The following is an 85,156-nucleotide window of genomic DNA, read 5'->3' as shown; positions in this document are numbered from 1 at the left end:
CCTTCAAGCGCTTTAAGAGCTGAACCTTGGATAACTGGTAGGTCATCACCTGGGAATTCGTATTCGTTAAGAAGTTCGCGAACTTCCATTTCTACTAGCTCTAGAAGCTCTTCATCGTCAACCATGTCACACTTGTTCATGAATACGATGATGTAAGGAATACCAACCTGACGACCAAGTAGGATGTGCTCACGAGTCTGTGGCATAGGGCCATCAGTCGCAGCTACTACTAGGATACCACCGTCCATCTGAGCAGCACCAGTGATCATGTTTTTAACGTAATCAGCGTGTCCTGGGCAGTCTACGTGTGCGTAGTGACGAGTAGGAGTATCGTATTCTACGTGTGAAGTAGAGATGGTGATACCACGTGCTTTTTCTTCAGGCGCGTTATCGATTTGATCGAAAGCCTGAGCAGAACCACCGTAAGTCTTTGAAAGAACTGTAGTGATAGCTGCAGTTAGCGTAGTTTTACCATGGTCAACGTGGCCGATTGTACCCACGTTTACGTGGGGTTTCGTACGTTCAAACTTTTCTTTTGCCATTTTTCTCGTTTCCTAAGTTAAAAGTCCGACCCACCAATAGACCGGACCGAACCTTCATTTAGATTAAATTCTAGATTCAATAATAGCCTGCGCCACATTGTTCGGCGCCTCAGAATAATTGAAGAACTCCATTGAGTATGAAGCACGACCTTGTGTTTGTGAACGCAAGTCAGTTGCGTAGCCAAACATTTCTGAAAGCGGCACTTTAGCACGTATTATTTTAACACCTGCGACGCCATCTTCCATACCTTCGATCATGCCGCGGCGACGATTAATGTCACCAACTACATCACCCATCCAGTCTTCTGGGGTAGTCACTTCAACTTTCATTGTGGGTTCAAGTAACACCGGATTTGCTTCTGCGGCGCCTTTTTTGAAACCCATAGAGCCGGCGATCTTAAACGCCATTTCAGAAGAGTCAACATCGTGGTATGAACCGTCAAACAACGTAACCTTTACATCAAGTACTGGATACCCTGCAAGAACACCACTTCGCATCTGCTCCTGAATTCCTTTATCGACCGCTGGAATGAACTCTTTTGGTACCACACCACCGACGATTTCGTTCACAAATTCGTAGCCTGAACCTTCTTCTTGAGGCTCAATGCGCAGCCATACATGACCAAATTGGCCGCGGCCGCCTGACTGACGAACGAACTTCCCTTCAACTTCAACAGATTTACGAAGGGTTTCACGATAAGCAACCTGTGGGTTACCTACGTTACATTCAACTTTAAATTCGCGCTTCATGCGGTCGACAATGATATCAAGGTGAAGTTCACCCATACCTGAGATAATCGTCTGGCCTGTCTCGTCGTCAGTTTTCACTTTGAATGACGGATCTTCAGCTGCAAGCTTGCTTAGGGCTATGCCCATTTTCTCTTGGTCAGCTTGCGACTTAGGCTCAACCGCAATTGAAATTACCGGCTCTGGGAACTCCATACGCTCTAGCGTAATAACATGGTTAGGGTCACAAAGCGTATCACCGGTTGTTACATCTTTAAGGCCAATGGCCGCAGCGATGTCACCTGCGCGTACTTCTTTAATTTCTTCACGGTCTTTCGCGTGCATTTGCACAATACGACCAAAGCGCTCACGCTTGCCCTTAACAGGGTTGTAAACCGTATCACCCGTGTTTACTACACCAGAGTAACAACGGAAGAAGGTTAGCGTACCCACAAATGGGTCGGTCGCTATTTTAAATGCTAGCGCTGAGAACGGCTCATCGTCGCTTGAATGACGCTCTGCTTCTGTCTCGTCTTTGTCGTCAAGTACACCTGTGATGGCCTTAACTTCTGTTGGAGACGGAAGATAATGAATAACAGAGTCTAGTACTGCCTGAACACCTTTGTTTTTGAAGGCACTGCCACAGGTGGCAAGAACAATTTCGTTGTTCAGCGTACGCTGACGAAGGCCTGAACGAATTTCTTCCTCAGAAAGCTCTTCACCTTCCAAGTATTTATTCATTAGCTCATCAGATGCTTCTGCAGCCGCTTCGATCATTTCGGTACGGTACTGCTCAGCGGTATCTAAATATTCAGCAGGAATGTCTTCATAGGTAAATGTCATACCCATGTCTTCTTCATTCCAGTTGATGGCTTTCATCTTCACAAGGTCGATGACGCCATGGAAATTCTCTTCAGCGCCCATGTTGATTTGAATCGGAACACAGTTGGCGCCTAAACGCTTGCGGATTTGACCCACAACACGTTCAAAATCAGCGCCAGCCCGGTCCATCTTATTAACGAACACAAGGCGTGGCACTTGATATTTGTCAGCCTGTCGCCAGACTGTCTCTGATTGAGGTTCTACCCCAGAAGACCCACAGAAAACAACCACTGCACCGTCTAGTACACGCAATGAACGCTCTACTTCGATAGTAAAGTCAACGTGTCCAGGGGTGTCGATGATGTTGATCCTGTGTTGATCGAACTGTTGCTCCATACCAGACCAGAAACAAGTCGTTGCAGCAGACGTGATAGTAATACCACGCTCCTGCTCTTGCTCCATCCAGTCCATGGTAGCAGCACCATCGTGCACTTCACCGATTTTGTGAGACAGTCCTGTATAAAACAGAACACGCTCTGTGGTCGTGGTTTTACCCGCGTCCACGTGAGCCACAATACCAATATTGCGATAACGCTCAATCGAGGTCTTACGAGGCATAAATCTCTCTCAGTTAAATAACGTTGATTACCAACGGTAGTGAGCAAACGCTTTGTTTGCTTCGGCCATACGGTGAACGTCTTCACGTTTCTTAACCGCTGAACCTTTGTTATCTGCTGCGTCTAGCATTTCAGCCGCTAGGCGTTGTGCCATAGACTTTTCGCCACGTTTACGTGCAGCTTCAACCATCCAACGCATACCTAGCGCGTTACGACGAACTGGACGTACTTCAACTGGAACCTGATAAGTTGAACCACCAACACGACGAGACTTAACCTCTACTGTTGGGCGGATGTTATCAAGCGCTTCCTCGAAGATATCTAGGTGTGCTTTGCCGGTTTTTTCAGCAACAATATCAAGCGCACCGTAAACGATTCTTTCAGCGACTGACTTTTTGCCGTCGAGCATTACGACATTCATGAATTTCGCAAGCAGTTGTGAACCAAATTTTGGCTCTGGTAGGATTTTACGTTGACCTACGACTCTTCTTCTTGGCATTTTCTATTCTCCGTATGAATTCAGGGAAAACCCAAAACTCTTAAACTTCAGTTTGGCCTTACTAACGGAGAACCGTTATGACTTAGGCTTCTTCGCGCCGTACTTAGAACGGGCTTGTTTACGATCGTTTACACCTGCGCAGTCAAGAGTACCGCGAACTGTGTGATAACGAACACCTGGTAGATCTTTAACACGACCACCACGGATAAGTACTACACTGTGCTCTTGTAGGTTGTGACCTTCACCACCGATGTATGAAGAAACTTCAAAACCGTTAGTTAGACGTACACGACATACTTTACGTAGTGCAGAGTTTGGTTTCTTAGGCGTAGTAGTATATACACGAGTACATACACCACGTCTTTGTGGACAAGCTTGTAGAGCAGCTACGTTGCTTTTTTCAACGGGCTTTCTACGCGGCTTGCGCACTAACTGGTTAACTGTTGCCATTAACTAGCTCCTGATTAAAAACTACGAAAACCCAATCACTGTGATTGGGTCCATATTAATGCGATTAATTGCTTAATCGCGCTTGTTTGTGAACATTGTGCTCGTCAACATTCACTGAGCGCTGATACAAAAAACCGCGACCGTTTATCGAGCCACTTGATGGCTATCCAAAATCGGGTCGCGGAATATTAAAGATCATCGCTCTGACTGTCAAGGTGTACAAAGGTTAAGCAGTTAATTTATCTGCAATCTGTACAACTGGACTGCCAAATTGTTAGGAGTACGTTAACGTACTCCTATGATCTTGCCTTATTCGGCAGTATCTTCGTCTGCACCAGCATTAAGCGCTTCGGTTAATGCCTGTTCTGCTTCAGCAGCAGACACTGACATTTCTTCGATTTGCTCTTTGCGACGTTGTGCACGGCGTTCGTGGTAAGCGAAACCTGTACCCGCTGGAATGAGTCGACCAACGATTACGTTTTCTTTCAGACCGCGTAGGTCATCTTCTTTACCTTGAACCGCAGCTTCAGTTAGAACACGTGTTGTTTCTTGGAACGATGCCGCTGAGATAAATGACTCAGTAGACAGTGACGCTTTGGTGATACCAAGCAGCTGTGTTTCGTACTGCGCTGGGATCTTGCCGTGTTTTTCAATTTCACGGTTCGCCACTTTAACGTTCGATACTTCAACCTGTTCGCCTTCAAGGAACTGCGTATCGCCTGGGTGAGTGATAATGCACTTACGTAGCATCTGACGGATAACTACTTCAATGTGCTTATCGTTAATCTTAACACCCTGTAGACGGTAAACTTCCTGAACTTCGTTCACGATGTAGTTTGCTACCGCTGAGATACCACGTAGACGTAGGATATCGTGTGGAGACTCTGGACCATCAGCGATAACTTCGCCTTTTTCCACTTTCTCACCTTCGAACACGTTAAGCTGACGCCACTTAGGAATCATCTCTTCGTACGCGTCACCCTCAGCAGGTGTAATTACAAGACGCTTCTTACCTTTGGTCTCTTTACCGAAGCCGATAGTACCTGAGATTTCTGCAAGGATTGCAGGCTCTTTAGGCTTACGTGCTTCAAATAGGTCCGCAACGCGCGGTAGACCACCCGTGATATCACGAGTCTTCGAGCTTTCCTGAGGAATACGTGCTAGCACGTCACCTTCGTTAGCCACTTTGCCTTCTTTCGCTTCGATGGTTGTGAAGCTTGGAAGACGAATTTCTTGAAGACCGAACTCGTCGCTTTCAAGAATTAGCTTAGGCTCTTTAGAGTTTACTTTCGCAAGGTCTTTAACAACGATACGGGTTAGACCAGTAAGCTCGTCTTGCTGCATTTCGGTGTTAGAGTCATCAATGTCAGCGAAGCTAATCTTAGCTGCACGTTCAGTGATGATTGGGTGACTATGCGGATCCCAGTTAGCAACAACGTCGCCAGCTGCAATAGTTGCACCGTCATCCACGCTAAGTACAGCACCGTAAGGTACTTTATAGCGCTCTTTCTCACGGCCTTGCTCGTCGATAACAGTAAGTTCTGTTGAACGAGAAACGATAACCACTTTGCCGTCAGAGTTACGTACGAACTTCGCGTTGTGTAGCTTAAGGCTACCCGCAGTCTTAACTTGTACGCTGTTCTCAGCAGATGCTCTTGATGCCGCACCACCGATGTGGAACGTACGCATGGTAAGCTGTGTACCTGGCTCACCGATTGACTGTGCTGCAATAACACCAACCGATTCACCGCTACCCACCATGTGACCACGTGCAAGGTCACGACCGTAACACTTAGCACAAACACCGAAGTCGTTGTCACAAGTGATTACCGAGCGAACCATGATTTGGTCAACTGAGTTAGCTTCAAGCATGTCTACTAACGCTTCGTCTAGAAGAACGTTACGCTCTACTAGTACTTCGTTAGTACCTGGCTTAAGTACATCTTCTGCTACCACACGGCCTAGTACACGCTCGCGTAGTGGCTCAACAACGTCACCACCTTCGATTAGTGGTGTCATTTGAACACCTTCGAATGTGCCACAGTCGTCGTTAGTGATTACCAAGTCTTGTGCAACGTCTACTAGACGACGCGTTAGGTAACCCGAGTTCGCTGTCTTAAGTGCGGTATCCGCAAGACCTTTACGAGCACCGTGAGTTGAGATGAAGTACTGTAGTACGTTCAGACCTTCACGGAAGTTCGCCGTAATTGGGGTTTCGATGATTGAGCCATCTGGCTTAGCCATCAGACCACGCATACCAGCTAGCTGACGAATCTGAGCGGCACTACCACGAGCACCCGAGTCGGCCATCATGTAAACAGAGTTAAATGATGATTGCTCTTCTTCTTCGCCATCGCGGTTAATTACGATGTCAGTCTTAAGGTTATCCATCATGGCCTTAGCAACTTTTTCGTTGGCATTTGACCAGATATCGATAACTTTGTTGTAACGCTCACCCGCGGTAACAAGACCGTTTTGGAACTGTTCCTGAATTTCAATAACTTCTGCTTCCGCTGCATCAATGATGTCTTTCTTAGCAGCAGGGATAACCATATCGTCGATACCAACAGACGCACCCGCGATCATCGCGTAGTGGAAACCGGTATACATGATTTGGTCAGCAGCAATTACTGTGTCTTTCAGACCTAGCGTACGGTAACAAGCATTCAATAGTCTTGAAATTTGCTTCTTGCCCATCGCTTGGTTGATGATTTCAAACGGCAGACCCTTTGGAAGGATCAATGAGAAAATCGCACGACCAACAGTCGTGTCAGTTAGCGTTACTTTCTCAGTTTTGTTGCCATCTTCATCGATGTCATATTCAGTAATACGTACTTTAACGCGAGAGTGAAGCTCAGCATTACCTGTACGGTATGCTTTCTCTGCTTCATTCGGGCTGGTGAATACCATGCCTTCGCCTAAGCCGTTTACTTTGTCACGCGTTAGGTAGTAAAGACCCAATACAACGTCCTGTGAAGGTACGATAATTGGCTCACCGTTCGCAGGTGACAGAATGTTGTTCGTTGACATCATAAGTGCACGTGCTTCTAGCTGTGCTTCGATTGTCAACGGAACGTGTACCGCCATTTGGTCACCATCGAAGTCGGCGTTGTACGCCGCACACACTAGCGGGTGAAGCTGAATCGCTTTACCTTCGATTAGTGTTGGTTCGAATGCTTGGATACCCAAACGGTGAAGTGTAGGTGCACGGTTAAGTAGTACCGGGTGTTCGCGGATAACGTCGTCTAGTACGTCCCAAACCTCTGGTGCTTCGCGCTCTACAAGCTTCTTAGCTGCTTTAATTGTTGTCGCAAGACCACGACCTTCAAGCTTACCGTAGATAAACGGTTTGAATAGCTCAAGTGCCATCTTCTTAGGAAGACCACACTGGTGAAGACGTAGCGTAGGACCAACGGTAATTACAGAACGGCCTGAGTAGTCAACACGCTTACCAAGAAGGTTTTGACGGAAACGACCTTGCTTACCTTTGATCATGTCTGCAAGTGACTTAAGTGGACGCTTGTTAGAACCGGTAATCGCACGACCACGACGTCCGTTATCTAGAAGCGCATCGACAGACTCTTGAAGCATACGCTTTTCGTTGCGTACGATGATGTCTGGAGCAGCTAGGTCTAGAAGACGCTTAAGACGGTTGTTACGGTTAATTACACGACGGTAAAGGTCGTTAAGGTCAGACGTTGCAAAACGGCCGCCATCTAGTGGTACTAGAGGACGTAAATCTGGTGGAAGTACCGGAAGAACCGTCATGATCATCCACTCTGGCTTGTTGCCAGACTGTTGGAATGACTCAAGCAACTTAAGACGCTTAGTAATTTTCTTACGCTTAGTTTCAGAGTTGATTGAAGGCAGCTCTTCACGCATAGCCGCAACGTCTGCGTCTACGTCTAGTGCTGTAAGAAGATCGAATACTGCTTCAGCACCCATCTTCGCTTCAAACTCATCACCGTGCTCTTCAAGTGCATCCAAGTACTCTTCTTCGTTTAGAAGCTGGCTGCGCTCAAGCGTAGTCATACCTGGCTCTGTAACCACGTATGATTCAAAGTAAAGTACACGTTCAATATCACGAAGTGTCATATCAAGCATTAGGCCGATACGAGACGGAAGTGATTTCAGGAACCAGATGTGTGCTACCGGGCTAGCTAGCTCGATGTGACCCATACGCTCACGACGTACTTTAGTCAGTGTAACTTCAACGCCACACTTCTCACAGATAACACCACGGTGCTTAAGGCGCTTGTACTTACCGCAAAGACACTCGTAGTCTTTAACCGGACCAAAGATACGCGCACAGAACAGACCGTCACGCTCAGGCTTGAACGTACGGTAGTTAATTGTTTCAGGCTTTTTAACTTCACCGAATGACCATGAACGGATCATGTCAGGTGAAGACAGACCGATTCGAATATTATCGAATTCTTCAGTCTTGTTTTGTTGCTTTAGAAACTTTAATAAGTCTTTCACATTACTCTCCCAGCGGAGTCAGTCTCTAGAGCCCGGCGCAAGCGCCGGGCCATCTCATAACATTACGTGGCTAACGCCGTATTACTTTTCTTCAAGCTCGATGTTGATACCCAACGAGCGAATTTCTTTAAGTAGTACGTTGAATGACTCTGGCATGCCAGGTTCCATTCTGTGGTCGCCATCGACGATGTTCTTGTACATCTTGGTACGGCCGTTAACGTCATCCGACTTAACGGTAAGCATTTCTTGAAGGGTATATGCTGCACCGTATGCTTCAAGTGCCCACACTTCCATCTCACCGAAGCGCTGACCACCGAACTGTGCTTTACCACCAAGAGGCTGCTGTGTAACAAGGCTGTAAGAACCAGTAGAACGCGCGTGCATTTTGTCGTCTACTAAGTGGTTCAGTTTCAGCATGTACATGTAACCAACCGTAACTGGACGCTCAAATTCGCGACCGGTACGACCGTCAAACAAAGCAATCTGACCGCTTTCTGGAATATCAGCAAGCTTCAGCATTTCTTTGATTTCAGATTCACGAGCACCGTCGAATACAGGTGTTGCTACTGGAACACCCTTACGAAGGTTTTCCGCTAGACGACGAACTTCGTGGTCTGTGAAGCTATCGATGTCTACTTCTTGGTGATTCTCACCAAGCTCGTACACCTTCTTCAGGAAGTCACGTAGTTCAGCCAGCTCGCGCTGCTCTTTAATCATGCGATCAATCTTCACACCAAGACCGTGTGCAGCCATACCCAAGTGCGTTTCTAGGATCTGACCGATGTTCATACGAGACGGTACACCTAGTGGGTTAAGAACGATATCTACCGGCGTACCGTTAGCATCGTATGGCATGTCTTCTACAGGCTGGATAGTCGAGATAACACCTTTGTTACCGTGACGACCGGCCATTTTATCACCCGGTTGGATGTGACGTTTAACCGCAAGGTAAACCTTAACGATCTTAAGCACACCAGGGGCTAGATCATCGCCTTGAGTGATCTTGCGACGCTTACCTTCAAACTTCTTATCGAAATCAAGTTTGATTTCAGCATGCTGATCAGCGATTTGGTCTAGCTCTAGCTGTGCATCTTCACTGTTAAGTGCGATTTCAAACCACTTTTCACGCGGCAGGCTGTCAAGCTTAGCTTGGTCAACACCAGCACGTAGTAGTGCAGTTTGTGCACGTGCGAAGATACCGTCTGCAAGAATTTCGAACTCGTCAGTAAGGTCTTTCTTAACCTGACGTAGCTGCATATCTTCAATTTCTAGCGCACGCTTGTCTTTCTCTACACCGTCACGGGTAAATACTTGAACGTCGATTACCGTACCGTGAACAGAGTTAGGTACACGTAGAGACGTATCTTTAACGTCAGACGCTTTCTCACCGAAGATTGCACGTAGTAGTTTCTCTTCTGGCGTAAGCTGCGTTTCACCTTTAGGCGTTACTTTACCTACAAGGATGTCACCGCCTTTCACTTCTGCACCAATGTAAACAACACCTGATTCATCAAGCTTGCTTAGTGCAGATTCACCCACGTTCGGGATATCAGAAGAAATTTCTTCTGGCCCAAGCTTAGTATCACGAGCGATACAGCTAAGCTCTTGAATGTGGATAGTAGTAAAACGGTCTTCCTGCGCTACACGCTCAGAAATAAGGATTGAATCCTCAAAGTTGTAACCATTCCACGGCATGAACGCGATACGCATGTTCTGACCAAGTGCAAGGTCACCTAGGTCTGTTGAAGGACCATCAGCTAGCACGTCGCCTGCAACAATCGGGTCGCCAACACTACAAGTAGGCTTCTGATTGATACACGTGTTTTGGTTAGAACGTGTGTACTTAGTCAGGTTGTAGATATCGATACCTGCTTCACCTGGAAGCATTTCATCTTCGTCTACTTTAATAACGATACGGCTGGCATCTACGTAATCAACCACACCACCGCGCTTAGCAACTACAGTAACACCTGAGTCAACCGCGATAGTTCTTTCCATACCGGTACCAACTAGCGGCTTATCAGCGCGTAGTGTAGGTACTGCCTGACGTTGCATGTTCGCACCCATAAGTGCACGGTTCGCATCATCGTGCTCTAGGAATGGGATAATGCTTGCAGCAATTGAAACGATTTGCTGAGGTGAAACGTCCATGTACTTGATGTCTTCTTTCGGCATCAAGGTAGTTTCACCACGGTGACGACATGGAATTAGGTCGTCAACCAACTCGCCTGCTTCAGTCAACGCGATGTTTGCCTGAGCGATTGCGAATTGACCTTCTTCAATTGCAGATAAGTAATCGATTTCGTCTGTTACCACACCGTCTACAATGCGACGGAACGGCGTTTCTAGGAAACCGAAGTCATTGGTACGCGCGAAGCTTGCCAATGAGTTAATTAGACCGATGTTCGGGCCTTCCGGCGTTTCGATTGGACATAGACGACCGTAGTGAGTCGGGTGTACGTCTCGAACTTCGAAGCCTGCACGTTCACGTGTAAGACCACCCGGGCCTAATGCAGAAATACGACGCTTATGCGTTACTTCTGATAGCGGGTTGTTTTGGTCCATGAACTGAGAAAGCTGAGATGAACCGAAGAACTCTTTAACCGCAGCCGAGATAGGCTTAGCGTTAATAAGATCTTGTGGCATCACGTTGTCTAGGTCGCCTAAGCTTAGACGCTCTTTAACTGCACGCTCAACACGTACAAGACCAACGCGGAATTGGTTCTCTGCCATTTCACCTACAGAACGGATACGACGGTTACCTAGGTGATCGATGTCATCTACTTCGTCTTTACCGTCACGAATCATTATTAGCTGCTTCATTACAGAAATAATGTCTTCTTTGTCTAGTGTACCAGCACCAATTAGTTCTTCACGGCCAAGACGGCGGTTGAACTTCATGCGGCCAACAGAAGACAGGTCGTAACGTTCATCAGAGAAGAACAAGTTATCGAACAAGGTTTCAGCTGCATCTTTTGTTGGTGGCTCACCAGGACGCATCATACGGTAAATTTCAACTAGTGCTTCAAGGCGGTTAGTTGAAGAATCGATACGTAGCGTATCTGAAATGTATGAACCGTGATCTAGCTCATTGATGTAAAGCGTTTCGAACTCTTTGATGCCCGCTTGGCTAAGTGCCGCTAGGTTTTCAAGGGTTAGTTCATCGTTCGCGCTTACAATCACTTCGCCTGTGTCTTCGTTTACATAAGTAGCTGCGTAAACACGGCCAATTAGGTAATCGGCTGGAACTTCAAGTTCTGTAAGACCGGCTTTTTCTAGTGCACGCGTGTGGCGCGCAGAAATACGACGACCCGTTTCAACAACAACGTTGCCTTCACCGTCAATGATGTCAAAAGCAGCCGTCTCACCACGTAGGCGATCTGGAACCACTTCCATCATTAGTTTGTCTTTGTCGATACGTACGCTTACTTTGTCGAAGAAAGTATCTAGGATTTCTTCAGACGTCATTTCAAGTGCGCGTAAGATAATCGTTGCAGGCAACTTACGACGACGGTCGATACGTACGAATAGGTTATCTTTCGGGTCAAACTCGAAGTCTAACCACGAACCACGGTAAGGAATTACACGTGCGTTATAAAGCACTTTACCTGACGAGTGGGTTTTACCTTTGTCGTGATCAAAGAATACACCAGGTGAACGGTGTAGCTGTGACACGATAACACGCTCTGTACCATTGATAACGAACGTACCGTTCTCAGTCATCAATGGGATCTCGCCCATGTACACTTCTTGTTCTTTAATATCTTTTACGGTACCTGGCGCAGCGTCTTTATCGAACAACACTAACCGTAGTTTTACTCTTAACGGAGCAGAGAAAGTTACGCCGCGAATTTGACATTCTTTAACGTCGAAAACGGGCTCTCCCAGGCGGTAGCTTACATACTGAAGCTCTGAACTACCTGAGTAGCTTTTAATTGGAAAAACGGAACGAAATGCTGCTTCCAAACCGTATTGAGCATCTGCATCGATCTCAATAAACTTTTTGAAAGAATCAAGCTGAATTGAAAGAAGGTATGGAATTTCCAATACCTGTGGGCGTTTGCCAAAATCCTTACGGATACGTTTCTTTTCGCTATAAGAGTAAACCATGGGTTCCTCAGCCTGCTGATTTATGACCCAACCTGCTGCAAAATGCTTTAAAACGCGTGCTATGGGCTAAAAGCTACGTTTCAAATGGCGCACTAAGCAACAAACTTCCACAACCCTTTTTCGGGCAGATACACCAGCATACAACAAAATTTAACCAATTATTAGTTAACTTGTTGGATTTTTATGCTTTTTATGGGTATTTCCGAATGGCGCTTTAAGTAGTGTAACCAAGGGTTAGATTCTACACACTATACAGCGCAAAAAGGCTGGTGGTTTAAAAAACCACCAGCCTTGCCGTCTCAGGCAATAATCTGACTATGTCAGATTACTTGATTTCTACTTCTGCACCAGCTTCTTCAAGCTCTTTCTTAAGTGCTTCAGCTTCATCTTTGCTTACGCCTTCTTTGATAGCTTTAGGAGCAGACTCAACTACTTCTTTAGCTTCTTTAAGACCTAGGCCAGTCGCGCCGCGAACTGCTTTGATAACTGCAACTTTGTTGCCACCGAATGAAGTCATTACAACGTCGAATTCAGTCTTTTCTTCTGCAGCAGCAGCGTCACCGCCAGCAGCTGGACCAGCAACAGCAACAGCAGCTGCAGCAGATACGTTGAATTTTTCTTCAGCCGCTTCGATTAGTTCAACCAGTTCCATTACTGGCATTTCAGCGATTGCGTTTAAGATATCTTCTTTAGTTAGAGCCATGTTCTCTAAACTCCTGGGTATAAAATGTTAAAAAAATCAATATGCCAAAAACGCCAATTACTTGGTGTCTTTGACCGCCGCCAATACGCGCACAAACTTGCCAGGAACTTCGTTGATTGTTTGAACGAATTTCCCAACTGGTGCTTTGAAGGTTGCAAGTAGTTTCGCAAGCGCTTCGTCGCGGGTAGGTAGTGCTGCAACTGCGTCCAATTTCTCTGGACCAAGAAGACCGCTACCAATAGATAGTGCTGTAACTTTTAGCTTATCGTTAGTCTTACCGAAGTCTTTGAAAAGACGTGCCGCACCGCCTGGTGCGTCGATAGAGAAACCATAGATAAGCGGACCAGTTAAGGCGCTGTCTAAGTCTGCAAATTGACTGTCTGCTAGAGCACGCTTTGCAAGAGTATTACGTACAACCTTTAGGTATACGCCTTGCTCACGAGCTTTAACACGTAGGTCAGTCAGTTCTGCAACTTCCATCCCACGGTATTCAGCAACGGCTACGGATAGAGCGCGAGACGCAACTTCAGAAACTTCTGCTACGATCTCTTTTTTTGCTGCTAAACCTAGTGCCACTGAGTTCACCTCTTTGTATCTGACTTTGTTTGCGGTTACCCGCTTACGCCGTCAGGGTTCACAGATTGATACCAACCCTCATGGTTGATACCGCTCTACGGTGTTTGTTACCCCAGAGAGTCTGAGTCAAACCACCGTCTGCGCAGGTTGTTGTATTAAGCAGTGTGTTGACTGTGAAAGTTCTCTTACCTCTTTCACCACACCGCACCTGCGGTCTAGGACGGGAGCTGCTTATTAGCACTGCTAATTGTCACAGCTCCAACCCATAACCTTTAAGAGATTTCGATGAGCCTAAGCTCAGCGAAATTAAAGACCTACAGAAGCCTTATCAAGAGCAACACCAGCACCCATTGTAGTGCTTAGGCTGATCTTCTTGATGTATGTACCTTTCGCAGAAGAAGGCTTAGCTTTCTTCAATGCTTCAAGTAGCGCTTCAAGGTTTTCTTGAATTTGGTTCGCTTCGAACGCAATCTTACCGATGCTAGCGTGGATGATACCGTTCTTATCGTTACGGTAGCGTACCTGACCAGCTTTAGCGTTCTTAACTGCCGTTGCAACGTCAGGCGTTACAGTGCCAGTTTTTGGGTTAGGCATAAGGCCGCGTGGACCTAAGATTTGACCTAGTTGACCAACAACACGCATCGCGTCTGGGCTAGCAACTACTACGTCAAAGTTCATTTCGCCTTTCTTAACTTGCTCAGCTAAGTCGTCCATACCAACGATGTCTGCACCAGCTTCTTTAGCCGCTTCAGCATTTGCACCTTGAGTGAATACTGCAACGCGAACGTCTTTACCAGTACCGTTAGGTAGTACAGTTGCACCACGAACGTTTTGGTCAGATTTCTTCGCATCGATACCAAGGTTAACAGATACGTCTACGCTTTCTGCGAACTTAGCTGTTGCTAGTTCTTTAAGAAGCGCTACTGCTTCGTTGATTTCGTACTCTTTAGTAGAGTCAACTTTGTCGCGGATTAGGCGAGCGCGTTTAGTTAATTTAGCCATTCGATTAGTCCTCTACGTTCAAGCCCATTGAGCGAGCAGAACCCGCGATAGTGCGTACCGCTGCATCTAGATCAGCTGCAGTAAGGTCTGGCTCTTTAGTTTTAGCAATCTCTTCCAACTGAGCGCGAGTAACTTTACCCACTTTTTCAGTGTTAGGACGGCCAGAACCACTCTTGATGCCCGCTGCTTTCTTAAGCAGGTAAGACGCAGGAGGAGTCTTAGTTTCGAATGTGAAAGAGCGATCTTCGTATACAGTAATTTCTACTGGTACTGGAGCGCCTTTCTCAAGGCTTTCTGTTTTCGCGTTGAAAGCCTTACAGAATTCCATGATGTTTACACCGTGTTGACCTAGTGCAGGACCAACTGGTGGACTTGGGTTAGCAGCGCCTGCTGCAACCTGAAGCTTGATAATACCGCTTACTTTTTTAGCCATTTTACATGCTCTCTTGTTTGGGTCTAACGCCTCGCAAATACAGAGATTATTTGCTCAATCGGCTTCCCGTTTCCGTTTAAAAGGGCGCGCATTATATAAGGTGATTAATTACTATGCAAGGGCTATTTAGAATAAAAAACCATCGAAAGGTCAGTATTTTTCATAGGCAAAGTGAATCAGAGTTATGTTGGCTTTACGCACACTGTGTGAAGCCCATCATTTATTTTGAAAGGATAATCAAACAATGGAAAAACCTACAGAATTAAACAATCATGAGATCTCAAATGTTTCTGGTGCACTTTGGGCCAATGCTTTAGGCGCTATAGCCGGAGGCATAGGTGGTTTCTACGGGGCAATTATTGGTGGCGGGCGTAACGCATCGTTCAGTACCATCGCTACAGGAACACTTGCCGGAATGGGTGCAGGCGCTTTAAGTCCGGTTAAAGGTTTCAGCTCTCTCGCAACATCCGTAGGTGGTGGGTTAGTTTCGGGCGCTATAGCAAATTTGGCGTCGGATCTAGAGGGTTTAGAAACAACAGATGAGTGAAGGTCTAATTTAAAATGGTAGATATCGGAACGGTGTTCATTTGGGTCATGGTAGTTTGTGGAATGAACCTAATCTTAAAACGTGCGCTGGGTGTCAGATTTTGGGACTCTTTTACAAAGAGCGATAAAGTCTCTGAAAAAACCGCAACAATATTGCAGTTTATGTTTATGTTTCTTTCGCTTATTAGCTGTTATTTCTGGCTTACTTAGGTCAAGAGGATGCTACGTTGTAGTAACATGCAAATTTTTATAAATATTCACCGCTCTCCTTTTATCGTTATCTAGATACAAAAAAGCCCCGTCAAACGGGGCTTTTTAAAAATACTATACGGTAGCTTGAATAGGCTTAGCCTTTTTCTACCTGACCAAATTCTAAGTCTACTGGAGTAGAACGACCGAAGATAAGCACCGATACTTTTACGCGGCTCTTTTCGTAGTCTACTTCTTCTACCACACCGTTGAAGTCTGCAAATGGGCCATCGATAACGCGAATAACTTCGCCTGGCTCGAACAGCGTCTTTGGTCTTGGCTTATCAACGTTTTCTTCAAGACGATTTAAGATAGCGTCAGCTTCTTTCTGCGTGATTGGCATAGGGCGATCAGATGTGCCGCCGATGAAACCAAGTACGCGAGGTACGCTTTTCACTAAGTGCCATGACTCTTCCGTCATCGCCATTTCTACCAATACATAACCTGGGTAGAACTTACGCTCAGACTTACGCTTTTGACCAGCACGCATTTCTACTACTTCTTCTGTTGGTACTAGTACCTGACCGAAGTAGTCTTCCATGTTGTGCATCTTGATGTATTCAAGCAGGGTCTTCTTAACGCGAGACTCATATTGTGAATAGGCTTGAACTACGTACCATCTTTTCTTTACTGCTTCTTCTTCAGACATACGGTTATGCTCCTATTCCTGTAATAAAGCCAACTACACGAACGATGATGCCGTCTAGTCCCCATAAAATTAGTGCCATAATTAACGTCGCTGCAAGCACGATAAGTGTAGTTTGGTTCGCCTCTTGGCGAGTTGGCCACACAACCTTGCGAACTTCTGTGCGAGACTCTTTAGCGAAGCTCAAGAAGGTGCTACCTTTTTCGGTAGTTGCCGCGATGAAACCAGCTATACCAACAACTACAACAATTGCGATGGCACGGTATAGTACCGAGATCTCACCGTACATTGTATTAGCGGTTACTAAACCGGCAAGTAGTGCAAAAACCACTACCCATTTAAACATGTCCAATGCATTGGACTGATTTTCCGTCTTTTCGCTCATGTTACGATCCTAGCACTACAGCGTCGTTGTTTTACGCATCTAAAAAATGCGCAACTTAAAAATTCTTAGTTTAAGTAAATTTGGCAGGGGTGGAGGGACTCGAACCCCCAACCATCGGTTTTGGAGACCGCTGTTCTACCAATTCGAACTACACCCCTGTGGTGTCGATAAGACAAAATTTACTTACACTGCCCTTGTGAGTTGTGCGTCTTTTCTAAGGAAAGTGCGGTATCGCAAGGGAGGGACGCGTATTATACTTAACCACTTTCAAGATACAAGCGGTTTATCCATCCCATCTGCGATTGAACGCTAATTCGCGCCTTGCCTATTCAACGCCTATAAATCCGCCCGTTTGGTGCGCCCAAAGCTTGGCATATATGCCATTGTGCGCAATAAGCTCGGTATGGGTTCCCTGCTCTACAATATTGCCCTTATCCAGAACAAGTAACCTGTCCATTTGCGCAATGGTCGACAGTCGATGCGCAATAGCCAGCACGGTTTTGCCTTCCATCACTTTATCCAGACACGCTTGAATAGCTGCTTCAACTTCTGAATCTAGCGCTGATGTGGCTTCGTCCAGCACTAATACAGGCGCGTCTTTCAGTAACACTCGCGCAATAGCAATGCGCTGGCGCTGACCGCCTGAAAGCTTCACGCCTCGTTCACCCACGTGAGCGTCGTACCCTGTTCTACCGTGACTATCGGTAAGCGTAAGAATAAAGTCGTGCGCTTCGGCCTGTTTGGCTGCACGGATCATATCTTCTTCTGTCGCGTCGGTTCGACCATAAAGGATGTTGTCGCGTACGGAGCGGTGCATCAGTGAAGTATCTTGTGTCACCATGCTGATTTTGGCGCGAAGGGTTTCTTGGCCTACTTCAGTAATATCTTGGCCGTCAATAACAATACGACCACTCTGGGTATCGTAAAAACGCATGAGCAAATTAACCAGTGTCGATTTACCCGCGCCAGAACGCCCCACTAAGCCCACTTTTTCTCCGGGCTTAATGGCTAAATCCAAGTTAGTGAACACATCAATAGGTTTGTTGTCTGCACCTGAATAAGAAAAATGCACATTATCGAAATTAATCCCGCCGCCATTTACCTTTAACGCATCGGCTTTTGGCTTGTCTTTTACTGCAATAGGCTGCGCTAGTGTATTCATGCCATCCTGCACCGTGCCTAAGTTTTCGAACAAACCTGATACTTCCCACATAACCCAGTGCGACATACCGTTTAGTCGCAAACACAAACTAATAGCAATGGCGATATCGCCCGGGCTCGCGATGTTTTCCATCCACAAATACACAGATAGCGCACCAATGGTGAAAATAAGAATGGCGTTAGCCATTTCCACGCAGAATTCCAACACGGTAACCAAACGCATTTGCGGGTAAACCGTCTTAAGAAAACCATCCATACTTTCTTTTGCGTAATCCGCTTCGCGGCGACTGTGTGAAAACAGCTTCACCGTTGTGATATTGGTATAGCTATCGACAATACGCCCAGTCATTAATGAGCGCGCGTCGGCTTGCTTTTGCGACACTTCTTTTAGTTTTGGTACCAGCACCTTCAAGATACCGATATACACAAAAAACCACACGATAAGCGGCATGGCTAAGCGCCAGTCAGTGCTGAAAATAAGCACTACCATAGAGATAAAATAAACACTGATGTACACCAGCAAATCGAGAACCTTGGTCACGGTTTCTCGTACCGATAGCGCTGTCTGCATCACCTTGGTAGCAACACGGCCGGCAAACTCATCGTGGAAGAAGGTTAAACTTTGGCCAAGCAAATAGCGGTGAGCCTGCCATCTAATGCGCATGGGATAATTCCCCATCAAGGACTGACGAGAAAATAGCGAGCGCAACAAGATAAACAATGGAATAAAAACGAGAACGGTTAGTCCCATGCCGATAAGGGTAAATTTTTGGTCTGCTAAAAACGTGTCGCGGTTTTGATCAGAGAACCAGTCAACTAACTGCCCTAAAAAGCCGAACAGCGCCACTTCTAACATGGCAACAATGGCACTTAACACGGAAACAGTAAGGATTACGCCCCACATGCCTTTTGTATAGTACTTACAAAATGCAACGATACCTGTTGGCGGTTGGGTAGGCGGCGTGTCAGGGAAAGGCTGGGTCAGCTTTTCAAAAAATGAAAACATGTAGAACTCGTTAGTTATTCAGTGACAGAGCACGTTTACGTATGCCCCAAAATGCTGGGTCACAATTCTACACGATAACTGAAAGTGTGTTGAACTTTGCGGTGCTTTTTTACCGCAAAGCTCGTTTAACATTAGTTAATATTTGGCACAGACTGATACTTGGCCAAAATTATTATTTGGAGAAGAGCTAACATAAAACAACCCAACTATAAGCGAGTTTTCTGTCAGCTTTCACTCTGCAAAGCCCAGTTTAGCGAGTATGCTTTCTACTTTTTCAGCGTGTTCAGCCTGCCACTGCCCAAGTGACATAGAGCCGTCTTTCTGGGCACGTTTTTGAGCAATATCATAGGCTGCTAACGCCTCATCTTTTGGGATTACTGCAATCCCCTCTTCGTCTGCAACAATAATGTCTCCGGCGTGAACCGTTACACCTGCACAGGTAATCGGCTCATTTAGCGGCGATATGCACTTTTTGGCGCCTGGCTTGGGTATAACGCCTCTGGCAAATACCGGAAAATTGTTGTCACGGGTCTCAGCAAGATCTCGTATAACACCATCAATTACGAAACCTTTTATGCCGCGAGACTGGGCTATCGCGCAGACGTTACCGCCCGCAACAGCGAATTCATCATCGGCTTCCACAACAATAATGTCACCGGGGCTTGCGCGATATATCGCCGCATGCAGCATAAGATGGTCACCCGGCTCACACTTAACAGTAAATGCTGGGCCCGCAATGCGTGGCATGCCTTCCCACAATGGTTTTATCGCATAGTGCATGAACTGCTCTCTTGGCAGCGCATCGGCGTACTCACAGGGTGATACGCTATCGAAAGGGGTATTGTGTAAGTCCATCGCCGTTCCTTGAATGTTGTAGTGTGTGAAAAAAAACACTATAGCGAAATTAGCCCTACAAGTTGTTACAAGCTGTGTATTTTCACTATAAACACTTTTTCTATCCCCCCCGCCATGCTAAAAATTAGTAAAAAGCGTGCACGCAATACGCCACACCATTCTTTAGAAGGGATGCACAGGTTTCGCAACGCACTAAAAACAATAAGCGGCAAGCCCAAATGTCGCCCAATAAAATGAAAAGGAAAACTCGACATGTTACGTAGCGTTTTAAGCTTAAGCGTGGCACTGGCCCTCACGGCTTGTAGCCCACAAAATTCATCCACAGAACAACAGACACAGAGCGCGGCTACCGAAGAAGCTCAGCAACAGCTTTCTTCAGGTGTCATTAAAGAAAATATGGATCTGTCTGTTGACCCGGGTGATGACTTTTTTCGCTACGTAAACGGCAAATGGTTTGATAATTTTGAAATACCGGCAGATAAATCGAGCTACGGTTCTTTCGTGATCCTTCGCGATGAAGCACAAGATCACGTTATGGATATTATAAAATCGTCTGCCGAAGGCGACTTTAAAGCGGGCAGCGACGAGCAAAAAGTCGGTGATTTTTACCGTGCCTATATGGACATGGAAACCCGCAACGAACTTGGTATGACACCGCTAAAGCCTGAGTTAACTAAGATTGAAGCCATTGAAGACTACACCGACCTTGCTGAGTATTTCGCTTATGCAGCTCGCTATGGCTACGGTACACCGTTCAGCCTAACTCAATACCCTGACCTTAAGTCGCCAAAAGAATATTTGATGTACACGTGGCAGTCGGGCTTAGGCCTTCCTGAGCGCGAGTACTACTTCAAAGACGACGAAACATCACAAACCATTCGCGATGCCTACGTTAAACATATTCAAACCATGTTTGAGCTGGCGGGTTTCGACGCGCCTAAAGAAAGTGCGGATATGCTGTTCGCACTTGAGACTAAAATTGCTCAGCTACATATGAAAAAAGAGCAGGCCCGTAACTTTGCTGCCAACTATAACAAGCTGACAATTGAAGAACTTAAAGCGTTAATGCCTAAGTTCGACTGGGACGCTTATCTTACTGAAGCAGACATTAGCGACATTCCTTCGCTAGGCATCCTGCAAAAAGACTACATGCAAAACATTGATGGCGTTATTGCAGATACCTCACTGGAAGATTGGAAAACGTTCCTTAAGTGGGGCTTGTTAAATGCTTCAGCCAGTCGCTTAAATGCCGAGCTTGATGAAGCAAACTTCATTTTCTACAGCAAAGTGCTTCGCGGTGTCGAAGAGCAACAGCCACAATGGCGTCGTGCAGTAAGCCTTTCAAATGCTCATGTAGGCGAGCTAATCGGTAAGGTTTATGTAAAACAGCACTTCCCGCCTGAAGCGAAAGATCGCATGATGGAAATGGTTAATAACCTGTTGTTAGCTTACAAAGAAAGTATCGAAAATCTTGATTGGATGACAGATGAAACCCGTGCACAAGCACTAGACAAGCTGTCTAAGTTTACCGTGAAAATTGGTTACCCAGACCAGTGGAGAGACTATTCAGCGCTGACAGTTAATGCCAGTGACCTGTTTGGAAACCTTAAGCGTTCTTCGGACGTGCTGTACGAAGAAATGCTTAAGAAACAAGGCGGCCCAGTGTGGACCCATGAATGGGGCATGACACCACAAACTGTTAATGCTTACTACAACCCACCGCTAAACGAAATTGTATTCCCTGCGGCTATCCTTCAACCTCCGTTCTTTGACATGAACGCCGAAGACGCGGTTAACTACGGTGGCATTGGCGCGGTAATTGGTCATGAAATTGGCCATGGTTTTGATGATTCAGGGTCAACCTTCGACGGTGACGGCGTTCTGCGAAACTGGTGGACTGATGAAGATCGCGGCGAGTTTGAAGCACGCACTGCGAACTTGATTGAACAGTATAACCAGTTTGAGGTTCTGCCTGACTTGCACGTAAACGGTGAATATACCCTAGGTGAAAACATCGGCGACCTTGGCGGAATCAGCATCGCACTTAAAGCTTACCACCTGTCTCTTGATGGTGAAGAAGCCCCTGAACTAGACGGTTTCACTGGCGATCAGCGTGTATTCATTGGTTACGGCCAGGTTTGGGCAAGCAAATATCGCGAAGAAGCGTTGCGCAGCCAAGTACAAACCGATACCCATTCACCTACGAAGTTCCGCACTAACGGTGCTGTTCGCAACGTACCTGAATTCTACGAAGCGTTTAACGTGACCGAAGAAGATGCGTTGTATTTACCACCAGAAGAACGCGTGAAAATTTGGTAATTCGCGTACTCTAAACACAGTACATAGAACGTAGCGTACATAAAATACGATAGCTAAAGCCCCATGTTTGCTTCACCAAACTGGGGCTTTTTTTGTCGTGTTGAAGTGTATGACTGAGCAGTTTCAAAAAGGCTAAATATGAATGTAAGAACAACTATTGTCTTTAGCAGCTTAGCGTTGATTTACCTGGCGACGCTGCCGCTTACCCCCTGCGTGGCGCAATTCTTACCCAAAGCCCTGCCTATTGTGGTACTGGCAGTTTTCGCCTATACAAAACTTAGCGCCATGCCGCGATACATGGTGTTGGCGGCGTTACTTTTTAGTCTTGCCGGAGATGTTAGTCTGGCCTTGCCCTTTGCTGATAGTTTTATTACCGGCTTGGCGTGCTTTTTTGTTGCCCATTTAACGTATGCTATGTGTTTTGCGTTGCTGCATCGCCGCCTACAAGAAACGCCCGGCGACCATATCATTTCACGCAAACCAAAGTGGTTCATTAGTATTATTATGGTTAGCTTTGCCGTAATGATGGCAGTGCACATTCTGCCAGCGTCGAAAGCCTTATTTTACCCTGTAGTCGCCTATATTAGCGTAATCACACTGATGGGTTTAACCGCAGTGTGGTTGGCTCAAACTAAGCTGATCGTAACCGGTGCGTTATTTTTTGTGATATCAGATGCCATTCTCGCCCAGTCGGTTTTCAAAACCCCGCTTCCACTGTCTACCATTTGGGTAATGACAACTTACTATGGTGCCCAATATTGCTTAACCATGGGGCTGGTTGATGGTTTTTTGAGAAAAGAGAATAAGCAGGAAGAGATTGGTCAGACCTAGTTAGACAACGACGTTAAAACGTCTATCGCCAAGTCGGCTTTTTCAGCTGGCACGAAAATATGGTCGTGATAATAAGCGGCCACCACGTTGGCGCTAATTCCTGCCTTACCCAGCGCGGTGGACATAGCTGCAGTCATGCCTACCGCTTCCAAACTAGAATGCACTTCACAGGTTATACAGCGGTAATAACCTTCAAATTGCAGATTAGCTTTCTCGGCTGCGGCAACCGGAAGAATAAGGGTGGTGCCCTCGCGTTCTTGAAACATCCCCTTAGCTACTGAAATTAACGCACTAGTTAATCTGTCAGCAGGCAAGGTAGTAAAAACGTAATTTTCACTACTCGCCACAGGATTCAGATTTTTCAGTATCACGCTCAAGTCAGTTTCAGCGACCACACTCACCTTCCATTGAATAACGTCAGTACTTAGATCTAAGAGCGCATATTAAAGCTTTCGGGCTCTAATACGCTTTCCTTTAATCTTACCTTCTCTAAAGTGCGCCATGGCTTTTTTCACGCTTCGCGTTTTCACTGCGACAAAACTCATGCTGTTCTGAACTTTAATTTTGCCCAAGTCGTCGCCAGGAATGCCCGCATCTTTGGTAAGTGCACCCACCAGATCGCCTGGGCGAAGCTTTTCCTTTTTACCCGCGCTTAGTGAAATACAGGTAAATTCAGGCTGAGTAATTTTGTTTTTATGAAAACGCAGGCTTTGTGCGCCTTTAAGTGGAATATCGCTTTCTTGCAATACTTCTATTTTTCGCAAAAAGTGCTCTTCGTCATCGCTGACTAGCGTGACCGCCATGCCCTGTGCGCCTGCTCGCGCCGTGCGACCAATGCGGTGAATATGGGTTTCCGGCTCTTCACTTACCGTGTAATTAATTACGCAGGCAACATCATCAATATCCAGCCCTCGCGCAGCTACATCGGTGGCAACAAGTACTTGTAGCGCATCGCTGGCGAACTGCATTAGCACCGATGTGCGTTGATGCTGTTCCAAGTCCCCCTGAAGTCCAGCTGCGCTAAAGCCATCTTCGATAAGCTCCTCAACCACTTCATTTACCTGAACCTTGCGGTTACAAAATACAATGGCATTTTTAGGTTGGTAGTGGGTAAGTACCGCTTTAAGCGCCTGAGTGCGTGTGTGCGGGAGCACGTTGTAGCCCAATTGGGTGATAGCGGGTTTACTGTCTTGAGACTCAACTTTACAGGTTACCGGGTTGTGCAGGTACTGCTTGGCTACACGCTCAATTTGTTCCGTAAAGGTTGCAGAAAACAATAGGGTTTGCACTTGTTTTGGCGTTTGACCGAAAATAATGCGTAAATCGTCTTCAAAGCCCATATCTAACATGCGATCGGCTTCATCGAGGACACGCAACTTTACGTTACTTAGGTCAATTCGACGCTTTTCCACATGGTCCATTACGCGACCCGGCGTGCCCACAATGATGTGAGGGCTATGTTTCAGTGACTGAATCTGCGGCCCCATAGGCTGGCCACCACATAACGTGGTCACTTTAATATTACCGATGTTCTTAGCCGCCGAACGGCACTGCTGAGCCACTTGATCAGCAAGCTCTCGGGTAGGACAAAGTATGATAGCCTGCGTGGTAAAATCATTCACTTCTACGTGCTGCAAGGCAGGAATTACAAAGCACAGAGTCTTGCCGCTGCCCGTCTGCGCTTGGCCTATCACATCTTTCCCCTGCAACGCCTCAGGGAGCGATTGTGCCTGTATAGGGGAAAGTTGGTAAATGCCTTGTGAGTCTAGCGCCTTGGTGATGGCAGGGTTTATATCTAAATGCTTAACTGTTTCAACTGTCATTAATTTGGGTTCCAAAGGTGCACTACACCATGTTCGGTATGATGAGCTATGCCGTATTCTTGGGACACCATGTCACTCCAGGAAGAAAGCTGCTCATTAAACTTGTCACTCATTTTCACACCGGCCGCCGCTAACTTGAGCTTCTCTAAAACCAAAACACAGGTGTCTTTCTTTGACAGTGCTAGGTAGGCCGTTGAAATGTCGTACTTACTCGATAGGGTTATTGTCTCACATTTAAATTGTTTTGGGTTACATCCAAAGTCAATTGCCCCCTGAGAACCGAAAATAGTATCAATTTCGTTGTTGATCAGTGCGTCCACTAATGCCTGCCACGAATCATAGGCTTTTACTTTGAAGCCATGCTCTATCGCAACGTTATAGCGGTAGTCTTCCAATAAGGTACCAACCCTAAAGTTCTTTGGTACGTTGGCAAAGGATTCAAAATAGGGCTTATCAATGCCGTACAGTCCATGAAGGTTTCTTGATACCGGCGTTACCCAGTGAAACACGCTTTCTCTTTCATGCGTGCGAATTACTGAGAATACCAATACGTTAGACTTGGTCATTGCTTCCTTTGCAATACGTTCCCATGGCGCGGAAAGGATACTCTGCTTGAGCGTCATCTCATCTAATATGTCTCTGACCAAGTCTGCAGCAATGCCTTTAAGCTTTCCTCGCACTCCCACCTCTGAAAAAAGTGGCACAATGTCGGCGATGACCCAAAGATTGTCGGTATTAGCATGCAGCTCACCTGCTAAGCTTAGTGTTCCAAAAGTAAGTATTGTGGCCGGGAAAGATGCTTTCAGTTCATCCCGCATTGCGCTAGCAAGCAATGTGAAGTCGTCTGAACCTTTGTATTGAGCAATCAGCTCGCTCATCCGCTCTGCAATATCGGCAGAACCTTCACTTTTGCTCAGTGCGATATAGCTCACTGCTATTGTCGTTGCCTGACTGCCCGCATTAGGCGTACAACGAACATTATTTCCACATTCAAAGGCAAATAGCGGCGTGATCCAATAATAACTATCTTCGTTATTTTCATCTCTGATCAAATTGATAAGGACGTCGGCACTATTCGATAAAGTGTTAGTAGCAGGCGTTAAATCAATGCCATTTTTTGATAAGGCATTTTTAAACACTGTGAGTGAGTAAGATTGAATACTCTGCTTCTCAGAGGGAGAAAGGGTACTTGGTAAATCGGGGGCGTGAGAGTAAGAGAATGCTTGTGCCCAAGTGGATGAACTCCACAGGGCACATAAACAGACAATAACAACAAAAACTACGCTTGAAATGCCTTTTCTAATTTCCACTGCAACGTTTGCCCCGCATAAAATGGAACCATATCGGTGCCATCAGCTAGGGTTACTTGTTCTGGCACCGTCCACGACTCTTTCACTAATGTCATTGTAGTCGTATTTCGTGGTAAACCATAAAAATCTGCACCGTAATGGCTAGCAAATCCTTCAAGCTTATCTATTGCGCCTAGCTGCTCGAACACTTCGGCATAAAGCTCAATTGCAGACCATGCGCTATAACAACCCGCGCAGCCGCAAGCATTTTCTTTTTTATGTTTTGCATGAGGTGCCGAGTCGGTACCTAGGAAGAATTTTTTGTTGCCGCTTGCCACCATATCGCGCAACGCTTTTTGATGCGTGTTACGTTTTAGTACTGGCAAGCAATAGTTATGAGGGCGTACGCCGCCAACCAGTAAATCGTTGCGGTTTAACAATAAGTGCTGAGGGGTAATGGTGGCTCCAACAAATTCGCTGGCGCCCGCTACGAAGCTTGCGGCATCTGCTGTTGTAATATGCTCAAACACCACTTTCAGCTTAGGGAATGCGTCAACGATAGGCCCTAAATGGGTATCAATGAACACTTTTTCACGGTCAAAAATATCAATGTGATGTTCGGTCACTTCACCATGAATTAGCAACAATAAGCCTTGCTCTTGCATGGCTTGGAATACGGGGTATAAAGCCTGAATGCCTTTTACTGCGGCGTCTGAATTAGTAGTGGCCCCTGCAGGATATAGCTTACACGCAGTTACGCCCGCTTGTTTTGCATCGATAATGTCTTGAGGTGTAGTTTGATTAGTAAGGAATAAGGTCATTAATGGCTCAAAGCTACTGCCTTTAGGTCGCGCAGCTTCAATTCGCCCTTTGTACGCCATGGCCATTTCAGCATTAACCACCGGTGGTACAAGGTTTGGCATAACAATAGCGCGCTGGAAACAACGTGCGGTTGCAGGCACTGTTTCAGCTAGCATTTCGTTATCGCGAAAGTGAAGGTGCCAATCGTCTGGCGTAGTAATGGTGAGCGTTTGCATGCCTTGTCTCTCTTAGTACTTATTCAAACAGAGGGGAAGATGCGCGCAATAATAGCACAATTCCCATTTTGCGCGCAGAACAACTCGCTCGAAAGTGGCTATGAATTCTCTTCGCCGTGCTCTACCCAAATAAGCTTGCTAACGTCGTACCCAGCCGATGTCGCTTTTTCTAGTAAACGGGTGCGGACTTCATCTGAAATAGAAGGTGTTCGCGCTAAAATCCAAAGGTAGTCTTTATCTGGGCCTGTTATCAAAGCATATTGATAACCTTCTTTATCTAGCTCCATAATTACATAGCTAGCGTAAAATGGGCCAAAGAACGATACTTTCAGATGCCCTGTCGTTTCAGACTCTACAAAATACGCTTTGCCCTCGGCTTCATCCCATGCATTTTCTTCTACTGAAAAACCGCGATTAATTACCTTAACCCCTCCGTCATCGCGCATGCTATAGGTTGCCGTAACTTCGCTTAATCCTTCTTCGAAGCTATGGTCAAAGCGCGCTATTTCATACCACTTCCCTAAATAACGAGGAAGCTCAAAGCCTTCAACCGGCACTACCTTGTCAGGTACGCCAGTACAGCCAGACAAGCCCACACACACCATACCCGCCATAATCATTGAAACTAACTGCTTAAACATATGCCCTCTTTTCCTTGAACTCAGCTTTTAAAAAGCCCACTGATTAATTTAAATACACGCCTACATCGCAAAAATGATCTTTATCGGTGCTGCAACACCATAAACCTTCAAGCTAGGCTAACGGTCGACAGTAAAAATACGCTCGCCTAATCAGACTTTTCTTATCGCTTGGACCATATTACAGTGCTTTTAAAACAAGCCTTGAGCTAATACAGGCCCTGCCCACTCGATATTCTCAAACAGGGAGAAAATGACATGAATGCACACTTTCCACACGCAAGCCGCTTAATATATGGATGCATGGGCTTAGGTGGCGGTTGGAACGACAAACCGGCAACCAAAGCCGATATAAGCCAAGCAAGAAGCATCATTGATACTGTGCTGAGTTTAGATATTAATGTGTTTGATCATGCTGATATTTATACGTTCGGCAAAGCCGAAACGGTTTTTGGTGAAGCGCTCAAGCAAGCGCCCGAATTAAAAGACAAAATGATTATCCAATCTAAATGTGCAATACGATTTGAGGATGATTTAGGACCAAAGCGTTACGACTTTTCAGCAAATCACATTCACACGTCGGTTGAAGGCATTCTCTCTAGATTAGGAATAGAACAGCTTGATATACTGCTGCTGCATCGTCCAGATCCACTTATGGAGCTAGACGAAGTCGCCGGTACACTGAAGCTGCTTCAGCAGCAAGGTAAAATAAAGCATGTTGGCGTTTCAAACATGCATGGTCACCAAATTAATTACCTGCAGTCTGCACTTTCCACACCGATTGTTGCCAACCAACTTGAAATGAGCCTTGGCTTTAGAGACTGGTTAGAAGACGGCATTACTACCAACAGTGCTGCTAATCGCGATACAGGTTATGCGCCCGGCACACTTGAATACTGCATGATGAACAACGTGCAACTTCAGGCATGGGGAAGCTTGGCACAAGGTAGATACACAGGTGCAAAAGTTGAAAATAGTAATGACCGTGCAACAGCAGACTTAGTGGCTCAACTTGCAGGTGAATATCAAACTACGCCTGAAGCGATTGTTTTGGCCTGGTTGATGCGACATCCTGCCAACATTGCGCCCGTTTTGGGCAGTACCAATATTGACAGAATTAAAGCAAGCCAAAAGGCTGAAGATGTTCATTTAAGTCGAGAGCACTGGTACAAGTTATTTGAGGCTGCTCGCGGTCAAGAGATGCCGTAAGCATAAATATTAAGGAAATTAAGATGCTGAAAGGCTTTCACCACGTTGCTATCATTTGTAGTGACTACCCTCGCTCAAAGACGTTTTACACGGACGTGTTGGGCTTCTCGATTATTGATGAAAACTACCGTGAAGCCAGAGACTCTTACAAATGTGACCTCGCGTTACCTGATGGCAGTCAGATTGAGCTTTTTTCGTTTCCGGGGGCACCGCAAAGACCGTCGCGCCCAGAAGCGCAAGGACTTAGGCACTTAGCGTTCAAGGTGGACAACCTTGATGAAATGATCAACCACCTAACGAATAAGCGAGTTGAATGCGAGCCAGTGAGAACCGATGAATACACCGGCAAACGCTTTACATTTTTCCAAGATCCTGACGGTTTACCCCTAGAGCTATACGAAATCTAAAAATCGCGAAGCCGTAATAGAAAAATGCCGAATAAGGGGTCTCTTATTCGGCATTTTTATCAATAGCGATACAAACTTTTATTGGTCGAGCATCCTAACTTCCCGCTGCGGGAATGGTATTTCAATATCATGCTGCTGAAGAGCATTAAAAATGGCTTGGTTTAGTGCATAGCGCACTTCGAAATGCCTTACAGCTGCCGCCCAAACCCGAATACCAAAGTTAATACTGCTGTCGCCAAAATTATCTACACCAATGGCGGGTGACTTTTCTTCGCTGACTCCATCTACCGTTTCAACAGCCTTGCGAATCACATCGATTACCTCATCGACCTTACTGGAATAGGCAACGCCAATTTCAAGTTCAATCAACATGTTCTCTGCAGAATTATGCAAGATTTCACCGACTATCAGTTTGTTGGGTATTTGGATGTGAACATTGTCTTCGTCAATAAGAATGGTATAGGGCAACATGACTTGATCGACCACCCCTGCAACACCACGCACGCGGATAGTGTCGCCAACAACGAAAGGACGGGTAATAATTATGGTAAAGCCAGCGGCATAATTGGCCAACATACCTTGAATAGCTAAACCTGCACCTAAACCTACAGCACCTACGGCGGCTATAAGTGGGGTTACGCTAATGCCCACATTACCTAATGCTATAATTATTACGATACCCAATACCACTAGCTTGCTGGCACCGCCGGTAAAGCGGCTCAGCGTAATATCGATATTTCTGCTGACCATCAGGTTTTCAACCATGTGGCCTATTTTATTGGCCACCCACCAGCCAAGCAGAAAAATAATGATGGCGCCTACAATTTGGAAACTGTAGGTCACTGCAAATTCTACAAGAGTGTCGTAAAGGGCTTGCGCTTGTTTTAACTCATCCATGGAACGTGATTAGACTAGAAACTGATAGGAATAACCGAAGCTTAAACAACAACGTGAGGAAAAACCAGTGCCGAGAGCAAGCCCGGCACGTTACGGTTTTAAGGAATAAAGAGCGAGCATTGCATTTAGTTGGAGTATTCGCTTGCCTCAATTTCCGCTAAACGTTCTTTGGTAGGGTTCTTAATGTAGTTATACACCAAGCCAACAAAGAGCACGGCAGCAAAACCCGTGGCTACCATAAAGCCATACTTGGCGTCGCCACCGTTGGCGTCGCTCACCAGGCCCATGATGAAAGGCCCTGCAGCCGCACCTGCTGCGGTGAAGAACAAGATTACTCCGGCTACGCTTCCGTGTTGATGTTTTGGGAAACAGCTTATGCCTTTTGAGTTAAAGGTAGGATAAATTACTGACATAAAAATGCCCGTTAGCGGGAATAGAAACAACGCAAGCTGTTTTCCGCCCCACAGACCAAGACCGAAACACAGTACAATAGCACCAGTGAACACCATAAGAACCAATGCCCAGTTGAAGTGAGACATCATCCAGATGCCTACGAAACGCCCTGCAGCACGAAGGATAAAGAATGCCGTTACCGAGTATATTGCAAGGGTCTGAGAGAAGCCTTCAGTATAACAATCATAGGTCGCTTTAAGCGTAGTCGCGTCGCACACTAAATAACTCGGCATCCACACATAAATGGCGCTTTCTGCGGCGACATATAAAAACGCGCCTACTGAAAATCCTAAAGCATAGGGGTTTTTCACTAAACTTAAGCTCTGCGCTATCGATACTTTCTTTTCACCTGAGGCTGTATCGCGAGTGTAAGCGGGGTATTTCACCAGCAAAGCACCGATTATAAGTAGCGTACAAACACCACCGGCGATTACATAAAGCCACTGCCATGCAACGCCTTGATGAATGAGATAAGCGACAATAAGAGGCCCGATAATTGCACCAACGCCAAAGAAGGCTTCTGCCCCATTCATAGTAGCTGTGTGCTGTTTGGTCGATGTTGAAATATCACCGATGAGCGCCAGCGCACCTGTTTTAAAGATGCCCACGGCAACGCCAGATAAGCTCATTAAACTAACAATCAACACAAAGTCGTTAGCAATTAAGAAGCTGTAGCATGCAAGGCCAAACAACGCTAAACCAATGATAATGGTAGGCTTGCGGCCTAACTTATCAGCCAAAAAACCTAGGAAAAGACCCGATAAGGCAATACCTAACATGGGGAGTGAATGCATTAAGCTTGCTTGAGCATTGGTGACAGAGAACGCCACTTTCACTTCTTTGATTATCTCGCCTACCGAGTCTGACGTCATCGCAAACATCATAAACATTAGGTAGGTTAGCCATCTGATAATTCTGCTACTAGGATCATGATTGGGCATAGTCTGTCTCACAAGCACGGTATGAAAGGCCTTGTTCAGCCCTTCTAAACTTCACAAAAACACGTTGATCATTGCACGCATTCAGTAGGTCAAAAATAACGATGTAATAAACTTGATAAATGAGCTTAATCGTTTAAGATAAAAGTTAACAGAATTTAAAAAGCCTGTAAACCTGTTAATTAGGATAGGTTGTATGACGCACCTAAGCGTCGCACTTTGGAGTTTTCTATGAGCTATGCTGCTGACAGTGGTGTATGTTTAGACCGAATCTTGGCATCAACCGATTTATCTGGCCTAAGTAAGAAAGATGCAACAACTTTTACGCGTCGCTTGAAGGAACATTTTCCTCGTCTTTTTGACAAATATACCTACGTTTATGGGCACCAGTATGACTGCTACTTTCATTTACAAAAACTGGTTGAAATATTAAGAGACGGGTTAAAAAGCCGTAAACCAGCCCTCAAAAAGCTTGATAATGAAAGGTTAAAAAACCCGCTTTGGTATCGCGATGAACAGCAAGTCGGCATGGCCTGTTATGTTGACCTGATGGGTCCCACTCTGAATGACTTGCATGACAAAATTCCCTACTTTAAGTCTTTAGGCGTTACCTATGTGCACTTAATGCCTTTATACGATGCGCCCAAAGGGGATAGCGATGGAGGATATGCTGTGTCGGATTATCGCAAGGTTAATCCAACGCTAGGCACAGTGAAAAACCTGGAAAAGCTTGCTTCAGCACTTCAGAAAGAGGGAATAAATCTTGTTCTCGACTTTGTGTTCAATCATACCTCTGACGAGCACGCTTGGGCGAAAGCTGCACTGGCTGGTGAGAAGCAGTTTCAAGACTACTACTACCTTTTCGATGACAGAACCATTCCCGATCAGTACGAACATACTTTAAGAGAAATATTTCCCCAGGTAAGAAGAGGTAGCTTTACCTTTAATGAACAGATAGAAAAATGGGTATGGACGACATTTAACAGCTTTCAATGGGATTTAAACTACAGTAATCCTGAGGTGTTTAACGCTATCACGTCTGAAATGTTGTTTCTTGCCAATATAGGTAGCGCTGCATTGCGTTTAGATGCGTTGGCCTTTATTTGGAAAGAGCTCGGTACTAACTGCGAAAATCAGGAAAAGGCCCACGTTCTTATACAAGCGTTCAACTGTTGCTTACAAATTGTAGCGCCTGCCGTGGTCTTTAAGTCAGAAGCCATCGTGCACCCTGACGAAGTACTTAAGTACATCGACAAAGATGAGTGTCAGCTATCCTACAACCCTTTGCTAATGGCACTGCTATGGAATTCGTTAGCCACGCGTAAAACCCGTTTGCTTACGCGCTCAATGAAAAAGAGCTTCTCTATTTCTGAGAACTGCACATGGGTGAACTACGTGCGATGCCACGACGATATAGGATGGACCTTCGACGACGTGGTAGCCAACGAACTGGGTATTAACGCATTCGATCACCGCCATTTTCTTAATCAATTTTATACCGGTCGTTTTGAAGGAAGTTTTGCCAACGGCGTGCCGTTTGCTGAAAACCCTTCTAACGGCGATTGTCGTGTGTGTGGTTCACTGGCCTCTTTATGTGGGCTAGAAGGCGCACTTAAATCCAACGATTCAAAAGGCATTGATGACGCTGTGAAACGAATGATGCTGCTTTACGGTATCACCTTTAGCATTGAGGTATTCCGCTACTTTACTCAAGTGATGAAGTAGGCAAGCTTAATGACTACAGCTATCGATTTGATGACACCAAAAAGCACGACGACAGATGGGTAAACCGAATTGCTGTTACCCGCGCAGATACAGAATTGGCGCTAGGAAACACGCCGCCTGCCAACCCTACAGAGACTGCGAGCCTTCGCGTGTTTAGCGGATTGCGCAAAATGATAGCAATTAGAAAGCAGAATGCGATTTTCGGGCAATCTAGCACCCAAATTTTAGATGCCGATAACCATCATTGCTTTGCTTTTCTTCGGGAAAATACACAGGGTCACAAGCTTCTTGTGATATGTAACTTCAGTGAGCACCCTCAGACCATTCAGCGTAGCCTTTTGGCAACACTAAAGGGCGCATCAAGCCGAGATTTGCTAACTGATGAAACGGTCGAAATGAATGGGTCACCACTATTGCTTGAGCCTTTTCAACAAATGTGGCTTCTTACTGATTAGAGCTCGAGCTTTCGTCATATCTTGCTAATTGCTGTTTGAAAAGTGGTTAGCAAGTTATCCGCAGCTTAGTCGCCAAATTAATTATCTTTACTGCCAGTGACTTATCGAATAAGTCATTTTTTCACAGGCACACCAATAAATACCCACTATACTTTTTATAGTGAATAGATAGTTCACGTAGCTTCCGCATAACTTTGGTAGCTTGGCCTGTGTTTGACTGGCTTTCAAACTGATTGACGCGGAAGTAGCACTCTTCTTGTTGTGTGTGGTTTGTTTCTTGCTTCACGCAGAGGTATTACACAGCGGGATTCGACTTATGTCATATGGATATGTTTAACATGGTAACGGATAAAACGATGCAAAGTGATAGTGCTTTGGAATACATGTGCCCGTATTGCGGCGCAATAAATGACTTCCAGCTAGAAACAGTTCGCGACATGTATCACGAACAGCATGAATCTTGTGGGTGCTGTAACAAAGTACTCAGTTTAACGGCGGCCGATGGTATTGGTGGCCGTATCAATTTGATTGTCGATTCACTGGATGCAGAGCTTGTTATCAAATAAAGCGCGTTGGAAAGCGTAGCAAAATGTTAGCAAACAAAAAGCCGCTTCATGAGCGGCTTTTAAAGTTCTTGAATAAAGTTCCGAAACAAACAACCATCAACTACCGAAAGAACTCTCGTTTCAATTCATTATCAGTAAGGAAACGGCCGCCGAGCGCAGACGTTTTCGTATATGAATTAGTATCACGGATCCCTCTCGCCTTAACGCAATAGTGCGTGGCGTTAATGCTCACCGCTACGTCTTCAGTATTGGTCAACGTCTGCAACGCAACTAACACTTGTTGAGTTAAACGCTCTTGTACCTGTGGACGTTGAGCAAAGAAACCCACAAGACGGTTAATCTTTGAAAGGCCGATTACTGTATCTTTTGGAATATAAGAAACGGTTGCCGTGCCATCAATAGTAACAAAGTGGTGTTCGCAGGTGCTGGTCAGGCTTATATCAGATACCTGTACAGGCTGGTCAATATGCATCTTGTTTTCAATGGCAGTAATCTTAGGAAATTTGCGGTAGTCCAATCCACCGAAGATTTCATTAACATACATTTTAGCGATTCGCGTGGGCGTATCACACAAACTGTCGTCAGTTAGATCAAGGCCAAGCGTGTCCATTACGTCACGCATAGCACTTTCAATTCGTTTGCGCTTTTGCTCGTCAGTAAGACCATTAGCCACCATAGGTGTTTCTAAACCTTTAGCTTCTAATGCTTCTCGTACACGTTGTGCTGGCTCTGAAATAGAGGGGTCTAGTGCGTCGCGCACAATTACCGCTTCTTTTACTAACATTACTTTATCCGTAGTTACTTCTTTTTTGATCTTGTACGAGCATGAGTTCGTTACAGATCGATTACTTGGCAACATGACTTTTATTTAATGTCATTGCTACCGACTGTGCATTTGGCACAGAATAATAAAACCGTTACCTTTTACGAAAGAAGGACATCATCTTGAATTCACCTGTGTTAATTACAGGCGCAAGTCAACGTTTAGGCTTAGCTATGGCCAATAGTTTACTTGACCAGGGCCACCACGTTGTCGTGACTTATCGAACACTTCGTCCAAGTATTTCAATGCTTGAGGATAAAGGTGCTACAGTCTTACAGGCGGATTTTAGCACTGAGGCGGCTATTGATCGAGCAATTGATGAGATTAAGGCAATCAGTAAAACCTATCGAGCGGTGATCCACAACGCGTCAGATTGGGCGCAAGAAAAAGATAACCATGACAAGCATAGCTTGATTGAACGAATGATGTTGGTCCATGCTGTTGCCCCTTACCGCATAAACTTGGCACTTGAAAAGGCTCTTTGTGATTGCGACGTTCAGTCTGACATTATTCATATGACTGACTACGTTCAAGAAACAGGCAGCGAGAAACACATGGCTTATGCGGCAAGTAAGGCAGCCCTGCACAACCTGACCCTATCATTTGCTAAGAAGCTCGCACCAAAGGTAAAAGTAAATAGCATTGCCCCAGCTTTGCTTATGTTCAATGAGGGTGATGACGAAGCTTATAAGCAAAAAGCGTTAGAAAAATCACTGTTAGAGATAGTACCGGGGGAGCAAGAGGCCGTGAAAGCCGTGAACTATTTATTTGATAGTGACTATGTGACAGGGCAAACCCTTCACCTCAACGGTGGGCGGCATTTAAAATAAAGACTGCCCCTTTTTTCTGTCATTTCAGTTGTCCTCATGGCTTAAAGTAATCGTCACCGCCAATTAATTTCATCGCCATTTGCCTTGGTCTCATGCTGAGGCATGGCTATAATCCGAACCCTATTTCGTAGCTATTTGGAATTTTACTATGCACGGCAACCGTACTATGGCGCCTGAATGGCATAACATTGATGCTGTTATGTTAGCGTGGCCTCATGCGCAAACCGACTGGGCTCCATGGTTAGAAAACGCGAGAGCGACGTATCTGAACGTGATTGCTGCAGTAAACCGCAACGATGCGGGTGTGATTTTATTATGTGCGCCGAGTGACGTAGACGATCTTAATTCTCGTTTACCAGAGAACGCTCGAGTGCTTATTGTTCCGGCCTCATTTAACGACACATGGATGCGCGACTACGGCTTCATCACGTGTAAAGACAGTGAAGGCAATGGCTCGCCGGTAGAATTTCGCTTTAACGGTTGGGGCAATAAGTTTAACGCCGCTGAAGATAATCTGGCGAATCAGCGTTATCTTGCCAGCATGTGTAAATCTGTACTTCGCAGCAGCCCAATTGTGGCAGAAGGTGGCGCGCTGGAAATTGATGAAGACGGACACCTATTAAGTACTGCCCAGTGTTTACTTAACCCTGAGCGTAATGGTGATATGTCGCTAAGCGCTTACGAAGATGCATTTAAAGATATGCTAGGCTGCTGCAAAGTTACTATTTTGCAGCATGGTCATTTAGAAGGCGATGATACTGACGGTCACATCGACACATTAGTGCGTTTCACGCCGAACAAAGGCCTAGTGATCCAGGCGTGTAACAACCGTCCTAATGACAGTCATTTTGAAGGGTTGAAAGCGTTGTGCGACGAGTGCGCCCTTGAGCTGCCTGAGCATGAACAGTTTCATCTGCCGCTGCCTAATATTGTAAATGACGAAGGGGATCGCCTGCCGGCATCGTACGCAAATTACTTAATTTGTAACAACGCAATATTATTGCCTGTTTACGGTGAAGAGGAAGACGCAGAAGCCATTGAGACTGTACAAAGAGCACATCCCAATCATATTGTTGAACCAATCGATTGCAGTGTACTCGTAAGACAATACGGCAGCTTGCATTGCATTTCCATGCAGGTTCCCAGAAATACATTAAAAGATTCGATTATCACCACCTTAAAGAAAGGAGTGTCATTACATGCGCCCAGCTAAGCTAAAAGTGGGTCTGGTACAACAGGCCGTTGCCGATAACGATAAAGCAACGAACTGGAATAAAAGTGCCGAGCAAATTGCCAAATTAGCCGCTGAAGGATGCGAGTGTATTTTGCTTCAAGAACTACACAGCACCCTGTATTTTTGCCAGCAAGAAGATACTGACGCCTTTGATTTGGCTGAACCAATTCCTGGACCTGCGACAGAATTTTTTGGTGAACTAGCCGAAAAACACAATATCGTGTTGGTGACATCTTTATTTGAAAAGCGCGGTTCAGGTTTGTATCACAACACCGCAGTCGTGTTCGACCGCAGTAAAGAAATTGCGGGCAAATATCGTAAAATGCATATTCCTGATGACCCAGGCTTTTACGAGAAGTTTTACTTCACACCGGGCGATATGGGCTTCACGCCTATTGAAACCAGCGTAGGTAAACTTGGCGTATTGGTGTGTTGGGACCAGTGGTATCCAGAAGCGGCGCGCCTAATGGCGATGGCAGGTGCGGACTTGTTGTTCTACCCTACCGCAATCGGCTGGGATTTAACTGACACAGAAGAAGAACGTACCCGTCAGCATGGTGCATGGGAAACCATTCAGCGCTCTCACGCTGTGGCAAACTCAGTACCGGTTATCGTGGCAAACCGCACTGGATTTGAAGCGTCACCTGTTGAAGGTGATCCAGGTATTCAGTTCTGGGGACAAAGCTTTGTAGCAGGCCCGCAAGGTGAGATTTTGGCCAAAGCCGAAGCTGAAGGTGAAACCACGCTAACCGTAGAGCTTGATATGGAACGTACCGAACAGGTGAAGCGCATTTGGCCTTACTTCCGCGACCGCCGCATAGACGCCTACGACGAACTAACCAAGCGCTGGCGCGACTAACCCGAATAATGGGGTCAGAGTACATTATTTGAAACAATGGGGTCAGTGTACATTTTCCGAGACAAATCTATGTCACAAAATGTACTCTGACCCCTTTTTTAATTCTGCCGCGGTGGAAATGTACTCTGACCCCATTTTGGTGGTTCATACTTTAAATATAATGTTGTCGTAGAGCATGAATACCTGTCGTGAGCGTTTAGGCAGAAGCGTTAGCATTACCTCTTCATCTATATCTAGCCCACCAGTGAACTGACCAAAGGCTGGCATCACAAATACATTTTCGTTGTTAGTAAAGCATTTGCCTGAGTAACGGCGGCGAGTAATGGTTGTGCGCTTTTTGGGGTGATAATGGCCAATAACCTGAGCACGAGTTTCACTCGTTTCTACTTCGTGTCTAAATACTATATTATCTAACACTATTTCAAAACACGGCGTACCCGGTATGCCGTCGGGTAAATCTGGGTCATGATTACCTTCTACCCACATCCACTCGTTCACACTATCAACTAATCTGCATAAGTGCTGACGGTCCTCAGTGGTCATGCGCGACATGCTGTGTTTATCGTGAAAGCTGTCACCTAAGCTGATAACTCGCAGTGGCTTGTAATCTTCGATGATACTTTCTAACCGCGTTAACGTGGCAGTGGAATCTAAACTCGGCAGCGGGTTCGCATAACTGCGTAAATAACTGCCTTTTTCTAAGTGGAGATCAGACACTATAAGCCAATCGCATGCGGGTAAATACGTCACACCGCGCGCGTCTAACAGCCACAAGTAGTCTGCATATTTTGTAATAGTGATGTGGCGCTGGCTTACTTTTTCGGTTAGCCAAGCATCGCTTATTGCCAAAATTTCCTCTTTTGCTCTTCGTTTGTGAGTTTTTATTATCGGTTTGAAACCGCTCGTTAATTTTGCGGGACTACGCTTCAAGCTTCCGCATTCTGACCGCTCTTGTTAGTTGAGCAAGGTGTCAGGCGTGAAGTACATCGCCAAGGTATTAAAGCGAAGCCTACAGGTCGTGTTTATCTTCACGTTATTCAACGCTAGCCCCCGATAACAATGCACGAACTTCATCTAACATGGTTTCAGCTTCTGCATATAAATTAGCTTGCTCGATGATCGCCTGTGCTCCAGCGCCTTTCACTTGTTCACTACGCACATCCAGCACTATTGGAATGGCCATGGGCGACGGCTTTTCAAGATTCACTAATATCGCTGAATCTACATAGCGAATAAGTAAATTAGCGAGTCGCCGTAAATCAAGTAGCTCACGTTCTGCATCGGCCCGCGCTACTTTAAGTAAGATATGGTCGCGGTCATGTTCACGCAACGTATCGTAAATAAGGTCCGTGGAGAACGTGACCTGCTTCATGGTTTTTTGGCTGGCGTGATAGCGCTGTTCAGTGAGCCCACTCACCACCGCCACTTGCCTGAACGAGCGCTTAAGCATAGGTGCCTGCAACATCCAGTCTTCTAACTCGTCCCCTAAAATATCTGGCTGGAATAGCTGCTGGAGCTGCCCTTGTGTGATGGCGTTTACTGAAGCCACCGATAATCCGTAATCGGTCACGCTGAAGCTTAAAGGCTTAATGCCCATTTTTTCCATTCGTCGCGTTAGCAACATACCTAAGGTTTGGTTCGCTTTGCGTCCGTCGAAGGTGTAGTACAAGGTATAGTGCGCCTGTCTAAACGGAAATTGTTCTACAAGCACGTTGTCAGGACTAGGCAATTGAGAAAACGCCTGTTGAAGTTTAAGCCACTCTTGTACCTGTGCAGGCAGTGCTCTCCATGATTTCTGAGTAGCCAAAATTGCCCGTACCCCTTCCGCCAAGTAAGTAGATAGCGGCATTTGGCCACCCGCATAGCTTGGTATTTTCGGCTCTTTTGCTTTTGCAGGCTTAGCGTGTAGCTGCATGTCGCGAATAGCCTCAAAACGCAATACTTCTCCTGCAAAATAGAAGGTGTCTCCGGGCGTTAGCTGCTGGGCGAAATACTCTTCTACTTCACCTATAATCTTGCCCTGGTTTCCTCTTCGTATACGCTTTACTTTAAGCCGACCCGCTTCAACGATTGTGCCGATATTTTGTCTGTGCCGTTGAATAACCCGCCGATTCGCTGGCGAGTAAGTGCCATCGTCGTTTTTTGTGAGGCGTTGATATCTCTCATACGCATTAAGCGCACTGCCGCCGTCTTGAGTAAACTGCCACAGCTTATCGAAATCATCTCTATCCAACCCTTGATATGGCGTGGCGGTAAGTATCTCTTGATACAAGGTATCTGGGCTATCAGCCCTACTACACAAGCAGTTCAATATAAATTGCGGGACAATGTCCAGTGCCCCTGGCTGTGGGCTTTCCCCGTCTAGCTCCCCTTTTTCAATAGCGGTGATCGCCGCCTGACATTCCAGCGCTTCAAAACGGTTTGCCGGTACGAGCAACGCTTCACTTGGCTCGTCGAGCCTGTGGTTTGCTCGCCCTATCCTTTGCAGCAGCCTGCTTACACCTTTAGGTGCGCCAACTTGTATGACCTTGTCTACATCACCCCAGTCGATACCTAACTCCAAGGCCGACGTACATACAATTGCCCTCAGCATGCCGCTTGCCATCATGGCTTCGGTCTTACGACGCTGCTCTTTGCTCAAGCTGCCGTGATAAAGGGCAATGGGTAGCGCAGCCTTGTTTGCCTCCCACAGCATTTGAAACAACAGCTCTGACTGAGCTCGCGTATTCACAAAAACCAGTGTGGTTTTGGCGTTTTCAATGGCCTGGTAAATATCATCGATGGCGTAGCGAGCCATAAAGCCGCCAAAAGGCATGCGCGCTTTAGAGTGCAGCATTTCCACCTTAGGTTTTTCACCCGCTTTCACTTTTACAATATTAGCTACACCGTCACTGCCAGCCAGCCACGCACCTAGCGTTTCGGGAAATGCCACGGTGGCTGATAAGCCAATACGCTTACAATGCGGTGATAGAACGCTTAACCGCGCGAGGGCGAGTGAAAGAAAGTCTCCGCGCTTGTTGGCCATTAAACTGTGCGTTTCGTCGATGATCACGCGTTTAAGCTTGCCAAAAAGCTTATCGGCATCGGCGTAGCTCAACATCAGCATGAGCGATTCTGGTGTGGTAAGCAGGATGTTTGGCGGCTTTTTACGTTGACGCTGGCGCTTGTGTGAGGGCGTATCGCCTGTGCGTGTTTCTGCCGTTATAGGCAGCGCCATCTCTTCAATGGGCTGTAACAAATTACGATGAATATCTTGCGTGAGGGCTTTCAGCGGCGATATGTAAAGGGTATGTAGGCCGTTGAACCCATCCTTTTCTTTTCCTTTTGTTGCCTGTTTGTTTATTGCTTTTGTTTCGGCTTGTTCACTGGTTCCGGTCTTCTTAACAAGCTCCCCATTTTCCGACATCTCTGCAAGTTCACTCATACCAAATGTCTCTGCAAGTTCGACTAGGCTAGGTAAAAAGCCCGACAGGGTTTTGCCAGCGCCGGTTGGCGCAATCAATAATGTACAGTCATGCTGGTCTTTCTCCACAAGCATGGTGTGTTGATAATCGCGTAGTTGCCAGCCTTTTTGTTCAAACCAATGGGCAAAGACTGAAGGAAGTGGAGTCATTGATGGTTCTTGTTAATACTTTTAGCACTTATACGGCAAAACCTTGGTTAGGTTTACTTGTCACGCCTTACGATAGATGCACAATGTAATCATCCTCAGCGCGTTTAATGTTTAGATACACTTTTCACTTCGACCTTATGCATTTTCTTAGCGTAAACTTCAGCGCAGAGTTTTTGACCTTCTTAAGCTTCACGAATTAGCGATTTTCTTACAAGGACCGTACATGCGAATTCATTCAATAGACGCCGTTAGAGGTTTAGCCATTCTTGGCATCTTATTCATGAACATTACGTTTCACCAAAACGGTTACGCTAACTATGCATTTTTTGAAGAGCCGCTATTATCAGACACGGTTATTTCACTTTTTAACACGCTGTTTTTGGATGGACGATTTCGCTCTCTGTTCTGCTTGTTGTTTGGTGCAGGTCTGGCAATTCAATTTGAGGCCTGTGAAAAGCGCGGACACCATTTTTTAGATTTCTCACAAGCCAGACTCAAGTGGCTGTTTGTATTTGGGCTACTGCATGGCGTATTTATTTTCAGCGGCGACATCTTGCTTTATTACAGCCTGTGCGCATTTTTTATTTTAAAACACTTCACGCTCCCTCAAGATGAACTCAAAAAGAAAAGTATTCATTACCTTATTGTGGGAAGCGCAATTATGTTAGTTGGTGGGCTCGTCATGGCGTTTGTGTTCGACATGGGGGCTGAACTGCCAACGCGACCCAATGAAACATTTAACGAAGAAGTGGCCTTGTGGCAAAGCGGCTACTTAACGCAACTTGGTATTCAAGCATCGTTTATGCTGTCTACGGTTATTGTCGCGCCATTCACTATGCTGTGGCAGTCTATGGGGCTTATGATGTTTGGCGCTTATTTGTATAGAGCAGGCTTTTTCAATCACGGCTTCTCGTCACTACTATTTAAGAAGTTAGTATTGGTTGCTATCGTCACATCCATCATTACTGCACTTCCGCAATTTTTATTCGAACAGGTAACATTAGATGTGATTCCCATGTTCACTAGCATTCCAGCCATTTTCTGTGCTTTGGTATACGCTCACCTATTGATAAATATAAGACATACTGCGGCGTGGTGGTATCAGTCGCTTATAAACTGCGGCAAAGTTGCGTTCACCCTCTACTTAACCCAATCAATAGCACTCGCTGTGCTATTTCGCATCGTCATGCCCGCTTATTTTCCGAACTTTATTTACAGCGTAACGTTGCTTGATTTGCTTCTGGTCACCATTGCCTTTACCGCAGTACAAGTTATTTTGGCGAACGCCATTACTAAGCGCTTCAACCAAGGTCCCTTTGAAGCCCTATGGCGAAAAATGTATTTGCGCAGTTTTCACAAAAAGCAAAAATTGAAACATGATGAAGTAGAGCAGCTCACCTGAGGCCATTTCGCTTGCATCTTGAAAATTGTGTCTATACTGAACGGTAAACGTAACCTAAATAAGTAGGCCAGCTAAGCTTTACTCAATGTTAAAGGTTAGCAGGTCCAATGGCTTTTCCTTAGCCATTGAGGTAAATAGGCATGATACAAAATCGACGTCGAGTAGGGCTATTTTCAATAGTAGCGGTGATGATAATTTGGCACCTTTTCTGTCAAGAAGCTTTTGGAAGTGTGTTGGACAGTGCGCAAACATCACAGCTCGCCCCTAGCAGTTACGAAGTTAAGATAGTCGAAAGTAGTGAGCTCGACTATGCCTCTCATGCCTATTACTCTGCATTGCTTAAATTAGCGCTCAGCAAAACAGAAAATCCTATTAAACCAACATATCTCGTAGAGAGTAGCGGTAACTTGGTTCAAGAACGCGTTCTGCGCCAACTAAACCAAGAAGGGGGAATTGACGTTTTTTGGACAGTGACGTCAAAACTACGTGAACAGCAAGCCATTCCGGTGCGGGTTCCTCTATTGAACGGAATCATGGGCTATCGCGTCTCTTTGATCCGCCAAAATACTTTACGTGAGTTTAACAATGTTCGTAGCGCGCCTGATCTAAAGCGGTTTGTTGCAGGTCAAGGTCACGACTGGCCCGATTTTCAGATTCTAGAGCACAACGGATTTACTACGTTAGGAACCAGTAATTACGACATTATCATTGAGCTTTTAAAGGCTGGTAGAATTGATTACTTTCCACGTGCGGCTCATGAGGCGGTGGTAGAGGCGAAATCACTAAACGACCCAGACATTATCATAGAGCCTTCAGTTTTATTGTATTACCCGTCTTACATGTTCTTCTTCGTTTCACAATCGAAACCTGAATTAGCGCAGCGCATAGAACGGGGATTAAATATTGCTCGACAAGACGGAAGCTTCGCCGCGTTATTTGAAAAATACATTAGTTTTAATGATATTGAAAAAGCGCTGAAGCTTTCAGAGAGAACCGTACTTAAACTTAATAATCCACACCTCTCCGAAGCGACGCTCGAGGCAACAGCATCAGAAGCCCAACAACTTGAGGTTGTACAATAGGTAGCTCGAATAGCACGTTATAAGACTACAGCATTCTTATCAGTGTTACTTCTCATCAAGGAAAGTACTCCATTGATTCAACCGCACATGTAAAGTGAGAGACTTTTAAAGTGCCTCTTCTGAAGCTGTATCCAAGTCCATATCTACTGCGACAAACAAAGTGCTTAAGCGCTTTACAGTTCGCAAAAATCCTCAACGAACGAATATCAAATGGTCGATTTTAGGTACTCACTACGTAGTAAGAGCATTGTTTATTTCGTGGAAATTATGCGTAGTGCATCCATCAACGTGGCTAAAAGCTGACGACACTGGCCTGTATTGCGAGCCAGGCCAGTTTTATATCGACCCTATGAATGAAGTGTCAACCGCACTTGTTACTCACGGCCACGCCGACCATGCGCGCGCCGGCCACCACAGTGTCTATGCCAGCGCAGAGACGCTAGCTATTATGAAAACCCGCTATGGCGATGATATGGCCTCACAACACCACGCTGTTACGCTGGGTGAGTCAGTAACATTTAATGATGTTAAGGTAACCTTTTTCCCCGCCGGACATATCTTAGGCTCTACTCAAATTCTTATCGAATATGCAGGTTATCGCGTTGTAGTTTCCGGCGACTACAAACGTCGCCACGATCCTACCTGCCCGCCGTTTGAAGTTGTCCCTTGCGATGTATTGATTACCGAGGCCACTTTTGGCCTTCCTGTATTTAAACATCCACCTATAGAGCACGAAATAGATAAGCTCCTTCACTCATTACGTGTTTTTCCCGAACGATGCCACCTTGTTGGTGCGTATGCCCTAGGGAAATGCCAGAGGGTTATTTTAGCGCTACGTGAAGCGGGGTACGAAAAGCCCATCTACTTACATGGTGCGCAGCTAAAGCTATGCGATTTATATGAACAGCTTGGAATAAGTCTAGGCGCTTTAATTCCTGTATCCGACGTCGCAGATAAAAAAGCACTGGCAGGTGAGATTGTATTAGCGCCCCCCTCGGCATTGGCCGACAGGTGGTCGAGAAGCTTACCCAATGTGCGCCCTGTTATGGCGTCTGGCTGGATGCAAATTCGCGCCCGTGCGAAGCAAAGAAATGCCGAACTACCGCTTATTATTTCCGATCACTGCGATTGGCCAGAATTATTACAAACCATTGAAGAAGTGAATCCCAAAGAAGTATGGGTGACCCACGGTAGAGAGGACGCGTTAATGTATCAAGCTGAAAAAATGGGGTTCAAAGCTAGGGCATTATCGCTTGTCGGCTACGATGAAGAAGAGCAAGGAGGCGACTAATGAAAGCATTTAGTAATTTGCTTGAGCAACTTTATTACACGTCGGGAAACAAAGCCAAAGCGCAACTCATTGCTGATTACATTGCCAACACACCTGACCCTGATCGTGGCTGGGCTATAGCCGCTATGGCCGGTACGTTGCGATTCGATTTTTTTAAGCGTAACACTGTGAAAAAGCTCATTACCGAACACACTGACTCTGCGCTTTTTGCAATGAGCTACGATTATGTGGGAGAGGTTAGCGAAACCGTGGCGCATTTATGGCCTTACAGTGAACCTACGGATAATCTTCCAAGTCTTACTGAAGTCGTAGAAACCTTTGCGTCTGTGAGTAAACAGAAGGTGTCGGAAACGCTAGCCAACTACCTGACGATAATGACCCCTGCACAGCGCTGGGCTTTATTGAAACTTGGCACCCGCGGATTGCGCATAGGCGTGTCGGCTCGCTCCATTAAACAAATACTGGCCGATTATGGCAATAAAGATATCAAAGAAATTGAAACGCTGTGGCACGCGGTTACACCACCCTACACCGACATGCTTGCTTGGCTAGAAGGCAAAGCTGACAAACCTGACATTGAAAATGCAGTTACTTTCCACCCCGTGATGCTCTCCCACCCTATTGAGGACAGCGATATTGATGCTTTTACGGAAAACACGTGGCAAATTGAAAACAAGTACGACGGTATTCGCGTTCAGCTTGCTGTTAAATCGGAGCCTATTGCCAGTAAATGCGCCACAAGAAAAGACCAGAACGATAACAAAAAAGGGCAAACAATAGATGAAGAGACGCCGGATAAGGCGCTTTTCTCACGCACAGGAGATGACATTAGCCATTCTTTTCCCGATCTACTTGAAACGGTAAAAGGAAATATGGTGCTAGACGGTGAACTACTGGTTATTCATAACGTAAAAGGCGACGCTTATGACGCTATGGCTTCACAGCCGAATGTCGACACATTCAATGCACTTCAGCAACGCCTCAACAAGAAAAAGCCAAGTAAAGCACTGCAAGCGTCTTCACCTGTTGGACTTATTGTCTACGATGCCTTGGTGCTAGATGGCAAAGATTTAACTGAGAAAACGTTGAAGGAACGTCGCCAGGCGCTCCACGAATGGTTTAACCATAACAAAAGCGAGCGCTTGTTTTTATCGGAAACCCTTTCTGCGAGCTCTCCTAAAAGCCTTCGTGAACTTCATGCCCGCGTTTGTCAAAATCGCGCGGTGGAAGGGTTGATGATAAAGCGCTTAGATAGCGAGTACATCCCCGGCCGTCCCAAAGGGGAATGGTTCAAGTGGAAGCGCGACCCGCTGGTGGTTGATGCGGTAATGATGTACGCACAGCGAGGGCACGGGAAACGATCGAGCTTCTATTCCGATTACACGTTCGGTGCATGGGAAGACGACCAACTTCTGCCAATAGGAAAAGCATATTCTGGATTTACCGACGAAGAACTTAAGAAGCTAGACAACTGGGTACGGCGCAATGCAGTGGGACGCTTTGGTCCTGTGCGGGAGGTAAAGAAAGATCTGGTGTTAGAAGTGGCTTTCGACGCGGTCCATCCTTCTTCAAGACATAAATCGGGGGTAGCGCTGCGCTTTCCTCGCATTCACCGTATTCGTTGGGATAAACCAGCCGCCGAAGCTGACACGCTAACCAACGTTAAAGCGTTAATCGAAAACTAACCACGTAAAAATACTTCCTAAGTAAGAAAAAATCGCTGAAAATGAAGTTTTACAGATGACCTCGGGCGGATTGCCTGAAGAACATAAAAATAGGAAATCGCCATGCCTAAGGCTAGTGAAATCAAAAAGAATAACACCGTGGTATTTGACGGTAAGACCTGCATAGTTAGAGATATAGAGCGCTCTGTACCCCAAGGTCGTGCAGGTGGCAGCATTTATCGCATGCGCATGTATGACGTCGTCACAGGTGCTAAGTACGACGAAACATTTAAAGACTCAGACACATTAGATATGGCTGATTTAATTCGTCGTCCGGCAATGTTTTCTTATGTTGATGGTGACGAATACATTTTCATGGATAAGGAAGACTACACGCCTTATCACTTGAACAAAGAAAGTATTGAAAATGAGGCGCTATTCATTAATGAAGACACCGACGGTATTCAGGTGGTTATCGTAAGTGAAGTGCCAGTAGCGTTAGATTTGCCAATGAGCGTAGAGCTTGAAGTTGTTGAGACAGACCCATCTATTAAAGGCGCCTCTGCTACGTCTCGAACCAAGCCTGCCACGCTTTCAACCGGACTGGTTGTACAGGTGCCTGAATACATCAGCACTGGCGAATGGATTAAGGTAAACACCGAGGAACGCAAGTTCCAAAGTAGAGCGGATAAGCACTAAGCAACCAATACATCAGCTGACGCCACCTTTGCCGGTGCGCAGCGATTGAAGAAAAAAGGGTTCATTTTGAACCCTTTTGTTTATCTTAAGATAATCGATACTTATTTAGCGATATTAGCCTGCGTTGGCAATGCGCTAAATGCACCATACTGCGTTACCGTGTAAGCACCACAGCGGATAGCAAATTCCGTAGCTTCGCTTACATTCTCGAAGTTCTCCGCCCACGCGTCGAAGTCATCAGCGCTTTTCACTTTTGTAGATAGGAAATATAAGAAGCCACCAATAAAAGAGTCACCCGCTGCCGTCGTGTCTTTTACATCCATTTTAGGTGACGCTAACGTGCCGCTGAAGGACTTGGTAATATAGTGAATGGGCTCACCACCATCGGTGACTAGCACCACTTTAACGCCACTATCTAACCACTGCTGAACCTTTGTATCAGCATTTTCTTCGCCATATAGCTCTGCGAGTTCTTCTCGGCTAGCCTTTAAAACAGACACTTTCTTTGCAGCTTCATCTATACGTGACGGCGCATTCGCTGTGTCATCCCAAAACGCTGGGCGATAGTTAATATCCAAACAAACCATCATGCCGTTTTCCTTCGCCTTGTTCAGAATAAACTCGGTACCAGGAATAAGTTCAGGGCCTGAAATAGAACCTGAGCAAAAATGAAGCACTGTATTTTTATCACAATCTATCGTCGACAAATCTTGCTCTGAAATGTGTTTATGCGCGGCATTATCAACATAAAAATCAAAAGAGCGTTCGCCGTCTGCATCCAAGTTTACAAATGCCAGAGCCGTATTACCTTCTTGTGTAGTCCACACGAAGTCAGTGTTTACTTTGTAATGCTCTAGCATTTCTTTAAGAAACGCGCCAAAAGTATCGTCACCTACTTTCGAGACCATCGCACTCTCACCACCTAGCTGAGCTACAGCGACTGCCACATTAGCAGGTGCACCACCCGCGTAGGGCTGGAAAGGTTTCATTGCTGGTATGTTGCCATCTTTGGGCGCAGCACCTTGGCTTAACATATCAATTAGCACTTCACCTAAACATAAAATCTTCATACCAGCCTCACTTAACAGAATTTAAAAATTGCAGCTTACCTATGCACAGTTCGCGCAAGGTTAACGAATCGTTAATTAATTGGGGCATAGTATTGTCGAAAGAATCAATTAAATCAACCTAATTGATTTAACCTTTTGCGCAAAAATCAACGGGTGTGATAGGGTTGACCTAGTACTGTCGAATAAAGTTATGTCTGAACAAGTACCTACACCATTTCTTAAATTTGATACACGGCTAGGTTGTTATTACACTCTAGCTTCTTAAAACGATAGATTGTAAATACATTGAATACTGAATCGGCCTTTCACCTGCCATCACAAAAAGCACCTACATTGCTTGATAGCCGCTCAGCGAATGAACGGGATATCCTTACCCTAATTCGCCAACGTTCTTCATTGCCTAAAGCTGAAATAGCACAGTTAACGGGGCTGTCTGCACAATCAGCGACAGTGATCATTAAAAAACTAGAGGCTGACGGCCTGGTAAGGCGACTAAAGCCAATCAAAGGCGGAGTAGGCCAGCCCAAGGTGCCGTTTGGTCTAAATGAAAACGGCGCGTTTGGTATAGGGCTGAAAGTAGGTCGACGAAGTTTCGATATGACGTTACTCGACTTGAAAGGCAATGTAAGAGCAACACTTCACGAGAAGTTTGCCTACCCGACCGTAAGCAATCTGCTTACCTTTGCAAAACGTGCTTTCAATGTACTCATTAAAAATTTGGATACCGACCAACAGCGCCTAATCCGAGGTTTAGGCGTTGCTATGCCCTTCGAAATTTGGAGTTGGGCAGAAGAAGCCGGAGCCCCAAAAACTGAATTGGAAGAGTGGAGAGAGTTTAATCCACAGGCGGCGTTGGAAGATTTATTATCACTGCCTGTTTTTATAAAAAATGATGCTGGAGCAGCGTGCAGCGCAGAGATGTCTTTCGGTAATTCCCAAAACTACAATAGTTTTCTTTACATCTTTGTTGGCACATTCTTAGGCGGTGGCCTGGTACTCAATAACCAGTTAGTTAATGGAAAAACAGGCAACGCTGGGGCCATTGGCTCTTTACCCTTTTACAATGGCAGTACACAAAGCCAGCTAATAACCCAGTCTTCACTTTATTTGCTGGAAAGAAAGCTAAACGACGCTGGGCACAACGGTCAGCATATTTATGAATCGCCATCCCACTGGTCTTGTGACACGCACTCAATAGAAGACTGGTTAAGCGAAACCGCCAGAGGATTGGCCTTTGCGACTCAATGTGCAATGAGCTTGTTAGACCTAGACGGCGTAATCATAGATGGCGCAATTCCTGATGATGTCAAAAACGCATTGGTCGCGCATACGCAAACCGCGATGGAGACGCTTGATATGCGTGGCCTTGCTCAGGTACACATAAGCGAAGGTCTTGTAGGCAGAAAAGCGCAATCCATTGGAAGTGCAAACCTAGCCCTTCAGGCAAATTATTACTAATCATCTCACATCTCAAAAGGTTTGGCTTTGGGCAGCATGAAAGAAGGAATGCATGACATTTTAATTTTAGATGGCGGCATGGGGCGAGAGCTGAAAAAGACAGGTGCGCCCTTTAAGCAGCCAGAGTGGTCAGCACTGGCACTAATGCAAACACCAGAATTAGTAAGTGATGTGCACAAACGTTTTCTTGAAGCTGGTGCCTGCGTTATTACCACTAACGCCTATGCGCTTGTACCTTTTCATATTGGGGAAAATACATTTAGGGAGCAGGCTTTTACTCTCGCTCAGAATGCGGCCGAACTCGCTCGAGGTGCAGTAAACGCACTAAAGAGCGATGGTGACAAGAGGCGATTTGTCGCGGGTAGCGTTCCTCCAGCTTTTGGTTCTTACCGCCCGGATTTATTTGATGCGAGCCGTGTAGCCGACATTCTCACCCCGCTTATTAAAGCCCAGGAGCCCTATGTTGATGTTTGGTTGATTGAAACTGCAAGTTCGGTAGAAGAAGCTAAAGCCGTGGTGTCACTTATAAAACAGCACTCTTCACTGCCTATATGGCTGTCATTCTCCGTTAGTAATCGAGAAACATCTAACGAGCCTGTGACATTGCGCTCAGGTGAGCTGCTAAGTGAGATAGAGTCATTATTGAGCGAAGTACAGAGCGTACTTTTCAATTGCTCGCAGCCCGAAGAGATGGAAGACGCTATTTCAATAACGCGAAGTTTAAATGCTTCGATTAATATTGGCGCTTATGCAAATAGCTTTTCTGAGAGAAAACGTACACACGCGGCCAACGCGCTACTTTCCGAAATACGTGACGATATAACCCCCGCCCGCTATGTTGAATACGTTAAGACTTGGGTGGCTGCTGGCGCAACCATCATCGGGGGCTGCTGTGGTATCGGCCCTGAACATATTAAAGCCATCAGCGACGTTTTTGGTCAATAAAAGTACTAAATAGACGTGGCTAGCTTTACAGCGCAAAGTCCTGTGTTTCGAAATACAATAGTGAGTATAAGTCGCATACTGCAAACGCCGCATTGAGCTGCTCCACACTAGGCACATGCGTTTCCGTTGGTTTTATCGCTGGTTCGCTACATCCTTTTACGAGTATTAACGCATCATAAGAAGGGCGTGTACCAATACTATGAACGTACAGTTGACTATCGCCAAGCTCAATGATTGACCATGAATTAGCGCTCGGATCATTAGGGGCATCTACATCGGCGAGTTGCCGTTTATACTGTTTTGACACTCGGCGTTTAAACAGCAACTCAACGAATGTCAGTTTCGATTCACTTAGCCACTGATTACCGCCTCGTTCAAAGTGCCCCTTAAAGAATTCCGCAGGAATAGAAAATTGCTCGCCATTAATGAGCTTATTTAAATCAAAAATAGCCGGCAACAGTGTAACCATGCTGCTCTGAGAAAAAGCGCCAGCGTGATCCAGATCTAAAGACTCAAGAACTAGCGCTTTATATGAACTGTCTATCTTGTAGATAAGTTGATAATCGTGTGGCGAGTAGTATAGCGGCAGATGACTAGCGTAGAGATCGGTACCATCGGAAAACACTACCATTCCGTGAGATCCAACTTTATCGTGATTAGCGTGTGTCGTGGCAACTGGCGCTAACTCGCGGCCGACGACATTCGCACTGGAGGCGGGTGTATTAATGAAAGTCACGAATATATATAAAGCAGTAAGATAGAGATATTTCATAAGGCGGCAAGTATGTTTGAAAGGCTACTGTGGCAATACTGACATTCAATTCACATACAGTTAAGCTACAATTAAGATTCAATTAATTCCCAATTGGAAGCAATTTAGCGATGCACTTATGGATATTGAAGACTTAAGAAAATTTATTGTTGTTGCGCAATATGAGAACTTGAACAAGGCGTCCCAGCATTTATCAGTGACCACAGGCGCGTTGTCTAAAGTAGTAAAGCGCATAGAGCATAAATTGGAGGTGCAAGTATTTGACCGAGTAGGTAAACATATTCGACTCAACCAACGGGGTAACAAATTTCTGCTTTATGCCACTCATCTTGTGCACGAAGCCGATCAAGCGCTCAGTGAGTTTAGAGGAAGTACTGCTGTATACAACGTTACAGTTGCTGGCCCATCGCTATTGCTTCAATACTACTTACCTACGTTGCTTTCCAAGCCCTCTTTTTTACAAACTCACTTTCACGTAAATATTAATGCTTGTTGGGAAGGTAAAGCGCTGGATAGTGTGTCAAAAGGAGGAAGCGATCTCGCTATTGCCACCTCTTTTGCGATGGAAGAACGAGAGAAAGACCCTTCTCTTCATCATATATCGCTAGGTTCGTCTACATATGTGGTCGCTGCAGCGGAAAACCACGCTGCGGTAACTGAAGCAAAGAACGGCGCATTAACAAGTCAAAGTTTGTACGGTTACGCATTCGCCTGCCCTGATGTTTCGCCCTTTTGTGGAATAAAACGCGGCATCGGTTCTGATGGATGGAGAGACGACAAAGTGCCCCGCTCAATTCGCTATCGATGTAATGATTTTGGCACGCTGATATCCATTGTTCGACAAGGACTGGCCTTGGCCTACGTGCCTGACTTCATAGCAAAAAGCCATAACCTTACTAGCGTCGATGTATTAGGTTATGACTTTTATCATACGGAGCACTTCGAACTTGTTTACAAACCTAGCATGGCATCGGGATGGCTCAACCGGTTTGTCGACTCAGTTAAAAGCGCTATTTCGTAACAACATTTTTAGCCCCTTTGATCAGTGCTTCTCTGTCAATTTTATTAGGGACTTCCACTCCACGCCGTGCGGCTGGCCTCGCTTCAATACTGTTTTTCCAACGGGTTAAGTTGTCTAACCCTTCTATGCTTACACCAGACCATTCATAGGTACGCACCCAACACCAGTTCGCCATGTCAGCAATACTGTAGTCGTCGACCAAATACTCTCGATTTTCTAGCCTCCCATCAAGCACAGTAAATAGGCGGCGTACTTCGTTCTGATAACGTGCTATCGCCACTGGAATTTTTTCTTCTAGGTAGCGGTGGAACACATTAGCTTGGCCCATCATTGGGCCTATGCCTCCCATCTGAAACATGACCCACTGTAAAACCTGGCTTTTTCGCTTTGCGTCGGAGGGTAAAAACATACCGCTTTTTTCTGCGAGATAAATCATGATAGCGCCAGACTCAAACACGATGTGACCGTCGGCTTCTCTATCCACAATTACAGGAATGCGGCCATTGGGGTTCATTGCCAAAAATTCAGGAGTTTTCTGCTCTCCCTTCATCAGGTTTACGGCATGGGCGGTGTATTCAAGCCCCATTTCTTCAAGCGCTACCGACGCTTTCCAACCGTTCGGTGTGGCTGCGGTGTATAAATCTATCATTAGGCTTTTGCACTCTCTCTGTTACTTACCGCCTCATACCAGCGCGCCAGATTGACATGCTCGTCAGTCATACGAATTTTTACCACACGGGCGAAATCCATAGCGCATAACGCGGTTATATCAGCAATAGAAAAGGTGTCACCAGCAATAAACTCTTTAACACCAAGTCGACGCTCTAAAATGTTCAAATATTTCGACGCATTAATACCCGCTTCCTTACCGAATTCAGGAACCGGCGTCATACGATCTTTAAAGTAGCCTGTAGTATGTTGAAAACACATACCAATTTGCATCATAAACGCGAACTCTACTTGTCGTTGCCACATAGAAATAGTCGCTTTTTCAACGGGCGTTGTTCCCATTAGCGGTGGCTCTGGCTGCAGTGCTTCAAAATACGTACAAATGGCATCGGTTTCGGCAATACAGGTGCCGTCATCAAGCTCTAAAATAGGTATCTTTCCCAGCGGGTTCTTCGCGCGCATTTCCGCAGTTAGATTTTCACCCTTTTGAATGTCGACCTGAACGTAGTCAACGTCAATGCCCTTCTCAGCCAAAAACATTCGTACTCGACGTGGGTTGGGCGCAGTCTTTGTTTCGTAGATTTTCATAATGATGATTACGGGCCTTATGGTGATTAGTCAGGAATTGTAATAACCCAAGATTAGTAACTGTGCAGTACGCTTTCAAATCACTCTGTATATGACTCATACTATTCAGCGCCTTTATGGTTATACCTCTGTGTTTTTCGCAGATAATTAACCAGTTGCAGGTCTTGAACCAGCTCTATCTAGATGCAGCTACAGCGCTGTGAGTACTTTAAGACGCTTTATTTCATTGTCAGTAAAATGGGCAGATTGATACTCTTGCAGTGCTTTTTCTATTGCGTTTGAATCAAGAGATTGCTGGACCAAGTTATCGCGGAATGTTTTGTATTCGGCAATTCTGTTTTGCCACTGAGCTTGTTGTGCCCATGTTTTGGAAAAGCGTTCTGCAACTTCGCTACCAAATTCAGCCGCCACTGCGTTATAGCGATCGTTAATAGTGCTGTGGTTGTTTTTTATTTCGTTTATTCGATGCATATTAAGCGTGGGCTGGAAGGCTTCACGTTCGGCGGAGTTTCCCGCTTTAATTGACTCGACGATAAGGGCCTTTCTTTCGTCTCTGGATAAGGTGTTTTCTTGGGCAACACTTAAACGTGCTAGCGCCGCCTCATCTACCTGCGCTTCTTGACTAAACAGATAGTGATATTCAGTATTATTAAAGTAAGTTCGTCTAATTTCCTCTCGCTCATCTAGCTTAAACGACACATCCTGCAAGCTGTGACTGGCAAGGTCGACGTCCAATTCAACCAAAGACAGCGCTACTTTGTAATCGACATACCGGGCAAATAAGTCGATTGCGTCACCTTGCGTGCTGAGTGTGAATACTTCATGAGCATGGGTTGTGTAGGCAAGTTTCACTGCTTGCGGCACTTCTGAGGTGCGTGCAAATACGAAGCGATCGAAAGCGTCTTTGGTCGAGTAATTGAGTTCAAAGGGAATGAGATCAGCTGCAATATCAGTGTCACTATCCCGATGACTACCTACATCAGTTACTTGATGTACTGCACCGCCTCCTTCTAACTCATATTCTCCGGCTTTCGCTTGTTCACCTAAGGATGAGCGTTGACTGAAAATTTCTGAATTAGAGGTTTGGGATTCAGACGCTAACTGGTTGTAAAGAATAGCACCGAATACTAAGAGGGCGAGCAGCCCTCCTAGTATTGGAAAAACACGGCGTAATTGACGCTTCTCCACTACAGTCCTAAGCCTTTCAGTCGGTTAGCCTGACGAACAAAAACGTCAACTGGGTCGGTTTCAAACCAGTGCGTTATGCCAAAGCTCTGGTTGACTTCATCAAGGTGGTTCATTTTATAGTTGTCTTTAAGTACTTTGCCTAAATGAGAACTACAGGTCGATACTAGCCCATCGTTTGGCTCTTTGAATGCGGTGCCAGTAATAGCTAAGAATGGGTCAACTACATCAAGTGCATTGGTGTAAGTTCTGCCTCCGCTCCACGAGAAATAGTACACGCCATTTTCAGCCAACATTTTTCCATCGTTGCGGCAGTAGGCAGTAGGCATCCCTTCTGGATATTTTTGATTGAAAGCAACAGAGCCAGACGTAGACAATGAATTAAGCGCAGCGATTGAATCTGTAGGTTTGTCTCGCGGATCTGACCCAGAGGCAATCTCGATGATATTGGCGAACGCATTAACTACAACGCCCGCAGCACCCTCGCCCACTGAACCTTCAGAAAAAGCGTCTCGTAGTTCATCTGCCACTTTGCTTCCCCAGTTTACGCCGGCAACTGAACTTACCGAAGCAACCTTATCTGGGGCAACGCTTGCGGCGTAACGTGCCGTTGGACCACCGTGACTGTGTCCAATTAAATTCACTTTGTCAGCTCCTGATAGCGCCAGAACTTCATCAATGTAATCGAGTAACTGTTCACCGCGGACTTCGGTCGAGTTTGCTGGTGAGACCTCTGCGATATAGACAACAGCGCCGTTTCGGCTAAGTTTGTGCGGTACCTTATAGAAATAATCAACAAATAAGATATCTTCGAACCCAAACAGACCGTGAACTAACACAATAGGGTGCTTGGTTTTTGCGTAGGTGCCAGCGTAGGCTTGGCCAGACAAGCCTAATGTCATACTGAACAAAGCTAATAACACGGCGAATTTACCGAGCCATGGTTTTGTAGAGCGTATTCTTATAGAGCGTAAGTGGTTATATAGTGTCATCGAGTGTGTCCCATAATTATGGTTATATGTGGTCTGTGGTCAGACCTTTGTTATAATTATGTAAACACCATGTAAAGATCAACCTTTGTGTGAAATCTTTAATAAAGGCTTTTACTGTGTATAGGCAAATTTTCGACGGAGTTAGTTACTATTAGTCAGTTAATTCAGAAAGATAGCGTCAGGTATGAAGTATGTTAACCCATACCATTTGCACTAAACATACAGGACATAAATAACACTTATAGTCGCTTATTTATGTTTGGAATATGCTTGAATGTAGTTTACCGCTAGGCTCGAAGTGGTTAGCCACTCTCCTTTAAGTGGGTTTAGCCTCATACCGACCTGATACTTAAGGGTAAACTCATTTCCAATCCAGCGTTTTAATTCGCAGGGCTTAACAAATTTCTTCCAGTCATGGGTTCCTATTGGTAAGTAGCGCATTACGTATTCCGCTCCCACTATGGCAACAACATAACTTTTCAGCGTGCGGTTCAGCGTCGCCAAAATCAGGAGGCCACCCGGCTTAACCAAACTTGCGCACTCGCGCATAAGCTGCTGCTGGTCAGGCACGTGCTCAACAACTTCGGCGTTAATTACCACATCATATTGCCGACCTTCTTCTACTACCTCGCTTGAGAGTTTATGCTGATAGTCTACCTTTACTCCTGTATTTTGAGCATGGCGCCTTGCCACTTCTACGCTCACCGCACTGGCATCTATTCCCGTAACTTGAGCGCCTAATTTTGCTAGCGGTTCGCTTATTAGCCCACCGCCACTGCCAATATCTATCACTGATAAGGCGGAATAATCGGGAGGCAAGTTGCCCTGACCGAAATGATTTTCTATTTGTGCTTTTATAACGTTTAGTCTTGCCCGATTAAAATCCAGCGCGGTTTTGTATTTGCCTTCTGGGTCCCACCAAGAGTCAGCCAGCGCATCGAAGCGCGCAATCTCTTGTTCAGAAAAGTTACTGTCGCCTGTTTTTTTGCTTTTATCGAGCACGATTTTTTACCTTAAAACGTAGTTACCGTAGCGCTTATTGTTGACCCTTGTCGAGCAGGGTCATAAGGTGGATAGATAAGGTTCTATTCATCCTAAATTCGCTACTTGGCGATTTGAATAAGACATACCTATTAAACCATACGTTGTAAAAGAGGGTTCTGATTTTGGCGAACGCAAAAAATGTTTATGGACGCCCACTCCAGCTATGCTGTGGAAATACTGGATTTACGCGAGAAGGGTTTTGCTATGTACCAGACGCTGATGTGGGTAATCACAGCGTATGCGCGGTTGTCACTGACGAATTTCTTCAGTTTTCGCTACGACAAGGCAACGACCTCATCACGCCGTGGCCTAGTATGACATTTCCTGGCCTGTTAGCAGGTGACAGATGGTGTTTGTGTGCCGCTCGCTGGCTACAAGCCTATGAGGCAGGTGTAGCGCCGAAAGTACGCTTGGAAGCCACACATGAAAAAGCGTTAGACATTATTCCACTTTCACTGCTAGAAGAGTACGCGGCAGATTAATCTAAACCTGCCGCCTCGCCCTCGAATGCTTATATTCGCACTATTGCGCGAACATCGCTTGATTGAGCAGTGAAGCTCAATCTACTACTGAGGAGTACGAATTACCATAAGGCGAGTCTCAGACATATCTTCAATCGCATAGCGAATACCTTCGCGCCCTAGACCTGAGTCCTTCACGCCACCATAGGGCATGTTGTCCACCCGCCAGCTAGGTACATCTCCAATGACCACACCACCAACGTCAAGCACGTCCCATGCTTTGTTCGCTTTGTATATATCGCGGGTAAACACACCTGCTTGAAGTCCGTAGCGGCTGTTATTTACTTCTTCAAGCGCTTCATCATAGTCATCGAATGGCACCAGAATAGATAGAGGGCCAAACGCTTCTTCGGCACTGGCATCACAATCCTTTGGTACATTTTCCATTACCGTAGCCTCAAGCATGGCGCCGTCTCGCGTTCCGCCGCATAGAATGGTGGCACCTTTCTCTTTTGCTTCTTCAATCCAGCCGTGAAGGCGCTCTGCTTCGCCTTCTGAGATCATAGGGCCAATAAAGGTGTCTTCATTAGACGGGTCGCCAGACACTAACGCTTTCACTTTTTCCACATAGCGCGACTTAAACTCATCGTAAATTTTGCTATGCACTAAAAGGCGCTGAACACTTATACAACTTTGCCCTGATTGATAATAAGCTCCGACAATTACCCGGTCGATGGCGTCTTCAATATCGGCATCTTCATCAACTACGCATGCGGCGTTACCGCCAAGCTCCAATACCACCGGCTTCTTTCCTGCTTTTGCTTTAAGCGCCCAGCCCACATCAGGTGAACCTGTGAAGCTAAGCAGCTTTAGTCTTTCATCAGTAGTGAATAAGTCAGCGCCGTCGCGGCTACAAGGTAGAATAGAAAATGCGCCTTTGGGTAAGTCGGTTTCAGCTAATACCTCACCAATAATGAGCGCACCAATAGGGGTTCGCGAGGCAGGCTTAAGTACAAAAGTACAGCCTGCTGCGATCGCAGGAGCCACCTTATGCGCAGCCAAATTCAGAGGAAAATTAAACGGCGATATAAATGAACATGGACCTATAGGGACCTTCTTGGTCATGCCCTGATAACCTTTGGCGCGCGCCGAGATTTCTAAATTCACCACCTCGCCGTTAATACGCACTGATTCTTCTGCCGCTATTTTGAAGGTATCGATAAGACGGCTGACTTCGCCCTTAGCGTCTTTAATTGGCTTACCAGCCTCTATACAAAGCGCTTGTGCCAACTCATCGGCTCTTTCGGTAAAGCACTTCACACAGTGCTCTAGCACCGCTTGTCTTTCGAAAGGAGCCATGGCGGCCATCGCAGGCTGCGCTTCTTCTGCTGCAGCAATGGCCTTATCGATGGTATCCGCATCGGCCATCGCCACCTTGGTTGCTACCTCTCCGGTGTATTTATTAGTTACGTCCAAGTCGGTATTGGCATAATGTGGCTCACTCGCTAAATAATAGGGATAGCTTTCCTTCAACATTTTTTACTCCTTACCTTTCTGTTACGTTTGGCTTAAAGCTTGGCGCTAAGCTCTTTAATCGTATGATTTAGTGTTTTGTCATTCATACTGTAATCAACTGGACAATCGATAATATGTACGCCTTTTGTGTTCAAACACTTATCAACTAAGTGAATAAGTACATCCGCGTCGTCAACTCTCCAGCCCTGTGCGCCGTAACTTTGTGCGTATTTAACAAAGTTGGGGTTGCCATAATCTAAACCAAACTCATCGAACTGCATGTTTGCTTGTTTCCACTTGATCATTCCGTACGCATCGTCGCGCAAGATGATCACCACAAGGTCAAGCTTAAGCCTAACGGCAGTCTCAATTTCTTGGCTATTCATCATAAAGCCGCCATCGCCGCATACGCTTACCACAGGGACATCGGGCTTTACTAGTTTGGCTGCTATAGCTGATGGCAAACCGGCTCCCATTGAAGCCAGTGCGTTATCTAAAAGCAGAGTATTCGGATGATATGCGGGGTAATTTCGGGCAAACCATATTTTATATACGCCGTTGTCTAACGTAACAATGCCGTTATCAGGCATAACTTTACGAATATCGCGTACAAGACGTTCTGGTAAGATAGGGAATCGATTATCGTCTTCTGCTTCAGCACGGTGGTCTACATAGGCTTGATGCACATCTTTGTAGAAGTCGAGTTTCCAACTGTCTTGTGGAGTAATGCCTTCTTTTATTTGCCAGATGCTGTTAGCAATATCTCCAACGACTTCGAGTTGCGGGAAGTAAACAGGGTCTACGGCAGCCGAATCAAAGTTGACATGAATCACTTTTTTATCGTTGTGATGCATAAAGAACGGTGGCTTTTCTACCACATCATGGCCTACGTTGATAATAAGATCGGCACGCTCTATTGCCCTGTGTACAAAGTCACCGTCAGACAGAGCAGTATTCCCTGCGAAACGCGGATCGCTTTCGTTTAGTACCCCTTTACCCATTTGGGTGGTAACAAATGGAATGCAGGTTTTATCAACAAACTCCCTGAGCATTTTCGCTGTTAGCTTTCTGTTTGCTCCGGCGCCAATCAATAACAAAGGTGACTGGGCTTCTTCAATCATAGTAACCGCAGCAGCAATTGCTTTGTATTCGGCGATAGGTCGACGGGCCATGCTAGGTGTTAGTATTTGGGCACTGGTTTGTTCTGCGGCAATGTCTTCTGGCAGTTCAATGTGTACAGCGCCCGGACGCTCTTCATGGGCTAGACGAAATGCCTCTCGCACAGTAGAAGGAATTCTATCGCCACTCACAATCTGGTTGGTGAATTTAGTGATCGGCCGCATCATGTCAACGATGTCGATAACTTGAAAGCGACCTTGTTTGCTGGTTTTGATCGGCTTTTGCCCAGTAATCATCAACATTGGCATAGCGCCAAGTTGAGCATAAGCCGCGGGAGTAACTAGATTAGTGGCCCCAGGTCCTAAGGTCGAAAGGCACACTCCCACTTTTCCGGTAAGCCTGCCGTAAGTAGCAGCCATAAAACCAGCACCTTGCTCGTGACGCGTCAGCACCAGTTTAATAGAGGACTCGCGCAACGACTCAAGTAAGTCGAGGTTTTCTTCACCTGGGATACCAAAGACGTATTCCACGCCTTCTGCTTCTAACGCTTTAACAAATAAATCGGACGCTTTCATGTGCTGCACGCTCCTTGTAATTTGAGCAGAAAATAAAGTTCTTATTAGTTGTGCTACGAAACAATGCTGCGAATGGGTTTACTGTGCGTAATAAAATGCCCGTTGCTGACGGGCATGTTAAAAAATAGTGTATAGAAGAGAAAAAGGAAGTCTAATCACTGATTATTATGCGCTTGTATGCGAGCAAAGAACCATCTTCGTTTTGTGACACACTAAATGTATATTCATTGAAGTCACTGCCAAACACTGTATCTTGCCCCAGCAACGTGTCTGGCTCACCCCGGTGACTGTAGTCGGGATGATTGGTACAAATGTCTTGGCAAAAGCTATCGGAATAGCGTAGATATTCGGGTATTAAACCTAGGTTATTCAGCACTCCATTCGGATAGTGCCTTCTGTGTTACTTTATCTACCTCATGTTTATTTTCGCTTATCCACCAGCGCTCCATAATACGGACATTTTTCTGATTGGCTTTATAAAATATATCCACAATGTCGCCAACAAATGGAATAAAACCTAAGCCAAAGTCGATTGCTGAGTTTTTTACCATTTGAGCTATTAGCGCTTTGGGCATACCCAATGATTTTCCCAGCCAAACTATTCGAAGTGAAACGAAGAGCATCAGCGCGTCACCGGCTCCTGGGATAACGCCCACGATTGAATCCAAGCCTATTCTTATTGGGATAAAAGGGAGCTTTACAGCAGTATCCAGCAAGTTCGCCAGTTTTTGCGCTTTAAGTAGTGCCTTTGGTGCTTTGCCTTCCACGACCTTATCTCCCTTTCAATATACTAAATGCGCCACCAAGGGTGATTTCCCTATTGGTTTTCCTCGAAACGTTTACTGTCAGCTTTTCAAACGCTACTTTTCAGCGCCTAACGCTCTTGCTAAGCCTGCGCGCAAACCGTTGTCCGACTGTACTGTCCACCCATGCAGGTTTTCTTGCACTATGTCAAAAAGCACGTCTATATGTTCTTTGTCACTGTTAAGTGCCGCGATGTATTCATAGCGCTCACCACCAGCTTCCATAAAGTACTCGCGATTCTCTTCACCAATTTCTTCAATAGTTTCCAAGCAATCGGCTGAGAAGCCAGGGCACATAACCTGAATGGATTTCACCCCTTTTTCAGGTAAAGACTTTAACGTTTCATCTGTATACGGTTTCAACCACTCTTCTCGACCAAAACGAGATTGGAAGGTTGTCATATATTCGTCGTGTGAAAGGCCAAGTTTCTCGGCAAGCAAGCGCGACGTTTTGTGGCACTCGCAGTGATAGGGGTCACCATTCATTAAATAGCGCTTGGGAATACCGTGGTAAGACAAAATAAGCTTGTCCGCCCTTCCATGGGTTTCCCAATGCGCTTTTACTTTGTTCGCCAGCGCGGTAATGAAATTATCGCGGTCGTGATAGTGATTCACGAAGCGAAGTTCTGGGAGCCAACGGCGAGAGGTGAAATCCTTAGCGATAGCATCAAATGTGGAGCCAGTTGTCGACGCGCTGTATTGAGGGTAAAGCGGTAAAACGACGAGTTTGCGTACGCCTTTTTCCAACATGGACTCGATGGTATCACCAATGGCGGGCTTGCCGTAGCGCATGGCAAAATCAACAATTACGTCATCGCCATATTGGGCTTTACAGCGTTCAGCAATAGCTGATGCTTGCGCTTTAGTAATAGCCATAAGTGGAGAGCCTTCTTCCGTCCATACGGTGGAATAAGCCTCTGCCGAGCGCTTGGGGCGAAAGTTTAGAATAATACCATTTAATACAAACCACCAAATCGCTTTAGGCACTTCCACAACCCGCGGGTCAGAAAGAAACTCTTTCAAATAAGGGCGTAACGCCTGCTTAGTTGGCGCTTCCGGTGTCCCCAAATTCGTTACCAGTACGCCAATTTTATCTGGTTGCCCGTGAGTAAAACCTTTGTTCGATTTGTATTTCATGTATTCATAGTCCGAGAAGTACTGCGCTATATCCGTATTATACTGAATTACCTTAGATTATGATCTGCTATAACGCCAAAAAAGTGCGATTGCGTTAATAGATTTTGGGCATTAAAAAAGCGACTGGTGTTCGAAAATACTTTTCAAAAACACATGCCGCTTTCTTAGTTTGCTGCCGCATTATGCGTGTGGCAGCCCGTAAAGCTATCTATTTAAGGCTGATAGTAAGTCGCTGCGCCCGGGCCTACCGGCATACCGAGTAGGAACACCCAAATGTAGAACAAAATTGTCCAACCTACGATAAACACCATTGAGTAAGGCAGCATCATGGCAATGAGCGTGCCCATTCCCAAGTCTTTCTTGTACCTTGCAGCCATGGCCAAGATGAGTCCGAAATAGCTCATCATAGGTGCGATAACGTTTGTGACTGAATCACCAATACGGTATGCAGCTTGAATCACTTCAGGCGCGTAACCTATGAGCATGAGCATTGGCACAAAAATAGGTGCTGTTACCGCCCATTGCGCTGATGCACTCCCTAGCGACAGGTTCACTACACCACACATCAAAATGAACAGAATAAACACCGCTGGGCCATCTAACCCTGCCGCTTGTAACAACGCAGCACCTTTAACGGCTAATACTGTGCCTAGGTTTGTCCATTTGAAAAACGCAACAAACTGCGCAGCAAAGAACACTAGCGTAATGTAAAGACCCATTGCCCCCATGCTTTTAGACATGGCATCAATAACATCTTTGTCGTTCTTCATCGACTTGGTAACTTTACCGTAAACAAAGCCAGGAATAGCAAAGGTGATAAATATGAATGCAACAATGCCTTTAAGGAACGGAGAGCCCGCTACTTCACCTGTTTCTGGATGACGCAATATACCGTTTTCTGGCACTACCGTTAGCGCTAGTATCGCGCAAACAATAACAAACGATATACCTGCCCAACGCAGGCCTTTCTTTTCTAAATCCGTAGGCGCGTCCATTGATTGCTTGCCTAAATCTATGGAAGCATCAGCAGGGTCAAATTTACCGAGTCTCGGCTCAACAACCTTTTCGGTGACCAACGCGCCCATTGTGGCTACAACGAAGGTACTGATGAACATGAAGTACCAGTTTACTTCTGGGCCTACCATATAGTCGGGGTCAATCATGTGAGCAGCGGCTTCCGTGATACCCGACAACAGTGGGTCAACAGTTCCAAGCAGTAGGTTGGCGCTATAGCCAGCCGATACACCTGCAAACGCGGCGGCCAGACCCGCTAACGGGTGACGACCTAACGAGTGGAAAATCATCGCTGCCAGTGGAATAAGTACCACGTAGCCAAGCTCTGATGCAGTGTTTGAAATGATACCTGCGAAGACGATAGCAAAGGTCACGGCACGTTTAGAGGCATTCATCACCAACGCGCGCATTGCTGCTGATAACAGGCCAGAATGTTCTGCTACCGATACACCAAGAAGCGCAACAAGTACGGTACCCAGTGGCGCAAAGCCTGTGAAATTGGTAACCAAGCCTGTCACTATTCGCTGCAAACCTTCTGCGCTCATCAGCGATATGACTTCAATCATACCGTCTTCTTCACGCCCCTTTGCACCTATTGGGCGAGGGTCAGCTACAGCAATGTCAAAGTAACCAAGTATCCCACTAAGTAACACAATGAAAAGTGAAAGCAGAGCGAACAGCGTTACTGGATGTGGGAGCAGGTTTCCTAACCATTCCACCGTGGTGAGAAATCGCGAGAATAACCCACCTTGTCCGCCCCTATCATCGGCAGACACTGTATTTGTATTTTCCGTTGTCAAAATCTTCCCTCTGTCGTTTATTGACGTCTACCACACCAAGGTTAATGCTGGGAAGGCATCAACCTTGTACATAAATAGTGACGTGTTTTAATAGTATTCAGACGGTATTTTACCCGATTTAGTAAAATTTTGGCAGTAGATAGGGTAAATGAAGGGTTAAGTCAGTGTACATTTTCCTAAATTGCCCGGCTACACAGATTAAATATAACTCGCTATATCATACCGTTAGCCTTTCAAAAGGCGTAAAAAAACCAGTCTAAAAAGACTGGTTTTTAAAGCTTCAAATTACGGCTATTTAGTTACCGTTTGACTTGTTCATATACTTGAAGAAGTCGCTGTCTGGTGCAATAACCATGACATCTTGTTTGCTGTTAAAGCTTTGCTTATACGCGTCCATACTGCGCAGGAAGCTGTAAAAATCAGCGTTCTTTGAGTAAGCGTCAGCGTAAATTTGTGCCGCAATCGCATCACCTTCACCGCGAAGTTGACGTGCATTACGCTCAGCATCAGCAAGCATTACCGTTACCTTAGCATCAATGTTCGCCTTAATGACCTCGGCTTGCTCTTGACCTTCTGAACGATGTTCACGAGCTACGGCGGCACGCTCTGCGCGCATACGCTGGAAGATCGAGTTGCTCACTTCAGTAGGTAAGTTAATCTGTTTAACGCGTACGTCTACAATTTCAATACCAAGCTCATCAGACGATGTAGAAGCTTGTTCCATTGCTTGGTTCATAAGCGCTGAACGCTCACCAGAAACGATTTGTGCAATAGTACGAGTACCAAACTCAGAACGTAGGCCGTTGTTTACTTTTTGCTTCAGTAGCGCTTCTGCTTGCAGCTTGTTGCCACCCGTTGATAGGTAGTAACGTGCAAAGTCTTCTATGCGCCACTTAACATAAGAGTCAACAATCAGGTCTTTCTTCTCGCTTGTTACAAAGCGATCAGGCGTTCCATCCAACGTTTGAATACGCGCATCTAGATGGCGTACCGAGTCAATAAACGGAAGTTTAAAGTGTAAACCTGGCTCAAAAACCCGAGTTTCACCGGTCGCGTCATCGCGCTGAACCTTACCAAATTGAATAACAATGGCACGCTCACCCTCTTTAACTGCAAACAGAGAACCTGATGCAAGCAAAACAAGAAGAACGAATGCTGCAATTAATAAATTCTTCATTATGCTTATCTCCCTTCTCTGTAGCTGTCACCGCGCAAACCAGAGGTTGGCGACGAATTACGGCTTCTGCCTGAAGTGTCAGTTACAGGTGTTTGTAAGCTTTCTAGCGTGTTGCGTGAGCGATCGTTAGACGACGACTGCTGACGCTCCATAATTTTATCCAGAGGCAGGTACATCATGTTGTTTCCGCCTTTGCTATCAACCATGATTTTGCTGGTGTTACCCAACACTTCTTCCATGGTTTCAAGATAGATACGTTCGCGAGTAACCTGAGGTGCGCGCTCATATTGTGGAAGCAGCTCTTCAAAACGTGCCACTTCACCCTGCGCTTCCAACGTTACACGCTCTTTATAGGCTTGCGCTTCTTCATTCATACGATTTACTTGACCACGTGCACGTGGCTCAATCTCTCTCGCATAAGCTTCAGCTTCACGAATAAAACGTTGTTCATCTTCCTGTGCAGCAATCGCATCATCAAATGCATCTTTAACTTGCTCTGGTGGGCGGGCATCACGGAAGTTCATATCGATAATGGAAACACCCATGTTGTAGGGTTCAATGATCGCTTGAAGCTCTTCCCATACACGCTGACGCGTTACTTCACGGCCGTCGGTAAGTACGTCGTCCATTTTAGAGTGGCCAACTACGTAGCGAATAGCGCTATCAAGAGACTGACTTAAACTCTGCTCAGGACTTTCAACGGCAAACGTCCAACGATATGGGTCTACAACGCGAAATTGCATTTCCATTTGAACGCTTACCACGTTTTCGTCTTCTGTAAGCATAGAGCCTGAAGATGACTGGTCGCGAATTGACTGAACATCAACTGGGATTACTGAGTCAATGAACGTTGGCGCCCAACGAAGACCCGGCTCAACCTGCTCGTGATACTCACCGAAGCGAAGCACTACGCCACGCTCTGCTTCACGAATAGTGTAAAAACCACTAATGAACCAAATTACGACAAGTAAACCTACAAGAATACCAGCGCCGATACCACCTAGGCTTTTGCCTGAGCCGCCACCGTTGCCACCTGACTTTCCAAACTTACCAAATAAGTTCTTAAAAACATCGTCCAAATCTGGGGGACCTTGCTCTTTCCCACCGCGATTCTTCCACGGGTCGTTATTATTGCCACCCGGCTCATTCCAAGCCATGCTGATACTCCATAGATTACTGTTATATTTTTGAATTTCGCATGCTCAATGCAGTGACTAGCACTGACTAATGTCGCACAACATACTCTGATATTCCGTTTTCCAGACGTTTTTCAAGTCTGTTCCAGTCAGCGGCGGGCATTCTTACATCAACTACCCAGTCTCCCTGACTGTCGTATTCTTCACTAGCAATACAGTTTAGTTCGTACAACACGCCGCGCAATCGACTTTGTGCAGGCGGAATCTTTAATGTGTAATTCACCATACTTTTACCTAAACATTCGGTTAAAGCTTGGCTCAATAATTCCGTTCCTTCGCCTGTTTGTGCAGATAGCCACACTCTAACAGGCACGCCTTCGTCGTTCCTTTCTATACGCGGTTGAACGTCGTCTAGTTTATCAATCTTATTACAGATTAGTAATTGTTGAATCTCTCCAGCTTCAATTTCTTCAAGTACATCATTAACTTCATCCATGGTTTCGCGATATTTTGCATCAGCAATATCAACCACATGGAGCAGTAAATCTGCTTCTTGAGTCTCTTGAAGTGTCGCTTTAAACGCAGCAACGAGGTCGTGGGGAAGATGACGAATAAAACCTACCGTGTCGGCTAAAATAGCCGGCCCTACGTCTTTTAAATCGATTTTGCGTAACGTGGGATCTAGCGTTGCAAACAGCTGATCGGCAGCGTAAACGTGTGAGTCGGTAATGGTGTTAAACAGCGTCGATTTTCCCGCATTCGTATAGCCAACTAAGGATACCGTTGGAATTTCAGCGCGTTTGCGCGAGCGGCGACCCTGCTCGCGTTGCTTTTGCACTTTTTCCAAACGACGAAGAATGGCTTTAATACGACCACGAAGTAGTCGACGGTCAGTTTCTAGCTGTGTCTCACCTGGACCGCGAAGACCAATACCACCTTTTTGACGCTCAAGGTGGGTCCATCCTCTGATGAGACGAGTTGAGATATGCCTCAACTGGGCTAGTTCGACCTGAAGCTTACCCTCATGTGTTCTTGCGCGCTGCGCAAAAATATCAAGAATTAGCCCCGTTCTATCTAACACCCGGCATTTACACACCGCTTCTAAATTACGCTCCTGAGAAGGAGAAAGCGCGTGGTTGAAAATAACAACGTTGGCATCGTGTGCTTTCACTGCCGCTGCTATTTCCTCTGCCTTACCTGAACCAACAAAAAACTTAGCATGAGGCGCACTGCGCGAAGTCGTAATAACTTCTACCGCATTAACCCCTGCTGAAGACACAAGCAATTCAAGCTCACTTAAGTCTTCTTTACTGTTCTCGTCGGAAAAATTAACATGAACAAGTACAGCCTGTTCACCGGCTTCATAACGGTCAAACAAGCGCGTTACCTTTTAAATTATTCACCTTTAGTATTTTCAGAATCTCCTGCGCTAGGCATTGTGATAGCGCGTGCTGGAACAACAGTAGAAATCGCGTGCTTATACACCATTTGGCTTACTGTGTTCTTCAGTAAAATTACGAACTGGTCGAAAGATTCAACCTGTCCCTGAAGTTTAATACCGTTTACCAGATAAATTGATACTGGAATACGTTCCTTACGCAAAGCGTTCAAGAATGGGTCTTGTAAAGATTGCCCTTTAGCCATTTGATATCCTTAGTTTTTATTATTCGTGATAGGAATTTCACTATCACTGCACGTCTAATATATACCACACTCAAACATTTAAAGTGTGACTTTCGCTGTAATTTTAGTCAAATTATCGTTAGCAAATGTGTCTAGCCATGTAACCTGCTCCCAGCCCCGTAACCACGTGAGCTGACGCTTGGCAAGCTGCCTTGTAGCGATAATGCCTCTTTCACGCATTTCTGAGTAACTCAATTGGCCGTCTAGGTACTGCCACATCTGTCTGTACCCTACCGAACGAATAGAAGGCAAATCTTCATGAAGATCACTGCGTTCGTAGAGCTTTACTACTTCATTCTCAAACCCTTGCTCCAACATCAAATCAAAGCGGGTCGCTATACGTTCGTGCAACACTGCCCTGTCTGCGGGCGCTATGGCAAATTGTGCAATGTTATAAGGGCACTTTTCACCCTCTTGTTGTTGCCAATGTGTCAACGTCTTGCCGGTACTTCTATACACTTCCAGCGCACGGGTAATTCGCTGTGGGTCGTTGGGGTGAATTCTCTCACCACTAATTGGGTCTACACCACGTAATTCATCGTGTAATTTAGACCAACCCAAGCGTTGTGCCTGCTGTGTTATTTCGTCCCGTATCTTTTCATCTGACTTAGGTAGTGGCGAAATTCCATTTATCAAGGCATTAAAGTACATCATTGTGCCTCCAGCCAAAATTGGCACCTTGCCACGCGCTAAAATATCGCCAATTAGCGCATTAGTGTCGTTTACAAATTGCGACACCGAATAGCTTTGTGCAGGGTCGATAATATCAATTAGATGATGTACTACACCTGCTCGCTCTTCCTGCGTTGGCTTCGCAGTGCCGATGTCCATACCTTTATATACAAGGGCTGAATCAACACTAATTACTTCGCTGTCAACCTTGGCCGCTATATCAAGCGCCAAGCCTGTCTTACCTGATGCCGTGGGGCCCATAATTGCTATTACTGGCAATGCAGAATTTATGCCATTGGACACTTTATTCTCCCCATACATCTAGCACTGAATTTAAGGGGCGCACTTTAGCAAATTGCTCAATAATTTCCCATTGTTTCACTTCGCTCTGCTGATCCAACCAGTACCACAGCGCATTTGATGTTTCTTCATCTAAAACATGTTCAGGCAAAACCAATGATTTTACGGCATCATCAAGTGAATTTACTTCATCATTTAGTTCAACTAATAAGAAGTATTCAAACCACTTGAGCCACGGCAAGTGCCTGGTGCCGGCCGGCACCTGTTGCAGCCGATATTTGCCAGCCACTTTATTCACTTCAAAATGCGCGTCGTTTAGCAGTGTAACCAGTTGCTCATTGACATTATTGAGCGAAACAGCAACGGGCATTAACAACGGTTGTCCATGCTGCGCTTTTAAAAATAGTTCGCTTAACCAGATACTTGCAACTTTAGTTGCACAAAGAAGGTAAATTTTTTCTGATTTTGGGTAAATTCTACACTGGGAAGTTAGATTAACGTGCACTGCAACGGGCATCGGGTCTGCATTGTTGTTAATAATGTCGCTATTTGGCGTCATTAACGCATTGTAATTTGACTGATATGCCGCGCTTGGCCCTCGACTTTGCTTATGTGCAGCGCCACCACTTCGTCCACCACTGGCACTCCCCGAGGATGTATTTCTTGGACTGCCTGTAAATTGCCCATAAGGCTGTGGCGCGCCTTGAGAGACTCCCCCCGTCGAGTAACGAGAAGACTCGTTGAACGCTTGTGCATTATCCGACGTTTGATTCTGTAAAGGCCTAATGTAATCGTGTTCTACCTGAGAAGACATGAAATCTGAGCCCGAAGGACGGTTTGCGTCCATTCCTGATAAAGGCTGTTCGTCGGTCATGGCGCGCAGCGCATCACTCACGGTTTTACAGATAAAGTCGTGCACCAATCTGCCTTGTTGAAACCTCACCTCATGCTTGGCGGGATGAACATTTACATCCACATCTTTAGGGTTAACCGTTAAGTACACCACAAAGCTTGGTTGCTCCACCACACCCCAAACGCTTTCGTACGCTTGGCGAATAGCGTGCATAATAAGCTTATCTCGCATGCCTCTGCCGTTAACAAAACTGAACTGGCAATCATTACTGCTGCGAAGCATGGCCTCATTACCTAGCCAAGCATCAATGTGAAGACCTTCATACTCAGTACTAATATGTACGGCGTTTTGAACAAACTTTTGTCCAACCACAGCGCCAATTCGGGTGGCTAAACTGCCTGCTTTGTCGGCGATAAAGCGCTTTGCTACTTTATCGTTGTGTTTTAAAACAAATGAAACCTTGGGATAGCTCAGTGCTATGCGTTTTATGACTTCTTCAATATGCTGAAATTCGGTTTTTTCGGTGCGTAAAAACTTACGTCTTGCTGGCGTGTTGTAAAACAGATCTGCCACGTCAATTGTGGTGCCAACAGGGTGGGCCGCTGGCTGGATATTTACCGCCATTTCCCTACCCTCACAATAGGCCTGCCACGCCTCACCTTGAGACTCAGTGCGCGATGTCAGTGTTAACCGGCTTACCGAGCTAATACTGGCCAGCGCTTCGCCACGAAAGCCAAGAGAGAGAATTTGTTCTAAGTCATCCAGAGTGGTGATTTTGCTGGTTGCATGGCGACTTAATGCCAGCTGCAGTTCACTTTTGACAATGCCTGACCCATTGTCTTTTATTCGAATGCGTTTGTGGCCACCTTTTTCAATATCGACTTCTATTTTGGTGGCACCAGCATCAAGGCTGTTTTCTAATAATTCTTTAACCACAGACGCGGGGCGCTCAACCACTTCACCAGCGGCAATCTGGTTTGCAAGTTGGGGAGATAAAAGCTGTATAGGCAAAGGACTACCCTATGATATTAACTATATGGATTCGTGGCGATACGATATGTAAGTGCTATGAGTGCTGAAAAAGCCGATGAAACAAAACCTTGGTTTATGTTCTCGGAATATTTAGGACCTGCCCTACGCGTACAACATCACTTGAAAGATCATTCGCTGCTTTGATGCTGCTTACTTTTACATTGTAACGCTGTGCTAATAACGAGAGCGACTCGCCGCTTCTTACTTTGTGCGTTCGGTTGTTCGCCCTTTCTTGTGCCCACAGTGTACCATCAGGGGGAACTTGCTTGAAGTAACGCTTAGTCGCATTAAACATGGCATTCGCTAAGCGTTCGCGATGTTTAGACCAGTTCAGATTCTTCTCTTCTTGCGGATTAGAAATGAAACCGACTTCGACCAAAATAGAGGGGATGTCAGGCGCGGTCAAAACTGCAAAACTGGCGGCTTGTGGTTTTCTTTTATGCAGACTGGTCACCTGCTTTAGCTCTTCAACCACTTTATTACCTAAATCGTGGCTGGTCGCCATGCTGTGATCCATCGATAAACCCAGTATGGTTTCAGTAAGATATCGCTCGCTTGATTTATCATTGATCACTTCAGCTGCACCACCGAGTAATTCAGAGTGACGTTCAGATTTCTCTAGCCAGCGGCCTAATTCAGTGTCTGCTCTTCGCATGGATAGTACCCACACCGAACCACCTCGCGGTTGAGGCTGACTAAACGCATCGGCGTGGATGGAAATAAGCAAATCGGCTTTTTTCTCGCGCGCAATTTCAGGACGTCGATTAGGAGAAACATAATAATCATCGCCACGAGTCATGATGGCGCGCATACCTCGCTCCCGGTTTATCATGTCTTCCAGTTTTTTGGCGATACTCAGGGTGATGTGCTTTTCATAGGTACCAGCCGGACCGATTGAACCTGGGTCATGTCCACCATGCCCGGCGTCGATGGCGACGATAATGTCTCGGTCTCGGGCACTGGTAGAATCATCAATAACGACAGAGCCAGTTGATGCCGACGCTGATAACGTTGGCGACGGCTTCGGCGCGCTATCTGGTAAATCGACAACCAGCCTGTGTCCGTAAGCACCATCGGGGGTTACTGCAAATAACGAAGGCTTGGTATTTCTATTGAGCTCAACAACCACTCTGGCAGATGATTTGTTTTTCGGTGTGGAGTAGCGCAGCTTTTTAATCAAATCACCGCTGTTTTCAATGCCAGAAAGCTTAGCGGTGTCGCTGGTGTTGTTAAGATCGATGACAAGCCGAAGCGGATTTTTAAGTGTAAAATAGGTGAACTCTGGCGCTGATTTCATATCGAAAACAACGCGCGTATTGTCCGGCGACGGCCATATCCTAACCCCGTCGATGTTATTTTGCGCACCGTGTGCGAATTGCACGACGAAACACAATAATAATACCGAAACTATACTGCGCACCATAATTAGCCTTTCTGTTATTGTTATGCTGCTCTCGTCAACTCCGGAGCGGCTATTTATTCAGTTTTTCTTTCATTTCGCATTTGCGCTAAACGCGCTTGCATTGCTGAAGCAATTTCGCACCGTGGGCACTTTTTGCTTCCAAATTAAACTGCCTACCCGATGGCGTAATATTTATACTAATCACTAAGTCTGGGGATGCCAAGTATTCGCCCCCTTTTTCCGACCATTCAATAAGCGCGATAGCGCCCGAACCAAAGTAATCGCGAATTCCCATGAACTCTAACTCTTCTGGGTCGGCTAAGCGATACAGGTCGAAGTGATAGATATTGACGCCGTCCAACTCATAAGGTTCAACCAATGTATAGGTTGGACTTTTAACGCTACCTGAATGACCTAAAGATTGAATGAAATATCGGCTAAATGTCGTTTTCCCTGCACCTAAGTCGCCGTTTAAATAAATAACAGCATCGGTAGGGAGTTGACTCGAAACAGCCTGCGCTAAATCTCTGGCAAGCTGCGCAGTATCATCTACTTCATTAGCAAAAAAAGAGGTATGCGGGTAAGACATCAACAATATTCCACAGTAATAGAAAGCCGAATAACACAGTAGATGCCTGCCCGTTCAAGACAAAACCACGCTAACTAGTGGTTTATAAGCGCACGTACTGCGTCAAACAAATCGCTCGCTATCATACCACGTTGACCATACAGTTGGGCAATATCATCGCCAGCCTTAGCATGAAGCACTACACCATATTTCGCTGCAATATCTGTTTCTACGCCTTGCGCGAGCAACGCGCCCAATATTCCGCTTAATACATCACCGCTTCCTGCGGTAGCCATACCTGGATTACCGTGACGGCAAACCCAGGTTTTCTTTTCATTGTCGATAAGCGTGCCCGCCCCTTTTAGTACACAGACCGCATGGTATCGCTGTGAGCACTGCCTTGCGTAGTTAAAACGGTCGCTTTCTACATCATCAATAGAAACACCGAGTAAACGCGCAGCTTCGCCCGCGTGAGGGGTTAAAATACTGTCAGACAAGGTGTACGCGGTTGACTGCTGACACAACAGATTTAGCGCGTCAGCATCAATGACCACAGGCTTATTTTGGCTTTGACAGTGCTTCATGGTGGTTTCAAATGCGCTTTCTGCCCATTCATCTTGCCCAAGACCCGGTCCAATAACCACACAGGTTGCCCAAGCTAATGCATCTTCCAAATTAGAGTCGGTGACCATGAGTTCAGGTCTGCCTGCACTGACCTGAACGACTGACGACTCATGGGTATACACGCGTACCATGCCCGCACCGCCTCTCAGCGCGGCTTCACTGGCGAGTCGAATGGCACCTGCTGTTCCGCGGTTACCGCCAATGCACAACAGTCGACCATAAGTCCCTTTATGACTGTTAATCTCCCGTGGCCCCATACCTTTAAAGTGGTCGATATTTAGCATGGTCGCGCTCGCTTTGGCTAATGCTTGGAACGCTTTGCCGATACCCAAATCCGCATACACTAACTTACCGCACGATTGTTTACCCGCACCAGTAACAAGCCCCGGCTTAATGCCTACAAAAGTAACGGTGATATCAGCCTGAACACATCGTCCCAGGCTCTGTCCTGTATTTGCATCAAGCCCTGACGGCACATCAACGCTTACTACCGGTGTTGATGACGCATTCACCGCATCAATGATGTCTGCAAACTCATTGCGAATATAGCTATTAATACCTGTACCAAGAAGCGCATCAATCACTACGTCGGACTTCTCGAGGAGCGCAGCGTCAAACCCATTGATACTGCCTCCTGAATCGAGCCAGCGCTGCTGTGCTTTGCCAGCATCACCTTCCAGCGTACGTTCAGGCTCAACCGCACATAAATGCACTTGTTTACCCGCAAGTTTTGCGTTTATTGCTGCAATGTAGCCGTCACCCGCATTGTTACCTTGGCCCACCAGCACTAAGTAAACATCTGAGTTTGGCATAAGCTCAAGACACTGCTTAAATACCACATCGCCAGCTCGTTGCATCAATGTGAACATATCGCAGCCCGAATCCGCGGCGGCTTGTCCCTCATTTTCCCTAACCTGATCGGCCCGAAATAATTTGTATGATAAACTTGACGTTAATTGAGTATCTAGCATGAGCACATGTCCGAATTTAGTTCTATCGACCTTGTTGAATTAACCAACAATATCAAGGCTTGGGGTACAGCGCTAGGCTTTCAGCAGGTTGGCATCAGCGATATTGATCTACATCAGCACGAGGCACACCTTCAAGAATGGTTAGACAATGGGTATCACGGTGACATGGCCTTTATGGAGAGTCATGGGATGAAGCGTGCCCGGCCTGATGAGTTGGTCCCAGGGACATTACGGGTTATCAGCGTTCGCATGAACTACTTACCTCCTGACGCCTCGTTTGCTAAGCATTTAAAAAAGCCAGAAATAGGATACATCAGCCGCTATGCATTGGGCCGTGACTACCACAAAGTGCTGCGCAAACGTCTGAAGCAATTGGGAGAGAAAATCACCGCATCCTTGGCGCATACCCAATATCGCCCGTTTGTAGACTCAGCCCCCGTGTTGGAACACGCTATTGCTGAAAAAGCGGGTATTGGCTGGACGGGGAAACACAGCCTGACACTCAACAAAGAAGCCGGCTCTTGGTTCTTCTTAGGTGAGCTGTTCATCAATTTGCCATTACCTACTGACTCACCAATTGAAGAGGGTTGCGGCACCTGCACGGCGTGTCTAACCATCTGCCCGACCAATGCAATTGTTGCGCCTTATAAAGTAGATGCCCGTCGCTGTATTTCCTATCTCACCATTGAATCAGACAAAGATATTCCCGAAGATTTGCGCCCCATGATGGGCAATCGCATTTATGGCTGTGACGATTGCCAACTTGTTTGCCCTTGGAATCGCTTTGCCGATGTTACCAGTGAAGAAGATTTCCACCCGCGACAAGTGCTACACGGCCAAAGTCTCAATGCGCTTTTCGGCTGGTCTGAAGAAACCTTCTTGCGCAATACGGAAGGCTCTCCCATCAGGCGGATTGGCTTTGAGAAGTGGCAGCGTAATATTGCCGTTGCGTTAGGAAACGCTCCGTATGATGAACAAAGCACTCTGCTTTTGAAAGAAAGACGAGGGAGCGTGAGTGACTTGGTGGACAGACATATTGATTGGGCTCTTAAGCGGCAGCAAGAGAAGCAACAAGCGTCTGATGCAAAAAACAGGCAGCAAGCGCGGCTTATTCGCGTAATTGAAAAAGGTTTACCAAGAGACGCCTAACGCCAGTACACGTTTGAATAAGGCATACCGCGAATTCAATTGGCGATATACATGTTTTGGGGTTAACCCGCTGAGGCAAGCTGACTGTTTAAATCGGCCTGAGTGCTATTCCGATAACGCACACGAGCATTTGGCGAATGGGATGCGGCGAAAGAAACGTTAAGTTTGAGGCCTCGCTGTGCCACTTGCGTGGTTATGATAGGCGAGCCGAATTCCCACCACGGTTCCTGTTCCAATGCTTCAATAACTCGCGACAGCTCAGTTTCAGAACCGTCATACTCACCCGTTATTTCGCAATGTCCGTTCTCACATTTTACCGAGTCTAAAACAAAGCGCTCGTTGTTAGGCGGCAGCGCAAAAAACGTATTGAGTGAGCCTTCGGTTTTCGTGTAGAAAACCTCTGGCGCCATGATTTGGACATTCTCAGCAACGGGGGCAACATTCATCTCGCCGTTTTTCGTAACGCTTGTATCCAAGAGCACCGTACCTGCTTCATTTGAAACCAACTTGGCGGCGGGCTTAATAACTTTCAGCTCACTCGTTTCCGTGGCACGAGAGCGCGCTAACACATTGGTTAGTCGCTCTTTTTCTGCATTGGATTCACTGAGTTGGTGTTGATAGCCAGAAAATTTATACCCTGCTATCAATGCAAACGCTATCAGCAACAACACAAGCCACGTTTTCATTTTACTTCCTTTATCGAAGTCGCTTACTTGTGATATTGCTTACTAAGTTCATGTACCGCATTAACGAACACACCTGCATTTTCAGGTGGTACGTCTAGATGGATACCGTGACCTAAATTAAATACGTGACCGCTACCTTCACCGTAACCTTCTAGAATGGACGCCACTTCTTGCTCAATTCTTTGCGGTTGAGCATACAGCATTGATGGATCCATATTACCTTGAAGTGCAACTTTATCGCCAATGCGCGCACGCGCTTCTTTAATGTCGATAGTCCAGTCTAAACCTACTGCGTCGCAGCCTGTCGCCGCAATCGATTCTAGCCACATGCCACCGTTTTTGGTGAACAAGGTAACAGGTACTTTACGGCCTTCATTTTCACGGGTCAGCCCACTTACAATGCGCTCCATGTACTGAAGCGAGAATTCTTTGTAGTCACGAGGAGATAACACGCCACCCCAAGTATCAAATACCATGACTGACTGCGCGCCCGCAGCGATTTGAGCATTTAAATACTCAGTAACAGAATCAGCCAGTTTTGCTAGTAACGCATGAAGCGTTGCTGGCTCAGCAAATGCCATTTTCTTGATTTTGGTAAAGGCTTTACTTGAACCACCTTCAATCATGTAAGTCGCGAGTGTCCAAGGGCTTCCAGAAAAACCAATTAATGGCACTTCACCTTTAAGCTCACGGCGAATAGTACGAACGGCATTCATTACGTACTGTAATTCACCTTCTGGATCAGGAAGGCCTATTTTATCCACATCCGCTTTACACGTGATTGGATTTTTAAAGCGAGGGCCTTCACCTGTTTCAAAGTAAAGACCGAGGCCCATCGCATCTGGAATGGTCAAAATATCCGAAAAGAGAATTGCAGCGTCGAGAGGAAAACGACGTAAAGGTTGTAGCGTCACCTCACATGCAAGTTCTGCATTCTTGCACAACGACATAAAATCGCCTGCTACTGCACGAGTCGCTTTGTACTCTGGGAGGTAGCGCCCGGCTTGTCGCATCATCCATACAGGTGTGACATCAACCGGCTGCTTAAGTAACGCACGTAAGTAACGATCGTTCTTTAACGCGGGCTTATCAACACTGGGGAAATTTTGCGACATATAACTCACCTAAATTACTGAAGATATTTAAGCGCGAAAGTATACCAGTATTCTTAACTAAGGTGTGCTAAAACCTGTATTAAAAAATCAATGTTTTAACGACAAATCGGTGTAGTGTCGATTATTAAAGACAAACAATACTTGAACATTACTTTAAAAAGACGCTTGCACTTAAAGTGAGTGTTTGCTATTACTATAACCGTTAAAGAAAAGAAGCCCTACATGGGACCGTGCTAGACTTATTGAAACCCTGCCTCGGCAGGGTTTTTTATTTGTCGCCGATTAGAGACACCGTTTCAGCAATTAATTGTCCCGCAATAGACACTTTCGGTGGAATAGTCGGCAGCGCATCTATATCAAACCATTGCGCATCATCTATCTCGTTCTCCTGACAACGAATTTCCCCTTCGTCATACTCGGCAATAAACCCGACCATTAAGGAATGTGGAAATGGCCATGGCTGACTATTGTAATAGCGCAAGTTTTTAACCTTAACGCCAACTTCTTCGAAAACTTCTCTGTGGACCGCTTGCTCCAGACTTTCACCACTTTCTACAAAGCCAGCAAGAGTTGAATACATATTAGATTCTCGATGGCGAACGCCTTTGGCCAAAAGTATTTTTTCGCTGTCGTGTATAGAAACAATGATACAGGGAGACACTCTTGGATAACTGCGATGTTGGCAGCGGTGACAATGCATTGCCATTTCCCAATCTACGCGTTCAGTCTTGGCTCCACATTGCCCGCAAAATTGATGAGTACGCAAGAAATGGATGTATTGCCAGGCTCGCCCAATAACGGAAAAGGCTATATCGTATTCGGCAAAAAGAAGCTGTCTAAGCGATACCCGTTCCCAACCGGGTTCCTCAACATGCTCAGCGCCCAAATCAACGACGTATACGGGCAGGTCTCTATGCGCCGTCTCATTGAGCGGCGGAAGTTGATGAATTTCATCGACATAAGATGCTAAAAATGGAATATCACTCAGATAAGCAATGGGGATAGACTCAGACGATTCTTGTACTACAATTTTGCCGCGACTAAAAACTACCCACAGGGCTTGCTGAGCAGCTAGTTTCGCCTCATCCAACTTTATCATCATTGCACATCACTCCTGTTCTTTAATGCTTCATACTACACTAAATACTGAGCGTATAGATCGCCACCATACATTTTGAAACGAACTTTTTCGCGCAAAATTTGTGTCGCTAGTGCACAGTGTTATACTGAAACTTATTGTCGCTAAACGGGTAACACATCAAAATGTTGCAACAGTTAGAAAGCGTTAAATCAAAATGGGGCGGGAAAAGCCAGGTTATTGACCGCTGGTTAATGGACAGACAGGCACTGTTAGTTTCTTTCTGTGAACTAGCAGGTATTAACAAGCGAAGCGAGTGTTTACCTGACCCAGATGAAATAGACAACTTTTGCAGCGCATTACTCGATTATTTGTCGGTAGGACACTTTGAGGTTTTCGATATGTTGGTTGAAAACGACAATGAAGGCCTTGCACTACGAGATAAACTTTACCCCAGATTGACAAAAACCACTGACGCAGCACTCGCATTTAATGATACGTTTGCACAAGCAGTAACGCCCGAGCAGGCAGCTGAATTTGACTCAGCGCTAGCCAAGCTTGGTGAGACATTAGAAGAGCGTTTCTCCTTGGAAGATGAGTTAATAGCTCATGTACACACTAAAAAACGTGATCCAGAAGTGACGCTTTAATATAACAATGAAAGTCGAGTTTACGGTTATCATCAATGAACAAAACCACACTTATTCATAAGGCACGGGCTTATTGCGAGCAACGCGGCGCCAGATTCACACCGCTTAGAGAAAAGGTGTACGAAATTCTTGTTTCAAAGCACGGCCCTATGGGTGCTTATGAACTACTCGACTCACTGAAAGAAACAGAGTCTAGTGCCAAACCTGCGACAGTCTATCGCGCCCTTGATTTTCTTCTCGATTTTGGGTTTATTCACCGTTTAGAGTCTACCAATGCGTTTGTGGCCTGCTATCATTTTGGTTGTAACCACCCTGTTCAGTTTCTAATTTGTGACAGCTGTGGTGATGTTGCTGAAATTCAATCTGAAGGTCTTCAAGAGACCCTTGATAGCCAAGCAAAGCAACACGGATTCAAAGTATCGAAACAAACTATAGAGGCCCATGGATTATGTGCCGATTGTCAACAAACGGAAGATCACGCTGCCCAGGAGAGTGTACATGAATGCTGATTTTGTGAACCCGTTTATTGCTGGTCTTTTGAACGTGCTTGAAACCATGGCTCAAACTAAATTGACCCCTGGCAAGCCCAAGCGCAAACAAAGTGATATCGCCAAAGGCGATGTATCGGGGCTAATTGGCATGGTGGGCCCTGACGTTCGCGGCTCGATGTCTATTACTTTTGACGAGTCTTTGGCCCTGACCATAATGGAGAGAATGGTTGGAGAGCGCCCTGAGAAGCTTGATGCAGAAGTAGGCGACATGGTTGGCGAAGTTACCAACATGATTTGCGGTAACGCAAAACGAGACCTTGCTGAGCGGGGTTACGAGTTTGGAATGGCAACACCCATCGTTGTATCAGGAAAGCAACATACGATTAGTCACCAGGTTGATGGTGCTAAAATTATTCTTCCTTTCATGTGCGACGAAGGATTAGCGCATTTGGAAATCTGTTTTGACAAATAATTTCTGGCAGTCTGAAAAAATTACACTCGACAGCTACCCGAGAGGATTTCACCTGATAACACAGCAGGTGGAATCTGCAATACCCAGTATTCGTCATGTTGAAGTCGGCCTTTTGCACCTATGGCTTCAGCATACAAGCGCTAGTTTGACAATCAATGAAAATGCCGACCCTACAGTGAGGCATGATATGGAAGCGTTCTTCAACCATAGTGTAAAAGAAGAGCTTTCTTTTTTCAGGCATACTTATGAAGGTAAAGATGATATGCCTGCTCACTTAAAATCGAGTATACTAGGGTGTCAACTTACTATACCTGTCCAACAAGGCAAGCTTGCACTTGGCACGTGGCAGGGTATCATGCTCGGCGAACACCGAGATCATGGTGGAAGACGAACAATTATTGCCACATTACAAGGGATCGCAGCCTAACCCATATTATAAATGGCACAATTTGTGCTAGCGTTAAACGTTAAGCACAACACAAAATTATCAAAAATCGATAATCACTCAACGTTAAACAGGATGTGACTATGAAACAACACTTTAAAATGGCAGCGCTATCTCTTGCTGTAATTTCTTCGACTAATGCATTTGCACAAGACTCTTCTGAGCCAGAGTACAAAAACTGGTTTGGTTTGTCTGGCATGTATTACAACACTGACGACTCACGTCCGTTAGATCTAACTGACGGCGGCCTTTACGACGATGGTCGTGGCGTAGCTTTTGAATACGGTTTCCGTTTTACTCAAAGCTGGGCAGCTCGTGTTGAATTTACAGCCCTAGACCTTGATTATGCAGGCGGCGGTGATGAAAGCGGTGAAATGGTTGGTGTTGACGCACTATACTTCATGCCAAATGATGCATGGTTCGTTTTTGGTGGTGTTAAGCGTCAAGCAGTAGGCGAATCAACTACGCTTGGTAACATCGGTATCGGTAAACACTGGGACATCCACGAAGATGTTAAACTTGTTACTGAAATCGCCGCTTATCACGACTTCGGTGAAGATTACAATGACTACAGTGTTAAAGTTGGTATCGCGATCCCATTTGGTAAAGGCACTCCTGCCGCACCTAAAGACAGCGACAACGATGGCGTTGTAGACAGCAAAGACCAGTGCCCAATGACACCAGCGGGTGTTCGTGTTGACGCAAATGGTTGTAGCATCGATGATGATAACGATGGCGTTCTAAACAACGTTGACCAGTGTCCTAACACTCCAGCTGGCACTAAAGTAGATGCAACTGGCTGTGCAATTAAAGATTCGGACAACGACGGCGTTGTAGACAGCAAAGATATGTGCCCTGATACACCAGCTGGCGTAAAAGTTGATGCAAAAGGTTGTACAGTATTTGACGAAGAGACAGTAGAAATCACACTACGCGTTCTATTCGACAACGAAAGTGCTGTAGTTAAAATGCCAAAAGATCCAGAAATCTCTGAATTTGCTGAGTTCATGAAGCAGTATCCTTCAACAACTGCGGTAATTGAAGGTCACACTTCTGCACCAGGTAGTGAAGCTTACAACATGGACCTTTCTAAGCGTCGTGCTGCGAACTTCAAAGAAGTAATGGTAGACATGTACGGTATCGAAGGTTCTCGTTTAGAGACTATCGGTTACGGCGAAACTCAGCTTCTAGACAATGGTAAGAATGCTGAAGCACACCGTGTTAACCGTCGCATTTCAGTGACAGTTAAAGACACAGTGAAAGTAGCTGAAGAAAAGTAATTCAGTGTATATGAATTGAAAAAGGCGCCTTACGGCGCCTTTTTTGTGTCTGAAATACTTTAACTTGTTAACCCTTAAAATGTAGACCGTGGCCGCAGTCGAAGCCTTTAGTCGCTATAAGAGGGGCTAATATTCGTCGGCTATGGCAGGGCCTGCATAGTTGTCAAATCGTGAGAATTGGCCTTGGAACGTAAGTCGACAGGTACCAATTGGGCCGTTACGCTGTTTACCAATAATAATCTCTGCAATGCCCTTATACTCACTGTTTTCGTGATAAACCTCATCACGATAAATAAACATAATAAGGTCGGCATCCTGCTCGATTGAGCCAGACTCACGAAGGTCAGAGTTTACAGGACGTTTATCGGCGCGTTGTTCTAGCGTACGGTTAAGCTGTGAAAGGGCAACTACCGGCACTTCAAGCTCTTTAGCCAATGCTTTCAGTGAGCGAGAGATCTCTGCAATTTCCAATGTTCGGTTATCGCTAAGAGAAGGTACGCGCATCAACTGAAGATAATCCACCATGATGAGACTGATTCCACCTCGTTCGCGAGCGAGTTTTCTTGCGCGACTTCGCACGTCCATTGGTGTAAGGCCTGACGAATCATCAACAAACAAACAATCTTTGTCTTTGAGCATAGCCATGGTGTTGGAGATACGTGCCCAATCTTCATCATCCAGCTGCGCAGTACGAATTTTGGTTTGGTCAACGCGGCTTAATGACGCCAACATACGCATCATGATTTGTTCTGAGGGCATCTCAAGACTGAAAACAAGTACAGGTTTGTCTTCTGCCATCATGGCGTTTTCAATCAAGTTCATGGCGAAAGTAGTCTTACCCATCGATGGACGAGCCGCCACGATAATAAGGTCAGAGGGCTGCATACCACTGGTCATTTTGTCTAGGTCGGTAAAGCCGGTAGTAACACCGGTAACGTCTTTATTGGTTTTCACCAATTCTTCTAGACGGTCAATGGTCTTCCCTAAGATAGACTCGACATCGCGAGGACCTTCGTTTTCACCAGTTCTTCGTTCGGCAATTTCAAATACTTTACTTTCGGCCAGGTCAAGAATGTCTGCACTGTCACGGCCTTCGGGGTTGTACCCAACTTCCGCTATTTCATGCGCCACGCCAATAAGCTCTCGGGTTATCGCGCGCTCACTAATAATTTGCGCATAAGACACAACGTTCGCAGAACTTGGCGTGTTTTTGGCAAGTTCACCTAAGTAGGCAAAACCACCAGCATCTTCCAGTTCATCATGCTTTTCCAGCTCTTCTGATACTGTTATAAGATCTATTGGCTGGCTACTGTTTAGTAGTCGAGTGATAGCACGAAAGATAATTTGGTGTGAGCGATTGTAAAAATCGTTATCGGTAACAAGCTCCGCGACTTTGTCCCAGCTTTCAGGGTCAATAAGCATGCTGCCCAAAACAGATTGCTCAGCCTCAATGCTATGAGGTGGAACCTTCAATTTTTCAACATTCTTATCGTTTTTAGACGCAGACGCCACGAGTGAAACCTATTCCAATGCACAAAAGTCAGTTGGATATTATGCGCTTTTAACGTCCATCACTCAACAAAGGAAGTCGTCATTTTGTTGCGAAAGCGCAAAAAGACAACATCGTTTAAAGCGTTTTCTCCAGCTTTAAAAACGTACCGTCAACCAAGGTGTAGGCGCTGCCACCTTCCTGAAAAATGAGTGTAGAACCCATGATTGCTGAATTATCAAGGCACGACAAACTTACTTCAGTAATCTTGTCGTCGCTAAAGCCGAGCGATGATGGAGAGGCTTTAAAAGCAGCATAAAAATCTTGATTACTGATATTTTTCGTTGAATACACCGGTGACTCACAGAATGCCTGATCGAGTTTAGCCGAGTCTGAAGCATAGGTTACCGAGCGACCCAAGAACTTTTCTGACTCTATTGATGAGTGAGCTGAAACACCTACATTATAGGCCTTAGTCACCACCCAAGTACCTTCGTAATAAGCGGGTTCCTGAACAGCACAGCCTAGCGTAAATGCGCATATTCCAAACGCACCAATAATTAGACTATGAAATCGCCAAAACCTTTTGACGTGTCCAACAATACTCAATTTAACCTCCAATCAAAAAATAACAAACCATGTGATGATGTGGGTGAAGCGTGCAGGTCCGCTAACTTGTAACTAAGAGCCATTAAAACGCACTTTTGTTACTTACAAACGCTCAGCTACACATTTTTAGCGACCAATCGAGTAGGAGGGAGTTTTACAACTCCCGTCCTCTCACACCACCGGGCATACGGTTCCGTACCACGGCGGTTCAT

General features: G+C 45.8%; 75 protein-coding genes, 1 tRNA gene and 1 pseudogene. 25 read left to right on the top strand and 52 right to left on the bottom strand.

The genetic code is table 11. The features are described from left to right. The 10 genes from WA381_RS14340 to rplK all read right to left on the bottom strand — a co-directional run. A partial coding sequence (locus tag WA381_RS14340; RefSeq protein ID WP_336138567.1) for a GTP-binding protein occupies positions 1-542 on the bottom strand: 542 nt, incomplete at its 3' end. Between the two features lie 63 nt (positions 543-605). Then, a complete protein-coding gene (fusA, locus tag WA381_RS14335) occupies positions 606-2,708 on the bottom strand; it encodes an elongation factor G (protein ID WP_014951035.1) in 2,103 nt (700 codons plus the stop codon). A gap of 27 nt (positions 2,709-2,735) precedes the next feature. Further along, positions 2,736-3,206, bottom strand: coding sequence for a 30S ribosomal protein S7 (rpsG, locus tag WA381_RS14330; protein WP_014980519.1), 471 nt, complete (start codon positions 3,204-3,206; stop codon positions 2,736-2,738). A gap of 75 nt (positions 3,207-3,281) precedes the next feature. Further along, positions 3,282-3,656, bottom strand: a complete 375-nt coding sequence (rpsL, locus tag WA381_RS14325) for a 30S ribosomal protein S12 (RefSeq protein WP_014951037.1) — start codon at positions 3,654-3,656, stop codon at positions 3,282-3,284. A 309-nt stretch (positions 3,657-3,965) separates the two neighbouring features. Further along, positions 3,966-8,138: a DNA-directed RNA polymerase subunit beta' gene (gene rpoC, locus WA381_RS14320; RefSeq protein ID WP_014980520.1), complete on the bottom strand. Its 4,173-nt coding sequence runs from the start codon at positions 8,136-8,138 to the stop codon at positions 3,966-3,968. A gap of 81 nt (positions 8,139-8,219) precedes the next feature. Next, entirely contained in the window at positions 8,220-12,248 is a 4,029-nt protein-coding gene (rpoB, locus tag WA381_RS14315; protein WP_014977618.1) for a DNA-directed RNA polymerase subunit beta, read from the bottom strand. Positions 12,249-12,573: 325 nt separating this feature from the next. Beyond that, positions 12,574-12,951 carry a 50S ribosomal protein L7/L12 gene (gene rplL, locus WA381_RS14310; RefSeq protein WP_015068303.1) on the bottom strand — a complete coding sequence of 126 codons (378 nt, stop codon included), beginning with the start codon at positions 12,949-12,951 and terminating at the stop codon, positions 12,574-12,576. A gap of 57 nt (positions 12,952-13,008) precedes the next feature. After that, positions 13,009-13,527, bottom strand: coding sequence for a 50S ribosomal protein L10 (gene rplJ / locus WA381_RS14305; RefSeq protein WP_014951041.1), 519 nt, complete (start codon positions 13,525-13,527; stop codon positions 13,009-13,011). A gap of 306 nt (positions 13,528-13,833) precedes the next feature. Then, positions 13,834-14,529, bottom strand: a complete 696-nt coding sequence (gene rplA, locus WA381_RS14300) for a 50S ribosomal protein L1 (protein ID WP_014951042.1) — start codon at positions 14,527-14,529, stop codon at positions 13,834-13,836. A 4-nt stretch (positions 14,530-14,533) separates the two neighbouring features. Next, positions 14,534-14,962 carry a 50S ribosomal protein L11 gene (gene rplK, locus WA381_RS14295; RefSeq protein WP_014951043.1) on the bottom strand — a complete coding sequence of 143 codons (429 nt, stop codon included), beginning with the start codon at positions 14,960-14,962 and terminating at the stop codon, positions 14,534-14,536. 244 nt (positions 14,963-15,206) lie between these two features. Here rplK and WA381_RS14290 point away from each other — a divergent pair, with 244 nt between their 5' ends. After that, positions 15,207-15,509, top strand: coding sequence for a hypothetical protein (locus WA381_RS14290; RefSeq protein ID WP_061096048.1), 303 nt, complete (start codon positions 15,207-15,209; stop codon positions 15,507-15,509). A 345-nt stretch (positions 15,510-15,854) separates the two neighbouring features. Here the strand turns inward: WA381_RS14290 and nusG are convergent, their stop codons facing one another. The 5 genes from nusG to WA381_RS14265 form a co-directional block, all read right to left on the bottom strand. Beyond that, positions 15,855-16,406 (bottom strand): transcription termination/antitermination protein NusG, encoded by a 552-nt coding sequence (gene nusG / locus WA381_RS14285; protein ID WP_014951044.1) that lies wholly within the window; start codon positions 16,404-16,406, stop codon positions 15,855-15,857. A gap of 4 nt (positions 16,407-16,410) precedes the next feature. Beyond that, entirely contained in the window at positions 16,411-16,788 is a 378-nt protein-coding gene (gene secE, locus WA381_RS14280; protein WP_014951045.1) for a preprotein translocase subunit SecE, read from the bottom strand. Positions 16,789-16,869: 81 nt separating this feature from the next. Next, positions 16,870-16,946, bottom strand: a tRNA-Trp gene (locus WA381_RS14275). 167 nt (positions 16,947-17,113) lie between these two features. Continuing rightward, entirely contained in the window at positions 17,114-18,955 is a 1,842-nt protein-coding gene (locus WA381_RS14270; RefSeq protein ID WP_014951046.1) for an ABC transporter ATP-binding protein, read from the bottom strand. Positions 18,956-19,186: 231 nt separating this feature from the next. Further along, positions 19,187-19,810 carry an RraA family protein gene (locus WA381_RS14265; RefSeq protein ID WP_156087068.1) on the bottom strand — a complete coding sequence of 208 codons (624 nt, stop codon included), beginning with the start codon at positions 19,808-19,810 and terminating at the stop codon, positions 19,187-19,189. A gap of 252 nt (positions 19,811-20,062) precedes the next feature. On the opposite strand from WA381_RS14265, the gene WA381_RS14260 reads away from it, so the two are divergent. Together WA381_RS14260 and WA381_RS14255 are read left to right on the top strand one after the other, a co-directional pair. Further along, positions 20,063-22,129: a M13 family metallopeptidase gene (locus tag WA381_RS14260; RefSeq protein ID WP_156087070.1), complete on the top strand. Its 2,067-nt coding sequence runs from the start codon at positions 20,063-20,065 to the stop codon at positions 22,127-22,129. Positions 22,130-22,267: 138 nt separating this feature from the next. Further along, complete coding sequence (locus tag WA381_RS14255) at positions 22,268-22,960, top strand: lysoplasmalogenase (protein WP_061486711.1); 693 nt, start codon at positions 22,268-22,270, stop codon at positions 22,958-22,960. Here the strand turns inward: WA381_RS14255 and WA381_RS14250 are convergent. From WA381_RS14250 to WA381_RS14230, 5 genes are all read right to left on the bottom strand, one after another. Then, entirely contained in the window at positions 22,957-23,355 is a 399-nt protein-coding gene (locus tag WA381_RS14250; RefSeq protein WP_061486712.1) for an ACT domain-containing protein, read from the bottom strand. The genes WA381_RS14255 and WA381_RS14250 overlap by 4 nt on opposite strands. A 48-nt stretch (positions 23,356-23,403) precedes the next feature. After that, the gene (gene dbpA, locus WA381_RS14245; RefSeq protein ID WP_014951051.1) at positions 23,404-24,783 is read right to left on the bottom strand and encodes an ATP-dependent RNA helicase DbpA; all 1,380 of its coding nucleotides are present in this window, start codon (positions 24,781-24,783) and stop codon (positions 23,404-23,406) included. Beyond that, entirely contained in the window at positions 24,783-26,093 is a 1,311-nt protein-coding gene (locus WA381_RS14240; RefSeq protein WP_049588764.1) for a substrate-binding periplasmic protein, read from the bottom strand. The genes dbpA and WA381_RS14240 overlap by 1 nt, the downstream gene beginning before the upstream one ends. Beyond that, a complete protein-coding gene (pyrC, locus tag WA381_RS14235) occupies positions 26,063-27,109 on the bottom strand; it encodes a dihydroorotase (RefSeq protein WP_014951053.1) in 1,047 nt (348 codons plus the stop codon). The genes WA381_RS14240 and pyrC overlap by 31 nt, the downstream gene beginning before the upstream one ends. A gap of 98 nt (positions 27,110-27,207) precedes the next feature. Further along, positions 27,208-27,750, bottom strand: coding sequence for a lipocalin family protein (locus WA381_RS14230; protein ID WP_014951054.1), 543 nt, complete (start codon positions 27,748-27,750; stop codon positions 27,208-27,210). Positions 27,751-28,005: 255 nt separating this feature from the next. Here WA381_RS14230 and WA381_RS14225 point away from each other — a divergent pair, with 255 nt between their 5' ends. Both WA381_RS14225 and gloA2 read left to right on the top strand, forming a co-directional pair. After that, the gene (locus WA381_RS14225; RefSeq protein ID WP_061486714.1) at positions 28,006-28,956 is read left to right on the top strand and encodes an aldo/keto reductase; all 951 of its coding nucleotides are present in this window, start codon (positions 28,006-28,008) and stop codon (positions 28,954-28,956) included. A 23-nt stretch (positions 28,957-28,979) separates the two neighbouring features. Further along, on the top strand, positions 28,980-29,363 hold the full coding sequence (gloA2, locus tag WA381_RS14220) for an SMU1112c/YaeR family gloxylase I-like metalloprotein (protein ID WP_014951056.1): 384 nt from the start codon (positions 28,980-28,982) through the stop codon (positions 29,361-29,363). Positions 29,364-29,441: 78 nt separating this feature from the next. Here gloA2 and WA381_RS14215 read toward each other — a convergent pair whose 3' ends face one another. Next, the gene (locus WA381_RS14215; protein WP_156087071.1) at positions 29,442-30,260 is read right to left on the bottom strand and encodes a mechanosensitive ion channel family protein; all 819 of its coding nucleotides are present in this window, start codon (positions 30,258-30,260) and stop codon (positions 29,442-29,444) included. Between the two features lie 125 nt (positions 30,261-30,385). After that, positions 30,386-31,603, bottom strand: coding sequence for an MFS transporter (locus tag WA381_RS14210; protein WP_156087072.1), 1,218 nt, complete (start codon positions 31,601-31,603; stop codon positions 30,386-30,388). 279 nt (positions 31,604-31,882) lie between these two features. Here WA381_RS14210 and WA381_RS14205 point away from each other — a divergent pair. Then, positions 31,883-33,831 (top strand): annotated as a pseudogene (locus tag WA381_RS14205) (alpha-amylase family glycosyl hydrolase). 338 nt (positions 33,832-34,169) lie between these two features. After that, positions 34,170-34,397, top strand: coding sequence for a hypothetical protein (locus WA381_RS14200; RefSeq protein WP_230598813.1), 228 nt, complete (start codon positions 34,170-34,172; stop codon positions 34,395-34,397). A 100-nt stretch (positions 34,398-34,497) separates the two neighbouring features. On the opposite strand, the gene folE is transcribed toward WA381_RS14200, so the two are convergent. Then, positions 34,498-35,181 carry a GTP cyclohydrolase I FolE gene (gene folE / locus WA381_RS14195; RefSeq protein WP_156087074.1) on the bottom strand — a complete coding sequence of 228 codons (684 nt, stop codon included), beginning with the start codon at positions 35,179-35,181 and terminating at the stop codon, positions 34,498-34,500. Positions 35,182-35,342: 161 nt separating this feature from the next. Between folE and folM the strand changes: the two genes are divergently transcribed. From folM to WA381_RS14180, 3 genes are all read left to right on the top strand, one after another. Beyond that, entirely contained in the window at positions 35,343-36,050 is a 708-nt protein-coding gene (gene folM / locus WA381_RS14190) for a dihydromonapterin reductase (RefSeq protein ID WP_156087076.1), read from the top strand. A 148-nt stretch (positions 36,051-36,198) separates the two neighbouring features. Continuing rightward, the gene (locus WA381_RS14185; protein WP_156087078.1) at positions 36,199-37,263 is read left to right on the top strand and encodes an agmatine deiminase family protein; all 1,065 of its coding nucleotides are present in this window, start codon (positions 36,199-36,201) and stop codon (positions 37,261-37,263) included. Further along, on the top strand, positions 37,250-38,143 hold the full coding sequence (locus tag WA381_RS14180; protein WP_039229281.1) for a carbon-nitrogen hydrolase: 894 nt from the start codon (positions 37,250-37,252) through the stop codon (positions 38,141-38,143). The genes WA381_RS14185 and WA381_RS14180 overlap by 14 nt, the downstream gene beginning before the upstream one ends. A 144-nt stretch (positions 38,144-38,287) precedes the next feature. On the opposite strand, the gene pdeM is transcribed toward WA381_RS14180, so the two are convergent. After that, a complete protein-coding gene (gene pdeM, locus WA381_RS14175; RefSeq protein WP_156078942.1) occupies positions 38,288-38,992 on the bottom strand; it encodes a ligase-associated DNA damage response endonuclease PdeM in 705 nt (234 codons plus the stop codon). 184 nt (positions 38,993-39,176) lie between these two features. Further along, positions 39,177-41,756 carry a ligase-associated DNA damage response DEXH box helicase gene (locus WA381_RS14170; RefSeq protein WP_156078943.1) on the bottom strand — a complete coding sequence of 860 codons (2,580 nt, stop codon included), beginning with the start codon at positions 41,754-41,756 and terminating at the stop codon, positions 39,177-39,179. Positions 41,757-41,979: 223 nt separating this feature from the next. Here WA381_RS14170 and WA381_RS14165 point away from each other — a divergent pair, with 223 nt between their 5' ends. The 5 genes from WA381_RS14165 to efpL all read left to right on the top strand — a co-directional run bounded on the left by WA381_RS14165 (position 41,980) and on the right by efpL (position 47,894). Beyond that, positions 41,980-43,158, top strand: coding sequence for a DUF418 domain-containing protein (locus WA381_RS14165; protein WP_156078944.1), 1,179 nt, complete (start codon positions 41,980-41,982; stop codon positions 43,156-43,158). A 140-nt stretch (positions 43,159-43,298) separates the two neighbouring features. Beyond that, on the top strand, positions 43,299-44,240 hold the full coding sequence (locus WA381_RS14160) for a transporter substrate-binding domain-containing protein (RefSeq protein WP_231506583.1): 942 nt from the start codon (positions 43,299-43,301) through the stop codon (positions 44,238-44,240). Between the two features lie 274 nt (positions 44,241-44,514). Then, positions 44,515-45,531: a ligase-associated DNA damage response exonuclease gene (locus WA381_RS14155; RefSeq protein WP_041693872.1), complete on the top strand. Its 1,017-nt coding sequence runs from the start codon at positions 44,515-44,517 to the stop codon at positions 45,529-45,531. Further along, positions 45,531-47,216, top strand: a complete 1,686-nt coding sequence (locus WA381_RS14150; RefSeq protein WP_156078945.1) for a cisplatin damage response ATP-dependent DNA ligase — start codon at positions 45,531-45,533, stop codon at positions 47,214-47,216. The genes WA381_RS14155 and WA381_RS14150 overlap by 1 nt, the downstream gene beginning before the upstream one ends. Before the next feature lie 102 nt (positions 47,217-47,318). After that, positions 47,319-47,894, top strand: coding sequence for an elongation factor P-like protein EfpL (efpL, locus tag WA381_RS14145; protein WP_014951071.1), 576 nt, complete (start codon positions 47,319-47,321; stop codon positions 47,892-47,894). Between the two features lie 101 nt (positions 47,895-47,995). Here efpL and WA381_RS14140 read toward each other — a convergent pair whose 3' ends face one another. Further along, a complete protein-coding gene (locus WA381_RS14140) occupies positions 47,996-48,964 on the bottom strand; it encodes a carbohydrate kinase family protein (RefSeq protein WP_014951072.1) in 969 nt (322 codons plus the stop codon). Between the two features lie 285 nt (positions 48,965-49,249). On the opposite strand from WA381_RS14140, the gene WA381_RS14135 reads away from it, so the two are divergent. Together WA381_RS14135 and WA381_RS14130 are read left to right on the top strand one after the other, a co-directional pair. Next, positions 49,250-50,422, top strand: coding sequence for an ROK family transcriptional regulator (locus tag WA381_RS14135; RefSeq protein ID WP_101566185.1), 1,173 nt, complete (start codon positions 49,250-49,252; stop codon positions 50,420-50,422). Positions 50,423-50,458: 36 nt separating this feature from the next. After that, complete coding sequence (locus WA381_RS14130) at positions 50,459-51,367, top strand: homocysteine S-methyltransferase family protein (RefSeq protein WP_101566187.1); 909 nt, start codon at positions 50,459-50,461, stop codon at positions 51,365-51,367. A gap of 25 nt (positions 51,368-51,392) precedes the next feature. On the opposite strand, the gene WA381_RS14125 is transcribed toward WA381_RS14130, so the two are convergent. After that, positions 51,393-52,139: a hypothetical protein gene (locus tag WA381_RS14125; protein WP_156078946.1), complete on the bottom strand. Its 747-nt coding sequence runs from the start codon at positions 52,137-52,139 to the stop codon at positions 51,393-51,395. A gap of 118 nt (positions 52,140-52,257) precedes the next feature. Between WA381_RS14125 and WA381_RS14120 the strand changes: the two genes are divergently transcribed. Continuing rightward, complete coding sequence (locus WA381_RS14120; protein ID WP_039229262.1) at positions 52,258-53,160, top strand: LysR family transcriptional regulator; 903 nt, start codon at positions 52,258-52,260, stop codon at positions 53,158-53,160. On the opposite strand, the gene WA381_RS14115 is transcribed toward WA381_RS14120, so the two are convergent. From WA381_RS14115 to ubiG, 5 genes are all read right to left on the bottom strand, one after another. Next, positions 53,150-53,809 (bottom strand): glutathione S-transferase family protein, encoded by a 660-nt coding sequence (locus tag WA381_RS14115; protein ID WP_014951077.1) that lies wholly within the window; start codon positions 53,807-53,809, stop codon positions 53,150-53,152. The two genes, WA381_RS14120 and WA381_RS14115, sit on opposite strands and share 11 nt — an antisense overlap. Then, a complete protein-coding gene (locus WA381_RS14110) occupies positions 53,809-54,417 on the bottom strand; it encodes a glutathione S-transferase family protein (protein WP_014951078.1) in 609 nt (202 codons plus the stop codon). Before WA381_RS14110 ends, WA381_RS14115 begins: the two co-directional genes overlap by 1 nt. Before the next feature lie 189 nt (positions 54,418-54,606). Continuing rightward, a complete protein-coding gene (locus tag WA381_RS14105; RefSeq protein WP_101566191.1) occupies positions 54,607-55,605 on the bottom strand; it encodes a lipase secretion chaperone in 999 nt (332 codons plus the stop codon). Next, positions 55,605-56,594 carry an esterase/lipase family protein gene (locus tag WA381_RS14100; protein ID WP_101566193.1) on the bottom strand — a complete coding sequence of 330 codons (990 nt, stop codon included), beginning with the start codon at positions 56,592-56,594 and terminating at the stop codon, positions 55,605-55,607. Before WA381_RS14100 ends, WA381_RS14105 begins: the two co-directional genes overlap by 1 nt. Before the next feature lie 249 nt (positions 56,595-56,843). After that, complete coding sequence (ubiG, locus tag WA381_RS14095) at positions 56,844-57,596, bottom strand: bifunctional 2-polyprenyl-6-hydroxyphenol methylase/3-demethylubiquinol 3-O-methyltransferase UbiG (protein ID WP_101566195.1); 753 nt, start codon at positions 57,594-57,596, stop codon at positions 56,844-56,846. A 164-nt stretch (positions 57,597-57,760) separates the two neighbouring features. Here ubiG and WA381_RS14090 point away from each other — a divergent pair, with 164 nt between their 5' ends. After that, positions 57,761-58,120 carry a DUF2237 family protein gene (locus tag WA381_RS14090; protein ID WP_014951082.1) on the top strand — a complete coding sequence of 120 codons (360 nt, stop codon included), beginning with the start codon at positions 57,761-57,763 and terminating at the stop codon, positions 58,118-58,120. A gap of 84 nt (positions 58,121-58,204) precedes the next feature. Here the strand turns inward: WA381_RS14090 and WA381_RS14085 are convergent, their stop codons facing one another. From WA381_RS14085 to WA381_RS14015, 15 genes are all read right to left on the bottom strand, one after another. Then, on the bottom strand, positions 58,205-59,635 hold the full coding sequence (locus WA381_RS14085; RefSeq protein WP_156078947.1) for an aldehyde dehydrogenase family protein: 1,431 nt from the start codon (positions 59,633-59,635) through the stop codon (positions 58,205-58,207). Positions 59,636-59,667: 32 nt separating this feature from the next. Further along, complete coding sequence (locus tag WA381_RS14080) at positions 59,668-61,308, bottom strand: acetolactate synthase large subunit (RefSeq protein WP_014951084.1); 1,641 nt, start codon at positions 61,306-61,308, stop codon at positions 59,668-59,670. Positions 61,309-61,459: 151 nt separating this feature from the next. Beyond that, positions 61,460-61,684, bottom strand: coding sequence for a hypothetical protein (locus tag WA381_RS14075; protein ID WP_231506584.1), 225 nt, complete (start codon positions 61,682-61,684; stop codon positions 61,460-61,462). Next, positions 61,674-62,075, bottom strand: a complete 402-nt coding sequence (locus WA381_RS14070) for a DUF4112 domain-containing protein (RefSeq protein ID WP_156078949.1) — start codon at positions 62,073-62,075, stop codon at positions 61,674-61,676. Before WA381_RS14070 ends, WA381_RS14075 begins: the two co-directional genes overlap by 11 nt. 93 nt (positions 62,076-62,168) lie before the next feature. Continuing rightward, positions 62,169-63,248 (bottom strand): ferrochelatase, encoded by a 1,080-nt coding sequence (gene hemH, locus WA381_RS14065; RefSeq protein ID WP_014951087.1) that lies wholly within the window; start codon positions 63,246-63,248, stop codon positions 62,169-62,171. Positions 63,249-63,460: 212 nt separating this feature from the next. Further along, positions 63,461-65,062 carry an AbgT family transporter gene (locus tag WA381_RS14060; RefSeq protein ID WP_207198752.1) on the bottom strand — a complete coding sequence of 534 codons (1,602 nt, stop codon included), beginning with the start codon at positions 65,060-65,062 and terminating at the stop codon, positions 63,461-63,463. Positions 65,063-65,357: 295 nt separating this feature from the next. Then, positions 65,358-66,239 carry a protease modulator HflC gene (gene hflC / locus WA381_RS14055; protein ID WP_014951089.1) on the bottom strand — a complete coding sequence of 294 codons (882 nt, stop codon included), beginning with the start codon at positions 66,237-66,239 and terminating at the stop codon, positions 65,358-65,360. Positions 66,240-66,244: 5 nt separating this feature from the next. After that, a complete protein-coding gene (hflK, locus tag WA381_RS14050; protein ID WP_014951090.1) occupies positions 66,245-67,396 on the bottom strand; it encodes an FtsH protease activity modulator HflK in 1,152 nt (383 codons plus the stop codon). A 67-nt stretch (positions 67,397-67,463) separates the two neighbouring features. Beyond that, entirely contained in the window at positions 67,464-68,753 is a 1,290-nt protein-coding gene (hflX, locus tag WA381_RS14045; protein WP_014951091.1) for a ribosome rescue GTPase HflX, read from the bottom strand. A 17-nt stretch (positions 68,754-68,770) separates the two neighbouring features. Continuing rightward, positions 68,771-69,019, bottom strand: a complete 249-nt coding sequence (gene hfq, locus WA381_RS14040) for an RNA chaperone Hfq (RefSeq protein WP_014951092.1) — start codon at positions 69,017-69,019, stop codon at positions 68,771-68,773. 78 nt (positions 69,020-69,097) lie between these two features. After that, positions 69,098-70,051, bottom strand: coding sequence for a tRNA (adenosine(37)-N6)-dimethylallyltransferase MiaA (gene miaA, locus WA381_RS14035; protein ID WP_197044427.1), 954 nt, complete (start codon positions 70,049-70,051; stop codon positions 69,098-69,100). Beyond that, positions 70,035-71,894, bottom strand: a complete 1,860-nt coding sequence (mutL, locus tag WA381_RS14030) for a DNA mismatch repair endonuclease MutL (RefSeq protein ID WP_156087082.1) — start codon at positions 71,892-71,894, stop codon at positions 70,035-70,037. Before mutL ends, miaA begins: the two co-directional genes overlap by 17 nt. A 94-nt stretch (positions 71,895-71,988) precedes the next feature. Beyond that, a complete protein-coding gene (locus WA381_RS14025) occupies positions 71,989-73,338 on the bottom strand; it encodes an N-acetylmuramoyl-L-alanine amidase (RefSeq protein WP_014951095.1) in 1,350 nt (449 codons plus the stop codon). Between the two features lie 85 nt (positions 73,339-73,423). After that, entirely contained in the window at positions 73,424-73,906 is a 483-nt protein-coding gene (tsaE, locus tag WA381_RS14020; protein WP_014951096.1) for a tRNA (adenosine(37)-N6)-threonylcarbamoyltransferase complex ATPase subunit type 1 TsaE, read from the bottom strand. A 74-nt stretch (positions 73,907-73,980) separates the two neighbouring features. Beyond that, positions 73,981-75,480 (bottom strand): NAD(P)H-hydrate dehydratase, encoded by a 1,500-nt coding sequence (locus WA381_RS14015; protein ID WP_156087083.1) that lies wholly within the window; start codon positions 75,478-75,480, stop codon positions 73,981-73,983. Between the two features lie 6 nt (positions 75,481-75,486). On the opposite strand from WA381_RS14015, the gene queG reads away from it, so the two are divergent. Further along, entirely contained in the window at positions 75,487-76,629 is a 1,143-nt protein-coding gene (gene queG / locus WA381_RS14010; RefSeq protein ID WP_014951098.1) for a tRNA epoxyqueuosine(34) reductase QueG, read from the top strand. A gap of 62 nt (positions 76,630-76,691) precedes the next feature. On the opposite strand, the gene WA381_RS14005 is transcribed toward queG, so the two are convergent. The 3 genes from WA381_RS14005 to nudC form a co-directional block, all read right to left on the bottom strand. Then, a complete protein-coding gene (locus WA381_RS14005; RefSeq protein ID WP_156087085.1) occupies positions 76,692-77,315 on the bottom strand; it encodes a hypothetical protein in 624 nt (207 codons plus the stop codon). Positions 77,316-77,338: 23 nt separating this feature from the next. Beyond that, positions 77,339-78,430: a uroporphyrinogen decarboxylase gene (gene hemE, locus WA381_RS14000; protein WP_014951100.1), complete on the bottom strand. Its 1,092-nt coding sequence runs from the start codon at positions 78,428-78,430 to the stop codon at positions 77,339-77,341. A gap of 268 nt (positions 78,431-78,698) precedes the next feature. Next, positions 78,699-79,532: an NAD(+) diphosphatase gene (nudC, locus tag WA381_RS13995; protein WP_156087087.1), complete on the bottom strand. Its 834-nt coding sequence runs from the start codon at positions 79,530-79,532 to the stop codon at positions 78,699-78,701. 161 nt (positions 79,533-79,693) lie between these two features. Here nudC and WA381_RS13990 point away from each other — a divergent pair, with 161 nt between their 5' ends. The 5 genes from WA381_RS13990 (at position 79,694) to WA381_RS13970 (ending at position 82,846) form a co-directional block, all read left to right on the top strand. Next, entirely contained in the window at positions 79,694-80,158 is a 465-nt protein-coding gene (locus tag WA381_RS13990) for an Rsd/AlgQ family anti-sigma factor (RefSeq protein ID WP_014951102.1), read from the top strand. Between the two features lie 35 nt (positions 80,159-80,193). Then, positions 80,194-80,667 (top strand): transcriptional repressor, encoded by a 474-nt coding sequence (locus tag WA381_RS13985; RefSeq protein ID WP_014951103.1) that lies wholly within the window; start codon positions 80,194-80,196, stop codon positions 80,665-80,667. Continuing rightward, on the top strand, positions 80,657-81,121 hold the full coding sequence (locus WA381_RS13980; protein ID WP_014951104.1) for a chemotaxis protein CheX: 465 nt from the start codon (positions 80,657-80,659) through the stop codon (positions 81,119-81,121). The genes WA381_RS13985 and WA381_RS13980 overlap by 11 nt, the downstream gene beginning before the upstream one ends. Beyond that, positions 81,111-81,548, top strand: coding sequence for a secondary thiamine-phosphate synthase enzyme YjbQ (locus WA381_RS13975; RefSeq protein ID WP_014951105.1), 438 nt, complete (start codon positions 81,111-81,113; stop codon positions 81,546-81,548). The genes WA381_RS13980 and WA381_RS13975 overlap by 11 nt, the downstream gene beginning before the upstream one ends. 101 nt (positions 81,549-81,649) lie before the next feature. Continuing rightward, complete coding sequence (locus tag WA381_RS13970; protein WP_014951106.1) at positions 81,650-82,846, top strand: OmpA family protein; 1,197 nt, start codon at positions 81,650-81,652, stop codon at positions 82,844-82,846. A 126-nt stretch (positions 82,847-82,972) separates the two neighbouring features. Here the strand turns inward: WA381_RS13970 and dnaB are convergent, their stop codons facing one another. Continuing rightward, positions 82,973-84,358 carry a replicative DNA helicase gene (dnaB, locus tag WA381_RS13965; RefSeq protein ID WP_014951107.1) on the bottom strand — a complete coding sequence of 462 codons (1,386 nt, stop codon included), beginning with the start codon at positions 84,356-84,358 and terminating at the stop codon, positions 82,973-82,975. Between the two features lie 115 nt (positions 84,359-84,473). Then, positions 84,474-84,944, bottom strand: coding sequence for a hypothetical protein (locus tag WA381_RS13960; protein WP_014951108.1), 471 nt, complete (start codon positions 84,942-84,944; stop codon positions 84,474-84,476). Between the last annotated feature and the right edge of the window lie 212 nt (positions 84,945-85,156).

The organism is Alteromonas sp. CH_MED4-4 (genome assembly GCF_037029575.1).
In the GTDB taxonomy this organism is placed as follows: domain Bacteria; phylum Pseudomonadota; class Gammaproteobacteria; order Enterobacterales; family Alteromonadaceae; genus Alteromonas; species Alteromonas macleodii.
The sequence above is the reverse complement of the archived record's forward strand: the minus strand, read 5'-3'. Positions and strand labels throughout refer to the sequence as shown.

What these genes read in the sequence shown, in the direction of transcription:
- fusA (WP_014951035.1), bottom strand. Translation starts at nt 2,708, where the DNA reads ATGCCTCGTAAGACCTCGATTGAGCGTTATCGCAATATTGGTATTGTG.
- rpsG (WP_014980519.1), bottom strand. Translation starts at nt 3,206, where the DNA reads ATGCCAAGAAGAAGAGTCGTAGGTCAACGTAAAATCCTACCAGAGCCA.
- rpsL (WP_014951037.1), bottom strand. Translation starts at nt 3,656, where the DNA reads ATGGCAACAGTTAACCAGTTAGTGCGCAAGCCGCGTAGAAAGCCCGTT.
- rpoB (WP_014977618.1), bottom strand. Translation starts at nt 12,248, where the DNA reads ATGGTTTACTCTTATAGCGAAAAGAAACGTATCCGTAAGGATTTTGGC.
- rplL (WP_015068303.1), bottom strand. Translation starts at nt 12,951, where the DNA reads ATGGCTCTAACTAAAGAAGATATCTTAAACGCAATCGCTGAAATGCCA.
- rplA (WP_014951042.1), bottom strand. Translation starts at nt 14,529, where the DNA reads ATGGCTAAATTAACTAAACGCGCTCGCCTAATCCGCGACAAAGTTGAC.
- rplK (WP_014951043.1), bottom strand. Translation starts at nt 14,962, where the DNA reads ATGGCTAAAAAAGTAAGCGGTATTATCAAGCTTCAGGTTGCAGCAGGC.
- WA381_RS14290 (WP_061096048.1), top strand. Translation starts at nt 15,207, where the DNA reads ATGGAAAAACCTACAGAATTAAACAATCATGAGATCTCAAATGTTTCT.
- nusG (WP_014951044.1), bottom strand. Translation starts at nt 16,406, where the DNA reads ATGTCTGAAGAAGAAGCAGTAAAGAAAAGATGGTACGTAGTTCAAGCC.
- secE (WP_014951045.1), bottom strand. Translation starts at nt 16,788, where the DNA reads ATGAGCGAAAAGACGGAAAATCAGTCCAATGCATTGGACATGTTTAAA.
- WA381_RS14270 (WP_014951046.1), bottom strand. Translation starts at nt 18,955, where the DNA reads ATGTTTTCATTTTTTGAAAAGCTGACCCAGCCTTTCCCTGACACGCCG.
- WA381_RS14265 (WP_156087068.1), bottom strand. Translation starts at nt 19,810, where the DNA reads ATGGACTTACACAATACCCCTTTCGATAGCGTATCACCCTGTGAGTAC.
- WA381_RS14260 (WP_156087070.1), top strand. Translation starts at nt 20,063, where the DNA reads ATGTTACGTAGCGTTTTAAGCTTAAGCGTGGCACTGGCCCTCACGGCT.
- WA381_RS14255 (WP_061486711.1), top strand. Translation starts at nt 22,268, where the DNA reads ATGAATGTAAGAACAACTATTGTCTTTAGCAGCTTAGCGTTGATTTAC.
- dbpA (WP_014951051.1), bottom strand. Translation starts at nt 24,783, where the DNA reads ATGACAGTTGAAACAGTTAAGCATTTAGATATAAACCCTGCCATCACC.
- pyrC (WP_014951053.1), bottom strand. Translation starts at nt 27,109, where the DNA reads ATGCAAACGCTCACCATTACTACGCCAGACGATTGGCACCTTCACTTT.
- WA381_RS14230 (WP_014951054.1), bottom strand. Translation starts at nt 27,750, where the DNA reads ATGTTTAAGCAGTTAGTTTCAATGATTATGGCGGGTATGGTGTGTGTG.
- WA381_RS14225 (WP_061486714.1), top strand. Translation starts at nt 28,006, where the DNA reads ATGAATGCACACTTTCCACACGCAAGCCGCTTAATATATGGATGCATG.
- gloA2 (WP_014951056.1), top strand. Translation starts at nt 28,980, where the DNA reads ATGCTGAAAGGCTTTCACCACGTTGCTATCATTTGTAGTGACTACCCT.
- WA381_RS14215 (WP_156087071.1), bottom strand. Translation starts at nt 30,260, where the DNA reads ATGGATGAGTTAAAACAAGCGCAAGCCCTTTACGACACTCTTGTAGAA.
- WA381_RS14210 (WP_156087072.1), bottom strand. Translation starts at nt 31,603, where the DNA reads ATGTTTATGATGTTTGCGATGACGTCAGACTCGGTAGGCGAGATAATC.
- WA381_RS14200 (WP_230598813.1), top strand. Translation starts at nt 34,170, where the DNA reads ATGGTAACGGATAAAACGATGCAAAGTGATAGTGCTTTGGAATACATG.
- folE (WP_156087074.1), bottom strand. Translation starts at nt 35,181, where the DNA reads ATGTTAGTAAAAGAAGCGGTAATTGTGCGCGACGCACTAGACCCCTCT.
- WA381_RS14185 (WP_156087078.1), top strand. Translation starts at nt 36,199, where the DNA reads ATGCACGGCAACCGTACTATGGCGCCTGAATGGCATAACATTGATGCT.
- WA381_RS14180 (WP_039229281.1), top strand. Translation starts at nt 37,250, where the DNA reads ATGCGCCCAGCTAAGCTAAAAGTGGGTCTGGTACAACAGGCCGTTGCC.
- WA381_RS14170 (WP_156078943.1), bottom strand. Translation starts at nt 41,756, where the DNA reads ATGACTCCACTTCCTTCAGTCTTTGCCCATTGGTTTGAACAAAAAGGC.
- WA381_RS14165 (WP_156078944.1), top strand. Translation starts at nt 41,980, where the DNA reads ATGCGAATTCATTCAATAGACGCCGTTAGAGGTTTAGCCATTCTTGGC.
- WA381_RS14160 (WP_231506583.1), top strand. Translation starts at nt 43,299, where the DNA reads ATGATACAAAATCGACGTCGAGTAGGGCTATTTTCAATAGTAGCGGTG.
- WA381_RS14150 (WP_156078945.1), top strand. Translation starts at nt 45,531, where the DNA reads ATGAAAGCATTTAGTAATTTGCTTGAGCAACTTTATTACACGTCGGGA.
- efpL (WP_014951071.1), top strand. Translation starts at nt 47,319, where the DNA reads ATGCCTAAGGCTAGTGAAATCAAAAAGAATAACACCGTGGTATTTGAC.
- WA381_RS14140 (WP_014951072.1), bottom strand. Translation starts at nt 48,964, where the DNA reads ATGAAGATTTTATGTTTAGGTGAAGTGCTAATTGATATGTTAAGCCAA.
- WA381_RS14130 (WP_101566187.1), top strand. Translation starts at nt 50,459, where the DNA reads ATGAAAGAAGGAATGCATGACATTTTAATTTTAGATGGCGGCATGGGG.
- WA381_RS14125 (WP_156078946.1), bottom strand. Translation starts at nt 52,139, where the DNA reads ATGAAATATCTCTATCTTACTGCTTTATATATATTCGTGACTTTCATT.
- WA381_RS14120 (WP_039229262.1), top strand. Translation starts at nt 52,258, where the DNA reads ATGGATATTGAAGACTTAAGAAAATTTATTGTTGTTGCGCAATATGAG.
- WA381_RS14115 (WP_014951077.1), bottom strand. Translation starts at nt 53,809, where the DNA reads ATGATAGATTTATACACCGCAGCCACACCGAACGGTTGGAAAGCGTCG.
- WA381_RS14110 (WP_014951078.1), bottom strand. Translation starts at nt 54,417, where the DNA reads ATGAAAATCTACGAAACAAAGACTGCGCCCAACCCACGTCGAGTACGA.
- WA381_RS14100 (WP_101566193.1), bottom strand. Translation starts at nt 56,594, where the DNA reads ATGACACTATATAACCACTTACGCTCTATAAGAATACGCTCTACAAAA.
- WA381_RS14085 (WP_156078947.1), bottom strand. Translation starts at nt 59,635, where the DNA reads ATGTTGAAGGAAAGCTATCCCTATTATTTAGCGAGTGAGCCACATTAT.
- WA381_RS14080 (WP_014951084.1), bottom strand. Translation starts at nt 61,308, where the DNA reads ATGAAAGCGTCCGATTTATTTGTTAAAGCGTTAGAAGCAGAAGGCGTG.
- hemH (WP_014951087.1), bottom strand. Translation starts at nt 63,248, where the DNA reads ATGAAATACAAATCGAACAAAGGTTTTACTCACGGGCAACCAGATAAA.
- hflC (WP_014951089.1), bottom strand. Translation starts at nt 66,239, where the DNA reads ATGAAGAATTTATTAATTGCAGCATTCGTTCTTCTTGTTTTGCTTGCA.
- hflK (WP_014951090.1), bottom strand. Translation starts at nt 67,396, where the DNA reads ATGGCTTGGAATGAGCCGGGTGGCAATAATAACGACCCGTGGAAGAAT.
- hfq (WP_014951092.1), bottom strand. Translation starts at nt 69,019, where the DNA reads ATGGCTAAAGGGCAATCTTTACAAGACCCATTCTTGAACGCTTTGCGT.
- miaA (WP_197044427.1), bottom strand. Translation starts at nt 70,051, where the DNA reads ATGTATGGGGAGAATAAAGTGTCCAATGGCATAAATTCTGCATTGCCA.
- WA381_RS14025 (WP_014951095.1), bottom strand. Translation starts at nt 73,338, where the DNA reads ATGGTGCGCAGTATAGTTTCGGTATTATTATTGTGTTTCGTCGTGCAA.
- tsaE (WP_014951096.1), bottom strand. Translation starts at nt 73,906, where the DNA reads ATGTCTTACCCGCATACCTCTTTTTTTGCTAATGAAGTAGATGATACT.
- WA381_RS14015 (WP_156087083.1), bottom strand. Translation starts at nt 75,480, where the DNA reads ATGCTAGATACTCAATTAACGTCAAGTTTATCATACAAATTATTTCGG.
- queG (WP_014951098.1), top strand. Translation starts at nt 75,487, where the DNA reads ATGTCCGAATTTAGTTCTATCGACCTTGTTGAATTAACCAACAATATC.
- WA381_RS14005 (WP_156087085.1), bottom strand. Translation starts at nt 77,315, where the DNA reads ATGAAAACGTGGCTTGTGTTGTTGCTGATAGCGTTTGCATTGATAGCA.
- hemE (WP_014951100.1), bottom strand. Translation starts at nt 78,430, where the DNA reads ATGTCGCAAAATTTCCCCAGTGTTGATAAGCCCGCGTTAAAGAACGAT.
- nudC (WP_156087087.1), bottom strand. Translation starts at nt 79,532, where the DNA reads ATGATGATAAAGTTGGATGAGGCGAAACTAGCTGCTCAGCAAGCCCTG.
- WA381_RS13990 (WP_014951102.1), top strand. Translation starts at nt 79,694, where the DNA reads ATGTTGCAACAGTTAGAAAGCGTTAAATCAAAATGGGGCGGGAAAAGC.
- WA381_RS13985 (WP_014951103.1), top strand. Translation starts at nt 80,194, where the DNA reads ATGAACAAAACCACACTTATTCATAAGGCACGGGCTTATTGCGAGCAA.
- WA381_RS13980 (WP_014951104.1), top strand. Translation starts at nt 80,657, where the DNA reads ATGAATGCTGATTTTGTGAACCCGTTTATTGCTGGTCTTTTGAACGTG.
- WA381_RS13970 (WP_014951106.1), top strand. Translation starts at nt 81,650, where the DNA reads ATGAAACAACACTTTAAAATGGCAGCGCTATCTCTTGCTGTAATTTCT.